We start from the raw sequence: 113,756 nt of genomic DNA, 5'->3' as shown, positions 1-113,756 counted from the left end.
GGACTACCAGACGGTGACGACCCGCCTCGAGCGCGTCGCACTGCCCTACAACGCATTGACCCGGACGAATCTGGGTGCGATCGACCTGCACACCGAATTCCTCGGCGTGCGGTTGGAGGCGCCGGTGCTGATCGGGGCGATGACGGGCGGCGCCGAACTCTCCGGTGTCATCAACCGCAACCTGGCCGCCGCCGCCGAGAAGCTCGGCGTCGGCATGATGCTCGGCTCGCAGCGCATCATGCTCGGCGACGATGTCGCGTCGGCGAGCTTCACGGTCCGCGACGTGGCGCCAGACGCGTTGCTGATCGGGAACATCGGCCTGGCCCAGCTGTCCGACGAGCTGGTGCCCGACCTCGTCGAAGCACTCGACCGTGTCGGCGCCAATGCGCTTGCGGTACATACAAATCCACTGCAGGAGGCCATGCAGCACGAGGGCGACACCGACTTCTCCGGCTCTGTCGAGCGGCTTCGCGACGTCGCTCGCTCCATCAGTTATCCGGTGATGCTCAAAGAGGTCGGCCACGGCATCGGGGCGGCCGCCGCCGCGGAACTGGTGGACTGCCCGATCGCGGCGGTCGACGTCGCGGGGGCCGGTGGCACCTCGTGGGCGCGTGTCGAGCAGTACGTCCGCTATGGCGAGATCCGCCATCCCGAGTTGGCCGAGTGGGGCATCCCGACCGCCCAGGCGCTGCAGGAGGTGCGCCAGACGCTGCCCGGCGTGTCGCTGGTCGCCTCCGGCGGCATCCGCACCGGCATGGACGCCGCCAAGGCCCTTGCAATGGGAGCCGACGTCGTCGCGGTGGCACGTCCGCTGCTCGGGCCCGCGATCGAATCGACTGCGGCCGTGGTGGATTGGCTGGCGAACTTCATCGCCGAGCTGCAGATCTGTCTGCACGGTTGCGGCGCGGCCGACCTGGCGGCGCTACGCCGCCGCGGCGTCACACCCGCACCCTGACGACGCCGAAACTCACGTTTGGGCGCAATAGTGCGAGTAGTTCGCGCCAAAACGTCGATATCGGCGAAGCGCGTCAGCCCGCGGTGACCAGCTCCTGGCCGCGCATGCGCTGTGAGATCACCGCGGTGATGCCGTCGTCGCGCATCGTCACGCCGTACAGCGCGTCGGCGACCTCCATCGTCGGCTTCTGGTGGGTGATGACGATCAGCTGCGACCGTTCCCGCAGCTGCTCGAACAGTCCGATCAGCCTGCGCAGGTTGACATCGTCGAGGGCCGCTTCCACCTCGTCCATGACGTAGAACGGTGACGGCCGCGCCCGGAAGATCGCCACCAGCATCGCGACCGCGGTCAGTGCCTTCTCGCCGCCGGACAGCAGCGACAGCCGCTTGATCTTCTTGCCCGGAGGGCGTGCTTCCACCTCGATGCCGGTGGTCAGCATGTCGTTGGGATCGGTGAGCAGCAGCCTGCCCTCGCCGCCGGGGAACAACGTCGAAAACACCTGCTGGAACTCGCGTTCCACATCTACGAACGCCTCCGTGAAGACCTGCAGGATGCGGGTGTCGACGTCGGTGATGACGTCGAGCAGATCCTTGCGGGCCCCCTTGACGTCCTCCAGCTGGGTGGACAGGAAGTTGTAGCGCTCCTCGAGCGCGGCGAACTCCTCGAGCGCCAACGGGTTGACGCGACCGAGCTCGTTGAGTTCGCGTTCGGCCTTCTTCGCCCTGCGTTCCTGCGTCGGCCGGTCGAACGGCATCGGGGCGGGCGCGGTGACCTGCTCGCCCCGTTCGCGGGCCTGCTCGTACTCGGCAATCTCGAGCTCGGACGGCGGCAGCGGCACCTCCGGCCCGTACTCGGCGATCAGATCGGCGGTGGCCATCCCGAACTGGTCGAGCACCTGCTGTTCGAGTTGCTCGATCCGCAGTGCCGCTTGGGCTTTGGCGACCTCGTCGCGGTGCAGCGCCTCGGTTACCGCGGCGATCTTCCTCGTGAACTCGGTGACCTGCTCGCGCACCTTCGCCAATGCGTCGATGCGTTGATGACGTTCGTCGGCCAGCGCGTCGCGACGACGGGACGCCACCCCCACCGTTGAGTGCAGTGCCTGCGCGAGGCCGCGGCCGGACTCGGCGACCGCCGCCGCGACGGCCGCGGCGTGTTCGCGAGCCTCTCGCGCCCGCTGCGCCCGCAGCCTGGCCTCCCTTTCGGCCGCCGCCGCGCGGCGCAGTGAATCCGTCCGTCCGCGAACAGCATTCGCCCGCTCTTCGGCCGTGCGGACGGCAAGGCGGGCCTCCACCTCGGCGGCCCGGGCGGCCTCGGCCGCTGCGACCGTCTGCTGGCGTTCTGCGGGTGCGGCATCGAAGAGCGGCGCCTGCTCGGCGTTGTGCAGCCGCTGCTCGAGCGCCGTGAGCTCCTCGACCGTCTGCACCCGACCGGTCTCCAGCTCGTCGCGCCGCCGGATCAGCCGCTGCCACTCCTCGTCGGCCGTGCGGGCGTCCTGGCCGAGCCTGCCGAGCTGTTCGTAGATGGCAGAGATCGCGGCGTCGGACTCGTTGAGCGCGGCGAGCGCCTGCTCGGCGGCGTCCTGGCGGGCCTTCTGCTCGGCGAGCGCACCGGCCAGCGCCGCGCTCAGCTCGCTGGTCCGCTTCTCCGCACCGGCCAGCTCGGAGCGGGCCTTCTCCACCTCGGAGGTGATCTCGAGGGTGCTGGGCTTGCGGTCCGATCCGCCGCTGACCCAGCCGGCGCCGACGAGATCGCCGTCGGCGGTGACGGCACGCAGTTGCGGGCGCGCCGCGACGAGGTCCAATGCCGCAGACAGGTCGCCCACCACCGCGACGCCGGACAGCATCGCCGTGAGGGCACCGCGCAGCCGCGACGGCATGTCCACCAGATCGGTCGCCCAGAGTGCGCCATCGGGTGGCGGCCCGGCCGGTGCAGGCACCTCGACGGGCCAGTCGCCGAGCACGATCGCCGCGCGGCCGCCGTCGGACGCCTTGAGCGCCGCTACGGCCGAACGCGCGGCGCCGAAGCTCTCGGCGGCGACGGCGTCGGCGGCCGCACCCAGCACCGCCGCGACCGCCGCCTCGTAGCCGGGACGCACCCTGACCAGATTCGCCACTGAGCCGAAAAGCCCTGCGCCGGAATGGTTTCGCTGCAGCCACGCCGCACCGTCCTTGCGGTCGAGCCCGACCGCAAGTGCATCGATGCGGGCGCGCAGCGACGCCACATGGCGCTCGGCGCTCCGCTCACCGGACTGAAGTTCTGCGACCCGTTCGTCGGCGAGTCGCAGCGCGGTGACGGTGCGGTCGTGGTGCTCATCGAGACCCACCTCGCCTGCGTCGAGCTCGCGGACGCGGCCCTGCACCGTCTCGAACTCGGCCCGGGACTGCTGCGCGCGGGCGCCTGCCTCCTCGATGTTCTCGGTCAGGCGCGCGACGGTCTCGTCGATCGACTCGACACGGGTGCGCATGGTGTCGACCTGGCCGGCCAGACGGGCCAGCCCTTCGCGGCGGTCAGCTTCGGCACGCACGGCGGCCACATGTGCGCGTTCGGCGTCGGCGGCGACGCGCTCGCGTTCGGTCAGCTCCTCGCGGGCCTCGGTCAGCCGCTCACGGGATTCGGCCAGCGCGCCGAGCAGCTGCTGCTCGTGTGCGGCGACCTCGTCGGCCTCGGCCTCCAGCGCCTCCGGATCGGCCCCGCTGGATGTCTCCGGCTCGGTGTCGAGGTGCTGGGCGCGCTCGCTGGCGATGCGGACGGTCGCGCTGACCCGTTCGGCGAGGGCGGACAACCGGAACCAGCTCTGCTGGGCGGCCTCGGCGCGCTCACTCAGGCCCGCGACCGCCGATTCGTGGGCGTCGAGTTCGACGGTGGCGGTCTCAAGGCGGGTGGTCATCTCGTCGTGCTCGCGGCGCAGCGATGTCTCGGCCTGGTTCGTGTCGTCGAATTCACCTTTGCGGGCGACGAGGTCGTCGGCGGCCAGCCGCAGCCGGGCGTCGCGCAGGTCGGCCTGGATGGTCTGGGCGCGGCGCGCCATCTCAGCCTGCCTGCCGAGCGGCTTGAGCTGGCGGCGCAATTCGGTGGTGAGATCCGTCAGCCGGGCCAGGTTGGCCGACATCGAGTCGAGCTTGCGGACCGCTTTCTCTTTGCGCTTGCGGTGCTTGAGCACACCCGCGGCCTCTTCGATGAATGAGCGCCGGTCCTCCGGACGGGACTCGAGGATCTCCGAGAGCTTGCCCTGGCCGACGATGACGTGCATCTCGCGGCCGATGCCCGAGTCGCTCAGCAGTTCCTGCACATCCATCAAACGGCAACTGCTGCCGTTGATTTCGTACTCGCTGCCGCCGTCGCGGAACATCCGCCGGGTGATCGACACCTCGGAGTACTCGATCGGCAGCGAACTGTCGGAATTGTCGATCGTGACGGTGACCTCGGCGCGGCCCAGCGGCGGTCGCGACGACGTGCCTGCAAAGATGACGTCTTCCATCTTGCCGCCGCGCAGTGTCTTGGCGCCCTGCTCGCCCATTACCCATGTGAGCGCGTCGACCACGTTCGACTTGCCAGAACCGTTGGGTCCGACGACACAGGTGATGCCCGGTTCGAAGCGAAGAGTCGTCGGCGAAGCAAAGGACTTGAAGCCCTTCAGCGTCAGACTCTTGAGGTGCACGATGGGCCACACTACAGCCGCGAGGGCTATCGCTCGGTGAAGCCCGTGATCGCGTCGCCGACTTCTGACCAATCGGCGACCACTTTCTGGACGCGACCCGGTGTCTTGCCGCCTTCCAGCAGGTCAAGCAGGCGCTGGCAGCTCTCGCGGGGGCCCTGGGCGACGACCTGGACCCGCCCGTCGGGCCGGTTGGACGCGAACCCGGTAAGCCCCAGTTCCATGGCCCGCGACCGGGTCCACCACCGGAATCCGACCCCCTGCACGGAGCCGTGGACCCAGGCCGTCAGTCGAACGTCAGCTAACTCCTGCATCACTAACCTCAAACGTCACTTCAGTCCCGGATTTCAGGGTGCGGCCCACCGTGCACACCTGGTCGATCGCCCTTTGCACGACGGTGAGTACCCTCGCCACCTCGTCTTCCGGCAGCGCGGACAGGTCGAGTTCCATCCGCTCTTCAAGGAGCGGGTAGCGCTCCTGCTCGCGGTCGGCGGCGCCGGACACCTTGATCGTCGCCTTGTAGTCCTCGCCCAGCCGGCGCTGCAGCGGGGCGTCGCTGGCCATGCCGCTGCACGCGGCGAGCGCGATCTTCAGCAGCTCGCCGGGGGTGAACACACCCTCGACGTCCTCGTTGCCGACAAGCACCTCGGCGCCCCGCGTGCTGCGCCCGGTGTAGCGGCGCACGCCGGTGCGTTCGACCCACAGTTCCGTCATGGCTTATTTGTACAACGGGTCCCGAGCCGGTATTCCGGCCGACCAACCCCGCGACCGTGCGTGTCTGAGCCCGACACGCCGCGATTTGTCGGCATTCTGCGCACGCTGGCTACGGATCGACAGTGCGCGACGGCCATCGCCAATTGCCATCGCATCCTCAACGGGCCGCATGAGTCGTCACGAGCGTGCACGAAATGCCGAAAGTGCGCGGCGTGTTGTGGACAGACACGCCCGCTCGCGGGGCGAACCCGGGGTCACCCGCAAAGCTCGCGGGGAATTCAGCTGCGGCGGACTCGCGGACGAGGCTGGCATTTGGGGCAATAGAACGACGAGCGGTTCATGAACTTCTCCCGCCGCATCACCGCGCCGCAGCGCCTGCACGGCTCGCCTTCGCGGCCGTAGGCGTCCAGCGACCGCTCGAAGTAGCCCGACTCGCCGTTGACGTTGACATACAACGAGTCGAACGACGTACCGCCCTGGCCAAGCGCGTCGGTCATCACCTCCGCAGCGGCGTCCAGCAGCTCACCGAGCTGCTTGCGGGTCAGCGACGACGCCGGCCGATTGCCGTTGATCTTGACGCGCCACAGCGCCTCGTCGGCGTAGATGTTGCCGATACCCGACACCACGGTCTGATCCAGCAGTTGCCGCTTGATCTCGGAATGCTTGCGCCGCAACACCGTAACGACGCCATCGCGATTGAACTTCGGATCCAGCGGATCGCGCGCGATATGGGCGACCGGCACCGGCACGTCCGTCCCGTCGACGGTGACCATGTCGGTCAGCATCCATCCGCCGAACGTCCGCTGGTCGACGAAGCTCAGCGTCGTCCCGTCGTCGAGCAGCGCCGCGATCCGCAGGTGCCCCTCGTTGGGCACCGGTCCCAGCAGCATCTGCCCGCTCATGCCCAGATGTACGACCAACGCGGTTTCGTCTGCTCCTCGCCCAAGAGGCTCGTCGGTTTCGTCTGCTCCTCGCCCAAGAGGCTCGTCGGCTTCGCCGAGCGTCAACCACAGATACTTGCCGCGCCGACCCGTTCCGGTAATGTGCGAATTCAACAGCCGCGCAGTCAGATCCGCGGGTCCGGCCTCGTGCCGACGCACAGCGCGGAGATGGTGCACGCGCACGGCGGTGATCGTCTTGCCCGCCACATGTGCTTCCAGTCCCCGCCGTACGACCTCTACCTCGGGAAGTTCAGGCATCGACGTTCGAGGCGGAAAGTGACGTCCACGCGGCCGCGGCGGCCTTCAACTCCGCTTCCTTCTTGGTGCGGCCGACTCCCCTGCCGTACTCGATGTTCATCACGACGACCGTCGCGGTGAACTCCTTGTCGTGGTCGGGTCCGGTGGCCGTCACCGCATAGGACGGCGCACCCATGCCGCGTGCCGCGGTCAGCTCCTGCAGGCTGCTCTTCCAGTCCAGACCCGCGCCAAGCGTCGGCGCCGTCTCTATCAAGGAGCTGAACAACCGCAGGATCACCTCGCGTGCGACTGACAGGCCATGCTCGAGATAGATTGCGCCCAGCAGCGATTCGACTCCGTCGGCCAAAATGCTCGCCTTGCCCGCGCCGCCGGAGTTCTCCTCGCCCTTGCCCAGTAACAGGTGGGCGCCCAGTCCGCCGTCGGACAGCGTGCGGCCGACATCGGCCAGCGCCTGGGTGTTGACGATACTCGCGCGCAGCTTGGCGAGATCGCCCTCCGAGGAATCGGGATGCCGGTGGTAGAGCTCGTCGGTGATGGTCAGGCCGAGAACCGCGTCGCCGAGAAACTCCAGCCGCTCGTTGGTCGGCAGCCCGCCGTTCTCGTAGGAGTAGCTGCGGTGTGTCAGCGCCATCGTGAGCAGCTCGTCGGGCAGCTCGACTCCGAGGGCCTCGACAAGTGCGGCGCGCTCACCCGTCACTTGTCATCGTTCTCCAGCATCGACCCGAGCTTCGCCCAGCGCGGATCGATCGTCTCGTGACGATGCCCGGGCTCTGCCGTCGACATCGGGATGCCGCAGTCAGGGCACAGCCCTTGGCAATCCGGCCCGCACAGCGGCGAGAACGGCAACGCCAGTCCGACCGCATCGACGATCGGCTGCTCGAGATCGACGGAATTGTCGACGACGTGGCCGACCTCGTCGGCCTCCGTGGTCGCCTCCGTGGTGCTGTCGGGATAGGCGAATAGCTCGGTGAGGTCGATTTCGACGTGTCCGGTGATCGGTGTCAGGCAGCGGGCGCACTCGCCGGTGGTCGGCGCCGACATCGTTCCGGTGACGAGGGCACCTTCGGATACCGACTGGATCCGCAGGTCCAGTTCGAGGGGCGCGCCTTCATCGATCGCCACCAACTCGACCCCGATGCGCATCGGGCTGGGCACCGTTTCCTGGACGGTCATCATCGACCCCGGCCGCCGGCCGAGCCGAGCGATGTTGATGACGAGCGGCGAGCGGGATCTACGTTGCGTCGCCATACCTCGATGGTACGGCGACGCCCTCGACCGGTGAGCGCGGCTAACGGGTCACGTAGTCGTGGGTGCCTGCGGCGGTGCGCAACTGGTGGCGCCCGCGGCCCACCGAGCGGATCGTTCCGTTGAGGAACTCCTCGAACTCTGCGAGCTTGCTGTCGACGTAGATGTCGCATTCGCCGCGCAGCCGGTCGGCCTCGGCATGGGCCGTGTCGATCAGACGGGCGGCCTCGGCGTTTGCCGCCTGGACGGTTTCGGTCTGCGACACCAGGCGTTGCTGCTCCTTGATGCCCTCCTGGACGGCCTTCTCGTAGGAGAGGTTGCCGCTCTCGATCAGGCGGTCCGCCTCGGCCTTCGCCCGGCCCGCGCTCGCCTCGTATTCGCGCTTGGCCGTCGCGCTGACGCGGGCGGCTTCCTCACGGGCCTCACCGACCATCCGCTCGCTGTGCTGGCGGGCCTCGGCGACCATCCGGTCGGCCTGTGACTTGGCGTCGGCCAGCAGCCGGTCGGCCTCGGCACGCGCGTGGTTGATCATCGAGTCGGCCTCGGCGTTGGCCGTCGCCACCATCGAACCGGAATGGTCCTTGGCCTCGTTGAGCAGTTGGTCACGCGCGTCCAGCACGTCCTGCGCGTCGTCGAGTTCGCCGGGGATCGCGTCCTTGATGTCGTCGATCAACTCGAGCACATCGCCGCGGGGCACGACACAACCTGCCGTCATCGGGACGCCGCGGGCCTCTTCGACGATCGCGCCCAACTCATCAAGCGCTTCAAATACTCGGTACACGGCACACCCTCCAGGCGTAGTTGTTGTTACCAGTGTGCCTGGTGTTACCTCTGTGACTATGCTAGCGCCGCCGGTGTGTCGCCGGTCGGCATCCAGCTGCCCCACCCCAGGCCGGTCAACTATCGGCTGACTTCGTATCGGCAACATTATGTCAATGGCCGCACAAATGGCATATCGGGCAATGACAAAGACCGCCCGAGGACTTTAAGCGCCTGGGCGGTCTTTGCTTGCTCAACGAATTCGCTAGGAAACGGCCTGCTTTATCAGGTCGCGAGCCCGATCGAGCATCGATGCGAATGGGCCCACCGCGAAATTCATCTTCGCCGACTCCACACCTGGGTGCGGACGGGTCGGCGCAATGGCCTCGGCGGCTTGCAGTGCTTTCGCCATCCGGCTCAAGTCGTCAGCGTCGAGCTGCCGCTTCAATTTGTTGAATTCCTCCGTTTCCTCGTGTTCGGCGTGCTCGATCACGGCCTCGCGGAACGTGGTGAGTTCGGTGAGGAACTCTTTGGAGCCGACGTCCATTTTCTCGAGCTTCGACAACTGCTCTTTGGCCTCGTGCTCTTCGGCGAGCCGGGCGTCGACGACGGCGTCGCCATCGCTGAGTTCGTTCCGCGCGCGCGGGTGCACCACCATCTCCTCGGCGGTCTCATGCACCGCCAGCAGCTGGCGAAGGTCAGTGAACGCCTTGTCGCGTCCCTCGTCGCTGGATGCGGCCAACACTTCTTCGAACAGATCCTTGATCAGGTTGTGCTGATCGGTGAGGAATCTGACTGCGTCATCGGTTGACTGGACGAATGTCTCGACCATAGGAAATACACCTCCGAATTGTCCTTGGCTTGTTTTGGGCGCCGATGGCTGTCGCGCCACCTACCGGCTACCCGAGGAGGCCGGTGATTAACCCTTGAGCTTGTCGCGCAGCCGCACGTTGACCGCCTCGGGCAGCAGCTCGGAGACGTTGCCGCCAAGCGATGCCACCTCCTTGGCCAGCGACGACGATACGAACGAGTACTTCGGCGTGGTGGCGACGAAGAACGTGTCCACCCCCGCGATGTGTTTGTTCATCTGCGCCATCTGCAGCTCGTATTCGAAGTCGGTGCCGGTGCGCAGCCCCTTCACGATCGCGGTCAACCTGCGGGCCTTCACGAAGTCGACGACCAGGCCCTGACCGGCCTCCGCCCGAAGGTTCTGCAGATGCTCCGTCGACTCCTCGATCATCGCGATGCGTTCGTCGACGTCGAACATGCCCTTCTTGTTCGGGTTGACCAGCACGGCGACCACGACTTCGTCGAACTGGGCTGCCGCGCGCTCGAAGATGTCGATGTGGCCAAGCGTCACCGGATCGAAGGATCCCGGGCATACCGCGCCGCTCATGGATCACGACGCTATCAGGGCAGTTCAGGTCCGTTCGGAGCCGCGCTGGCGGCGACATCGACGACGGCCATCTCGAGGCGGGTGTCGCCGTAGCGCCGGGCCTGCCACTGCTGCCAGCCGTCCGGCCAGCTCAGCCCTTGCCCGGACGCACCGCGCTCCACGACGACGACGCTGCCCGCGGTAATCCAGCCGTGCGCGGAAAGTGCGGCGAGCATGTCATTCACCTCGGCCTCGCCGGCGTCGTACGGCGGATCGGCGAAGACCAGGTCCACGGCGGCCTGGGCGCCGGTGGCCAGCACCGACGCAACGGTGCCGCGGCGAAGCGTCGCTCCCGTGACGCCGAGCGTCTTGATGTTCTGGCCGATCACGGCCGCGGCCCGCTGATCGGACTCGACGAACACCGCGGTGGCCGCGCCGCGCGAGAGCGCCTCCAGCCCGAGCGCTCCGGAGCCTGCGTACAGATCGAGGACGGCCATGCCATGCAGATCCATGCGGGCGGTCAGCACGTTGAACAGCGACTCGCGAACCCGGTCGGTGGTGGGCCGGGTGCCGCGCGGTGGCACCGCGATACGCCGCCCGCCGAGGTCGCCGGCGACGATGCGGGTCAGCTCACCACCACCAGCAGGTCACCACCCTCGACCTGCGCGGTCTGCGATACGGCGATCCGGTCGACAGTGCCCGCCTTGGGGGCGGTGATGGCGGCCTCCATCTTCATCGCCTCGATGGTGGCGATGGTCTGGCCCGCATCGACCTTGTCGCCGGAGGAGACGGCGACGGTGACGACGCCCGCGAACGGTGCGGCCACATGGTCGGGGTTGGACCGGTCGGCCTTCTCCGCGGCAGGCACCTCGCTGGCGATGCTGCGGTCGCGCACCAGCACCGGGCGCAGCTGACCGTTGAGGATGCACATCACGGTGCGCATACCGCGTTCGTCGGGTTCGGAGATGGCCTCGAGCCCGATCAGCAGCTCAACCCCCCGCTCGAGCGTCACCCGGTGCTCGTCGCCGCTGCGCAGTCCGTAGAAGAACTGGTTGGCCGACAGGCCAGAGGTGTCGCCGTAGAGATCGCGGTGTGCGTCGAACTCCTTTGTGGGACCGGGGAACAGCAGGCGGTTCAGTCCAGCCTGACGCTTGGCACCTGTCAGCGCGAGCGCCGCCTCGTCGTCGGGCGTGAGTTGCTCAGTCGGCTTCGCAGGCGGCCGCCCTGCGAGCGCCTTGGTGCGAAGGGGTTCCGGCCAGCCGCCTGGCGGATCGCCCAACTCGCCGCGCAGAAACTCGATGACCGAGTCCGGAATGTCGAACCGTGAAGGGTCGGCGGCGAACTCGTCGGCGGTGACACCGGCCCCGACCAACGACAGAGCGAGGTCACCGACGACCTTCGACGACGGCGTCACCTTCACCAATCGGCCGAGGATGCGGTCGGCCGCCGCGTAGTTCTCCTCGATCTGCTCGAACCGGTCCCCCAGCCCGAGCGCGATCGCCTGCTGCCGCAGGTTGCTCAGCTGACCGCCGGGGATCTCGTGGCGATACACCCGCCCCGTCGGGGCAGGAGGCCCGGATGCCGCAACATCGAAGGGCGCGTACACCTTTCGCAGCGCTTCCCAGTACGGCTCGAGCTCGCAGACCGCGGCCAGCGACAGGCCGGTGTCGTATTCGGTGTGCGCGGTGGCGGCGACGATCGAGCTCAGAGAGGGCTGGCTGGTCGTACCCGCCAGTGGTGCGGCGGCCCCGTCGACCGCACTGGCCCCCGCCTGCCACGCCGCGAGATAGGTGGCCAGCTGACCGCCGGGGGTGTCGTGGGTGTGCACATGCACCGGCAGGTCGAACCGGGAGCGCAGAGCCGACACCAACGCCGTCGCCGCCTGCGGCCGCAACAATCCGGCCATGTCCTTGATCGCCAGCACGTGCGCGCCGGCATCGACGATCTGCTCGGCCAGCTTCAGGTAGTAGTCCAGCGTGTAAAGATTTTCGCCGGGATCGGACAGATCACCGGTGTAGCTCATCGCGACTTCCGCGATGGACGTACCGGTTTCGCGTACGGCGTCGATGGCGGGCCGCATCGACTCGACGTTGTTCAGCGCGTCGAAGATCCGGTAGATGTCGATTCCGGTCGCCGTCGCCTCGTCGACGAACGCCTTCGTGACCAGCTCCGGGTACGGCGTGTAGCCCACGGTGTTGCGGCCGCGCAGCAGCATCTGCAGGCAGATGTTGGGCACGGCCTCCCGCAGGGCGGCCAACCGCTCCCACGGGTCCTCCTTCAGGAACCGAAGCGCCACATCGTAAGTCGCCCCGCCCCAGCACTCGATGGACACCAGCTGCGGCGTCATCCTGGCGATGTAGGGCGCCACCATCAGCAACCCGTTGGTGCGCACCCGCGTGGCCAGCAGCGACTGATGGGCATCACGGAACGTGGTGTCGGTGACACCGACGGCCTTCGAATCGCGCATCCACCGCGCGAATCCCTCCGGACCCAACTCGGTCAGCAGCTGCTTGCTGCCCCGCGCCGGCGCAGACCCCAGATCGATCTGCGGCAGCTTGTCGTGCGGATACACCGTCGAGGGACGGGGGCCGTGCGGCTGGTTGACCGTCACTTCGGCGAGGTAGTTGAGGATCTTGGTGCCGCGGTCGGCGGGTGTGCGCGCGGTCAGCAGATAGGGCCGCTGATCGATGAACGACGTGGTGACCCGTCCGGCGCGGAAGTCGGGGTCGTTGACGACGGCCATCAGGAAGGGGATGTTCGTCGACACGCCCCTGATCCGGAACTCGGCCAGCGCGCGGCGGGCGCGGGCGATCGCCGCGGAGAAATCGCGTCCGCGGCAGGTCAGCTTGACCAGCATCGAGTCGAAGTGCGCGGTGATCTCCGCGCCGAGGTTGGTGCCGCCGTCCAGCCGGATGCCCGCACCGCCCGGTGACCGGTAGCCGGTGATGCGACCGGTGTCGGGCCGGAAGCCGTTGGCCGGGTCCTCGGTGGTGATGCGGCACTGCAGGGCAGCCCCGCGCACCGTCAGCGTCTCCTGCGACAGCCCGAGCTGCTCGAGTGTCTCTCCGTCGGCGATGCGCATCTGAGAGGCGACGAGGTCGACGTCGGTGATCTCCTCGGTGACGGTGTGTTCCACCTGGATGCGGGGATTCATCTCGATGAACACGTGATGGCCGCGCTCGTCGAGCAGGAATTCGACAGTCCCCGCGTATGAGTAGTCGATCTGGCGGGCGAACGCGACGGCGTCTGAACAGATCCTGGCGCGGAGGTCCTCTGGCAGGTTCGGCGCGGGCGCAAGCTCGATGACCTTCTGATGACGGCGCTGAACGCTGCAGTCGCGTTCGAACAGGTGCATCACGTTGCCGTGCCTGTCGGCCAGGATCTGCACCTCGATGTGGCGGGGGTTGAGCACCGCCTGCTCGAGATAGACCACCGGGTCGCCGAACGCCGACTCCGCCTCGCGGCTGGCCGCCTCGATGGCCTCCGGAAGTGCGGCGGGGTCGGTCACCCGGCGCATGCCGCGCCCGCCGCCGCCGGACACCGCTTTGACGAACAGCGGGAACTCCATGCCCGACGCCGCTTCGACGAGCTCGTCGATTGACGACGACGGCGCCGACGACGTAAGCACCGGCAGGCCGGCGTCACGGGCGGCCGCGATCGCGCGTGCCTTGTTCCCCGTCAGCTCCAGCACATCGGCGCCGGGCCCGACGAACGTGATGCCGGCTTCGGCGCACGCCGCGGCCAGATCGGGGTTCTCGGAAAGAAAGCCGTAGCCGGGATAGACCGCGTCGCAGCCCGCCTGCTTGGCGACGCGGATGATCTCGTCGACCGACAGGTACGCGCGGACCGGATGGCCCGTCTCCCCGATCTGGTACGACTCGTCGGCCTTCAGTCGATGCTGGGAGTTGCGGTCCTCGTAGGGATACACCGCGACGGTGGTGATCCCCATCTCGTAGGCGGCGCGGAAGGCGCGGATCGCGATCTCACCGCGGTTGGCCACCAGAATCTTGGAAATCACCCAAGAACCCTAACGCCGACCCGATGTGGTTAGAGAAGGGTCGACCAGTAGTTCCAGAACCGCACCACGATCATCAGGATCAGCGCGGTGAACCACAGCGTGACCAGCGACCACCGCCACTGGTGGGCGAACCGCGCCACGCCGTTCTCCAGTTGCGGCGCAAGCGCGATCGACGCGACCACGACCAGCAGCGGGATGGTGACCGCCCACACCACCATGCAGTACGGGCACAGCGCACCGATGCGGTAGAGGCTCTGGAAGATCAGCCAGTGGATGAACGCGACGCCGAGCAGCGTGCCGACGGCCAGCCCGCCCCAGTACCACCGCGGCAGCGCGACCTTGGCGACGGCCAGCACCCCTGTCACCACGACGACGGTGAAGGTCACGATGCCGATGAGCGGGTTCGGGAAGCCGAAGGCCGACGCCTGCGGGGTGATCATCACCGAACCGCAGGACAGCACCGGGTTGATGCTGCACGACGGCACGTAGTCGGGGTTGATCAGGATCTCGATCTTCTCGATCGTCAGCGTCAGCGCGGCGGCCAACCCGACAGCGCCCGCGATCAGCACCCACACCGCACTGGCGGTGCGCACGGCGACACCCTGCTGCGCCTCGCCGGTGGCGGGCTCGGCCGGGCTGTCGGCGGTGACGGTCACGGCGCCATCGGCGGGACGGTCGGAGTCGGCGCGGCCGGCTTGCTCATCAGCCCGGGCACGTCACCGACGATCGACTTGACCTGATTCACCAAGTCGTCGGGTGTCGTGGTCTCCGTGACCGCGAAGTCCTGGCCGTTGATCTTGATCGTCGGAGTGGACTGGATCTGGGTCGCCTGCGCCAGACCCTGCACCATCGGTACGTATTTGCCCTTGTTGATGCAGTCCGGCACGCTGCCGCCCGCGCCGGCGAGACGCGCAGTCTTGATCAGGCTCTCGTTGTCGGGGAAGCTCGCCACCGTCTCACCCGGCTGCTGTGCGTAGAGCGCGGCGTGGAAGCGGCGGAACGCGTCCTTGTTCTCGTCGGCGACGCAGTAGGCGGCAGCGCCCGCTCGCGAGGAGTAGTTGTCGTTGCTCGGCTGGTCGAGGATGGCGACCATGTAGTAATCGGCGGCGATCGCTCCGCTGTCGATGAGCTGGCTGATCGTCGGACCGAACTTCTGCTCGAATACACCGCAGTGCGGGCACAGGAAGTCCTCGTAGAGCGACACCACGGCCTTGGGCTCGGTGGTGCCCTCCTTGGTGATGAGCTTGCTCGACGACACCGTAATGGCCTTGGCCTCGCCGGACGCGGGCTTCTTGTCGGCACCCATCACGATGTAGAGCACCAGCCCGACGCCAAGCAGCACCACGACCGCAGTCAAACCGATCTGAATCAGCAGGTTGCGCCTGCGGTCGGCGGCGTTGAGGTCGTAGCGGGCGTTCTTCTTGGGTTTCGTGGCCACGGGTCAAGGGTACCGGCGAGGTTCCTGCGGGTCGTCAGCTGCGGCTCAGATGGCCGCGGAGGGCGGAGATGACTTCCTCCGTCGCCGCCGCACTGCCACCGCCAAGGGTGGAGAAGTTGGGGAACGAATGGATCAGCGAGCCGAATTCACGCGCATCCACCGAGTTGCCGGCTGCGCGCAGTGCCTCGGCGTATTGGCGGCCCTCGTCGCGAAGCGGGTCGAAGCCCGCCGTGACCAGGATGGCGGGCGGCAAACCGGACAAGTCGTCGGTCAACAGCGGCGATACCCTTGGATCTGTCGGGTCGATGCCCGAATCATCGAGGTACTTGCCGCGGCAGAAATCCATGTCCCGGCGGCGAAGGAAGAGACCGTCGGCGAACAAGCCGCAGGACCGGGTCTGGCCGGCGAAGTTGGTGATCGGATACAGCAACAGCTGAAGGGCCGCCGGCGGCGCACCTTCGTTTCGGGCACGCTGGGCGACCACCGCGGCGAGGTTGCCGCCCGCGCTGTCCCCGCCGACTGCAACCCGGCTCGCGTCGGCGCCGAGTTCCGCGGCATGCTCACGGGCCCACAGGTACGCCGCGTACGCGTCGTCGACGGCTGCGGGCGCCTTGTGCTCGGGCGCCAGCCGGTAGTCGACGAACAACACGTGCACGCCACCGTTCTGGCAGATCACTTCACACAGGTTGCCGTGGGTTTCCAGACCGCCGACGACGAAACCGCCCCCGTGGTAGTAGACGAGCAGCGGTGCGTCACCGCCGTTGCGCGGACGGTAGTGGCGCGCTGCGATGGCCCCGGCAGGCCCCGGCAGCTGCAGATCGGACGATGTGACATCGACCTCGGTCCGGGGAAACTGCGACGCGGTCAAGTTCAGGCGGGTGCGCGCGGTCGCGACGTCGGTGCTGAGGATCAGGCCCTCCCTGCCGCTGAGCCGCTGCACGGCCAGCGCCAGCTGCAGCGTGGTGTCCAGGGTGTTCCCATCGATGGTCACCGAGCGCCGACCCAACAGCACTCGCTTGATCCGATCGGGTATGCGAACGATGGCACGCAACGTCGGCCCGCCGGTGGCCTTGAGTAGCCGGTCCCGAAGGTCGGGTTGCGCCGAGGCGGCACGCGCGCTGACGGAAGTCTCAGGTCGCGCTGGCAGACTTTCGGTCATGGCTTCTCCCTCCATAAAGCTGAACGACGGTAACTCGATCCCACAGGTCGGGCTCGGCGTATTCCAGACGCCGCCGGATGAAACCGAGCGGGCGGTGGCGACCGCGCTGGAGGCGGGCTACCGCCATGTCGACACCGCCGCCGTCTACGGCAACGAGGCCGAGACCGGCCGGGCGATCGCCAACTCCGGAGTTCCCCGCGACGACGTCTTCGTCACGACGAAGCTCTGGAATGCCGACCAGGGATACCAGAGCACACTGGCCGCATTCGACGCCAGTCTGGACCGGCTCGGCACCGACCGACTCGACCTGTACCTGATCCACTGGCCGACCCCCGCCAAGAACACCTTCGTCGACACCTTCAAGGCATTCGCCCACCTGCACGACCAGGGGCGGATCTCGTCGATCGGGGTGAGCAATTTCGAGCCGGAGCACTTGCAGATTCTGATCGACGCGACCGGCATCGTTCCCGCCGTCAACCAGGTGGAGTTGAATCCACGCCTGCAGCAGGAGGAGCTCCGGGAGACACACGCTGCGCTGGGCATCGCCACCGAGGCGTGGGCGCCACTGGGTCAGGGATCACTGCTGAGCGAGCCGACGGTGAGCGCGGTCGCGGACGCGCACGGAAAAACGCCTGCACAGGTACTGATTAGGTGGCATATCCAGCTCGGCAATATAGTCATCCCGAAGTCGGTGACCCCCGAGAGGATTGTGAGCAACTTCGACGTGTTCGAATTCGAGCTGACCGAACAGGACATGGCGTCCATCTCGTCGCTGGGCGACGGAACTCGGCTCGGTCCCGACCCACGGAACTTCAACTAACCTTCAACTCAGCAGGGATAGGTGACATGACCTCGGCGGCAGCCATTCCTTCCGTCACTCTGATCGACGAACGCACCATGCCGGTGATCGGCCTGGGAGTCGGCGAGCTGTCCGACAGCGAGACCGAGGAGGCGGTGTCCGCGGCGTTGGACGCGGGCTACCGGTCGATCGACACCGCCGCCGCCTACGGCAACGAGGCCGCGGTCGGACGTGCGGTCGCGTCTTCGGGCGTACCGCGCGAGGAATTGTTCATCACCACCAAACTCGCAACAGCAGCCCAGGGGTACCAGTCATCACAGGACGCCCTGGCGGCAAGCCTGGAGCGCCTCGGCCTCGATTACGTCGACCTGTATTTGATCCACTGGCCCGCCGGTGAGTCAGGCAAATACATCGACAGCTGGGGTGGACTGCTGTCACTCCAGGGTGGCGGCCTGACCCGGTCGATCGGCGTGGCCAACTTCCACGAAGAGCACCTGTCGAACGTCATCGACCTGTCGTTCGTCACCCCAGTCGTCAATCAGATCGAGCTGCACCCGCTGCTCAACCAGGCCGCGCTGCGTGCGGTCAACGCCGGCCGAGGGGTCGTTACGGAGGCCTACGGCCCGTTGGGCGTCGGCAGGCTGCTGGACAATCCGACGATCGTCTCGGTCGCCGAGGCGCACGGCAAGACACCGGCGCAGGTGCTGATCCGCTGGAGCATCCAGCTGGGCAACGTGGTGATTCCGCGCTCGTCGTCGCCGGAGCGGGTGCGGTCGAACCTCGACGTGTTCGATTTCGAGCTGACGGACGACGAGATGGCGACGATCAACGGGCTCGACGACGGCACCCGATTCCGCCCGGATCCCGAAACCTACACCGGCACCTGACCTCAGCTCGTCGGGCAGGTGGACGCGGCGTCGCGCAGCACCACCGCCGACGGCGCATCGACGGGCAGGCCGTAGCCGCGCAGCACCGCGATGAACCCAATGGCGTACTGACAGGCGAACGCGGCGTTGGCCGGCATCCACACCGCAGGCTCGGAATCACCCTTGTCCTGATTCGCCTGGCCCGCCACCGCAAGCAGATTGGCCGGATCGTTGGCGAAGCGCAGCCGCACATCGTCGGGCCAGTTGCGGGCGCCCAGGTCCCATGCCAACGCCAATGGCACGATGTGGTCGATCTGCACGGACGCGCCGACCTGGTTGCCGCGCACGAACGCGATCGCCTCGTTGGTATACGGATCGTGCAATGTTCCGGTGGCCACGGCGTTGGGACACCGCTTGATCGACACGTAGGTCTTGTCGACGAGATCGCGGTCGAGGATGTCGTTGCGGGTGTCGCACCCGTTGTGACCGCCGGGTGCGGAGTTGTCGTCTGTCCACGAGTCGCCGAAAGCCGCCCTGCGGTAGTCGAATCCGTGGATCCGCATCGGTATCTGCGCCACCCCGGCCAGCACATCCGCACCCGGTGCGACGGTGGGAACGTCGGCCTGCGCGACGAACAACGCCGCACGCCGGTCCGCGGACGCGACCGTCTGATAGGCCACCATGATGGCCAGCGTCACCGCAAGCGCCAGCCACGCCAGCCGCTTGCGGCTCATGCCTTGTCCAGGTATTCGACCCGCTCGGTATCGGTGAATTCGGCTGCCAGCAGTGCCATTCCGGGATCGCGAGGATTCTGCGCATAGTGCGCTTGGCAGAACTCGCGGGCCGCTTCGATGATGTCGCGGTGGTCGAAAAGCGACAGGAATCGCAGGGTGATGGGCCTACCGGATTGGCTGTACCCCAACACGTCTCCCTCGCGGCGCTCCTTGAGGTCGAGATCGGCGAGCTCGAAGCCGTCCAGCGTGTCCGCGACCGCCTTGAGTCGTTCGCCCGCCTTCGATTGTTCCGGCAGCTTGGTCGCCAGCAGACACAGGCTCGCGTGCTCGCCACGACCGATGCGACCCCGCAGCTGATGCAGCTGGCTGATGCCGAACCGGTCGGCATCCATCACGAACATGACCGTCGCATTGGGTACGTCAACACCGACCTCGATGACGGTAGTGCACACCAGCACATCGATCTCACCCGCACGGAACGCCGCCATCGCAGCGTCCTTCTCGTCGGCGGACAGCCGCCCGTGCATCAATCCGAGCCGCAGTCCCGACAGCGGTCCTTGCCGAAGACGCTCGAGCAACTCCACCACCGTGGTCGCAGGCGGCCCGTCCTCTTTCTCGTTGCTTTTCTTGTCGCTCTCGTCGATGCGCGATGCGACGACGTAGGCCTGACGACCCGCCCGGACCTCCTCGATGGTCCGCTGCCATGCCCGGTCGAGCCATTGCGGCTTCTCCTTGATGAAGATCGTGTTGGTGGCGATCGGTTGCCGGCCACGCGGCAGTTCACGCAACGTCGAGGTCTCCAGATCGCCGTAGACCGTGAGCGCCACGGTGCGCGGGATCGGGGTGGCGGTCATCACCAGCAGGTGCGGCGTCAGACCCTGCGGCGCCTTGGCGCGCAGTCGATCTCGCTGCTCGACGCCGAACCGGTGCTGCTCGTCCACCACCACCATGCCTAGGTTGTGAAAATCGACGGCATCTTGGAGCAGTGCGTGGGTGCCGATGACGATCCCTGCCTCGCCTGCGGCGACCTCGTCACGCACCTGCTTCTTCTGCTGCGCTGACATCGATCCGGTCAGCAGCGCAACCCGTGTCGCGCTGTCGGAGCCGCCGAGCTGGCCTGCCATCGCCAGCGGGCCGAGGACATCGCGCACCGAGCGCGCATGCTGGGCCGCAAGGACTTCCGTGGGAGCCAGCAGTGCACATTGATAGCCCGCGTCGATCATCTGCAGCATGGCCAGCACCGAGACGATGGTCTTCCCGGAGCCGACCTCGCCCTGCAGCATCCGGTTCATCGGACGGCTTCCCGCGAGGTCGGCCGACAGCGTTGCGAGCACCTCGTGCTGGCCGCGGGTCAGTTCGAACGGCAGCTGTTGCATCAACGCCGCGAGCAGCCCGTCGTCCGTCTTCGGTGCAGGCGGCCCCGATTCGCCCAATTCACTGTTTCGGCGCTCCACCAACGCCCATTGCAGCCCGAGCGCTTCGTCGTACGTCAGGCGGGCTCGGGCACGTTCGCGTTCGGCCGCCGTTTCGGCGAGATGGATCGCACGCAGTGCCTCGTCCTCTGGAATCAGATCGGCTTGGCGCAGCAGTGATTCGGGTAGCGGATCGGCGACGGGATCCAGCACGTCGAGCACCTGCCGCACGCAGGCGTAGATGTCCCAGCTCTGCACCTTGGAACTCGCGGCATAGATCGGGAAGAACTCACGCTCGAACACCGAAAGGAGCTCGTCGCCCGTCGCACCCGATGTGGTGGCGATCGTCTTGAGCGACTTCGTTCCGATCTCCTTGCCGGTCGGCGACTGCAACACGAGATAAGCCGGATGGCTGAGCGCCATGGTGCCCTTGAAGTACTTCACCTCGCCGGACAACATGATGCGGGTGCCTTCGGGCAGATTCTCGATCATCCACTTGGCGTTGAAGAACGTGGCGGTGACCTTGGGACGGTGCTCGCCGAGCGTGACACGCAACCACTTGGGGTAGCGCATCTTCTTTCTCTTCTTGTCCCAGACGGGTTTCATGTCACCGGATTTCGCTTCGGTGATGGTGTCCACGAACGTCACGTGTTCGCCCTCTTCGAGATCGAGCTCCTCCCCCTCGCCGCGGACGGTCATGCCCTCGTTGTACTTGCGCGGGTAGTGCCGCAGAAGGTCGTTCACGGTGCGGATACCGAAGTGCTCGTCGAGCTTCTTCGCGTTTGTCCTGCCGATGACGAAGTCGAGCCGGTCAGACAGTGCGACCACGGCTACTCGACCCCGATCAACAACGCGTCGCCCCGATGACCGGTGTGGTAGGTCACCAGTTCGGTGCCCAGATGTTCGTGGTGCACGTGGTCCTTGAGTGCTTCGCCGACAGCGGGATCCACGCCGACGCCGCTCAGTACGGTGACCAGCTCACCGCCCGCGACGAGAAGCAGGTCGATGAGCCCCGCGCCTGCGGCGGTGATGTCCTCGGCGACGATCAGCACCTCGTCGCCCGCGATGCCGAGCCCGTCGCCGGGCCGGCAGGTGCCCGCCCACGTCAGCGCCTCCTCGGTGGCGAGCCGAACCGAACCGTGCCGCGCGCCCGCGGCGGCGCGCGCCATCGTGTAACCGTCGTCGACGGCCTGCCGGTCGGCGTCGTGCACGGCAAGCGCGGCCAGGCCCTGCACCATCGAACCCGCGGGCACCGGAACGACGTCGATGCCCCAGCCGATCGCCGCCGTGCAGCCCGCGACCAACTCCTCGGCGGCGACGAAACCATTGGGCAACACCATGATCTGGGCGGCACCCGCGTCGACGAGGCCGCGCAGCAGCTCTTTGGCGGTCACTGCGGACGTGGGGTTCGCATCGGGATCGGGACACAGGATGTGGGCGCCTTCGCCGGCGAAGAGCTCGGCCGCGCCGTCGCCGTCGACGACCGCGAGCACCGCACGCTCACGCGCCCAGCCGCCCGGCGCGCGCGCTCCGGAGCCACCGCTGAGCGCCGTGATCTGAATGCGGCTGGGTGTGCCGAACGCCAGCGCGGCCTCGATGGCGCCGCCCGCGTCATCGGAGTGCACGTGCACCGAATAGCGACCGCCGCCGTCAGCCGCGGACGCGGCGATGGCGACCGAATCGCCGAGTTCGTCGAGCCGCTGACGAAGGTGTTCGACACCGTCGGGCCTGCATCCGCTCAGCAGGTACATCACCTCGAAACGCGGAGCGGGTGCCGCGACGGTGGTCTCGACTTGCGGAGGGGCCGGCACATACTCCTGTCGGACCGGTGCATGACCGGAAACGGTCTTCGACAGCGCATCGAGCAACACCAGCAGACCACGACCGCCCGCGTCGACGACTCCGGCGTCGGTCAACACGTCCAGTTGCTCGGTGGTCCGCTCGAGTGCGATCGCCGCCGCATCGGCCGCCGCCGTCACCACCTCGCCGAGGGGGGCGTCACCGGCGACGACGTCTTCGGCCGCTTCCGCGGCGGCCTTCAGCACCGAGACGATGGTTCCCGGCACCGATTTGCCCATCGAGGCCACGACCAGGCCGACGGCGTGCCGAAGCGATGCGGCGAGCAGGCGGCCGTCGACGTCGGCCAGTACATCGCCCAGCTCGTGGGCGGCTTCGGCGGCGACGTCGGCGAAGCCGCGCAGAATCTGCGAAAGGATCACTCCGGAGTTGCCCCTGGCGCCGTGCAGGGCGCCGGTGGCCAGGGCCGCGGCGACCGCCGCCACGTCGCCGCCGGCCGTCGAGGAATCCGCCTGCGCCCAGGCCGCCCGCATGGTGAACAGCATGTTCGTCCCGGTGTCGGCGTCGGCAACGGGGAAGACGTTCAGCCGGTTGATCTCGTCGGTGTGGGCGATCAGGTCGCCGACCGAGGTGTGCGCCCAGTCGCGCAGGGCTGACGCGTCCAGCCGCCGACCAGACCCGGCCATCGATCACCCACCTTCCACCGACGACAATGGAACCCCCGGTGGGCGCCAGCCTATCCATTGCGCCGGACATCGCCGGTCACATTCACCCGCCTGGTCGGCGCCCGGTGGACGGCGTTTTGGCGTTCTCTTTGTGGGCCGGTATCCTGGTCAGGTTGTCGGGTCACCCGCGGTTGCGGTCGCTGGCCCCCAGTACTGATTCAAGGAGTTCCGATATGGCTGCCGTCTGCGATATCTGCGGGAAGGGCCCCGGCTTCGGTAAGTCGGTCTCTCACTCCCATCGCCGGACCAGCCGTCGGTGGGACCCCAACATCCAGCGCGTGCGCGCCGTTAGCCGTCCCGGCGGCAACAAGAAGCGCATCAACGTCTGCACGTCCTGCCTCAAGGCAGGCAAGGTCACCCGCGGCTAACTCCCGCCCAAACTCACGTTTCGGCGATTTTGTGCGAGTAGAACGCGCCAATATGTCGATCTCGGCGCGTTAGGGCAGCCGCCAGTCGATCGGCTCGGCGCCCATCTTCACGAGAAGTTCGTTGGCGCGGCTGAACGGCCGCGACCCGAAGAATCCCCGCGACGCCGACAGCGGCGAGGGATGCGGCGACTCGATCGCCACGCAGTCATCGCCGTCGAGCATCGGCTTGAGCGTGGACGCGTCGCGCCCCCACAACACCGCCACCAACGGCTGCGCCCGCGCCGTCAACGCCCGGATCGCGCATTCGGTGACCGCCTCCCAGCCCTTTCCGCGATGCGAAGCCGGCGTGCCCGGCCGCACCGTCAGCACCCTGTTGAGCAGCATCACTCCGCGCTCGGCCCACGGACTGAGATCGCCGTTGGCCGGGGCGGGATAGCCCAGGTCGCTGCTGTACTCCTTGTAGATGTTCTCCAGGCTGCGCGGTAGCGGACGCACGTCGGACGCGACCGAGAAGCTGAGCCCGACCGCATGCCCGGGCGTCGGATAAGGGTCCTGCCCGACGATGAGCACTCGCACTTGATCGAACGAAAACGTGAAGGCGCGCAACACATTCTGACCAGCGGGCAGATACCGCTGGCCCGCGGCGATCTCGCTCCTGAGGAACTCCCCCATCTGGGCGACCTGATCGCCGACGGGTTCCAGCGCGCGCGCCCAGCCCGCATCGACCAAGTCGGCGAGGGGGCGTGCGGTCACGACAAGTCAACCTAGCGGCTCGGCTCACTGATATGACTGCCAGCCCGGATTTCCGTGCCACGCGTCGCCGTCGACCAGCACCCGCGGCCGACCGTCGATCACTTCGCCGATGGCCCGCCAGCCCTGCGGCGGCGTGCCGGTGAACGTCGCGACCAGCGCATGATCCTCGCCGCCGCCGAGCACCCAATCCCACGCGTCGACGTCCACGGCGGCGGCGGCGTCGGCGAGGGCGTCTCGGTCGGCCGTCAGCGCCGCGGTGGACACATTGATGCCCACTCCGGAGGCATCGGCGATATGGCCGAGGTCGGCCGCCAGCCCGTCGGAGACGTCCGTCATCGCCGTCGCGCCGCCTTCGGCGGCGACGCGGCCCTGTCCGTACGGCGGCTCCGGCGCGACGTGCAGCCGCCGCAGGGTGTCGAAGCCGTCGATATCGTTGCGCCACATGTCATATCCGGCGGCAGACCGGCCCAATCCGCCGACGACGGCCAGGGTGTCACCCACCCTCGCCCCGGAACGAAGCACCGGCGCGCGCCCGGCGAGATCGCCGAGCACCGTCACCGAGATCACCCACTGCGGGGCGCTCACCAGATCCCCACCGACGACCCCCGCGCCGAACTTGCGCGCCTCGTGCCACATGCCGTCTGCGAGCTCGAGCGTCTGCGCCGCCGAAGTGTCTCCCGGTGCGCCGAACGCGACGACGAATGCGGTTGCCGTTGCGCCCATCGCCTCGATGTCGGCGGCGTTCTGTGCGATGGCCTTCCGGCCCACGTCGTGCGGCGACGACCAGTCAAGGCGAAAGTGCCTGCCCTCCACCAGCATGTCGGTGGACACCACCGTCCTGCCGTCGGCCGCCGTCACCACCGCGGCGTCGTCACCCGGACCGACGGCGACCACCGCGGGCTGGTCGCGGTCGGCCACCAACCGGTCGATTACGGCGAACTCCCCCAGCCCAGCAAGGCTGTCGGCCCGCTCCTCGTTGGCCATGGCACCTCCGGTTCCGCTCATAACTCGACTCCCGCTCGCCCCCTGCCCTGCGGGCGTGGGCCCACCGGTCCGCGCTGCGCTGCGATCCTCACTCTCGTCCGTCTTCGTGCGCTGAACCCCTGGCGATCCTGCGGTACTTTTGGGCCCTGCGGCGTGGAGTCTATGCAGCGGAACGGAGGGGTCACCGGGTGGTCGAGGCTTTCATGCTGATCCAGACCGACGTGGGCCGCGCCGAGGTCGCCGCCAAGCAGTTGGCCGAGCTGACCGGTGTGCGCTCCGCCGAGTACGTCACCGGGCCCTATGACGTCGTGGTGCGCGTCGAGGCCGACACCATTGACGACCTGCAGAACAGGGTCGTCCCGAGCGTTCAGCAGGTCGCGGGCATCACGCGCACCCTGACCTGCCCCATCGCCGGTGGAGCACGGCCCTAGAGTTGCCCATGTGGCACAGACGACCGACGACGGTGCAGACGGTCCGCCGCGGTCTGTGCTGATCGCCGCGATCGCGGTGGGCGTCGCGGCGGTGGTCGCGGTGCTCGCGATCGCGGTTCTGCGGCAGTCGCCGGCACTGCAGGAGCCGCTTCCCATCGCAACGGTCCCCGCCCCGAAGGCGGCCAGCCGCGAGTGCACTGCGCTGACGGCCGCGCTGCCCGAGCAGTTGGGCGATTACCGGCGAGCACCGGCGGCCGACCCCGCACCGGCCGGCGCGGCCGCATGGCTGGCGGAATCGGATCCCGACCCGGTCATCCTGCGCTGCGGGCTGGACCGTCCCGCGGAGTTCGTGGTCGGCTCGCCCCTGCAGGAAGTCGAGCCCGTGCAGTGGTTCGAGCTGACCGACGCGGGCAGGAGCACCTGGTTCGCCGTGGATCGCCCGGTATATATAGCCCTTACCCTGCCGAGCGGATCGGGCCCGACCCCGATCCAGGAGATCTCCGAGGCGATATCGCAGACGATGCCCGCCAAACCGCTCGACCCGGCGCCTGCCCGCTAGCGCAGGCCGGTGCCCCGCGCCAGCGCCGTGTCCACCATCGCCGCCAACAGGGCCGGATAGTCCACACCGCTGGCCGCCCACATCCTCGGATACATCGAGATCGTCGTGAAGCCGGGCATGGTGTTGATCTCGTTGACGACCGGGCCGTCGTCGGTCAGGAAGAAGTCGACCCGGGCCAGGCCCTGGCAGTCGATAGCGCGAAACGCGCGGATGGCCAGTCGGCGCACCTCGTCGGCGTTCTTGTCGTCGACCTTGGCGGGCACGTCCAGTTCGGCGGCGTCCTCGAGATACTTGGTGGCGAAGTCGTAGAAGCCGTCCTCGCGGCCGCGCACGCCTGCCACCCGGATCTCGCCGACGGTGCTCGCCTCGACACTGCCGTCCGGGAGTTCCAGGACGCCGCATTCGAGTTCGCGCCCCGGCACGGCGGCCTCGACTATCACCTTGGGGTCGTGTATCCGGGCATCGGCGATGGCGGCAGGCAGCTGATCCCACGCCGCGACACGGCTGACCCCGATTGACGACCCGCCTCGCGCCGGCTTGACGAACACCGGCAACCCGAGCCGCTCACGCTCCTCGAGGTCCAGCGTTTCCCGGTTCGGTCGCAGCACCACATGGTCGCCGACCGGCAAGCCGTCGGCGACCAGCAGCTTCTTGGTGAACTCCTTGTCCATGCCCACCGCACTGGCCAGCACGCCGGCGCCGACGTAGGGCACCCCGGCCAGCTCGAGCAGTCCCTGGATCGTGCCGTCCTCGCCGTACGGTCCGTGCAGCACCGGGAAGACCACGTCGACAGAGGCCAGCAGCTGGCCCGCCGCGCCCTGGCGCAGAGACAGGAGCTGCCCGCCGCGACTCGGGTCGGCCGTCAGCGCCAGAGCGGTACCCGATGCACCGCTGACCTCGGGCAGCCGTCCGTCGGCGATCGCCAAGGTGTCCGGGTCGGCATTGGTCAGCACCCACGAGCCCTCCGGTGTGATGCCGACCGCGACCACTTCGAAGCGCTCCGGATCGAGGTGGCGGAGGATGCTGCCTGCGGAAACGCACGAGATCGCGTGCTCGGAGCTGCGTCCGCCGTAGACGACGGCGACACGGACGCGACCGGCGGAGCCGGGCCGTTGGCGGGCAGTCACAACCTAGAGAGGCTACCGTCCCCGCCGAAAGCCGCACGGTCTACCGCTGCCGGCTGGGCTTTTCCACGATCTTCGAGCGCCCGTCCTCATCCGACGCGCTTGATCGTCACGGGCGCGCCAGCGCCTGCTCGATGTCGGCGACCAGGTCGTCGGTGTCCTCGATACCCGCCGAGATCCGGGCGAAGCCCTCGCCGACCGGGTCGCCCCAGCGGGCCCGCCGATCCACCGAGCTGTGGATACCGCCGAAGCTGGTCGACGACACGAGCAGATTGCTGTTTCGCAGCATCGCGTGTACGGCGGCGGCGCTCTCGAGCTCGATCGCCACGATCCCGCCGAAGCGCTTCATCTGCCGATTGGCGATCTCGTGCGACGGGTCGTCGGGCAGTCCCGGGTAGCGGAGGAACCGCACGCCGGGATGTGTCCGCAACGCCAACGCGATCGCGAGCGCGTTCTGGCACTGCCGCTCGAACCGCAGACCCGCGGTTCCGATGCTGCGCAGCACCAGCCAGGCCTCGAAGACACCCAGGATGGGGCCTGCGAGCCGACGCTCGTGCTCGATCGCGGCCATCTGCTCGACGCGGCTGCCCGCGACGTATCCCGCGAGCAGGTCATGGTGACCCGATAACGCCTTGGTGGCGCTGGCTACCACCAGGTCGGCACCGAGCGACAGCGGTTGTTGGCCAAGGGGTGTCGCGGTCGTGTTGTCGACGATGAGGGTCGCACCGCCTTCGCGGCATGTCATCGCGAGGCGATACAGATCGACTACGTCGAGGCCGGGGTTCGACGGTGTCTCGGCAAGCACCACGTCGGCGCCGTCCGCCGCGTCGACCATGTCGGCGCATTTCGCCTCGATCACCGTGATGCCCTGCGGCGCAAGGTATTCGACCGCATATCGCCGCACCTGGTAGTAACCGTCGGCCGGAACGACCAGCGTGGCTCCAGGTCTGGTCAGTGCGCGAAGCGCCGACGTGATCGCCGCCATGCCCGAACCGAAGGTCAAAGCCGCTGCCGCGCCTTCCAATTCGGCCAGAGCGGACTCGAGGTGGCGCCAGGTCGGATTGTGATAGCGCCCGTAGCTGTCGAGCGAGTCGTCTTCGCTCGCTGGGATGTGGTAAGCGGCCGCAGGGACGGGCGGCGGCACGATGGGTGAGCCCGGAACCTCTTCTGCACCACTGGCTTTGACGCTCCTTGTGGAGTCTCCGTATACCCCGGCCATACCGCTACTCCGGCTTGGTGCTGCGGCCGAGCAGCAGCGCGACCGCTTCCGGAACGGATAATCCCTTGTGGCAGACCCGGTTGACCGCATCGGTCAACGGCATCTCGACGTCGTAGCTTTCCGCAAGTGCCAGCACCGACTCACATGAGCTGACGCCCTCTGCGATGTGCCCGCCCGCCGCCGATTTCGCGGCCTCCAACGACTGCCCCGCACCGAGCCGGGATCCGAACGTGCGGTTGCGCGAGTGCGGCGACGTACATGTCGCGACGAGGTCGCCGACTCCGGCCAGGCCGGCCAACGTGGCGGGTTTGGCGCCCAGGGCGATGCCCAGCCGCATGATCTCGGCGAGTCCACGGGTGATGATCGCCGCCACCGAGTTCTCGCCCATCCCGACACCAGCCGCCATGCCGCAGGCCAACGCGATGACGTTCTTGCATGCGCCGCCGACCTCTGCGCCGATGACGTCGGCGTTGGTGTACGGGCGGAAGTACCTGGTGGCCAGCGCCCGCTGCAGCGTCACCGCCCGGCCGGAGTCGGCGCAGGCGACGACGGTGGCCGCCGGCTGCTCCTCGGCGATTTCGCTGGCCAGGTTCGGTCCGGTGACGACGGCCACCCGCGACGGGTCGGCGCCGGTCACCTGCACCACCACCTGGCTCATCCGCATCAGCGTGTCGAGTTCGATGCCCTTGGCCAGGCTGACCAGCGTCACGTCGTGGCCCAGCAGGCCGGCCCAGTCGGTGAGATTGGCGCGAAGCGTCTGCGACGGGACGGCGAGCAGCACCGTGCACGCGCCTGTCAGCGCCTCGCCGGCGTCACTGGTGGCGCGGACCGACGTCGGCAGGCCGACGTCGCCGAGATATTCGGGATTGCGGTGCGTGTTGTTGATCTCGTCGGCCAGTTCGCGGCGGCGAGACCACAGCGTGACGTCATTGCCCGCATCGGCCAACACCTTAGCCAGCGCCGTTCCCCACGCACCGGCCCCCATCACCGCCGCTTCGACCACGGTTTCACCCTATCGCGGTCCGCTGTGGCGACATCTGGGCTGCGCCGGCGGCCCGGACTGGCAGGATGACAAAGCATGAGCGGCACGCAGACCGGCGCGCCGGCTGACGTCGGGTTGGTCATCGCGGTCAAGCGGCTCACCGCCGCCAAGACGAGACTGGCACCGGTGTTCTCCGCAGCGACCAGGGAACGCGTGGTGCTGGCGATGATGGTCGACACGATCAGGGCCGCGCTGGCGGTCCCCGCGCTGATGACCGTCACCGTTGTCACGCCCGACCGGGTTGCCGCCGAGACCGCGCAGGAGATGGGCGCGCAGGTACTGACCGATCCGACACCGGACGGCCACCGTAACCCGCTGAACAACGCGATCGCCGCCGCGGAGGCCGCCGTGAGCGAGTCCACGCCGAATGTCGTTGCACTGCAAGGAGATCTACCCGCGCTTCAGCCGCAGGAACTGGCCGAAGCGATCAGCGCCGCCCGCGGCTACCGCCGCAGTTTCGTCGGCGACCGACACGGCACTGGCACCTCGGCACTGTTTGCCTTCGGTGTACCGCTGGACCCTCACTTCGGGGCCGACTCGGCCCGACAGCATCAGCATTCGGGAGCCATCGAGCTGACCGGAGCCTGGCCGGGCTTGCGCTGCGACATCGACACGCCCGACGACCTGCTGGTGGCACGCCGGCTTGGTGTGGGTGCGGCGACCGCGCAGGCCATCGGGCGACCAAGGTAAACAGCTGTCGACGGAAAACGGTCGTCGGTAGAAGTTCGGCTCGCGGATGAGGAATGATCGAAGGAATGACCGAAGCCGAGACACGAATTCGAACGGATGGCACCGATGCGGTGCCGAGTGAATCGGCGTCCGCACGCGAGGGGGATCAAAAGACCCCGGAGGCACCACCTGCGGCGACGGCACCGGCCGTCGACGATGCGCTGCCCGAGGATCGGTACCTCAACCGCGAGCTGAGCTGGCTGGACTTCAACGCCCGGGTGCTGGCACTGGCCGCCGACACGTCGCTGCCCCTGCTCGAGCGGGCGAAGTTTCTCGCGATTTTCTCGTCGAACCTCGACGAGTTCTACATGGTTCGGGTGGCAGGGCTGAAACGTCGCGACGAGATGGGTCTGTCGGTGCGCTCCGCTGACGGCCTGTCGCCCCGCGAACAGCTGCGGCGCATCAGTGAACGCACGCAGCAGATCGCCAACAGACACGCGCACGTATTCCTCGATTCGGTGCGCCCGGCGCTCGCCGACGAGGGAATCCTGATCGTCAACTGGCTACAGCTCGACGACGACGAGCGGGGCAGGCTGTCCACCTACTTCCACGAGCAGGTGTTCCCGGTGCTGACACCGCTGGCGGTCGACCCGGCGCATCCGTTCCCGTTCGTCAGCGGGCTGAGCCTGAACCTGGCCATCACCGTCAAGGCGCCCGACGACGGCGGTCAGCACTTCGCCCGAATCAAGGTGCCCGACAACGTCGACCGTTTCGTCGAACTCGACAGCCGCGACGGTGCGTTGCGTTTCCTGCCGATGGAGGAACTGATCGCGGCGTTTCTGCCGGTGCTGTTCCCCGGCTTGGAGATCGTCGAGCACCACGCGTTCCGTATCACTCGCAACGCGGATTTCGAGGTCGAAGAAGACCGCGACGAGGATCTGCTGCAGGCGCTCGAGCGGGAGCTGGCCCGCAGGCGATTCGGCTCGCCGGTACGCCTCGAAGTCGCCGACGACATGACCGAGAACATGTTGGAACTCCTGCTGCGCGAGCTCGACGTGAACCCCGGGGACGTCATCGAGGTACCCGGCCTACTGGATCTCTCGTCGCTGTGGCAGATCTACGGTGTCGACCGTCCGGACCTCAAGGATCCCCCGTTCGTGCCAGCCACCCCGCCCGCCTTCGGCGAGCGGGAGACACCCAAAAGCATCTTCGCGACGCTGCGCGACGGTGACGTCCTCGTTCACCACCCATACGACTCGTTCTCGACAACCGTGCAGCGGTTCATCGAACAAGCAGCCGCCGACCCGAATGTGTTGGCGATCAAGCAGACGTTGTACCGCACGTCGGGTGACTCTCCGATCGTCAACGCGTTGATCGACGCCGCTGAAGCCGGTAAGCAGGTCGTCGCACTGGTGGAGATCAAGGCGCGATTCGACGAACAGGCCAACATCAAGTGGGCGCGAGCACTCGAGCAGGCGGGCGTGCACGTGGTGTACGGATTGATCGGGCTGAAGACGCACTGCAAGACGGCATTGGTGGTGCGCCGCGAAGGCTCGGCGATCCGGCGCTATTGCCATGTGGGCACCGGCAACTACAACCCGAAAACCGCACGGCTGTATGAGGATGTCGGGCTGTTGACGGCCGCCCCCGACATCGGCGCCGACCTCACCGATCTCTTCAACTCGTTGACCGGCTACTCACGCAAGGATTCCTACCGCAATCTGCTGGTCGCGCCGCACGGTGTGCGCAGGGGCATCATCGAACGAATCGAACGCGAGGCCGCGGCCACGCGAGACGGCGCCGAGGGCAGAATCCGCGTGAAGGCCAACGCGTTGGTCGACGAGCAGGTGATCGACGCGCTCTATCGCGCCTCACAGGCCGGCGTGCGAGTCGAGGTGGTAGTCCGCGGTATCTGCGCGCTGCGGCCCGGCGCTCCCGGTTTCTCCGAGAACATCACGGTGCGATCGATTCTCGGCAGGTTCCTCGAACACTCACGAATTATTCACTTCGGCGTCATCGACGAGTTCTGGATCGGCAGTGCCGACATGATGCATCGTAATCTCGACCGTCGGGTCGAAGTGATGGCGCAAGTGAAGGATCCGAGACTGAAGGCGCAACTGGACGAGGTGTTCGAGTCGGCGATGAATCCGGCGACCCGGTGCTGGGAACTGGGCGACGACGGGAGTTGGACGGCGTCACCTCGGGAGGGCGAGACAGTGCGTGATCATCAGGTTTGGCTGATGGAACGTCACCGGCACCCTTGAGGGTTCCCGCGGTTGTCGATGATCTGCAGGAGTTGAGGTGGCGAAGGGTTCCCCCAACAGCGCCGCGGCGCCGTCCAAGAAGGCCGTTCTGGCGGCGGGTGCGGTGCTGTGGCGTTGCAGCGACGACGGCGACGAACCCGAAGTCGCGGTGATTCACCGGCCGCGTTACGACGACTGGTCCCTGCCCAAGGGCAAGGTCGACGTCGGAGAGAGCGAACCCATCACCGCGGTACGCGAAGTGGCCGAGGAAACCGGTTACCGTTCACGCCTCGGGCGGCGATTGGCGTCGGTCAGCTATCCGGTCGAAGAGCAGTGCATCAAGAAGGTGCGGTACTGGGCGGCACGGATCGTCCACGGCGAGTTCACCCCGAACCCAGAAGTCGACGAGCTGAAGTGGCTGCCCGTTTCTGCGGCGATCAAGCAAGTCCAATACGCCCACGACCGGAAGGTGCTGCGCCGGTTCGCCAAGCTGCCCGCCGACACCAAGACCACCCTCATCGTTCGGCACGCCACGGCAGGCAGCAAGTCTCGCTACAAGGGCGACGATCGGCTACGCCCGTTGGACAAACGCGGCCGCGCTCAAGCCGAATCATTGGTCGGTCAACTTCTGGCGTTCGGTGCCGACACGCTCTACGCCGCAGACCGCCTCCGCTGCCATCAGACCCTCGAACCGTTGGCCGACGAACTCGGCGTGCCAATCCACAACGAACCGCTGTTGACCGAGGAGGCCTACGCAGCCGATCGCAAGTCGGCCCGCCGCCGCGTACTCGAGATCGCCGCCGCGGAAGGCACGCCGGTGATCTGCACGCAAGGCAAAGTCATACCGGATCTCATCGGGTGGTGGTGTGAGCGCGACGGCGTGCGTCCCGACAAGTCACGTAACCGCAAGGGCAGCACGTGGGTGATGTCATCATGGCAGGGCCATTTGGTGGCGGCCGACCATATCGATAGTCCGCTCGCCACCAAGAAATAGCCGGCGCGCGCCGGCGAAGCCCGAAGTGATCCCATGCCCGCCGACGCGCCGCCCAAACTTCCACCGGTTCGCGCCGCCCGTGCAGTCGACTCATTGCGGCGCAGACTGCGTCGGTTCGAACGAAAGCTGCAACCGCCGAACGCCTCGCTGCTCAAGTTGATCTCGACGGCCTGGATAGCGCAGGACGTGTACACCGCGACGAAGCTCGGAATCATCGAAGCGTTACACGACGGGCCGAAGAGCGCGGACGTGATCGCCGAGAGCGTTGGCGCCGATCCGGACGCGGTTTATCGCTTGATGCGCCTGCTCGCGCGCCGCGGCATCTTCACACAGCGTCGCGGTGGCCGGTTCGCACTCGCGCCGATGGGTGAAGCGTTGCGCATCGACGCACCCGATTCGATCCGGGGCTATGTGCTGTTCGCCGGGGACCCGCTGCACTGGGAACACTGGGGTCAGCTGTCTCACTCCGTGCATACCGGCCGATGCGCCATCGAGGAAGACAGGGGCAAGCCGACTTTCGAATGGTTCCAGGATGTGCCGGGGCTGGCTGCGGCGTTCAACGACGGGATGACGAGCATTTCGAAGATGGAGACCCCGGTGGTGGTGTCCGCATACGACTTCTCGCAATTCGGCACGATCGTCGACGTGGGCGGCGGGCACGGCCTATTGGTTTCGGCGATTCTGCGCCGGGCGCCGAACAGTCGGGGGATTCTGTTCGACGCCGAATCGGTGCCCGAAGGCGCGCAGGCTGTTCTCGGGTCCGCAGGAGTATCGGATCGATGCGCCGCCATCGGCGGATCATTTTTCGAGTCGGTGCCTGCGGGCGCTGACGCCTACGTGCTCAAGCACATCATCCACGACTGGGATGACGAGAAGTCGTTGCAGATTATGCGTAACGTCCGGACCGCGATGAATCCCGACGCCAAAGTGTTGATCGTCGAGGCTGTGGTTCCCGAAGACGATCGCGAGCACTTGTCGAAGCTGCTCGATCTGGAAATGCTGGTCCGCCAACGGCAGGGAGCGCACGGAGGCGAAGTACGCCGAGTTGTTGCGCCAGGCGGGTTTCCGCTTCACCCGTACCGGTCCCACAGTCGGGGCCGCCTCGATTGTCGAAGCCGTAGCGGCCGAGCTGCTGCAGTAAGACGCAGATACGCCGTGGGTCGCGATGACCCACGGCGTATCCGATGCGAAATTTACCGACGGCCCTTCTTGGCCGGCGAGCGACGCACAGCCTTCTTGGCCGGGCTGCGCTTCGCCGTCTTCTTGGCAGCAGCGCGCTTGGTGGCCTTCTTGGCCGGAGCACGCTTCGCCGTCTTCTTGGCAGCGGTGCGCTTTGTTGCGGTGGCCTTCTTGGCCGGAGTGCGCTTCGTCGCCTTCTTGGCAGCGGTGCGCTTAGTGGCCGCCTTCTTGGCCGGGCTACGCTTCGTCGCCTTCTTGGCAGCGGTGCGCTTAGTGGCCGCCTTCTTGGCCGGGCTGCGCTTCACAGCCTTCTTGGCCGCCGTCTTCTTGGCGGCCTTGCGGGCCGTACCGGTTCCACTTCCACGCTTCACTGCAGGTCCTTCCGCCGATAGGCGCTGTGCGCCAGAGACAACCGCTTTGAACTGAGCGCCGGGCCGGAATGCCGGCACGGACGTTGGTTTCACTTTCACTGTCTCCCCGGTACGCGGATTTCGCGCGACCCGGGCTGCACGACGGCGCTGTTCGAAGACGCCGAAACCGGTAATGGTGACACTCTCACCCTTATGCACCGCACGCACGATTGTGTCGACAACGTTTTCGACGGCTTCGGTTGCCGTCCGACGATCAGTGTCGAGCTTCTTCGTGAGTACGTCGATCAGCTCTGCTTTGTTCATGCAAAACCTCCACACCAGTGATCCACCTTGGACCAACTAGAAAGACACGGTAATACGAGTTACCACTGATTTCCAAGAGCCACGCGCAATTTCAAGCGTTGCTGGCACGAAATTCCGCAATCTGGTTGCCGCGCATGGCCGCTGGCGAGGGGGTCGGAGGAGCGGTTTGCAAACCCCTAATTTCGGTTGCTTCGACCGCTATCCGGGGGCGGGCAAGGTGTGTGGTTTCCACTCCGGGCGATTAGATTCATACAACTCGATCTTATCCAGTTTTCGCAGCGTAAGCCCTATATCGTCGAGTCCTTCGAGCAATCGCCAGGCCGTGTAATCGTCAATCTTGAACGGCAGCAGGACCGTTCCTGCGGCCACGTTGCGATCTTGAAGATTCACAGTGATTTCCAGCCCCGGCTGCTGCTCGATCAGCTTCCACAGCAGCTCCACATCATCTTGGGCGACTTCCGCCGCGAGTAAGCCCGCCTTGCCCGCATTCCCGCGAAAAATGTCGGCGAATCGAGACGAGATGACGACACGGAAGCCGTAATCCATGAGCGCCCACACCGCGTGTTCGCGCGACGACCCCGTGCCGAAATCGGGACCGGCGACCAACACCGACCCCTTGTCGAACGGACTCAGATTCAAGACGAACGACGGGTCGTTGCGCCACGACGCGAAAAGTCCGTCCTCGAAACCCGTTCGGGTAACGCGCTTCAGGTACACCGCAGGGATGATCTGGTCGGTGTCGACATTGGACCGGCGCAGCGGAACGCCGATGCCCGTGTGAGTGCGGAACGGTTCCATTCTTGCTCTCCTCTAGCGGCTCAGGTCTGCGGGTGAGGACAACGTTCCGCGCACAGCGGTCGCGGCGGCGACGGCGGGCGACACCAAATGTGTACGGCCACCCTTGCCTTGCCTGCCCTCGAAATTTCGGTTGGACGTCGACGCGCACCGTTGCCCTGGGGACAACTGGTCGGGGTTCATACCGAGGCACATCGAGCAGCCGGCCTGTCGCCACTGCGCACCCGCAGCCGTGAAGATCTCGCCCAGTCCCTCGGATTCGGCCTGCGCACGCACCCGCATGGAACCGGGGACGACGAGCATCCGCACGCCGTCGGCCACCGTGCGGCCACGCAAGATGTCGGCAACCACTCGCAGGTCTTCGATGCGTCCGTTGGTGCACGAACCCACGAAGACGGTGTCCACCGGAATGTCGCGCATTGCTGTGCCGGGCCGAAGATCCATATAGGCCAATGCCTTCTCGGCGGACTGCCGCTCGCTGTCATCGAGCAATTCCGGGTCCGGCACCGATCCCGACAGCGGTACGCCCTGGCCCGGGTTGGTGCCCCATGTGACGAACGGGCTCAGCGTCGAGGCGTCGATGTACACCTCGGTGTCGAATTCCGCGCCCTCATCGGAGCGCAACCGGTCCCACGCTTCGACCGCCGAATCCCAATCGGCACCCGTCGGAGCGTGCGGACGTCCGCGCAGATATTCATACGTCGTCTCATCGGGTGCGACCATGCCTGCGCGCGCGCCGGCCTCGATGCTCATATTGCAGATCGTCATCCGGCCTTCCATCGACAACGCTTCGATCGCGCTGCCCCGGTATTCGATGACGTGACCCTGTCCGCCGCCGGTGCCGATCTTCGCGATCACCGCCAGGATGATGTCTTTCGCGCTGACTCCCGCGGGCAGTGTGCCGTCGACGTTGACCGCCATCGTCTTGAACGGACTCAGCGGCAAGGCCTGCGTGGCGAGCACATGCTCGACCTCCGACGTGCCGATGCCCATCGCGAGTGAACCGAATGCACCGTGGGTCGACGTGTGACTGTCGCCGCAGACGACCGTCATACCCGGCTGAGTGAGGCCGAGTTGCGGTCCGATGATGTGCACGATGCCTTGCTCGGAATCGCCCATCGGGTGCAGTCGGATGCCGAACTCTTCACAATTGCGTCGCAGCGTTTCGACTTGAATGCGCGAGACCGGATCCGCGATCGGCTTGTCGATGTCGACCGTCGGCACGTTGTGGTCTTCGGTCGCGATGGTCAGATCCGGTCGCCGGACACCGCGGCCCGCGAGACGCAACCCGTCGAACGCCTGCGGGCTGGTGACCTCATGGATGAGATGGAGGTCGATGTAGATCAGATCGGGTTCGCGGGCATCTCCCGTGCCGCCGCCGAGGGCGACGACGTGGTCGTCCCATACCTTCTCCGCCATGGTGCGCGGTCGCGCGTCGCTCGTCATACTTGACCATCTCACATTCTGGAACGCTAGTATCTCCTTGTGAGACAGGATAGCGGTATCGGCGTGCTGGACAAAGCGGTTGGGCTGCTGCACACGATCGCCGAGTCGCCCTGCGCGCTGGCCGAACTGTGCGAGCGGACGGGCCTACCCCGGGCCACCGCGCACCGGCTCGCCGCGGGGCTGGAGGTCCACCGGCTGCTCGCCCGCGACGCCGAGGGCCGCTGGCGGCTCGGCCCCGCGCTGGTCGAGCTGGCAGGCCACGTCAACGACCCGCTGCTGGCCGCGGGTGCCGCCGTGTTGCCGAGGCTGCGCGAGATCACCGGCGAAAGCGTTCAGCTCTATCGCCGCGAGGGCACATCGCGGATCTGCGTTGCAGCACTGGAACCGCCTGCGGGACTTCGCGATACCGTCCCGGTGGGCATACACCTGCCGATGACGGCCGGCTCTGGCGCGAAGATCCTGCTGGCGTACAGCGATGCCGCGACGCAGCAGGCGGTGCTGCCCACCGCCAAGTTCACCGACCGCGCACTGGCGGAGGTACGCAAGCGCGGCTGGGCGCAAAGCGTTGCCGAACGCGAGCCGGGCGTGGCAAGCGTCTCAGCGCCCGTGCGCGACGGGCGGGGTCAAGTGATCGCGGCTGTATCGGTGTCGGGGCCGATCGATCGGATAGGGCGTCGGCCGGGCGCTCGATGGGCGGCCGACCTGCTGGCCGCCGCGGACGCACTGGCCCGCCGACTGTGAATAAAAGTGGTACCCCCGATGGGATTCGAACCCACGCTACCGCCGTGAGAGGGCGGCGTCCTAGGCCGCTAGACGACGGGGGCCAGAACTTTCCGAAGGGTCAGCATAGCTCAGTAGCCAATGCCGGCCCAATTCGTTCGCACTGCTGGGGTACCAGGACTCGAACCTAGAATGGCGGTACCAGAAACCGCTGTGTTGCCAATTACACCATACCCCATTGGCTGCCTGTAACCGCTGGTCACAAGCTATTTCCGGGCCAAGCAATCCCTGAGCGAGCAACTCGCCTGTGATGCCGGGCCGACGTGCAGATTACCAAAGATTTCGAGTCCGCTTCTCATCCGCTGGTCGCTGCCGCTGCCGCCGCCGCACGGTCGCGGCCGGCGCGCAGGCGCTGCAGGCTGCGGTCACGGCCGAGCAGCTCCAGCGACTCGAACAGCGGCGGGCTGACCGACGCTCCGGTCACGGCCACCCGGATCGGACCGAACGCCTTGCGCGGCTTGAGGGCCAGGTCCTCCAACAGCGCAGCCTTGAGGGCCGCTTCGATCGTGTCGACGCGCCATCCGTCGACGCCCTCGAGCGCACGCAGCGCGGCGTCGAGGACCGCAGCCGCGTCGGGGCCCAATTCCTTCGCCGCGGCCTTCTCGTCGAGCGTGAACTCGTCGTCGTTGAGGAACTTCAGCAGGTCCCACGCATCCCCGAGCACGACGATGCGGGTCTGCACCAGGCGCGCGGCCTCGGCGAACTGTTGATCCCCCAGCCCTGTGTCGTATGCGTGGGTGTCGAAGTACGACCGCAACCGTCGGGTGAACTCGTCCTCGGTCAGCAGCCGGATGTGATCGGCGTTCAGCGCGTCGGCCTTCTTCTGGTCGAAGCGGGCCGGGCTGGAGTTGACGTCGACCACATCGAAGGCGGCCACCATCTCGTCGAGGCTGAACACGTCGCGGTCGTCGGCGATCGACCAGCCCAGCAGCGCCAGATAATTCAGCAGACCCTCCGGGATGAAGCCGCGGTCGCGGTGCAGGAAGAGGTTGGACTGCGGGTCACGCTTGGACAGCTTCTTGGTGCCCTCTCCCAGTACGGCGGGCAGATGTCCGAACTCCGGAATGCGATCGGCGACACCGATGCGCATCAGCGCCCGGTACAGCGCGATCTGGCGCGGTGTGGACGACAGCAGGTCGTCTCCGCGCAACACGTGCGTGATCTTCATCAGCGCGTCGTCGACCGGATTGACCAACGTGTACAACGGGTCTCCGCTCGCGCGGGTCAGCGCATAATCGGGCACCGTGCCAGGCGCGAACGTCGTTTCACCGCGCACGAGGTCGTTCCAGGTGATCGCGTCGTCGGGCATCCGCAGCCGCAGCACCGGCCTGCGGCCCTCCTCGCGATGGGCGGCGCGTTGCTCGTCGGTCAGCGTGCGATCGAAATTGTCGTAGCCCAGCTTCGGGTTCCGTCCCGCTGCGACATGCCGCGCCTCCACCTCCTCGGGCGTGGAGTACGCCTCGTACACCTCCCCCGCGGCCACCAGACGCTCCACCACATCGCGGTAGATGTCGCGGCGCTGGGACTGACGGTAGGGGCCGTAGGGTCCGCCTACCTCGGGGCCCTCGTCGTAGTTCAAACCCAGCCAGTTCAGCGCGTCCAGCAGTGCTCGATAACTCTCCTCACTGTCGCGTTCGGGGTCGGTGTCTTCGAGCCGGAACACGAAGTCCCCACCGTTGTGGCGCGCGTAGGCCCAGTTGAACAGCGCGGTGCGAACGAGGCCGACGTGCGGCGTGCCGGTCGGCGACGGGCAGAACCTCACCCGGACCCGTTCACCATTGTTTCCGCTCCTCGCGTGCGCGGTCATAACTCCGCTCCTCGCGTGCGCGGTCAATACTCCGCTCCTCGCGTGCGCGGTCATAACTTTGCCTTGCGCACAACGGGATTGGTCAGTGTGCCGATGCCCTCGATCGTGATGCTGACGGTGTCGCCGTTCTCGATCGGCCCCACCCCGTCAGGCGTGCCCGTCAGGATGAGGTCGCCGGGCAGCAGCGTCATCACGGCCGAAATCCATTCCACGATGGCGCCGACGTCGTGAATCATGTTCGACGTTCGGCTGTCCTGTTTCACCTCGCCGTTGACCTCGGTCCGGATCGCGAGGTCCGACGGATCGACGTCCGTGGCGATCCACGGGCCGACGGGACAGAACGTGTCGTGACCCTTCGCGCGGGTCCACTGGCCGTCCTTCTTCTGCTGATCGCGCGCCGTGACATCGTTGGCGATGGTGTAGCCGAGGATGTTCTCGGCCACCCGGGCAGCCGGCACGTCCTTGCAAGGCCTGCCGATAACGGCGGCCAACTCTCCCTCGAAGTGCACCGGATGGGCGTCCGCGGGAAGTTGGATCGGAATGTTGGGTCCGATGATCGCGGTGTTCGGCTTCATGAAGATGACGGGATCGGGGAACTCGCCGCTGATTCCCGCATTGCTCCTCGCGTCAGCCATCTCCGCGATGTGAGCGGCGTAGTTCTTGCCGATGCAGACCACCTTGCTGGCCAGGATCGGCGCCAGCAGCCGGACATCGGCCAACGGCCACTGCCTGCCCGTGAAGGTGGGGCTGCCGAACGGGTGCTCGGCGATCTCTTTGACGACGGCAGCGGGGTCATCGGGCGCACCCTCGATGCTGACGAAGGCGACCCCGTCGGGACTGGCGATTCGGCCTAGGCGCATCAGTTCAGCCTAGTGGGCGGCAATGGGGCCATCGAAGGCCGCTCCATCCTCGCTCTGTACCACTATATGAGATTGCAGTTCAATATGCTGAGACGGCTGTGCGACGATGGCCGCATGACCGCGGAGACCACCGGCACCATGCGGCGCTGGTCGATGCTGGCGGTCGCGTTGACGTCGACGTTGTTCGCCAACGTGTTCATCAACGGTGCGGCGTTTCTGATTCCGACCTTGCACACCGAACGCGGACTCGACCTGGCCAAGGCCGGTCTGCTGTCGTCGATGCCGAGTTTCGGTATGGTGTTCACCCTCATCGCGTGGGGCTACGTCGTCGACCGGATCGGCGAACGCATCGTGCTGGCGTTGGGGTCGGCGCTGACGGCGGGCGCGGCGTTCGCGGCGGCTTCTGCGCATTCGCTGGTTGGTGTCGGCACGTTTTTGTTGCTCGGCGGAATGGCGGCGGCGAGCAGCAACTCCGCCAGTGGCCGGCTGGTGGTGGGATGGTTCCCGCCGCAACAACGAGGGCTCGTCATGGGCATCCGGCAGACGGCTCAGCCACTCGGAGTCGGTCTGGGGGCGTTGGTGATTCCGCGATTGGCGGAGAACTACGGTGTCTCGGCGGCGCTGCTCTTCCCCGCCGTGGTGTGCGCGGCGTCGGCCGTCGTGTGCGCTGTCGCGGTGAAGGATCCGCCGCGTCCGCCGCGCACCGAGGCTACGGAGGACGACCTCGCCAACCCCTACCGCGGCTCTGCGACGCTGTGGCGAATCCACGCCGTGTCGATGCTTCTGGTGGCACCCCAGGTGGTGGTGTGGACTTTCACGTTGGTGTGGTTGATGACAGAGCGCGGCTGGTCGGCGGGATCGGCCGGGGTGCTGGTGACGGTCGCCCAAGTGCTCGGTGCCGTCGGCCGTATCGCCGCGGGCCGGTGGTCGGACGTCGTGCGGTCGCGGCTGCGGCCGATCCGCGTCATCGCGCTCGCGGCGGCCGCCTCGATGGGTCTGCTGGCGCTCACCGATTGGCTGGCCTCACCGATCAGTGTCGCGATGGTGGTCGTCGCCTCGGTGATCACCGTGTCCGACAACGGCTTAGCGTTCACCGCGATCGCCGAGATCGCAGGGCCCTTCTGGAGCGGGCGGGCGCTCGGCACGCAGAACACCAGCCAGCTGCTGACCGCGGGCGTTGCGCCGCCGTTGCTCGGTGCGTTGATCGGCGTTGCGGGCTATGCAGCGGCGTTTGCCGTCTGCGCCTTCTTCCCGCTGATCGCGATACCGCTGGTCCCCGTCGAAACGGACCCGCTGATCAGTGGTCGCACGTGATCATGATCGAAAGCGGGGCAGGGCCCCGCGGTGTGTGCCAGAGTTGCTGCGCAACCGCACACACAGGAGGTTCCCGATGCGGCGACTACTCCGATCCGCGGTGTGGACAGCTGCGACGGTGACCACCGCGGCGGCATGTTCGTTCTCCGCTTCGACAACGCCGACGGTGGACAAGGGTGAACTGGCGAAAGAGATCTCGGCCCAACTCCAGAAGCAGGTCGGGCGTGCGCCGGAGTCGGTCGACTGCCCGGACGACCTCAAGGGCGAAGTCGGTGCGACGACCCGCTGCTCGCTCAACGACGCCGGCGAGACCTACGGCGTCAGCGTCGACGTGACCAAGGTCGACGGCACCGACGTCAAGTTCGACCTCAAGGTCGACGACAAACCGCAATAGTCACGGCCGGCTGCACGAAGCCGTCAGTCGGTCTCGAGGTTCCGGGCGCATCGATCGAGCGATGCGGCGAGCTGTCGTTGCGCGCTCGCCGACAAGCCGTCGAGCATGGCGGATTCCACGCTCATCACGGCGGTGTGGGCCTGCGCAAGGCGTTTCGCGCCTGCGGCGGTGACCTCCAGCGAACGCGCGCGACCGCGTGGCGGTACTTTGGCGTCCCTGACGAAGCCGGCGGATCTCAGGCCGGCAAGCAGGTCTTGAAGCGACTGCCTGGTCACGAAACACAGTCGCGCCAACTCCGAGGCCGAGGCCTCCGGATGATCGGCCAGCGCTCGCATCGCCGCGTACTGAGCCATCGAGAGCCCGCTCGGCCGCAAGGCAGCATCGCATTGCCTGCGCAGTGACTGTTGCACACGTTTCACCAGGTAGCCGACGGCCCACTCGGTTTCGGACACGCTCATGACAGGAACCTTACACCAGTGCTATGGTTGCCTATGTAAGGAACCTGACAACGGAGGAAGCATGACCACGATCCGCCAGCAGAGCAGCTACGCCACGCTGATCAATGTGTTCACCGTCGAGCCGGAGAAGGCGGCAGACCTCGCCGGGCTGTTGACATCGGCCACCGAGAACGTGATGCAACATCAGCCCGGCTTCCGATCGGCGAACATTCATCTGAGCACCGACCGCACCCGGGTCGTCAACTACGCGCAGTGGGACAGTCCGCAGGCCTACGAGAAGATGCTCGCCGACGCGACCGCCCGCGAACACATGGCCACCGCGGCCGCGATGGCCGTCAGCTTCGATCCCCACCTGTACACCGTGGAATCGGTGCACGAGCGTTAGTTCAACGGGACATCGCCGATGCGCCGCTGAAGGCGTCGGCGATACGCCGCCACGCCGCGCGCTCCGAAGAGTCCGAGGACCAGCCGCGGCCTATCGCCTATCCCCCGCTGGATCAAGCGATTTCCGCCGCCGCGGCAGCACCAGGAGCGCGGCGGCCAGGAAGCACAGCGCACCGACGAAGGTGCCCGCGTTGGCCAGCAGCGCGTCCTCCGTCACTCCCGTCTCGGTGACGAATGCGCCGAGTGCCGAGACACCGAAGGCGAGGCAGCCGATCATGTTGATCCACTCCGCCTGCCAGTCACGGGATGCGAACTCGATGTAGCCGACAATCGCTGTCACCGCGAAGATGCCGAGTACCCCGCTGGCCAGAAAGGCCAGCGAGCCGAGCATGTCGGGTGCCCACACCAGGCGCCGCTCCGGGTTGACGGCATGCGCCCACAAAGCGGACCCGGTGCTGATGTTGAACAGCACCGTGCCGACGAACTGCGTTGCCGCGGAATGCCACCCGACGCCCAGTCTCGGTCGGGCCAGCACCAGCTGCATCCATCCGGCGGTGGTGAAGAACCAGGAACCGACGAAACACAGCAGGTTGCTCAGCCCGGCGCCCGCGGCCCCCGACATCCCCGGCACGGTGGCGATCGCGAACAACGTCGAGCCGATCGCGAACAACCAGCACTGCCGCCGCAGAGTGGCCACCGACGGGCTTACAAGCTCGCGATGATCCGCTCGCGGACCTCCGAGGTCGAGAACGTCGCGTCGCCGCGGGCGGCCAAATGTTGCTCGACGGCCTTGTCCACGCGCGCCGCTGCGTCGGCCTCACCGACATGCGACAACAACAACGCCACCGACATGATCGCCGCGGTGGGATCGGCTGTGCCCTTGCCCGCGATGTCGGGCGCACTGCCGTGAACTGGTTCGAACATCGACGGGTTGGTCCGTGTGGCATCGATATTGCCGCTGGCCGCCAGCCCGATACCGCCGGACACCGCAGCGGCCAGGTCGGTGATGATGTCGCCGAACAGGTTGTCGGTGACGATCACGTCGAACCGGGCCGGATCGGTGACCATATGGATGGTAGCGGCGTCGATGTGTTGATAAGCGACCTCGACATCGGGATACTCCCGGCCGATCTCGTCGACCACCCGCGACCACAGCTTGCCGGCATACGACAGCACGTTGGTCTTGTGCACCAGCGTCAGATGCTTGCGCCGCTCGGCCGCACGTGCGAACGCGTAACGGACAACGCGCTCGACGCCGAACGCGGTGTTCAGGCTGACCTCGGTGGCCACCTCGTGCGGTGTGCCGACGCGGATGACGCCACCGGTGCCGGTGTACGGGCCTTCGGTGCCCTCGCGCACGACGACGAAGTCGATCGGCGGATTACCGGCCAGCGGGCTGTCGACACCCGGATACAGCCGCGACGGACGAAGGTTCACGTGGTGGTCGAGTTGGAACCGCAACGTCAGCAGCAGGCCGCGCTCGAGCACACCGCTGGGCACAGAGGGATCACCGATGGCGCCCAACAGGATCGCGTCGTGGCCTCTCAACTCTTCGACGATGCCGTCGGGCAGCGTCTCCCCCGTCGCGTGGTAGCGACGTGCGCCGAGGTCGTACTCCGTCTTCTCGACACCGGGCAGCACCACATCGAGGACCTCGAGCGCCTCGCCGATGACCTCCGGCCCGATGCCGTCGCCGGCGATCACCGCCAATTTCACGACAGGTCCACCACTTCCAGCAGGTTGGCGCCGACGGCATCGGCGATCTCGGCCCGCAGTTCCTGCGGCACTTCGCGATCGACGCGCAGCAGAATCGTTGCGCTCGCGCCTTCTGCGTCCTCGCTGAGTTGCGCGGCATGGATGTTGACCCCGGCGGAGCCGAGCAGCGTGCCGATCTTGCCAAGCGTTCCCGGCTGGTCGGCGTAGTTGATGATCAGGTTGATGCCCTCGGCGCGCAGGTCGAAGTTGCGGCCGTTGATCGCGACGATCTTCTCGACCTGCTGAGGGCCGGACAAGGTGCCCGCCACGTTGGCGACCTGGCCGTCGGAGCACACCGCCCGCACATCGACGACGCTGCGGTGATTGGGGCTTTCGGTCGCGGTGCTGATGCTTGCCTCGACACCACGCTCGGCGGCCAGCGCTGGCGCGTTGACGAATGTCACCGGATCCTCGATCACCGAGGAGAACAGTCCACGCAGTGCCGAAAGCCGCAGCACCCCAACCTCTTCGGATGCCAGCTCGCCACGCACCTGAACGGAGATGGACACCGGCAGTTCGGCCGACAGCACGCCGATCAGCAGCCCGAGTTTGCGCACCAGATCCAGCCATGGCGCCACCTCCTCGCCCACGACGCCACCGCCGACGTTCACGGCGCCGGGAACGAATTCACCGGCCAGCGCGAGCTTCACGCTCTCGGCGACGTCGGTGCCCGCGCGGTCCTGCGCCTCTGCGGTCGACGCACCGAGGTGCGGCGTGACGACGACCTGCGGCAGGTCGAAGAGCGGGCTGTCGGTCGTCGGCTCGCTGGCGAACACGTCAAGGCCCGCGGCGCGCACATGCCCGCTGGACACGGCTTCGGCCAGCGCCTCCTCGTCGACCAGCCCGCCGCGGGCGGCATTGACGATGATCACCCCGGGCTTCGTCTTCGCCAGCGCCTCCTTGCCGATCAACCCGGCAGTCTCGGGTGTCTTCGGCAGGTGCACGGAGATGAAGTCGGCGCGCGAAAGCAGCTCGTCGAGCGTCAGCAGCTCGATCCCGAGCTGTGCGGCACGCACGGACGACACGTACGGGTCGTAGGCGACGACATGCGTGCCGAATGCGGCAAGCCGCTGGGCGACGAGCTGGCCGATGCGGCCCAGCCCGACCACGCCGACGGTCTTGCCGTAGATCTCGGTGCCGGAGAACGACGAACGCTTCCAGGTGTGTTCGCGCAGTGACGCGTCGGCCGAGGGAATCTGCCGTGCGGCCGACAGCATCAGCGCGAGCGCGTGCTCGGCGGCGCTGTGGATGTTCGACGTCGGCGCGTTCACCACCAACACGCCGCGTGCGGTGGCGGCGTCGACGTCGACGTTGTCGAGGCCGACGCCCGCGCGTGCGACGATCTTGAGTTTGGGCGCGGCGGCCAGCACCTCGGCGTCGACGGTGGTCGCGGACCGGACCAGCAGCGCGTCGGCCTGCGGCACGGCGGCCAGCAGCTTTTCGCGGTCGGGGCCGTCCACCCAGCGGACCTCTACCTGGTCACCAAGCGCTGCCACGGTCGATTCGGCCAGTTTGTCGGCAATTAGTACGACGGGGAGACTCACGCGGCCAGCCTAATAGGCTTCAATTGCGGGGTGGACGTGACCATCGTCGGCAGCGGACCCAACGGCCTGGCCGCCGCCGTCATCTGTGCTCGAGCGGGTCTTTCGGTGCGCGTCATCGAAGGTCAGCCGACTGCCGGTGGCGGCGCCCGCAGCGCGCCCGACCCCGACTTCCCCGACGTGCGCCACGACGTCTGCTCCGCGGTGCATCCACTCGGCGTGGCCTCGCCGTTCTTCGCGCAGTTCGACCTGGCGGCGCGCGGGGTGGCGCTCGTCGCGCCGGAAGTTTCCTATGCCAATCCACTGCCCGGCCGGCCCGCCGCGGTGGCGTACCGCTCGCTGGATCGCACCTGCGACGAGCTCGACGACGGCGCGTCGTGGCGGCGTCTCTTCGGGCCACTGGCCGAACACGCCGACGGTGTCGTGGGATTCTTTCTCGGCGACAAGAGGTCCCTGCCACCCGAACTGGTGACCACGGTGCGCACCGGTCTGCGGGTGCTGGCGCAAGGCAGTCCCGCCTGGGGTGTGCTCCGCGGGCAAGACGCCCAAGCGTTGTTCACCGGCGTTGGCGCGCACGCTATTTCGAAGATGCCGTCACCGGTCAACAGCGGCGCCGGAGTCATGCTGGGTACGTTGGCGCACACGGTGGGCTGGCCGGTGCCGGTCGGCGGAACACAGACGATCCCCGACGCGTTGATCGCCGATCTGCTCTCCCACGGTGGCGAATTGGTTCTGGGTGAACCCGTCACCTCCCCGCCCGACGGCGTGACGATCTACGACACCGCGCCAACGGCTTTGCTCGACATCTACGGCGACGCGGTTCCGTCGCGTTACGCGAAGGCGCTGCGGCGCTACCGTTTCGGGCCCGGTGTGTGCAAGGTCGACTTCGTGCTCTCCGGCGAGATTCCCTGGCGCGACGCGCGGGTCGGTCAGGCACCGACCGTACATCTGGGTGGGACGAGGGCGCAGATGGCCGCGGGTGAACGCGAGATCGCCGCCGGGCGGCACGCCGAACTGCCGATGACGCTCGTCGCGCTGCCGCACCTGGCCGACCCCTCGCGCATCGACGGTCAGGGCCGCAGGCCGTTGTGGACATACGCACATGTTCCGGCCGGATCCACCGCCGACCTGACCGAGACCATCACCGCGATGTTCGAGGCCGCCGCGCCGGGTTTCCGGGACCTGGTCGTCACGTCGCACTGCGTGCCCGCGGCGCAGATGTCCGACCACAACGCGAATTACGTCGGAGGCGACATCATCGTGGGCGGAGCCACCCTGTTCGCCGCAATGGTCGGCCCGACGCTGCGGCTCAATCCGTGGACGACCCCCATCCCGAAGGCGTATCTGTGCTCGTCGGCGACACCACCCGGCACGGGTGTGCACGGGATGGCCGGCTACTACGCCGCCCGCACTGTGCTGCGCAGGGAGTTCGGGATCAGAGCGCTGCCTGAGCTGTCACCATGACAGACGACCGGGAAGATCTGCCGTGGGAGCTGTTCGGCTCGGCCGCAGACGAGTTGGCCGCCGGCGTCGCCGCCGACGGGTTCATACCCGATCTGATCCTGGCCGTGGCACGCGGCGGACTGTTCGTCGCCGGTGCGCTCGGCTACGCGTTGGGGGTGAAGAACGTGGCGGTCATAAACGTCGAGTTCTACACCGGGGTCGATGAACGCCTACCGGTGCCGGTGGTGCTGCCTCCGGTACCGAACACCGTCGACCTCGCGGGTGCGCGCGTATTGATCGCCGACGACGTCGCCGACACCGGTGAGACCTTGCATCTGGTGCGCGACTTCTGCGCCGATCATGTCGCCGATGCCCGCTGCGCGGTGCTGTACCAGAAGCCGCAATCGCTCGTCGATTGCGAATACGTCTGGCGCAGGACCGACCGCTGGATCAATTTCCCGTGGTCGGCCCCTGCCTGAGTTGCGATTTCGGCGCGCTAATCGACGCTCAGCGCACGTGAGCGCGCCGAAATCGCCACGGAGACGCGCTACGCCGTTTCGGTGATCGGGCGGTCGACCCAGCTCATCAGGTCGCGCAGCTTCTTGCCGGTCACCTCGATCGGGTGCTCGGCGTTCTGCTTGCGCAGATCCTCGAGCTGCTTGTTGCCGCCCTCCACGTTGGCGACCAGCTTCTTGACGAAGCTGCCGTCCTGGATATCGGAGAGAATCTGCTTCATCCGCTGCTTGGTGTCGGCGTCGATGACCCGCGGACCCGAAAGGTAGCCGCCGAACTCCGCGGTGTCGGACACCGAGTAGTTCATCCTGGCGATGCCGCCCTCGTACATCAGGTCGACGATCAGCTTCAGCTCGTGCAGCACCTCGAAATACGCCAGTTCCGGCGCATATCCGGCCTCCACCATCACGTCGAAGCCGGTCTTCACCAGCTCCTCGGTGCCGCCGCACAGCACTGCCTGCTCGCCGAACAGGTCGGTCTCGGTCTCGTCCTTGAACGTGGTCTTGATGACGCCGGCACGAGTGCCGCCGATGCCCTTGGCGTAGGACAGTACAAGCGCCTGGCCCTCACCCTTGGGATCCTGCTCCACGGCGACCAGGCACGGGACGCCCTTGCCGTCGACGAACTGCCGACGCACGAGGTGGCCGGGCCCCTTCGGGGCGACCATGCCGACGGTGACGTTGGCGGGCGGCTTGATCAGACCGAAGTGAATGTTGAGGCCGTGCCCGAAGAACAGCGCATTGCCGTCGGTGAGGTTCGGCTCGATGTCTGCTGTGAAGATCTCACCCTGTGCGGTGTCGGGCGCCAGCAACATGATGACGTCGGCCCACTTCGCCACCTCGGCGGGGGTGTCCACCTCGAGGCCCTGCTCGGTGACCTTCGCCCGGGACTTCGAGCCTTCCTTGAGACCGACCTTCACCTCGACGCCGGAATCGCGCAGGCTCAGCGAGTGCGCATGGCCCTGGCTGCCGTAGCCGATGACGCCGACCTTGCGTCCCTGGATGATCGACAGGTCCGCGTCGTCGTCATAAAACATCTCAACTGCCACTGTATTTCCTTCTCTTCTCACTCATTTGAGGGCTTACTCGCTTACTTGGCGCCGATGCCACGCGGACCGCGCGACACCGACACCACTCCGGACTGCACGAGCTCACGGATGCCGTATGGCTCGAGAACCCGCAGGAACGCTTCGAGCTTCGCCGGCGTACCGGTTGCTTCGATCGTCAGCGATTCGGTCGACACGTCGACGACCTTCGCGCGGAACAGGTTCACCGCTTCGATGACCTGACCGCGAGTGGCGGCATCGGCGCGCACCTTGATCAGCGCCAGTTCCCGCGACACCGAGTTGTCCTCCTCCTGCTCGACGATCTTGATCACGTTGATCAGCTTGTTGAGCTGCTTGGTGATCTGTTCGAGTGGATGCTCGTCGACACTGACGACGATGGTCATCCGAGACATGTTCTTCTGCTCGGTGGCGCCGACGGCCAGGGACTGGATGTTGTAGCCGCGCCGCGAGAACAGCGAAGCAATCCGGGCGAGAACGCCCGGCTTGTCCTCGACGAGCACCGAAAGCGTCTGCGTCGGAGTTGAACTCATCACGCGTGCCCTTCCTCGGGATCGTCGAACAGCGGGCGGATGCCGCGGGCGGCCATGATCTCGTCGTTGCCTTTGCCTGCGGCCACCATCGGCCACACCTGCGCATCGGCGCCGACGATGAAGTCGATCACCACCGGCCGGTCGTTGATGGCGCGCGCCTGGTTGATCACGTCGGCGACGTCTTCGGCACGCTCACAACGCAATCCGACGCAGCCCAGAGCCTCGGCGAGCTTGACGAAGTCAGGGATGCGATGCGAGTGCGTGGCCAGATCCGTTTGGCTGTATCGCTTTTCGTAGAACAGCGTCTGCCACTGGCGCACCATCCCCAGATTGCCGTTGTTGATCACGGCGACCTTGATCGGTGCGCCCTCGACCGCGCAGGTGGCCAGCTCCTGGTTGGTCATCTGGAAGCAGCCGTCGCCGTCGATGGCCCACACCTCGGCGTCGGGGCGAGCGAACTTCGCACCCATCGCGGCGGGCACCGCGTAGCCCATCGTGCCGAGTCCGCCCGAGTTGAGCCATGTCCGCGGGTTTTCGTATGAGATGAACTGCGCGGCCCACATCTGGTGCTGACCTACGCCTGCCACGTACACCGCGTCGGGTCCGGCGATCTTGCCCAGCTGTTCGATCACATACTCGGGTGAGAGGCTGCCGTCGCTCTGCGGCCCGTAGCTCAGCGGGTAGGTCGACTGCACCCCGCGCAGATACTCCCACCAGTTGTCCATCTTGATGGAGCCGGTGGACGTGCCGTCGCGGCGCAGCGCCTCGATCAGCTCGGCGATGACCGCCTTGACGTCGCCCACGATCGGCACGTCGGCGTGCCGGTTCTTGCCGATCTCGGCCGGGTCGATGTCGGCGTGGATGACCTTGGCCTCGGGCGCGAACGAATCCAGCTTGCCCGTCACCCGGTCGTCGAAGCGGGTGCCCAGCGCGATCAGCAGATCGCTGCGCTGCAGCGCGGCCACCGCGGCCACCGTGCCGTGCATGCCGGGCATGCCCATGTTCTGGGGATGGCTGTCTGGAAAGGCGCCACGCGCCATCAAGGTGGTGACCACCGGAACACCGGTCAGCTCGGCCAGATCCAGCAGTTCGCGGGTGGCGTCGCCGCGGATCACGCCGCCGCCGACGTACAGCACCGGCTTGCGGGCCGCCGCGATGAGCTTGGCCGCCTCCCGGATCTGCCGGTTGTGCGGTTTGGTGTTCGGCTTGTAGCCGGGCAGCTCGATCCGCGGCGGCCAGCTGAACGTGCACTGTCCCTGCAGAACATCCTTGGGGATGTCAACCAGCACCGGACCGGGGCGCCCCGACCTGGCGATGTGGAAGGCCTCGGCCATCACCCTTGGGATGTCGTCACCTTCGCGCACCAGGAAGTTGTGCTTGGTGATCGGCATCGTGATACCTGAGATGTCGGCTTCCTGGAAGGCATCGGTGCCGATCAGACCGCGGCCGACCTGACCGGTCACCGCGACGATCGGGATCGAGTCCATGTGCGCGTCGGCGAGCGGCGTCACCAGGTTGGTGGCGCCGGGGCCCGACGTCGCCATGCAGACGCCGACCTTGCCGGTGGCGTGAGCGTATCCACTTGCCGCATGTCCTGCGCCCTGCTCGTGGCGGACCAGGACGTGACGAAGCCGCTGCGAGTCGAAAAGCGGATCGTAGACCGGCAACACGGCTCCGCCGGGGATGCCGAAGATGATCTCGACGTCGAGCTCCTCCAACGACCGGATGACCGACTGGGCTCCGGTGAGTTGTTGCGGGGCAACCTTCTTGGGCTGGCTCGACGGGCCGTGACCGGCTGCCTTCGCCGCGGATTGCGCAGCGTTGGCCTCGGCCAAATCCCCGTACGGCGGGTTCGCCGACCGATCCGGGGGTCGTGTGGTTGGTGCGCTCACGATGTCCTCATTTGTCGTCGATTGTGTTGTGGACTTTCAAATGACTGCTGGGGCAACAAAAAACCCCCGCCAGCGAGTCCGCTGTACGAGGGTTGCGCGCTGATACTTGTGACTATGCCCGAGTCAGGGCAAGCGCGGTATCAACGCGCAACCCAATTACTACGAGCAAGCCAAGGTTCTGCACAACAGTTGACCGTAGTCTCCGCACTGGTCAACCGTCAAATTCCTTGACGCGCACCGCGCAGTGGGACGATGGCAGGTGTGACTCCGCAACCGCCCCCTGCACCTGTCGAACCGGTCGTGATCCGGATATCGCCGACGGCGCACCTCGCGGTCGGCTTCCTGGTGCTGGGACTGCTGTCACTGGTGCTGGCCTGGACGTGGTTCGCACCCTTGTTCGTCATTCCCGCGATGCTGTCGGCGTACATCGTTCGGCTGCGCACCACCGCCGATCCCGACACCGTGACCGCACGCAGTCTGCTCGGCAGCGAGACCGTGCGCTGGGAGGACATCGAAGGCCTGCGGTTCAGCAAGGGATCATGGGCCCGGGCACAGCTCAAAGACGGGCGTGAACTGCGGCTTCCCGCCGTGACGTTCGCAACGCTGCCGCAGTTGACCGAGGTCAGCGGGGGCCGCGTGCCCAACCCGTACGGCTGAGCTCAGGCTGTTTTGCGCGTCCGCGTCCGCGTTCCGCGTCAGCTCAGTGGGTTGCCTCCGTTGAGCAGCACCCACAGCGCGATGCCGCCGCCGACGCCGATCAACAGCGCGGCGAACGACCCGACGAACGGTCGACGGGCCCAGCCGCGACCGGCGTCCAGCCCGTATCTGCCCGGGCCGGCGAGGACGATTGCGACGACCGCGGCGATCAGGATGACCTTGTACTCGTGGCCGTCGGTCAGGAAATCCCTCAACCTGGCCGCGTCGTGGGCGGCCATGGCCTCCACGAGCAGGCCGTTGACCAGGTAGGCCAGCGCCCCCGCCGCCGCCAGCGGGGTGAACAGACCCAGGATCAGCAGCACACCCGCGAGTATCTCGGCGCCGGTGGCGATATACGTCAGCATGTCGGCGTGCTGGTAGCCGACTTCGGTCAGCCGGTCCTGGAACCCGTCAAGACCGGGACCGCCGAACCAGCCGAACGCCTTCTGCAGGCCGTGAGCGATCAACAGGGCGCCGACTGCCCAGCGCAGCAGCATCAGGCCGAGGTCCTGGGTGCCACGCCGATCGTCTATCGGACGATCGTGATATCCGGGACCGATGTCGGCGGGTTGTGCGTAGGGGTTCAAGGGTTGGCTGTCGCCGGCCTGTGCGTACGGCGACGCTTCCGGCTCCCCGATCAGCCCGAATCCAGGCTGGGAGCCGGTCCGGTAGTTGGGGATGGCGGTGGTTTCGAAATCACCGGCGTAGTTGGACGAGGGCAGATCGTCCTCGGGGTCGACCAGGCTTGCCGACCCGGGCCGGCCCAGGTCGTCGGGCCGCTGCCACTGGGGATTACTGGTCACCTGCCCAGGGTAAGTGGTCAGGATCGGCGAATCGCGGATTGGCGCGGCGCTTTTGTGCCCTAGTTCGCAGGTGCCGAGGCGACGCGCCTGAACGCCGCGTGGCGCGCACCGAGGAACAATCCGTAACCTGGCGGGCATGAATCTGCGCGGGCCGATGCGTGCCGTCGTCGCACTGTCGTGTGCCGCGTTGCTCGTGCTGTCGGGGTGCGCGCGATTCGACAGCGCCCAGTCGCAGCCGTTCACCACCGAACCCGAGCTTCAACCAGGCCCCAGCTCGACTCCCCCGCCGCCCCCTCCGCTGCCACCGAAGCCGTTTCCCAAGGAGTGCCCCGCACCAGGGGTGATGCAGGGCTGCCTGGAGAGCACCAGCGGGCTGATCATGCTGCCCGACAGCCAGTCCGCATTGGTCGCCGAACGCGTCACCGGCGCCGTCAAAGAGGTGTCCGTTCGGGCAGAACCAAAGGTCAAAACCGTCATCCCGGTCGATGGCAGCGGCGACGGCGGCCTGATGGACATCGTGCTGTCGCCGACGTACTCGCAGGACCGGCTGATGTACGCATACGTCAGCACGCCGACCGACAATCGGGTGATCCGCATCGCCGACGGCGACATTCCCAAGCCGATTTTCACCGGTATCCCCAAAGGCGCGACCGGAAACATGGGTGCCCTGGTCTTCACCAGCCCCACCACGTTGGTCGTGCTCACCGGTGATGCGGGTGACCCGGCACTGGCGGCCGACCCGGCGTCGCCGGCGGGCAAGGTGCTGCGCATCGAGCAGCCGACCACGGTCAACCAGGCGCCGCAGACCACCGCGCTGAGCGGGATGGGATCGGGTGGCGGCATGTGCGTCGACCCGTCGGACGGCTCGCTGTACATCGACGACCGCACGCCGACCGCCGACCGGTTGCAGCGCATCACCAAGGATTCGAAGGTCTCCACGGTGTGGACCTGGCCCGACAAGCCCGGTGTCGCCGGATGCGCGGCGCTGGACGGCACGGTGCTCGTCAACCTGATCAACACCAAGCAGACGGTGGCCGTGCGACTGGCGCCGGACACCGGATCGGTGACCGGGGAGCCGGAGGTGGTCCGCCAGGACGTGCACGGCCACGCGTGGGCGCTGCAGTCGTCGCCGGACGGCAACGTGTGGGGCGCGACGGTGAACAAGACCGCAGGCGATTCCGAGAAGCTCGACGATGTCGTGTTCCCGGTGTTCCCGTCGGGCGGCGGCTTCCCGCGCAGTAACGCCGACAACACCTAAACCGCCGGGCGAACCGGCTCGATCCGCCGGTGCCACGGTTGGACGCTACCCGCAGAAGTGGCGGACGCGGGTGATACCTGTTGTCGCATCGACGATTTCGCAGAAAACGACGCCACGCCCTGACGGTGTGCTGACCGAAGCGCTGACGGTGTCACCTGCCGCGATCATCTTGAACCATCGGCCGCCCCGCACGCTGTCGACGAACTCGCTGGCTGCGATCGGGTTCGTTTCACCGACGCTGACAGCCGCCCCGCGACTCAGCGCCCGCCGCGCCGTCATCTCGTCACCGGCGACGGCTGCATCGAGAAATGCCTCGACACAACGTTTCTGGCGTCGTCCCGGCCGCCGGAAGCCTGAAGCGAAACCCGCCGTGCCGCCGAGCCCTTGATTGCGCAGCAGTTCGCCGCCCAGCCGCAGCGAGACCGGCAGCGATTTCGCGCCCTCGCGCAGCATCTGCACCACCATCGTCGGCAGCTCCCAGTGCGCGCGCAGTCGCTCGATCTGCCAGTCGCCGTCGAACGGCCTCAGGTCGTAGCGCAGATGCATCGGAACGTTCAGCGTCACGGCCGCCGCCATCACGATTTCGAGCATCAGGTCGCGAACCACGGCAGGGCCGGCCGCCAGGTCGACATCGCGGTGAAAGATGATCTGCCGCGGTCCGATGAACGTGTCGTAGAACCGGCCGATCTCCTCGACGCCGACGTGCGGACGGGAACCGTACGGGTCCTCGACGCGCGCATCGGCGGCGAACAGCCCGACCCAGCCCGTGCGGTCGTGCACATCGCTCGCCGCAGGCGAACGTTCCACCACCGCCAGCAGTTCGGCGTCTGCCGCGGCCATCTAGGTGCAGGCCGCCAACACCAGCTCGCGAACCCGTGCCGCGTCGGCCTGGCCCTTCGTCGCCTTCATCACGGCGCCGACGATCGCTCCGGCGGCCTGCACCTTGCCGCCGCGGATCTTCTCCGCCACGTCGGGATTGGCGGCCAGCGCGTCGTCGACCGCCGCCTGGATCAGTGAGTCGTCGCGGACCAGCTCCAGTCCGCGCGCCTTCATCACGTCAGCGGGTTCGCCCTCACCGGCCAGCACACCCTCTACCACCTGACGGGCCAGCTTGTTGGACAGCTTGCCCTCGTCGATCAACACGACCACCGCGGCGACCTGCGCAGGCGTGATGGCCAGCTCGTCGAGCTCGACGCCTGCCTCATTGGCCTTCTGCACCAGGAAGTTCCCCCACCACGCCCTCGCGGCCTCGCTGGGCGCGCCCTGTGCGACGGTGGCGGCCACCAGATCGACGGCGCCCGCGTTGACCAGATCGCGCATGACCTCGTCGGAGACTCCCCAGTCGGATTGAATGCGCTTGCGCTGCAACCACGGGTATTCGGGAATGGTCTCGCGCAGCTTCTCCACGAAGTCGGCGTCGGGTGCGATCGGCTCGAGGTCGGGCTCGGGGAAGTAACGGTAGTCCTGCGCCGTCTCCTTGCTGCGGCCCGGCGACGTGTAGCCGTCCTCGTGGAAGTGCCTGGTCTCCTGGTGGATTCGGTCACCGGCGTCCAGAACCGCGGCCTGCCTGCGCATCTCGTAACGGACCGCGACCTCCACGCTCTTCAAAGAGTTGACGTTCTTCGTCTCGGTGCGGATACCGAACTCGGTTGCCCCGGTCGGCTTGAGCGAGAGGTTCGAATCACATCGCATCGAGCCCTGGTCCATCCGCACATCGGAAACACCCAAGGCGCGCAACATGCCTCGAAGCGCGGTCACATAGGCCCGGGCGATCTCGGGTGCACGCGCACCGGTTCCCTCGATCGGCCTGGTGACGATCTCGATCAGCGGCACACCCGCGCGGTTGTAGTCGATCAGCGACGTGGTCGCGCCCGCGATGCGGCCGGTCTCGCTGCCGAGGTGGGTCAGCTTGCCGGTGTCCTCTTCCATGTGCGCGCGCTCGATCTCGACGCGCCATGTGGTGCCGTCGTCGAGGGGGACGTCGAGGTAGCCGTTGATCGCGATCGGCTCGTCGTATTGGGAGATCTGGTAGTTCTTCGGCATGTCCGGGTAGAAGTAGTTCTTCCTCGCAAACCGGCACCACGGCACGATCTCGCAGTTCAGCGCCAGCCCGATCCGCATCGCCGACTCGACGGCGAGCTGGTTGAGCACCGGCAGCGAGCCGGGCAGGCCGAGGCACACCGGGCACACCAGGGTGTTGGGCTCGGCGCCGAACCGGTTGGCGCAGCCGCAGAACATCTTGGTCGCCGTCGACAGCTCGACGTGCACCTCGAGGCCGAGAACCGGGTCGTAGCGTGCGACGACGTCGTCGTAATCGACCAGTTCGGCAGTGGATGCAGCGGTCATGCCCCCGATCCTAGTGGGTCACTTTTCTCCCGCGAGCAGACGCAAACTCGCACAGATCGGTCCCTGTTCATGCGAGTTTGCGTCTGCTCGCCGAAGAAATCAGCCGAAGAATTCGGCGGCGTCGTCGTATCGGCTCTGGGGCACCAGCTTCAGCTGACGGACGGCGTCGGCAAGTGGCACGCGGCCGATCTCCTGGCCTCGCAGCGACACCATCATCCCGTACTCGCCAGCGTGGGCTGCGTCGGCGGCGTTGACGCCGAATCGAGTGGCGAGCACACGGTCGTACGGGGTCGGCGTGCCGCCGCGCTGAACATGGCCGAGAACGGTGACCCGCACCTCTTTGTTGATCCGCTTTTCCACCTCGTAGGCCAGCTGCTGGGCGACGCCGGTGAACTTCTCGTGCCCGAACTCGTCAATACCGCCCTCGCGCAACTTCATCGAGCCCGTCGCGGGCTTGGCGCCTTCGGCCACCACGCAGATGAAGTGCGAATCGCCGCGCACGAAGCGTGCCTTGATCAGCCGGCACACCTCCTCGACGTCGAACGGCTGCTCCGGAATCAGCGTCATGTGCGCGCCGGAAGCCAGGCCGGCATTCAGTGCGATCCAGCCTGCGTGCCGCCCCATCACCTCGACGAGCATCACCCGCTGGTGTGACTCGGCCGTGCTGTGCAGGCGGTCGATGGCCTCGCTGGCAACGCCCAACGCGGTGTCGTGGCCGAACGTTACGTCGGTGCAGTCGATGTCGTTGTCGATCGTCTTGGGCACACCGACGACGGGAACGTTCTCCTCGGACAGCCAATGCGCCGCGGTCAGGGTGCCTTCGCCGCCGATCGGGATCAGCACGTCGATGCCGTTGTCGTCCAGCGTCTGCTTGATCTGGTCGAGGCCGGCTTTGAGCTTGTCCGGGTGCACCCGCGCGGTGCCCAGCATGGTGCCGCCCTTGGCGAGCAGGCGGTCGTTGCGGTCATCGTTGCGCAGCTGGACGCGACGGTCCTCGAGCAGACCGCGCCAGCCGTCCAGAAAGCCCACGACCGACGAGCCGTAGCGCACATCGCAGGTGCGCACCACCGCGCGTATCACCGCGTTCAGCCCTGGACAGTCGCCGCCTCCGGTCAGAATTCCGATGCGCATGGGCCCATCCTCCCCTGTGTCGCCGTTGTGGGCACCCTGTCGAGCTACACCGCCGTCGGCAGTGCTCCGCGGGCTGCCTCGTAGGCTGCACCGACGCGGTAGAGCCGGTCGTCGGCCAGCGCCGGAGCCATGATCTGAAGTCCGACGGGCAGGTTGTCGTCGGGCGAGAGACCCGACGGCACCGACATGCCGCAGTGCCCGGCCAGGTTCAGCGGCAGCGTGCAGAGATCGAACAGGTACATCGCCAGCGGATCGTCGACCTTCTCCCCGAGCGGGAACGCGGTGGTCGGGGTCGCGGGCGACACCAGCACGTCGACCTTCTGGTAGGCGGCATCCAGGTCGCGGGCGATCAGCGTGCGCACCTTCTGCGCCTGGTTGTAGTACGCGTCGTAATAGCCCGCCGACAACGCATAGGCGCCAATCATGATGCGGCGCTTGACTTCCGGCCCGAAGCCGGCGGCGCGCGTCATCGCCATGACTTCCTCGGCGCTGTGTGTCCCGTCGTCGCCGACCCGAAGGCCATACCGCATACCGTCGAACCGGGCCAGGTTGGACGACACCTCCGACGGCAGGATCAGGTAGTAGGCGGGCAGCGAGTAGTCGAAGTGCGGGCAGTCGACCTCGGACACCTCGGCGCCGAGTTCCGTCAGCTTCTCGACCGCGGCGTTGAACGACGACAGCACACCCTGCTGGTAGCCGTCGCCGCGCAACTGACGGACCACGCCGACCTTGACACCGCGCAGGTCGCCGTGGGCGCCCGCCCTGGCCGCACCGACGATGTCGGGCACCTCGGCGTCGATCGACGTCGAGTCCCTCCGGTCGTGGCCCGCGATCACCTGGTGCAGCAGCGCGGTGTCGAGCACCGTGCGCGCACACGGTCCGCCCTGATCCAGCGACGACGCGCAGGCGACGAGGCCGTATCGCGACACCGTGCCGTAGGTGGGCTTGACGCCGACGGTCGCGGTCAACGCGGCGGGCTGCCGGATCGACCCGCCGGTGTCCGACCCGATGGCCAGCGGCGCCTGGAACGCGGCCAGCGCCGCCGCACTGCCGCCGCCGGAGCCGCCCGGCACCCGCTCGACGTCCCATGGATTGCGGGTCGGGCCGAAGGCCGAGTTCTCCGTTGACGAACCCATCGCGAACTCGTCCATGTTGGTCTTGCCGAGGATCGGGATGCCCGCGGCGCGCAGCCGCACCGCGACCGTCGAGTCATAGGGCGATGTCCAGCCCTCGAGGATTTTCGACCCGCATGTGGTCGGCATGTCCGTCGTGGTGAACACGTCCTTGAGCGCCAACGGAACACCGGCCAGGGGCGACAGCAGCTCCTCGCCCGCCGCGACCGAGGCATCCACCCGACCGGCCGCCTCCAGCGCCTGCTCCCCTGCGACATGCAGGAACGCCCGGTACTTGTCGTCGGTCTCGGCGATCCGGTCCAGGCAGGCGCGGGTGACCTCGGCCGACGACAGCTCCTTGGCGGCGATCTTGGCGCCCAGCGTCGCCGCGTCCAGCCTGATCACGTCGCTGCTCACGCCTCGCGGGCTCATGCCGGCTCCCCCAGAATCCGTGGCACGGCGAACCGGCCCTCGGCCGACTTCGGTGCCTGCGCCAGCGCCTCCTCCTGCGTCAGCCCTGGCTCGACGACGTCGGGCCGGGTGACGTTTACCGACGTAAGCGGGTTGTCGGTGGCTTCGACATCGGTGACGTCGACGGCCTGGATCCGGCTGACGTGCTCGAGGATGGCGTCGAGCTGGCCTGCGAAGCTGTCCAGCTCGTCGTCGCTCAGGGCGAGCCGGGACAGGCGCGCGAGGTGGGCAACCTCGTCTCGGGAGATCTGGGACACGACATCAAAGCGTAGTCATGCGCGAAAGGCCGGCATGCCGAGCCCGTACCCCTGTGCAACAGTGTTGCGCGTGCCTTCGTTCATGCTGCGGGTCCAGCTGGAGGATCGACCGGGCAGGCTGGGCTCACTGGCCGTCGCGCTCGGCTCGGTGGGCGCCGACATCCTGTCCCTCGATGTGGTGGAGCGCGGCGCGGGCTACGCGATCGACGACCTGATCGTCGACCTGCCGCCCGGCGCGATGCCCGACATGCTGATCACCGCCGCGGAGAACCTCAAGGGTGTGCGGGTGGACAGCATCCGCCCGCACACCGGGTTGCTCGAGGCGCACCGCGAGCTCGAGCTGGTCGACCACATCGCCGCGGCGCCGAACAGGCACGCGAAATTACAGGTGCTCGCCCAAGAGGCGCCGCGCGTGCTGCGCGTCGGCTGGTGCACGGTGGTCCGGCTGACCGGGCCCAACATCAGTCGCATCGTCGGCAGTTTCGGCGCACCCGAGACACACCTCAACGAGGCGCCCTGGCTGCCGATCGACAGCGCCAAGGCGCTCGACGGCGACGCCGACTGGGTGCCGCAGGTGTGGCGGGATATGGACACCACCCTCGCGGCCGCACCATTGGGCGATCAGAACATCGCCGTGGTGCTCGGCAGGCCCGGCGGTCCGGCGTTCCGGCCCTCTGAGGTGGCGCGGCTGGGCTATCTCGCCGGCATCGTCGCGACGATCCTGAGATGAACCGTCAGGCGCCTGCAGGTACCGGATAGCGGTCGTTGACGTCGGCGTTGCTGTCCTTCCGGGCGCAGTGTGCGCAGCAGAAGATGCCGTCGTCGGTCTCGATTCCGTGGCCCAGGATCCGGCATCCGCAGTGTGCACACTCCGGCGCCAGCTGGACGGCAGCGCACTCGATGCTGTCGAAGTTCTCGCTGCGGCCGTCGGGCCAGGTCACCGTGAACGCCTTGTCGTAGTCGTTGCCGCACGTCGCGCAGATTGTCATCGCAGTCACTCCCCCACATCGGTTCGCTCCGACGCATTCCCGGCCATCGCGAGCGGCAAACTACCGCGGCTGGGCCTCAGACCCCGTCGGGACCGTTTTCCAACAGCCGGCCGAAGGCGTCCTCGTCGAGGACCGGCACCCCCAACTCGACGGCCTTGTCGTACTTCGATCCCGGCGCGTCGCCTGCGACGACGTACGCCGTCTTCTTCGACACCGACCCGGCCGCCTTGCCGCCGCGCGCGACGATGGCCTCCTTGGCGTCGTCACGCGAGAAGTTGGTCAAGGATCCGGTCACGACGATGGACAATCCCTCCAGCGTGCGCTCGACGCCGGCGTCGCGTTCGTCGGCCATCCGCACCCCCGCGGCGCGCCACTTGTCGACGATGGCGCGGTGCCAGTCGACACTGAACCATTCGGTGACCGCCGCGGCGATCGTCGGTCCGACCCCCTCGACGACCGAAAGCTCCTCCTCGGAGGCCGACATGATCGCCTCCAGGCTGCCGTATTCGGCTGCCAGCGCGCGGGCGGCGGTCGGGCCGACGTGGCGGATCGACAACGCGACGAGCACCCGCCACAACGGCTGGGCCTTGGCTTCGTGCAGGTTCACCAGCAGCCGCTTGCCGTTGGCTGACAGTTTCCCGTCTTTGGTTGTGAACAGGTCGGTGCGCAGCAGGTCCTCCCTCCCGATGGTGAACAGGTCACCTTCGTCGGTGATGACGCCGGCCTGCAGCAGCGCGATTCCGGCTTCGTAGCCGAGGCCCTCGATGTCGAACGCGCCGCGCCCTGCGACGTGGAAGACCCGCTCGCGCAATTGCGCCGGACACGACCGGGTGTTGGGGCAGCGGATGTCGGCGTCGCCTTCTTTGGCCGGTGCGAGTTTCGTGCCACATTCTGGACATGTTGTCGGCATGACGAATTCGCGTTCGGAGCCGTCACGCAGGTCGACGACGGGCCCGAGGACTTCGGGAATCACGTCGCCGGCCTTCCGGATCACCACGGTGTCACCGATGAGCACGCCCTTGCGCTTGACCTCCGACCCGTTGTGCAGCGTGGCCTGGCTGACCGTCGAGCCCGCGACCTTGACGGGCTCCATCCAGGCGAACGGGGTGACCCGGCCGGTGCGCCCGACGTTGACTCTGATGTCCAGCAGCTTGGTGGTCGCTTCTTCCGGCGGGTACTTGTAGGCGATGGCCCATCGCGGCGCCCGCGACGTCGAGCCGAGCCGCCGCTGCAGTGCGACGTCGTCGACTTTGACGACGAGACCGTCGATTTCGTGTTCGACGTCGTGGCGGTGTTCGCCCCAGTAGGCGATGCGCTCGGTGACCGCTTCGATGCCCTGCACCCTCACGGTGTGATCGGACACCGGCAGCCCCCACGACTCCAGCGCGCGGTAGGCGTCGTGCAGCGTCTTGGGGCGGAAGCCCTCCGTGCGGCCGAGCCCGTGGCAGATCATCCGTAGCCTGCGACGGGCGGTGACGGCGGGGTTCTTCTGTCGCAATGAGCCTGCTGCGCTGTTACGCGGGTTGGCGAACGGCGGCTTGCCCTCGGCGACCAAACCCGCGTTGAGTTCCTCGAAATCGGCGACCCGGAAGAACACCTCGCCACGCACCTCGAGCACCTTCGGCACCGGGAACTCCTTTGAGCCCGTGAGCTTCTCAGGTACGTCGTCAATGGTGCGGGCATTGAGCGTGACGTCCTCACCGGTGCGACCGTCGCCGCGGGTGGCCGCGCGAACCAGCTTCCCGTCGCGGTAGACCAGCGCCAGGGCGACACCGTCGATCTTCAGCTCGCACAGGTAGTGCGCGTCGTCTCCGATCTCGCCCTTGATGCGCCCGGCCCATGCCGCGAGCTCGTCGGGAGTGAAGACGTTGTCCAGGCTGAGCATGCGCTCCAGATGCTCCGCGGACGTGAAGTCGGTCGCGAAGCCCGCGCCGCCGACCAGCTGCGTCGGCGAATCGGGGGTCCGCAGCTCGGGGTGTTGGTCCTCCAGCGTCTGGAGTTCGCGCAGCAGCGTGTCGAACTCGGCGTCGGAGATGACGGGGGCGTCTTTGACGTAATAGCGGAACTGGTGTGCACGCACCTCGTCGGCCAGTTCCTGCCAGCGGCGGCGCAGATCGGCATCGGGCGCGTCTTCGGACTGTTGGGCCAGCGCCTTTTGCGCCTCGGATGCCTTCGGGCTCACCCTCGCAGGCTATCCGAGCACTGTGACATCGAAACCGGTCGGAGCGGGTGTGATCACCTGCGCGTTTGACATTATGCAGGTATATACCTGCATAATGATCGAGTGGCCGACGATCCGATGGACAAGGTGTTCAAGGCGCTCGCCGACCCGGGCCGCCGACTGCTGCTGGATCGGTTGCGCCAGGACAACGGCCAAACACTCGGCCAGCTGTGCGAGTACCTCGAAATGGCGCGCCAGTCGGTGAGCCAGCATCTGGCCGTGCTCGAGTCGGCCAATCTCATCAGCAGCGTGCGGCGTGGACGGCTCAAGTTGCACTACTTGAATCCCGTTCCGCTGCAAGAGATTGCGTACCGCTGGATTCAGGACTTCGAACATTCGCGGCTTAACGCGCTACATGCGTTGAAGCACCAGGCAGAGGAGGCCGACATGGCGACACCCGACGGCAAGCCGTCTTTCGTGTACGTGACCTACATCCACAGCAGCCCCGACAAGGTCTGGAAGGCGCTCACCGACGCCGACCTGACTGCCGAATATTGGGGCCACAGCAACGTGTCGGACTGGCAACCGGGGTCACGCTGGGAGCATGTGCGTACCGACGGCTCGGGAATCGCAGACGTCGCGGGCGAGGTGATCGAGTCGACGCCGCCCCGGCGGCTGGTCATCACTTTCGGCGGCACGGACCGGCCGGGCCAGTTGTCGGTGGTGCGCTTCGACATCGAACCACACCACGACATCGTGCGACTGACGGTGACCCACGACGACATCACCGACGCCTCGGACTACGAGTCGGCCGCGGCGGGCTGGGCGGCGGTCTTGTCGAACCTGAAGTCGCTCTTGGAAACCGGGTCCGTGCTGCCGCAGGCGCCATGGGAAATGCATGCCGAGCTACGCGCCCAACAGATGTCGGGCTAGCGGGTAGCGTGGCGACATGCCGCATCCGGTCATGTTCCGCGACGACGATCCGGATCTCGCGGAGGTGCGCAAGATCGCACTGAGCTATCCCGACGCGTTCGAAAAGGTCTCCCACGGCAGGCCCGCGTTCTTCGTGTCGAAGATGTTCGCCATGTACGGCGGTAGCGCCAAGCCGGCGACCAAGGGCGACTACATCTCGTACCCGCATTCGATCATGGTGAAGGTCGATGAGAGCGACCGCAGAGCGCTCGGGCAGGACACTCGGTTCTTCTACCCGGCGTATCTGGGCCCGTCGGGATGGCTCGGGCTGGATTTCACCGCGACGAAGGCGATCGACTGGGTCGAGGTGGGTGAGCTGATCGACGCGTCCTTCCGGATGGTCGCACCGAAGAAGCTCATCAAGCAGCTCGACCACGCCTGAACCGCGCCAGGCCGACATGGTTCTATCGACTCCATGAGCTTCGCCAGCCCCTATCCCGACGTCGAGATCCCGAACGTCAGCGTCTATGAATACCTGTTCGGCAACCTCGACGATGCAGACGCCGACAGCGTCGCGCTGGTGGACACGAAATCGGGTAGTGCGATCAGCTACCGCGACACCGTCGGCAACATAAATTCATTCGCCGGTGCACTGGCCGATCGCGGGATCGCGGTCGGTGATGTGGTCGGTCTGCTGGCGCCGAACAGCGCCGCGTTCGCGATCGCCTTCCACGGCATCCTGCGCGCCGGCGCCACCGCCACCACCATCAACGTGTTGTTCACCGCGAAGGACATCGTCAAGCAGCTGACCGATTCCAAGGCGACGATGCTCATCACGGTCAGCCCGCTGCTCTCCCAGGCCAGGGAGGCCGCCGCCGCGGTGGGCATATCCGACGAACAACTGGTGGTGCTCGACGGCGCCGACGGCCACCCGAGTGCGGCGGATCTTCTCGGTGCAGGCGCGGCACCCCCGGAGGTCAGCTTCGACCCCGAGACGCACCTGGCCGTACTGCCCTACAGTTCGGGCACGACCGGCAACCCCAAGGGCGTGATGCTCACGCATCGCAACCTTGTCGCCAACATCGCCCAGATCCGTGCGGCCCAGGACGTCGCGGCCGACGACGCCGTCATCGCCTTCTTGCCCTTCTTCCACATCTACGGAATGACGGTGCTGCTCAACGCTGTCCTGCGGGCGCGAGCGCGGCTGATCATGATGCCGAGCTTCGACCTCGAGGAGTTCCTCGCGAACATCCAGAACCACAGGGTGACCGTGGCGTTCATCGCGCCGCCGGTGGCGGTGGCGCTGGCCAAGCATCCGCTCGTGGACAAATACAACGTGTCGACGCTGCGCGCGGTGCTGTCCGGCGCGGCACCGTTGGACGAGGACCTGGGCCACGGCGTGGCCGACCGCATCGGATGCCCGGTGGTCCAGGGCTATGGCATGACCGAACTCAGCCCCGTCAGCCACTGCACGCCGTTCGACGGCGGCAAGCGGCTCGTCGGATCGGCCGCTCCCATCGGCGCTGCCGGATGGACGGCGGCCAATTCCTCGTCCAGGCTCATCGAGCCCGATAGCGGCGACGAGATCGATGTTCCCGCTGCGGGTCTCAGTGAGACCGGCGAGTTGTGGTTCAGGGGACCGAATGTGATGGCCGGCTATCTCGGCAACGAGGAAGCAACCAGGGAAACGATCGACGACGACGGCTGGCTGCGCACCGGAGACCTGGCCCGGGTCGACTCGTCGGGATGCGTGTACATCGTCGACCGGCTCAAGGAACTCATCAAGTACAAGGGTTACCAGGTGCCGCCAGCCGAACTGGAGGCGGTGCTGCTGACCCACCCGGCGATCGCCGACGCCGCGGTGGTCGGGGTGCGCGACGCGGATTCCGGCGAAGAGGTGCCAAAAGCTTTCGTGGTCAAGCAATCCGGGGCCGCGCTGACCGAGGCAGACGTGATGGACTTCGTGGCCGGTGAGGTTGCGCCCTACAAGAAAGTGCGACAGGTGGCATTCATCGATGCGATCCCGAAGTCGTCGGCGGGCAAGATCCTGCGCAAGGATCTGCGCCAGGACTCAACTGCGCAGTGACTCCCGCAGCGACTGGGCGGCCCGCGCCTGCCGGTAGCCGAGCACGGCTCCGATGGCGGGTATCAGAACCAGACCTGCGACGCCGGCCAGCGGATCGGCCACCGTATCGGTTGTCCCGGTGCCGTATTCGCCGACGGTGAGGTGGGCCGGGCGGATGCGCTCGACCGGTGGCATGGGTGGCGGCAGCGGCGGAAAGTTGATCTCGATCGCCGCGGGCACCCCGGGCGCGGCAGGTATCGCCGCGGGCGAGACCATCACGTCGTCCGTCAGCACCGCCTCGGCTGCTGGGCCGGGCATCGGAACGTGGGTTCCCGGTGTGCGGCCGTTGCCGACGACAACCTTCGGTGCACGCAACGTTGCGAGGGGCCGGCCCGAGTAACCGGACCCGGCCCTTGGCGCGGCGGCCGAAACGTTGTCGCCTGCGGGCTGCTCGACTACCGCAGCAGACCGCAGCGCGGTCAGGCTTTCGGTGCCCAACCCGGTCACCACGGCAGGGTCCTCGAGATCGCTGCCGCCCACGGATAGATTCATCGACGGCGGAGTGAGATCCGGGTTTGAATCGTTGTCGGTGTCGGCGACCTGCAGAGCCACACCGGGCTGAACGTCGCCGAGGGGGCCGCCTGAACCGTTCTTCCGGCTGTCGTTCTTGGCATGGGCGCCCGAACCGTGCTTGTCGGCGACTGCGTGCGCGGGGTTCGGACCGGCGATCAGCAGAGACGCTGCGAGCACACCGGCTCCCGCCGCGAAGCGAACAGTCGAGTAAGCCACGATCCCTTCCTGACGTACTGGGCTCGCGGGCCCAGGATCGGCCCATGCATTGTGACACAAACCTTTGCCCGGCAAACGTTATTTCATGATCGCGGCCGGGTCGGCGGCGATGGCGTCGGAAGCTTCCTGGACGAGTTCGATCGCGATGCGGGCCCATTGCGGAGTCGCGCCGGCCAGGCCGCATACCGGGGTGATGCCGATCCGCTCGGGCAGCACCGTGCGGGGGAACCCGAGTCGGTCGGTGAAATCGGCCACCGAACCGGCCACCTCCCGCGCCGACGGGCGGGGGTCGGGTGCGGCAGCGGGTACGACGCCGAACAACACGGTGCGGCCCGATTCGACGAACTCGCCCACGCCGTCGACGTCGCCTGCCGTCAGCGTCGACAGGTCGATCGAGACCGCGCTGAGAGCACTGCGCTGCAATAGCGGCCAGGGCAGTTCGGCCGCACAACTGTGCAGGGCCACTTCGCCGCCGACGACTGTCACGCACTCGTCCAGCAGCTCCCCAGCCACCGATTCGTCGACCGGATGCACCGGCGTCATGCTCGTCACACCGGTGAGTCGCCCTGCCAGCGCCGCAGGCAGCAGCGGTTCGTCGAACTGGACCACCACGGGGCAATCGAGTCGGCGCCCGACCTCGGCGCGGTGTGCCGCGACGCCTTCGGCCAGCGATCGCGCCAGGTCGCGGGCGGCACCCAGATCCGTGATCGCCCGGTGCCCGTTGGACAGTTCCAGTTGTGCCGCGAGCGTGATCGGGCCCGCCGCCTGCACCTTGACGGTTCGTTGCGACCCGCGAAGACCGGCCGTCTCCCATGCCTCTTCGAGCGCATCGACGTCCTCGGCGAGCAGGCTGACCGCACGGCGGGTCACCGCACCGCGTCCTGCGGTGATGCGGTAGCCCCTCGGCACGGTGTCGATGTTGATGTCGACGAGCAGTGCGCCGGCCCGTCCGATGAGGTCGGCCCCGACTCCACGGGCAGGCAACTCCACCAGATGCGGCAGTCGATGCAACTCTCCGACCACGATTTCGGCAGCCTCCCGAGCCGACGTGCCCGGCCAGGATCCGATGCCGGTGCCGGCGGCGAAGCCGCGCGCGTGGGAAGCGAAATCGTTACTGGTCACTTCACCAACACTATTCGCCTCACGCGCCACAGGCGTTAGTCTGCGAAACAGGAAGGAGTCGACACGATGTCCTCAGCGGCCGTCCGACTGGCGGTGTTGTGCGCCGCAACGCTGCTCGCCGCGGGCTGCGCACAGACCATCCACGGCACGGCGACGCGGGCCGCTCCTGGTATCGACGACGAATCGCATTCACCCGTCGACGTGGAATCGGTGATGCTGGATCAGGGTCAGATGCGCGCCATCACCGGCGCGGGCGACAATCTGACCGTCGTGCCCAGCATGGACGGCAAGATCCCCGTCGACGTCAGCGATCTGATGAACGGCACGCCGCAGCAATGTCAGTGGTACTTCGCGGAGACGCAGACGTTCGGCCCTGACGTCGAAGAGTTCCACAAGACGACTTTCCAGAATCCGCCCGACGGCGGGCTGATCTCCGAAGGTGCCGCCGCATATCGCGACCCCGAGACCGCACGACACGCGTTCGCCGACCTTGTTGGACAGGTATACGACTGCGGCTCAACGGAACTCGGTTCGACGTTCATCGGCGAGTGGACCGCCGACGCCGACACGCTGAGAATGCGCTCGGCGGGTACGTGCGGCCGGGACTACCGGATCAAGAACGTCGTGGTCGCCGAGGTGTCGTTCTGTTCGTTCCCCGATTCGGTGCCCGACATCGTCATGACGAACATCATGGACAAGGTTCCCAACTAAGAACTGTGCGCGATCGTGGCGCTGCCGATGACTTCGTCGCCGTCGGCGTCGGGACGGTAGAGCACCATGGTCTGGCCCGGCGCCACGCCGAGCAGCGGGGCACGCAGGTCGGCTACCAAAGCCCCGTTGCGCACCTCGGCCACGGCCTCGGCGATGCCGCCGTGTGCGCGCACCTGCACCGCACACTCGATGGGTCCGTGCGGCACCGCGCCTGAGGTGAAGACGGCTTTCTCGCCCACCAGCGTCCACACCTCGAGGTCAGTGAGGGCACCGACGCGCACCGTCGCGGTCTCGGCGTCGATGGCCGTCACATAGCGGGGACGCCCGTCGGGGCCGGGTCCTGCGATGCCGAGGCCCTTGCGCTGGCCGATGGTGAAGCCGTGCACGCCGTCGTGTTCGGCGAGCACCGTGCCGCCGGCGTCGACCACACTCCCCCGCCGCACCCCGATGCGGCTGCCGAGGAACGCCCTGGTGTCCCCGGACGGGATGAAGCAGATGTCGTGGCTGTCGGGTTTGTCGGCAACGGCCAGGCCGCGGCGCGCGGCCTCCTGCCGGATCTGCGGCTTGGGTGTGTCGCCGATGGGGAACAGCGCATGGCGCAGCTGCTCGGCGGTCAGCACTCCAAGCACATACGACTGGTCCTTGTCGCCGTCGACGGCGCGCCGCAACCGACCATCGGTCAGCCGCGCGTAGTGACCGGTCGCGACGGCGTCGAATCCGAGCGCGAGCGCACGGGCCGACAGTGCAGAGAACTTGATCCGCTCGTTGCACCGCACACAGGGGTTCGGCGTCTCGCCCCGGGCATAGGACGACACGAAGTCGTCGATGACGTCTTCGGAGAACTTCTCGGCGAAATCCCATACATAGAACGGGATGTCGAGGATGTCGGCGACGCGGCGAGCGTCGCCCGCGTCTTCCTTCGAGCAGCATCCCCGCGACCCGGTGCGAAGCGTTCCCGGCGCGGCCGACAACGCGAGGTGCACGCCCACCACGTCGTGTCCGGCATCGACCATCCGGGCGGCGGCGACCGACGAGTCGACGCCCCCGCTCATCGCGACAAGGACGCGCACTATTCGACGGCTCCAGAACTGGCCATCGCCGCCTGGCGCGCGCGGTCCACCGCGGCGGGCAGTACATCGAGGGCGGCGTCGACGTCGGCGTCGAGACTGGTGTGACCGAGCGAGAGCCGCAGCGATCCGCGGGCACTGGCCGGGTCGGCGCCCATCGCCGTCAGCACGTGCGACGGCTGCGCGACGCCTGCCGTGCACGCCGAGCCCGTCGAGCACTCGATTCCTCTGGCGTCCAAAAGCATCAGCAGCGAATCGCCCTCGCAGCCGCGGAAGGTGAAGTGGGCGTTGCCGGGAAGCCGTTGCGCGCCCGTCGCGCCGTTGAGCACCACGTCGTCGATGCTGGACAGCACCCCGTCGACGAGACGGTCGCGCAGCACCTGCACACGCGTGCTGGTGGTCGCCATACCGCTCATGGTGATTTCGGCGGCTGCCGCCATCGCCACCGCACCTGCGACATCCGCTGTGCCCGAACGGACGTCGCGTTCCTGTCCGCCGCCGTGCAGAAGCGGCACACAGGCGGTGTCGCGGCGAAGAAGCAGCGCGCCGACACCGGTCGGGCCGCCGAACTTGTGAGCGGCGATGCTCATGGCCGACAGGCCGCTGCCGGCGAAGTCGACCGGTATCTGAGGGACCGCCTGTACGGCGTCGCTGTGCATGGGCACGCCGAATTCCGCGGCAACCGATGCCAACTCCGGCAGCGCCATGATGGTGCCGACCTCGTTGTTGGCCCACATCACCGAGACCAGAGCGACATCGTCGTGCTTCTGCAGAGCGTCCCGCAGTGCGCCGGGTGCGACGGATCCGTCGGATTCGGTCGGCAACCAGGTCACCTCGGCGCCTTCGTGTTCGGCGAGCCATTGGACGGAGTCGAGCACCGCGTGATGCTCGACGGCGGTGGTGACTATGCGCCGACGCCGCGGTTCGGTATCGCGGCGCGCCCAGTAGATGCCCTTGACGGCCAGGTTGTCGCTCTCGGTGCCGCCAGCGGTGAAGATCACCTCAGACGGACGTGCGCCAAGCATCTTGGCCAGCGTCTCCCGCGACTCCTCCGTGCGGCGCCGCGCCACGCGTCCGGCGCCGTGCAGCGACGATGCGTTACCGACCGTCGCCAGCACAGCCGTCATCGCCTCGATGGCGGCGGGGTGCATCGGGGTGGTGGCGGCGTGATCCAGGTAGACCGGCGATGATCCGCTTGGGCGAAGAGCATCGGGCCGAGTGTCAGTGGCCATAACCGTTCAAGGATAGCCGCCGCCCTGCGGCCGCCCTGATGCCGTGGTCAGGCGACCAGCGCCGGCCCGTGTGTCCGGCGGTCCGCATCCCCGCGGACCGCCGCCTCGCAGCGCGCGGCCAGGTCGCGCCGGTTCGTACCCGGCAACTGCAGCGACTCGACCTGGACGTGCACGACGGTGCGGCGGGCGGTGACCAATCGGCGGATGGACGCGATCAGCGTGTCGTCCCCCACGTAAGCGGCCACCGTCGACGGTGTGCCGTCACGGTGGTGGTACTGCAGCCGCAGCGGCTGCACCGGCCGTCCCGCGTCCACGGCGGCCTGGAACATCGCGGGCCGGAACGCTCCGTAGGCCAGGCCGCACCAAGTCGTGCCTTCGGGGAAGGCGACGACGGTCTGCCCGGCGCGCAGTCGGGTGGCGACCATCCCGACGACATCGGGCAACCTGCGCAGGCTCGCCCGTTCGATCGGAATGACCTTCATCAGGCGGGCCGCGAAACCCAGGGCAGGCCAGCTGATCAACTCCGCCTTGGCGACGAACGAACCGGGCATCACCGCACCGATGGAGAAGATGTCGACCCACGACACGTGCCCGCTGACGACCAGCACGCCGCGCAGGTTTCGAATCGGGCCGCCCGACACCGTGATCCGTACGCCGAGCGCCCGCAGCATCATCCGGCAATACCCGCGCTGGATGTGCGAGCGGCCGGGCAGCGGAATCGCCAGCAGCGGGACCGCCGAGAGCGCAATGACCGCGAGTGTCACCCGGACGGCGACCCGAACCGCCACAACGACCGGCCTGCCGCTGGCCGCGCCGCCCGCAGCCACGCAGCTGGCGTCGCACGTCGCGCGAGGGACCCAGGGGCTGGCGTCTCGTGCGGCGGTCATGACGCGATCCCGTCGGCCATCTCGCTCGCCGCGGCGACCAACCGCAGCCGCTTGAGATATCTCGTGTCGGCCCTGCGTTTGTCGAGCAGCGCCGGGAAGTCGCCGACACCGAAGTCCGGATCGTGGGCGGGCTCACCGCACACCTGAGCGCCGAGCCGCAGATACCCGCGCATCAGCGGCGGAACAGCCAATCGCGCAGGCGGCTCGATGTCGTCGAGGCCCTTGCCGCCGATCGTCACCGGCCGGTACGGGTACACCGTGTACTCGCCGGCGGCGGCATGCCTGCGCAGCACGAAGTCCCGCACACCGCGGATCTGGCTGCCCGGTGCCCCGTCCGAAAAACCAACGGGCACCGACACACAACCCGTGACGTAGTCGTAGCCGCACCGGTCCAGGTAGGCCAGGATGCCCGCCCACATCAGCAACACCACGCCGCCGTTGCGGTGGTCGTCGCGGACCACGGCGCGGCCCATCTCGACCAGTGACGGCCGCAGCGGGTCAAGGCCGGAGACCTCGAACTCGGTTGCGGTGTACAGTCCTCCGGCGGCGATGGCGCCCGGTGGCGGAAGCATGCGATAGCAACCGACCAGCTCGCCGGTGTCGTCGTCGCGGACCAGAAGGTGATCGCAGAACTCGTCGAACCGGTCGGCGTCTTTTCCGTCGGTGGCGCCGCCGAGCGCGAACCCCGGCTCGGAGGTGAATACGTCATGACGAAGGCACTGCGCGGCTTCGATGAGCGCAGGTTCGGTGGACAGCAGCAGGGTGTAGCGGGGAGCGGTGCCCGCGACAGCAGGCGGATCAGCGGCGATGAGTACAGATGCAGTGCTCATAGCCTGCACGTTCGCGGAGTCGTTCGGCGAAACGGCATCCGGGACATGACGTGTCTGTGCACGCCAGGTGACGATTTGCGCTACGGGACGACCGGTTCGTACCCGCGGATGGCCTCGACCTTGTCCGCGGACTTGCTTTCCGGGTCGAATTCGTAGCCCAGCCACTCACGTGCCAACCGGCGGGCCAACTCCAGCCCGATCACTCGTTGCCCCAGGCACAGCACTTGGGCATCGTTGGACAGCACAGACCGTTCGACGGAGAAGCTGTCGTGGGCGGTCACGGCCCGGATGCCGGGAACCTTGTTCGCGCTGATGGCCACACCGAGCCCGGTGCCGCACACCAGCAGCGCGCGGTCCGCCTTGCCTTCGGCGACCATCCTGGCCGCCGCAACGGCCACATGCGGGTACGCGGTGTCCTCGTCGGCGCCGACGCCGACATCGGTGACCTCGGCGACGCGCGAGTCGCCGCGCATGTCGCCCTTCAACGCCTCCTTGTACTCATAGCCGGCGTCGTCCGATCCGACGACGATTCGCAACCCGTTCTCTGGGCGAGCCATCGCTCAGTCTCCTTTCACCGTCAACGTGAAGCAGTCGGCAACCGCGTGTGCGCACATCGCCAACGAGGTGGCACCGGCGTCGGGGGTGCCGACGCTGCGCTCGGCAAGCGGACGCGCCCGGCCGACCTTGGGCCGCATATCGGCGGTGGCACGGGCGGCGTCGGTGGCGACGTCGGCGGCGGCCCGCCAGGCCTCCTGCCAAGCCTCGCCCGCGTCGGTCCGCTTTTTCAGCTCCTCGACGAACGGCAATAGCGCGTCGAGCATCGTCTTATCGCCCGGCGATGCCCCGCCAAGCCGGATCAGGGCGTCATAGCCGTCGCGCAGAGCCGCTGCGACGGTGGCCGAATCCGGCCTTCCGGTGTCACCCAGCCTGGCGCCGAGCGCCGACAGCATCGCCCCCCACAGCACACCGGATGTGCCGCCCGCCTTGGCCGCCCACTCCTTGCCTGCGGCAGTCAGCACCGATCCCTGCCCGGCACCCTCGTCGACCGCGCCGGCGGCCGCATCGCGTGCCGCGGAGGAGCCCTTGACCATGCCTCGTCCGTGATCGCCGTCGCCGGCAACGGCGTCGATACGGCCCAGTTCGTCCTCGACGTCCGCGAGCATCCCTGCCATCGCCGCGAGCGCCCGTGCAATCAGCTGTCCACCACGGCGACCGTCCTCATCGGCCAATTCAGCGACGGCGAGTTTCGGCGCGGCCGCTTCTGCCGCCGCCTCCGAGCGGCGGGCGCCTTCGGAGGCCGCACCAGTCACGCCCTTGCGGTAGGCCGGGGTGTCTGCCGGTGCCCGCCAATACTTTTCGAGTTCCTCGTCGAGCCACATCACTGTCAACGAGCAGCCCGCCATATCAAGGCTGGTCACCAGTTCACCCACTTCGGGCTCTACGATCTCGTATCCGCGCTCGCGAATGAGTCTCGCCACAGCTCCCCAGACCACGAAGAGCTCTTCGTACTTGGTTCTGCCGAGGCCGTTGAGTATCACCGCGATCCGCGTGCTGTCGGTTTCGGGTTTGTCGCCGAGAACACCATCGACGAGTGTGACCGCCAGCTCGTCGGCGGTCGGCATCGCCTCGTCGGCCACACCGGGCTCGCCGTGGATGCCGAGACCGACGCCCATCTGGCCGTCGGGAACCGTGAACAGCGGTTCATTGGCCCCCGGCAGGGTGCAGCCGTCGAATGCGACGCCGAGCGTGCGGGTGGCCGCGTTGGCAGCTTCTGCCACCCGGATCACGCTGCTGAGGTCTAGGCCCTCTTCTGCGGCGGCACTGGCACATTTGAACACGGTGAAATCGCCCGCGATGCCCCGTCGTTTGGTCTCCTCGCCCTTCGGGGCGCTGGCGATGTCGTCGGTGACCGCGAAATAGTGGGCCTCGATGCCCTCGCTGCGCAACTGGGTGACGGCAAGGCCGAAGTTCATGACGTCGCCGGCGTAATTACCGGTGGTCAGCAGGACGCCTGCGTCACCGTGGGCGGCGCGCGCCACCGACGCCGCCTCCTCGGCCGATGGCGAGGTGAAGATGTTGCCGACGACCGCCCCGTCCGCGAACCCGGTGCCGACGGTTCCGCAGAATGCCGGGTAGTGCCCTGAGCCACCACCGATGACGACTGCCACCTTTCCGGGCGCCGTCTGGTGCGCGCGGACCACGCCGCCGGGCACACCGACGACGTAACGCGAGTTGGCATCGAGGAACCCGACCAGCATGTCCTCCGTGAACCGGGCGGGATCGTTGAAGAGTTTGGTCATCGCAACCGCTCCCCTGTTTCAGTGTCGAACAGATAAACGCGTTCCGGCGGGGCAGTCACCACGACCTTCTGTTCGGGCTCATAGCTCTCCTGGGCCGGAGTCTGGACGACGATTCCCTCCTCCATGCCCGCGACGGTGCTTGTCGCGAGACCGAATTCGAGCAGATGCTCGAAGTAGGCGACAGTGGTCGAGATCCCCTCACTCTCCGGGGCACCCAGCGCGCAGTCCTGTGGCCGGACACCGACGGTGACGCGGGTGCCATCGGCGACCGAGGTGACTACGGTGTCGAGATGACCTGCATCGGAACCGATCTCGACACGAGTCTTGCCGCCGGAGACCTTTGCGACACCGCGAATAACATTGATCTGTGGTTCGCCGACGAACCCTGCGACGAAGAGGTTGGCCGGGTCGTCGAACACCTCGTCGGGCGTGCCGAACTGCTGCACCACACCGGCATCCATGACCGCCAGTCGGTCGGCCAACGACAGTGCTTCGACCTGATCATGGGTGACGACGATCGTCGTGTAGCCGAATTCACGTTGCAGCACCTTCAACTCGCGTCGCACCCGCTGGCGCGCGGAGGCGTCGAGGTGGCTCAGCGGCTCGTCGAGCAGCAGCACCGGTGGGTTGCGCACCAGGGCGCGGGCCAGCGCGACGCGCTGCTTCTGTCCGCTGGAAAGGCCGGCGGGCCGTAGCCCGAGCAGGTCGTTCATCTCGAGCCGGTCGCAGATCGAGGCGACCATCTGCTCGGCGCCCTTGACCTTGCGGGCCTTGAGGCCATACAGCAGGTTGTCGCGGACCGACATCGGCGGGTACAGCGCGTAGCTCTCGAAGCCGACCCCGATACCGCGCTTTGACGCGGGCAACTGTGAGATCTCCCGCTCGCCGATCTTGATCGAACCGTTTGTCACGGTTTCGAGTCCCGCGATCATGCGCAGAGTTGTGGTCTTTCCGCAGCCGGACGGGCCGAGCAGCGCGACCAACTCTCCGGGTTCGATGGCAAGGTCGATGCCCTTGACCGCCGTAACCCGCTCACGGCCGCTGGACGCGTAGGTCTTGACCAGGTCGGCGAGGGTCAGGCTCTGCGCCGTGCCATCGGCCGATGCGGGTTTGCGCGGAGCATCTGTCGTCACACTCACTGTGCCGCCTCCATGTTGTCCAGTCCTCCTCGCGTGCGGGAAGTGTCCAGTCCTCCTCGCGTGCGGGAGGTCTCATCGGTCGCGTCGAGCCGGACAGTGTCGCCGTCGCCCGCCGTGAACACGTGTACGTCGGAATCGGCCACGGTCATGGTGATGTCACTGCCTTCGTCGACGCCCTCGCGACCGGAGGCGAGCACGATCACCTGTTCGCCGCCGGCCTTCACGGTCAGCTCGACGTTGCGGCCGAGCCGCTCTGCGAGCATCACGGTGCCCGCCAAGTGTGCCGAGCCCGCTCCGGACCCGACATGGATGTCGCAGGGCCGCAGGCCGACTCGTACGCGGTCGCCGCGATCGCACGGCGCGCCGGCGGGGATCGGTACGTCCAGCGACCCGTCCCCGAGGCGGATGCGGCCGTCGTCGACCACACCGTCGAGGATGTTGATCTCGGGCTGACCGAGCGATCGTGCCACGAACGTGTCGGCGGGTCGCCGCCAGATCTCGTCCGGCGTGCCGATCTGAACGAGCCGTCCTTCGCGCAGCACCGCGATTCGGTCGCCGAGCGCCAGGGCCTCTTGGTAGTCGTGGGTCACGTAGATGGTCGTAGTGCTCGACATTGCGCTGAGCTGTTTGAGCTCGGCGCGCATCGCGGCCCGGAGCTTGGCGTCGAGGTGGCTCAGCGGTTCGTCGAGCAGGTAGATGTCGGCGGGCCGTACCAGCACCCTGCCCAGCGCCACCCGCTGCCGCTGCCCGTTGGACAGCTCACGGGGAAAACGGTTGAGCAGGTGGTTGATTCCGAGCGTGGTGGTCACCTGGTTGATGCGCTCGGTGCGCTGAGCCTCCGTGTACTTGCCGGTCCTTCCGGACTTCAGCGGCGACGCCAGGTTCTCGCTGACGGTCTTCTGCGGGTAGAGCGCGTAACTCTCGAACGCCATCGCGACGTTGCGGTGGTACGGCTCGACGAGGGTCATGTCGACACCGCCGATGTGCACCGACCCGGCATCGATGTCCACCAGACCGGCCACCGACTTCAGCGTGGTGGTCTTACCCGCGCCGCTGGGGCCGAGGATGACAAAGAACTCGCCGTCGGCGATGTCGACGGACAGGTCGTCGACCGCCGTGACTTTGCCGAATGTCTTGCGCAGGTTGGCAAGAGATACCGTCGCCATCAGGCTTTCACCGCCCCGAAGGAAAGGCCCCGGACCAGATACCGCTGAATGGTCAGCGCCAGTATCAGCGGCGGCAGGGCAGCTATGATCGCCGCTGCGGCGGTCAGGTTGTAGTACGCCTGGCCGCCACCGCCGAGGAACTTGGTGATCGCGACGGTCACCGTGCCTGCATTGCTGTCGGCCAGGATCAGGGGGAACACGTAGTTGTTCCAGGCGAAGATGAAGGCGAGCAGCGCCGCCGCGGCGATACCCGGTCGCACGATGGGCAGGGCGACCATCACGAAAGCCTTTCTGCGGGTGTAGCCGTCGAGTAACGCGGCCTGCTCGAGATCCTCGGGCAGGTCCTCGAAGTACGAGCGCAGGATCCAGACCACCAGCGGCATGGTGACCAGCTGCAGGACCCAGATCATCCCCACCTTGGTGTCGAACAGGCCGATCTGGTTGTAGATCACGAACAGCGGCACGATCACCATCAGCTCCGGGGCGAACCGAAAGGACAGCATCTGGAACATCAGGTCGTTGCTGCCCTTGTACTTCCAGCGGCCCGCGGCGTAGGCGGCGGGAATGCCGATCAGCAACGAGACGATCACCGCGCCGCCACAGTTGATCAAACTCGTCAGCAATGAGGTCTTGAAGTCGACGCTGGTCATCTGAGTGCCCTTGTCGGACACCACCGTTGCGAAGTTCGACCACGTGGGACTGAACTTGAAGTACGTGGTGGTCTGCTCTTCGGCGTTCTTGAGCGCCAGGATCACCATCCACACGATCGGGAACAGGGAGAAGATGAACCAGCCGATCAGCCCGATATCGGCGGCGACGGGCCCGATGCCCATCCGCCTCTGTCCCGGGAGGAGTTCGCTTCTGCGCAATGTGAATGCCATGGCCTATGACTCCGCTCCGGCAGCTCGACGCTGCGCCTTGCCGAGCACGCTCACCAGGTAGCGCGCGGTGATGAACACGATGATCCAGAGCAGCAACATGTATGTACTGCCACGGGAGTAGTCCAGGTTGATGATCGAGTCCTCGAACGCGCCGATCTGCAGTGTCCGGGTGGCCACGCCCGGGCCGCCTGCGGTCAGCACGTAGATGTGGTCGAACACCTTGAGGTTGTCCATAAACCGGAAGATCACCGCCACCAGGATGTAAGGCCAGAGCATGGGGAGCATCAACTTGCGGAACATGTAGAACCAGCTCGCGCCGTCGACCTCGGACGCCTCGAAGGGCTCCTTGGGCAGCGACCGCATACCGGCGAGGACCAGAATCGCGACGAACGGGGTGAAGATCCAGAGATCCACAAGAATCACCGACCACAACGCGTGGCTGCCCGACAGCCAGTCAAAGGTGTTGCCCAGTCCCAGCACGTGATTGAGGATGCCGAACTGCGGATTGAACATCAGCTTCCAGATCACGCCCGCGATCACGGGAGCGATCATGAGCGGTAGGATCAGCACCTTCTCGAAGACCTTCCCGATGATCGACGACCTGTTCAGCAGCAACGCGAGACCGACGCCGAGCACCGTCTCCACGGTCGTTGCCACCACCGCGAAGATCGCGGTGACCTTGACGCTCTGCCAGAACACCTGATCGCCGAGAACCGATTTGAAATTCTCGAACCAGATGAAACGCGGATTCGGGTTCACCGCCGCGTAGTTGAGGAACGCGTAGTAGGCGCCGACCACGAAGGGGTAGAGAATCCCGATCACGATCACCAATGCCGGGATGGACAGTAAGTACGGCCGCAGCTTACGTCGCCAGCTCGGCACCTCGGGCAACGCGCGACGCGGCGCCCTGGGCTGCTGATCCGGCGAGGTCGCCGTCGCCTTGTCGGTCTGAGTCGTCATGTGTGCCAGAGCTCCTAGAGATTGACCTTGGAGGTGTTGGTCTTCGCGAGGCTGCGCAGACGCGAGGCGGCATCATCTCCGCCGTAGATGTCCTGCAGTGCGACGGCCCAGTTCTGGGTGGTGTCGAAAAACTTCTTCTGCGGCGTGAACTGGATCTTCGACTGGCCGATGACGGTCTCGAAGGTCTCGAGGTAGCCGAACTGGTCGGCCGCCACCCTCTTGAAGGTGGTGTCGAACACCGACTTCCGCACCGGGTCGGCATACTTACCGCCCTGTACGGCCTTGTTCATCGAGTCCTTGCCGGTGGCCCACTGGATGAACAGCCAGGCAGGTAGCTTGTTGCGCGAGTTCGCGCTCATCGCCCAACTCCATGTCCACAAGTTGGTCTTGTAGTTGCCATCGGGTCCGGCGGGTCCCGGATACCACGCCAGATTGCCCGCTTCCTTGCTCGCACCCGGTTTGTTCTTCGGGTAGGTCGCGCTGTCGGCATCGAAGACCATCATCGCCTTGCCGTCACCGAGATCGCCTGTGGCGTTGGGATAGTCGTAGGTCGTCCACGAGGTCGGCCCAGCCTTGTGCTGCATCTCGATCCACTTCTCGGTGAACGCGATCGCCTTGTCGCTGTCCATCTCCGCGATGAGATCCGACCCGTTGAACGTGTAGTCCACTGCGCCCTCACGCGTGTACTGCGTCATGAACCCGGGGTGGATGGTGGCCCACGATTTGGAACCGCGGGTCGAGATGCCGTAACGGTTCTGCGATCGGTCGGTGAGGTCGACGGCCAGCTGGATGAAATCGTCGAGCCGGTCGGGCAGCTTCTTGATGCCGCGCTGGTCGAAGTAGGCCTTGTTGTAGGCCACCACGTTGTTCTCGAACCCCCATGGGATCGCCCACTGACCGCCCGTGCCCAGCGGATGGCCGAGGGTGAAATCCCACCGGGTCGACGTGCGCAGACCGTCGAAGATGTCGTCGAAGTCGTAGTCCGCGTTGGTGGCCGACGAATTCTTCAGCCACGGGTCGAGGTTCTCGATCCAGCCCGGTGGTCCGTACTGCCAGATGAAGTAGGCCCCGAGCATGAAGGCGTCGTGTTTGCCTGAGCCACCGGCCAGTTCGGTGTTGAGTTTGGTGAAATAATCCGCCTCCGGAACGAGGTCGACATTGACGGTGATCCCGGTGAGCTCGGTGAACTCCTTGAGCAGCGGCTGATACGACAGCTGGTAGGGATGCGGGGTCTGCAGAATGTTGATCGTCGAGCCCGAGGCCTTTTTCCAGTCGAAGCCGCCGGTGACGGAGTCCGCCCCGTTCGGCAGACTGGCCTTCCCGCCGACACCGCAGGAACTGAGGATGGGGACGCTTGCCGCAGCCGCACCGGCGAGTCCCAACGCCGCGAGCATGTTTCGCCGCGACATCTGCGGCCCGGTGTTTCGGTTCATGGTGTCAGTTGCCCTTCCGCGTCAGGCGGGGATAAGGGAGACTTTGACGGATTCCTTGCCGCTGGCGACGAGGTCCAGACCCTTCTGGAATTCAGGCAATGGCAGTTGGTGCGTGCAGATGTCGTCCATCGGCAGCACGCCGGACTCGATCATCCTGATCGCCGCCGGCCAGCAGTAAGGCCCGAGATGGGCGCCGAGCACGTCGAGTTCCTTGTCGTCGCTGATGATGCTCCAGTCGACAGACACGTCGCTGCCGAACACCCCGTATTCGACGTATCGGCCGAGCTTGCGTAATGCGTTGAGACCCTGTGGAACCGCGGAGGGATGGCCGGTCCCCTCGAGATACACGTCTGCGCCGTAGCCGCCCGTCAGCTCCTTGATCATCGCGACGGCGTCCTGTTCGGCGATGTTGATGGCGATGTCAGCACCGCAACGCTTGGCCAGCTCGAGCTTCCCCGGTTCCATATCGAGGGCGACCACATGCATCGGACTCTTGGCCCGCGCGCCTGCGATCATGCCAAGGCCGATCGGCCCGCACCCGGCGACCACCACGGTGTCCTCGAAGGTGATGCCGGCTCGCTCCACGGCGTGCAGAGAGCACGACAGCGGTTCGGTGAACGCGGCATGATGAGCCGGGATATCGCCGGATACCCTGTGCACCAGCGATTCCGCCGGATAGACCATGTAGCTCGCCATCGCACCGGGAGTGCGCCGCTTGAATCCGTAGAGATCGTGCGGCTGACACATGTGGTACTCACCACGCTTGCAATAGCGGCATTCCCAGCACGGCACGATCTGCTCCGACACCACCCGATCGCCCACCGCGATACCCCAGCGAGACGCGGCCGCGTCATCGAGTTCGACCACGCGCCCGGCGAATTCGTGTCCGGGGATCACCATGGTCTCAGCCCATGCGGGCCGGTTCTCGTCACCCCAGAACTTCGCCGCCCCGTGAAAGCACTTCAGGTCACTGGCGCAGATACCGACGGCTTCGACCCTGATCAGCGCCTCGCCCGGCTTGCGTACCGGGACCGCCACCTCTTCGAGTCGGTAGTCCTCGGGTCCATGACAGACCACGGCCTGCATCTTCTCGGGGATTTGATCGCTCATCAGCACTCCTTCAACTGTGGTTGGAGTCACACTATCGAACGCGCTGCACATTTGTCCAGAACGAATGTTCAACAAAATTCTTCCCAGAACAGATGTTCAGTGCCATACTCGACGCCATGCCTCGATCGGCTCCGGCAGCATCGGCTGAGCAATCCGCCGACAGCGGCGCCGTTGAGCTGGAAGGCAGTCATTTCCCTGCGTCGCTGCTGTACACAGCCTCGCGCCTGTACTACGAGGATGACGCCACCCAGGCCGACGTCGCTGCGAAGCTGGGCACCAGCCGGGCAACCGTCAGCCGGCTGCTCGCGGAGGCCAAACGGCAGGGCATAGTTCGAATCGAGGTGGTTCCTCCCGCCGAGGCGCGGCCAGGCGATCTTGGCGATCAACTGGCCAGGGCGTTGAACCTCGAGAACGTGTACCTCGCCCCTCCCCTTCCCGCACCGGGCACTGGCCGGTCACTGGTGGACGTGATGGGGCGCCCGCTGGCTCCCGCGGTCGGACGCGCGCTCAGCGAAGCCGGACTGCTGCCCGGCGACGTTCTCCTGGTGTCGTCGGGTCGCACCGTCTACGAGGTCGCCCAGCACGAGTTGCCTGCACTGCCGGGTGTCATCATCGCCCCGACGGTGGGCGGCAACGATCAGGCCGAGGACTGGTATCAGACCAACGAGATCACCCGCCTGGTCGCCAATCGTGTTGGGGGCAGGGCGAATTACCTCTTCGCCCCTGCGTTGCCAGGACCCCAGCTATACCGTTCTCTGCTCAACGACCCCAGCATCCAGCGTGTGCTCAGCCTGTGGCCGCACGCGCGCTGCGCGCTCATGGGTGTCGGCGCCCCGCCCCTGATGCGGTCGGATATTCCAGGATTCGTGCCGACCGCGTCCTCGTCGCTGCGCTCGGCGGTTGGCGACGTGTGCTCGCGATTCTTCGACCGGGACGGTGAGCCGGTTGCCTTCGAAGGAGGTGAGCGGCTGATCGCGGTGGAACTCGAAGCCCTGCGACACATTCCGGTCACCATCGGGGTCGCTGTCGGCAAGGAAAAAGTGGAATCCATCATCGCGGGCGCACGCGGCGGCTATTTCAACCGTCTCGTCACCGACCCGGTGACCGCGCACGACATCCTGGCCAGCCCCGCCGTCGCGGAACAGGCGTCCTGACGTGACCGCTGTGCTCGATGGCAAGCGGGCCCTTATAACGGGCGCCACTAAGGGGATCGGTGCCGACATCGCCAGGACCTTTGCCGCCGCGGGGGCGGCCCTGGTTCTCAGCGGGCGAGACGAATCAGAGTTGGCTGCCGCGCGCAGTTCGCTCACCGACGAATTCGGCATCGAAATCGAGACCGTCACAGTCGATCTCGCCCAGCCTGACGGGCCGGACCGGCTGGCGGGTATCGCGGTCGCCGCCTTCGGCGGCCTCGACATCCTGGTCAACAACGCTGGCGTCTCGCACCCTGCGCCGGTCATCGCCACCGATCCGGACTTGTTCGACGCCACCATTGCGGTCAACCTGCGGGCTCCCGCGTTGTTGGCGTCCGCAGTCGGCAAGTCGATGGTCGAGCAGGGCACCGGCGGTTCGATCATCACGGTCGCGTCGGCCGCGGCACTGGCGCCGCTGGCCGATCACTACGCATATTGCGCATCCAAGGCCGGGTTGGTGATGGCAACCAAGGTTTTGGCTCGTGAGCTCGGCGCACACGGCATCAGGGCGAACTCGGTGTGTCCCACGGTGGTGCTCACCGAGATGGGCCAACGGGTGTGGGGCGAAGAGGCGAAAGCCGCCCCGATGCTCGCACGTATTCCATTGGGCCGCTTCGCAATCCCGCGCGAAGTCTCCGACACCGTGCTGTGGCTGGCCTCCGACGCGGCGAGTATGATTTCGGGCGTCGACGTTCCGGTCGACGGCGGCTACACGATGGGTTGATCGGCCAGTCGGTGTACGAGGCTACGGGTACTCGGATACAGCTGCAGCCAGGTCGAGTACAGGTCGTCGTACAGGTCGCGGTGCCGCGTCTCGGGTGTTATCTCACGCGAGATCTTGGCCCAGTCGGTGTCAGCGGGCACCAAACCGCTCCCGATCGCCGCGAGCAGCGCGTCTCCGTAGCTGGCCCCTATCGCCTGCTCCGGCACCTCTTGGGTGCGCCCGGTGATATCGCTGACCGCTTGCGCCCAGATCGGACTGCGAAGACCGCCGCCCACGGCCACTGTGCGCAGTCCGGCGTGGGCGTCGTCGAAACGCTCGAGGATCTCGCGAATGCCGAATGCGATTCCCTCGTAGGCGGCGCGGAAAAGGTGACCACGGCCGTGCCGCAGCGTAAGGCCGGCGAAAACACCGCGGGCTATCGGATCGAAGACCGGTGTGCGCTCGCCCGCCAAGTACGGCAGCGCCAGCAGTCCCTCGCTACCCGGCGGCACTCTCTGCGCCTCCGCCATGAGAACGTCGAAATCCGCACCGCCGGTGACATTCTGCAGCCAGCTCACCATGCTGCCCGCCGTCGACGTGCCCGCCGCGAGCGCCAACGAGTCGCGTTCGACACCGGTTGTCGTCCACAGCACGGGGTCGCTGTAGTAGCTGTCGATGATCTGGACCAGGAACATGGTCGAGCCGTACATCAACATCTGGTCGCCGGGATGGCGGACACCGACCGAGAACGCTTCGGCATAGGCGTCGACGGTGCCGGCCATGATGGGCGTGCCGACCGGTATGCCGGTGGCCTCGGCAGCGTCCGCATGCACCGTGCCGACCACGTCGGCGGGCCACAACAACCTCGGCAGAGGCAGATGACCACAGATGCGTTGCGCCCATTCGGCGTTCCACCCGAAATCACGCGTGGCATAAAGGGGATCGCACTGACTGGCGGTGTGATGATCCATCACGTACTCGCCGGTGAGTTTGGCAGCGATATAGGAGTTGGACCCGTACCACCGGGTTGCCTTCTCGAACACCTCGGGCTCATGGCGGCGAACCCATTCCAGCTTCGGCCCCACAGCCTGACTGGAAAGCGCGGTGCCCGCCTTCTGCAGGATCTCGTCGGCGCCCAACTCGGCTGTCAGCGAATCAATTTCGGCAGTCGCCCTGGTGTCGACGCCGTACATGATCGCGGGACGCAGCGGGCGGACCGCCTCGTCGCACAGCACGAGACACGGGCCGACGCCGCTGACGCAGGCGCCCGCCAGCGCCGCCCCCGTCGGAATCTGAGCGGTCAGCTTGGTGGCGATGGCGCAGACCTCTCGCCACCACGTCGCTTCCGGGTCGACCTCGACCCAACCGGGCCGAGGCAGGTCCATGGCGTGGGCAATCGTCTCGGTCGCCAGGACGTTGCCCGAGGTATCGACCAGGACGCCCTTGGTACTTCCGGTGCCGATATCGATGCCGAGCAGCACGTCCACGCGGCTACCCTACGTTGAGGGTGAAGTCGGCGTGGACGCGCCCAAGTGCGCCGGGCGTCAGCCCTTGCGGGCCTTGACCGCCTCGGTGAGTTGCGGGGCGACCTTGAACAGGTCACCGACGATGCCGAGGTCGGCGATCTCGAAGATCGGCGCCTCTTCGTCCTTGTTCACCGCGATGATCGTCTTCGACGTCTGCATGCCTGCGCGGTGCTGGATCGCGCCGGAGATACCCAGTGCGATGTACAGCTGGGGCGAAACGGTCTTGCCGGTCTGGCCCACCTGGAACTGACCCGGGTAGTAGCCGGAGTCCACCGCGGCACGCGACGCACCGACGGCCGCACCCAGCGAATCCGCCAATTCCTCGACAACGCTGAAGTTCTCGGCGCTTCCGACGCCGCGGCCGCCGGACACCACGACCGTGGCCTCGGTGAGCTCTGGACGATCGCCGGCCACCGCGGGCTCGCGCTTGGTGATCTTCGTTGCGTTCTCGGCCTGTGCGGGCACCTCTACGGTGACGACCTCGCCCGCGCCGTCGGCAGGCTCGGCGTCGATCGCACCGCCGCGCACCGTGATGACGGGCACGTCGCCGATGGCTTCGGCCTCCACGGTGAACGCCCCACCGAAGATGGAGTGGATGCCCTTGGCCCCCTCCTTGACGTCCACGACGTCGCTGAGCACACCGGAGCCGGTCCGGGCGGCGAGCCGACCGGCGATCTCCTTGCCGTCGGCGTTGGAAGACAGCAGCACAGCGGCCGGGGAGGCCGACTCCACCAGCGATGCCAGCACGTCGACGTACGGGGTGATGAGGTAGTTCTCCGCGTCGTCGGACTCGGCGACGTAGATCTTGGCCGCGCCGGCGGCCTTGAGGCCGTCGATCAGCGGGTCGGCGGTGCCGGGCTTGCCGACCACGACGGCCGACGGCTCACCCACCACGCGAGCGGCGGTGATCAATTCGGAGGTGACCTTCTTGAGGGCACCTTCGGCCTGCTCGACGAGCACAAGTACTTCAGCCATGAGTTGTTTCGCCTCTGTGTCTAGGGGTGGTCGGTAGCGAGCTAGATGATCTTTTGGGCCACGAGGTACTCGGCGACCTTGGTGCCGCCGTCACCTTCGTCGGTGACCTTCTCGCCTGCCGTCTTCGGCGGCTTGGGGGTCGACGCGACGACCTTCGATCCGGCGTTCGCGAGACCGACTTCGTCGCCGTCCACACCGATCTCGGCGAGGGTCAGCGTGGTGACTTCCTTCTTCTTGGCGGCCATGATGCCCTTGAAGGACGGGAAGCGCGGTTCGTTGATCTTCTCGGTGACGCTCACCACCGCGGGCAGTGACGCCTCCAGGGTGAACACGCCGTCGTCGGTTTCGCGCTCGCCGGTGACCTTGCCGTCTTCGACGGCCACCTTGCGCAGGTGGGTGAGCTGCGGAAGGCCGAGGTACTCGGCGATGATCGCGGGCACTGCGCCGCTGGTGCCGTCGGTGGCCTCGTTACCGGCGATGACCAGCTCGGTGCCCTCGATCGTGCCCAGTGCGCGGGCCAGCGCCCACCCGGTCTGAACCATGTCCGAGCCGTGCAGGCCGTCGTCGAGCAGATGAACGGCCTTGTCGGCACCCATCGACAGCGCCTTGCGGATCGCCTCGGTGGCACGCTGGGGACCGGCGGTCAGCACGGTCACCGTCGACTCGCCGCCGTCGCGCTCCTTGATCAGCAGCGCCTCTTCGACGGCGCGTTCGTTGATCTCGTCGAGCACGGCGTCGGCGGCCCCGCGGTCAAGGGTGTAATCGCCGTCGGTCAGCTTGCGTTCCGACCACGTGTCAGGGACCTGTTTGATCAGGACCACGATGTTCGTCATGAGTCTGGTTCGTCCTCCTCGAAGGGGGACCGGCGGTCGGCCCCCACTACCACGTTTGAAGCAGTCGCCACTATGTTACCCGTCGGTAACTTAAGGTGGTTCGCACGAACACCATAGCTGGTGGAAGTTTGTGTTCTGACGTCCCCTTACTCGCCGGAGAACCGGGCCAACCGTTGAGCGAACCGGCCACCAACCCTTCTCCTGGGTTAGCCTGCCTTTTGCGATGAGCTCATTTGTCACCGACGGTCCCGCCGGCCCGGAAGGTGCTCTGCCACTGACCGGGGAGCGCACGATCCCCGGTCTGGCCCAGGAGAACTACTGGTTCCGCCGCCATGAGGTGGTCTACCAGCGGTTGCGTGACCGCTGCGCCGGTCGCGACGTGCTCGAAGCGGGTTGCGGCGAGGGCTACGGCGCCGATCTGATCGCCGACGTCGCCCGCCGGGTGGTCGCACTGGACTACGACGAGGCCACGGTGGCCCATGTGCGTGCGCGCTATCCCAGGGTGGACATGCGCCACGGCAATCTCGCGGAGCTTCCGCTGCCCGACGGCTCGGTTGACGTCGTGGTGAACTTCCAGGTGATCGAGCATCTGTGGGACCAGCCACAGTTCGTCGCCGAATGCCTGCGTGTGCTGCGGCCGTCCGGGCTGCTGCTGATGTCGACGCCCAACCGGGTGACCTTCTCCCCCGGCCGCGATACGCCGATCAACCCCTTCCACACCCGTGAGCTCAACGCCGGCGAACTGACCGAGTTGCTCGAGTCGGCCGGGTTCACCATGGAGTCCATGCAGGGCGTGTTCCACGGATGCCCGCTGGCTGAGCTGGACGCCAAGCACGGCGGCTCGATCATCGACGCGCAGGTCGCCCGTGCGATCGCCGACGCGCCATGGCCTGAGGACCTGTTGGCCGACGTCGCCTCCGTCCGCATCGACGATTTCGAACTGACCGACGCGGCCGACCGCGATATCGACGAAAGCCTCGATCTGGTCGCAATCGCGGTGCGGCCATGACCGACTCGCGGACGCCGGGACTGTTCACCCTTGTTCTGCACACCCACCTGCCGTGGTTGGCCCATCACGGTCGCTGGCCGGTCGGCGAGGAATGGCTCTACCAGTCGTGGTCGGCGGCATACCTGCCGCTGATGCGGGTGCTGCGCAGGCTGGCCGACGAGGACCGTAGCCACCTCCTGACCCTCGGCATGACACCCGTTGTCACCGCGCAACTGGACGACCCGTACTGCCTGACGGGCATGCATCACTGGCTGGCCAACTGGCGGCTACGCGCCCAGGAGGCCACCACGCTGCCGGAACCGTTGCGGCAGTTCGGCGTTCGCGAGGTTGCCGAAGCCGACCGCGAGCTCGACGAGTTCAACACGCTGTGGCAGCACGGCGGCAGCCCGCTGCTGCGTGAGCTGATCGACACCGATACCATCGAACTGCTCGGCGGCCCGCTGTCGCATCCGTTCCAGCCGCTGCTGAATTCGCGGCTGCGCGAGTTCGCGCTGCGCGAAGGCCTTGCCGATGCCTACCAGCGGTTGGCGCACACGCCGACCGGAATCTGGGCGCCGGAATGCGCGTACGCCCCCGGCATGGAATTCGACTACGCCGCAGCCGGTGTCGGGCATTTCATGGTGGACGGCCCGTCGCTGCACGGCGACACGGCGCTTGGGCGTCCGGTCGGAGACTCCGACGTCATCGCGTTCGGTCGCGATCTGCAGGTCAGCTACCGGGTGTGGTCGCCGAAATCCGGCTATCCCGGCCACGCCGCCTACCGCGACTTCCACACCTACGATCACGTCACCGGCCTCAAGCCGGCCCGCGTCACCGGCCGCAACGTACCTTCGGATGCCAAGGCGCCCTACGGCCCCGAGCGTGCCGATCGCGCGGTCGACGGGCATGTCGCCGACTTCGTCGAGGTGGTGCGCCAACGGCTCGTCACGGAGAGCGAGCGGATCGGTCGGCCCGCACACGTGATCGCCGCATTCGACACCGAACTGTTCGGCCACTGGTGGTACGAGGGGCCGCTGTGGCTGGAACGGGTGTTGCGGGCGTTGCCCGCCGCGGGCATCCGGGTCGGTACGCTGTCCGATGCGGTCGCCGACGGCTTCACCGGCAGCGCCGTCGAATTGCCGCCCAGCTCTTGGGGTTCCGGCAAGGACTGGTCGGTGTGGTCGGGCGAGAAGGTGGCCGACATCGTGCAGCTCAACACCGAGGTCGTCGACACCGCACTGAGCACAGTGGACAAGGCGTTCGAGCAGAACGCGTCGGTGGGCGCCCCGGTCACCCGTGACGTCGTCGCCGACCAGATCCTGCGTGAGACGCTGCTGACCGTGTCGAGCGACTGGCCGTTCATGGTCAGCAAGGATTCCGCGGCCGACTACGCCCGTTACCGCGCCCATCTGCACGCGCATGCCACCCGCGAGATAGCGGGAGCGCTCGCGACGGGCCGCCGCGAGCAGGCCGAGCGGTTGGCGGCCGGCTGGAACCGCGCAGACGGTCTGTTCGGCGCACTCGACGCCAGAAGGCTCCCCCGCTCATGACCCCGCCTTGCCCGGCAACGGGGAGCTCTTGCCCCGCGACGGGGAGCTCTTGCCCGGCAACGGGGAGCTCTTGCCCCGCGACCGTGCGTGTCTGCTCCCCAACACGCCGGTGCAGAGCAGCACTTCGCGCACGCTCGCGGGGGATCGAGGGACCGTGAAGATCTTGATGGTGTCGTGGGAGTACCCGCCGGTGGTGGTCGGCGGGCTCGGACGGCATGTCTATCAGCTGGCGACGGCGCTGGCCGCGGCCGGACACGAGATCGTGGTCCTGAGCCGCAGGCCGTCGAACACCGACCCGAGCACACATCCGTCGACCGACGAGGTCAGTGAAGGTGTGCGGGTCGTCGCCGCCGCCCACGATCCGCACGAATTCGATTTCGGCACGGACATGATGGCTTGGACCCTGGCGATGGGCCACTCGATGACGCGCGCCGGACTGGCCATCAAGGCGCCGGGCAGGCGAGCCAACGAGTGGCGCCCCGATGTCGTGCACGCACACGACTGGCTGGTAGCCCATCCCGCCGTCGCGCTCGCCGAGTTCTACGACGTGCCACTGGTTTCCACGATCCACGCCACCGAGGCAGGCAGGCACACAGGCTGGGTGTCGGGTCCGATCAGCAGGCAGGTGCACGCCGTGGAATCCTGGCTGGTGCGTGAATCCGATTCGCTCATCGCATGTTCGAGGTCGATGAGCGACGAGATCACCGAGCTCTTTGGTCCCGGTCTGGCCGAGATCAGGGTCATCCGCAACGGAATCGACGCGGGTTTGTGGCCGTTCGCGCGGCGACGGCCGCGGCAGGGTCCCGCGCAGCTGCTCTATCTCGGCAGGCTGGAATACGAGAAGGGTATCCACGACGCGATCGCGGCGCTGCCGCGCATCAGGCGTAGCCATCCGGGCACGACGCTGATGATCGCAGGCGACGGCACCCAGTACGAGTGGCTCGTCGGACAGGCTCGAAAACACAAGGTGCTCAAGGCCGTAACGTTCGTCGGGCGGGTTGACCACAAAGGCCTGGTGCAGTTGCTGCATAGCGCCGACGCCGCGGTGCTCCCCAGCCATTATGAGCCATTCGGCATCGTGGCGCTGGAAGCGGCTGCGACGGGCACGCCCCTGGTGACGTCAAACGTCGGCGGTCTCGGCGAGGCGGTGATCAACGGGCAGACCGGAGTGTCGTTCCCGCCGCGCGACATCGCCGCCCTCGCTGCGGCGGTGCGCGCGGTGCTCGACGATCCGCAGGCCGCGCAACAGCATGCGATCGCCGCCCGCGATCGGTTGACGTCCGACTTCGACTGGCACACGGTCGCAGGGGAAACCGCACAGGTGTACATGGCCGCCAAACGCGGGGTGCGTCAACCGCACCCGCGCAGGCTGATCGTGGAACACGCCCTGCCCGACCGCTGACAGTTCGATCGGCGTCGAATCGTTCCGCATCTAACGTGCGGTATGGACACCAGAAGGTTCACCCTCGCAACGGCGTTGACCCTGGTTGCTGCCTACCTGGGACTCTTCGTCGGCCTGATCGACGCCAACGCGGTCAACCTCGCGCTGCCCGCCATCCGCACCCACCTCGGCGGCGGTATCTCGTGGGCGCAGTGGACGATCGACGCCTACAACATCTCCTTCGCCGCCTTGCTGCTGACCTCGGGATCCCTCGGCGACCGGTTCGGCAGACGAAGGCTGCTGCGGATCGGGTTGGCGGTCTTCGTCCTCGCCTCGTTGGCGTGTGCCGCCGCGCCGTCACTTCCGATCCTGCTGACAGCGCGGGCGGTACAGGGTGTCGGCGCAGCGCTGATGCTGCCGCACGGCCTGGCGATCGCCGCGGCCGCCTTCGCCCACCCGATCGAGCGCGGACGCGCCACCGCGGCGTGGGCGATGGCGGCAGCGATGAGCACGGCCCTGGGACCGATCTTGGGCGGCGTGCTGACCGACACGATCGGTTGGCGCTACATCTTCTGGCTCAACATTCCGGTCGGCCTGCTGGCTCTGCTGATGACCCGCCGCTTCCTGCCTGAATCGCGGGACCGCGACGCGTCGTACATCGACATACGGGGTCAGGCACTCGCGGTCGTCGCGCTCGCCACGCTGACGATCGTCCTGGTCGAGGGACGCTCGACGGCGCCCGTCTGGGTCGCTGTGTTGGCCGTCTGCGCCGTCGCCGCGGTCGCGGCATTCGTGATAAGCCAGCATCGCGCCGCCGTGCCGATGCTGCCGCTCGATCTGTTCCGCAGCCGCAGGCTGACTGCCGCGCTCATCGCAACGTTCACGATGACGTTCGGCATCTACGGGCTGCTGTTGGTCAACAGCTTCGTATTTCAGCGACAACGAGGCGCGAGCGCGCTGGTGACGGCGTTCTGGTTCCTGCCGATGCCATTGATGTATCTGGCGCTCATTCCGTTCGCGAACGCGATGGCGCACCGGACCGGTCCGCGGCTGCCGATGAGCGCGGGCCTGGGTTTGATGGCGGCCGGTCTGCTGCTCTACGCCGGTGTGGGGCCGTACGCCGATGTGTGGCTGCTGGAGCTGTCGTTCGTCCTGGCCGGCGCCGGCCTTGCCCTCAACACTGGGCCCGCGGTGGGACTCGCGATGGCCGCTGTCCCGGTTCGGCGGGCGGGGCTGGCCTCCGGCGTGGTGAACCTGGCCCGGCCGGTGGGTATCACTGTCGGTGTGGCGGTGTTGGGTAGTGCCATGGCCGCCGTCGGCGCGCAGATCGCGATGGCGTTGGGCGGTGTTGTCCAGCTGGTAGGCGCCGTGGTGGCGGTGCGATGGGCGCGAGATGCGACGGCGACGACGGAGGAAGAGGTTTGTCATGCGTGACGTCGCGGATCTGCCGACGTGCGGCGACGCCGACATCGCCGCGCTGGCGTCACTGCTCGCCGACCCGGCCCGGTGCAAGGTGCTACTGGCCCTCGACGACGGCCGCGCGTTGCCCGCCAGCGTCCTCGCCGACGAGGCGGGCATCAGCCGGTCGACGGCCAGCAGTCACCTGGGCAAGCTGACCGATGCAGGCCTCCTGGCGGTGGAAAGGCATGGCAGGCACCGCTATTACCGGCTGACCGGTCCAGAAGTCGGCGAACTGCTCGAGCATCTCGTTCGGTTGGCGCCGCCGCACCCGGTTCGGTCGCTGCGCGAAGGAACCCGCGCGGCCCGACTGCGTTCGGCGCGAACCTGTTACGACCACCTCGCCGGTCGGCTCGGCGTGCAGATCATGGGCAGCCTGCTGGACCGCGAGGTTCTCGTCGGCGGCGACGGACGTTACTACCCGCGCCGCGACGGCCATGACGCGCTGAGCAGTCCAGGCCATGACATCTCATACGAGCTGACCGACGGAGGCCGTGACTTCCTCACCGAGGTCGGTGTCCAATTGCCTACCGGGAGCAGGCCGCTGGTGCGGTACTGCGTGGACTGGACCGAGCAGCGTCATCACCTGTCCGGCGGGTTGGGCCGGGCGGTGTTGGACCGCGTGCTTTCCGCCCGCTGGGTGAAACGGGCACCGCGGGGACGCGCGGTGATGGTAACGACCGACGGCCGCACGGCGTTGGCCGAAACGTTCGGTATCGACTGGGCATCCTGATGCCGTCGTTCATTCTGCGATGACGGCTTCGGCTACTTGGGCATCGTCACCAAGGACGCAGAGTCAATGAAAGCAGTTAGCGGGATGCCTTCTTGCGCTCGATGTCGGCCAGTGCGGCCGCCAGCTTGGCACGCTCGGCCGCAGAGGTATCCCACGCCAGCTTGCGGTTCTTCACGACCTTGGCCGGCGCCCCGACCGCGATCGAATAGTCCGGGATGTCGCCCTTGACGACCGCGTGCGAGCCGAGGACGCAGCCCTTGCCGATCGTGGTGTTGCGCAGGATGGTGACCTTCGTCGCGATCCAGGTGTCGGGACCTATCCGCACCGGACCCTTGAGGATGCCCTGGTCCTTGATCGGCATGTTGATGTCCTCCATCCGGTGGTCGAAGTCGCAGACGTAGACCCAGTCGGCCATCAGCACCGAGTCGCCCAGCTCGATGTCGATGTAGGTGTTGATGACGTTGTCGCGGCCCAGCACCACCTTGTCGCCGAAGCGAAGCGAACCCTCGTGGCAGCGGATCGTGTTCTTGTCGCCGATGTGGACCCAGCGGCCGATCTCCATCGTCGACAGCTCGGGAGTCGCCTGAATCTCCACGCCTTTGCCGAGGAAAACCATGCCCCTGGTGATGATGTGGGGGTTGGCCAGCTTGAACTTGAGCAGCCGGAAGTAGCGCACCAGGTACCACGGCGTGTAGGCGCGATTCGAGATCACCCACCTCAAGGAAGCCATCGTGAGAAATTTGGCCTGGCGCGGATCGCGGAGCCGAGATCCCCGCCAGCGCTTGTGCAGCGGCGCCCCCCACATCGTCGTCATGGCCGGAAAGCCTACGCGAGCCTCCGTATCCCGAACGGTTACCCTCACGTGGGCCTACGAATAGGGACGGGAAAGGATCGAGTGTTCCGGCGACTCATCGTGCTGGCGTCAACAGCGCTGATCACGGGTGCTCTGGCCGGGTGCGGCAACACCGACTCCTGGGTCGACGCGCACGCGGCCGACGGCTGGCCCGCACAGTACGGCGACGCGGCCAACAGCAGCTACACCGGTGTGGCAGGCGCCGAGGCGCTCGAACTCCAATGGAGCCGCTCGGTGAAGGGCGATCTCGGCGCCACGGTGGCGCTGGGGTCCGGACAGTATCTGGCGGTCAACGGGCAGACCCCCGCCGGCTGCTCGCTGATGGTGTGGGAAGCGGACAACAACGCCCGGCAACGGTGGTGCACCCGGCTGTGGCAGGGCGGTGGATCGTCGAGCCCGCTGTGGGACGGCTTCGACAACCTCTACATCGGGCAGCCCGGTGCGATGTTGTCGTTCCCGCCGACGCAGTGGATCCGGTGGCGGCAGCCCGTCATCGGAATGCCTACCACTGCAAGGATTCTGGCGCCGAATCATCTTCTGGTGGTGACGCACCTGGGTCAGGTCCTGCTTTTCGACGCCCACCGCGGCTCGGTGATCGGCAATCCGCTGGACTTGGTGGAGGGCGTCGACCCGACGGACTCAATGCGGGGTCTGACCGACTGCCGGGCCGCACGGCCGCGCTGCCCGGTCGCCTCCGCGCCCGCGTTCGCCGCCAAGTCGGGCGTGGTCGTGGTGCCGGTTTGGCAGCCCAATGCACCGGCCTCGGTGCTCGTCGGGCTGAAATACAACCCCGACCGGAACCCCAAGCTGTCGGTGGCCTGGACGAGCGACGCGGTCAAGGCGGGGACGATGGCGAGCCCGGTGGCGTCTGCCGACGGGTCGACGATTTACGTCAACGGCCGTGACGACAGGCTGTGGGCCATCAACGCCGCGGACGGCAAGCCGAAGTGGTCGACGCCGCTGAAGTTTCTGTCGCAGACGCCGCCGTCGGTGGCGCCGAGCGACGACGTCATCGCCGGCGGCGGGCCCGACACGCGGCTGGTCGCGATCAAGGACCGCGGCAACCACGCCGACGTGATGTGGACCCGAGACGACATCTCCCCCTTGACGACGTCCAGCCGGGCCGGCGAACACGTCGCCTACACCGTGGTCAAAGACGGCGAGGACGGCCAGGCGCTGCTGGTGTTCGACCCCGGCGACGGCCACACCATCAACAGCTATCCGCTGCCGGATGCGCAAGGTTGGCCGGTCGGGGTGGCGATTGGCCACGACCGCCGCGTCGTCGTTTCGACGAGCGCCGGGCAGGTGTACGGCTTCTCGCCCGCCTAGCGGCTAGGCCAATTCGCCGGCCTCCTCAACGCGGCTCGTCCCTCGCCGCTTGATCGTCGCCCGGCTAGGCCAATTCGCCGGCCTCCTCAACGCGGCTCGTCCCTCGCCGCTTGATCGTCGCCCGGCTAGGCGATCATCCGGTCGACCGGCGCCCGCGGGATCGTCACCGTCAGGGCACCCGCCGACTCCGGCAGGATTGCGCCCTGGCCGAAGAAGAAGACCAGCGAGTCGTTCTGGATCGCGAAGTTCTCGTATGTCGCCGGGTTCAGCCCCACCTCGGGTGCGATCGCCGGCTTGGTGCCCATCTGCTTCTCCAGCTCCGCCTGCACCAGCGGGAAGATCACCGGCCACGGGTTGGCGCCCGGCTGGAACAGCGGCTGCATCTTCTCTTTGCCCCCGGTGTCGAGCACGATGGGCCAGCGAAGGGTCTGGTCCCAGTTGAACGCCTTGAAGAAGGTCTGCGGGTGGGCCCCACCGACGTCCTGGAACACCTTGAACACCACCGATTGCGTGCCGCGCGGCGGAACCGCCGAGTTGTACTCGGTCGGGGTGACCTCCAGCTGGTAGGGCATGGTGCGCGCGTCGGGCGACTTCGCGACGTTGACGAAGCCGTCCCGGGTCTGCTTTACCCAGTCGAAGACCGCCTGCACATCCGGATAGTCGGCCGGATAGGTGATCTGCAACGAGTAACCGGTGTCCCCGGCCTGGATCACGCAGTTCTGCCCGACCAAACCTCCCTGGAGGTCCGAGCACTTCGGCGGCGCGGCCGACGCGGGCCCAGCCGCGACAACACCCGAGAAGCCGACGAGTACGGCCGCAGTGGCAGCGAGAACCGACGTGGAAATGCGCATCGATGAGATCCTCTTCGAGCCAGAGCGGCACCGTAGCCGCCGACGTCACAATACAGGCGACAGGCAAGCTCCCGAAGGCGAGTACGAGCGAGGACCGCAGCGAGTGCGAGTCGGGGCATGGTAAGTCACCGCGAGGGTCGGCAGATGAATGCCGTTGCCCGACTTGCCGTGCCGGAGCCGATACGCGCGATCACCACCGACACGTGCCGCGAGCCACGCAACTTCAGCCGCCGCCGCAGCACGTCCGGGTCGACGTCGACACCGCGCACCAGAATTTCGACGGCGCCCGTGTCGTGCGCCGACAGCACTTGCCGCAGTCGCTTCTCGCTGTAACCGACCTCGTCGAGCACCTCGAAGCCCCGCACGCCGTCGGGCAGCCGGTCGCCGGACAGGTAGGCGATATCGCCGTCCAGCTGCCAGAGCCCGTGTCTGGCGGCATAGTGGCGGACCAGTCCGGCCCGAACGACCGCACCGTCGGGATCGACGATCCACCGGCCCACTGGTGCGACCGGGCAGTCGTCGGGATCGGCGTCGGTGATCTGTTCGGCACCGTCCAACATGGTGGCCCGACGGCGCACGCCCGCCGCGGCGAGGCCCGGCGACCAGAGACACGCCTCGCGCACGCTGCCGCCCAGCGACGTGATCTCGACTTCACCGGTGAAACCGAGGCGCTCGAGTTCGGCGAAATCGATTCCCGGCGCGCACTTTACGACGACATCACGGTGGCGGTAGACGTCGAGTAGACGATCCAGCGGTGGCGTGTAGTCGAGCAGGTCGAACCGCCGCCGCCCCGACCGCCTGCGCGCCGGGTCGGCGAGCACGACGGCGTCGCGGGTGACGGGTCGCAGTGCGTCGGCGCGGCACAGCGGTACGTCAGCGACATTGTGCCGGGCCATGGCGAGCCGGACCGGATCGATGTCGCTGCCCATCACGTAACCGGCCGACTTTCGCAGCGCGGCAAGCTCTGTGCCGACCGAACAGGTGACGTCGTGCACGGTGGCGCCGGCCAGCCGCCGTGCCCGGTGTTCGGCCACCGGTTGCGCGGTGGCCTGTTGCAGCGCGTCATCGGTGAACAACCAGTCCGACGGGTCGGCGAATTTGGCTCTCGCCCTTCGGCGCAGCAGGACCGTCTCCACCAGAGCGGGCGCGTGCACGCCGAATTGCGCTCGTATCGAACCGATGTCGGAGATGCGGCTCGCATCGGTCAGCCGGTAGCCGTCGACATCCCGCAGCGCCTGCGCTCCGGCGTCGCTGTTCAGATAGGCGACGGCATCCAGGCCGAAATCTACGACGGCTTGACCCCGGTCACCATGACGTTGTAGAACCAGCCCTTCGGGACGACGCGACGCCACACGTTGTGGTCCACCCAGCTCAGCGTCATCCAACTGCCGAACGCGAACTTGGCCCAGTGCCAGCCCAACCGGCCGGGCGGCATTGCCGCCTCGAACGTGCGGATGGGCCACCCCAGCATCGCGGCGGTGAATTCCGTTGTGGTGGTGACGATGTCGACAGCACCGGCAGAGCGGGCCATCTTTTCCAGGTCGCCCGGCGAGAACGTGTGCAGATCGACGAGCGCCTCCAGCGCGGCCGCACGCGACGATTCGTCGAGCTCGGCCTGCGGGCGCCGCCAGCCGGAAAGCCCCGGCAGCCGAGTCACGTTCGTCACCGCCCGCCACGTCAGCGTCGACAGCGGGCGCGCGTAGTTCTCGCCGGAGTTCGTCGGCTCACCGGCGAACACGAACCGGCCGCCTGGCTTGAGCACACGAACCACCTCGCGCAGCGACAGCTCCACGTCCGGGATGTGGTGCAGCACGGCGTGGCCGACCACCAGATCGAAGGTGTCGTCGTCGTACGGGATGCGCTCGGCGTCGGCGACGCGGCCGTCGATCTCGAGACCGAGGTTCTGGCCGTTGCGGGTGGCCACCTTGACCATGCCCGGAGACAGGTCGGTGACCGAGCCGCGCCGCGCGACGCCTGCCTGGATCAGGTTCAGCAGGAAGAACCCGCTGCCGCAGCCCAGCTCCAGCGCCCGGTCGTACGGCAACTCCCGCTGCTCCTCGGGCGGCACGGTGGCGTCGAACAGATCGCGCGCGTAGTCGACGCAGCGCTTGTCGTAGGAGATCGACCACTTGTCGTCGTAGCTCTCGGCTTCCCAGTCGTGGTAGAGCACCTGGGCGAGCTTGGAGTCGTGGCGGGCCGCCTCCACCTGCTCCGCCGTGGCGTGCGGATTGGGGACCGGAGCCGGCTGGCCGGCGACATTCGGCGCAGCGTCGGTGTCCTTGAGATTCATGCAGGGCAGCCTAACGGCCGTCGCCGAAGGTGGCCTTGGCGGCGGCGATGACCTGCGGCGGGTGCTCGACCAGCCGCTGCGCCCAGGCCACCGCCGCGTCGTAGACCGCGTCGGGGGCCACCATCTCGTCGATCAAGCCGAGAGCCAGTGCCTCCTTGGCGTCGACGAACCGGCCCGTGAACACCAGATCCTTGGCCTTGCTTTCACCAATCGCGCGGGCCAGCCGAGCCGTCTCGCCGGGCGGGAACCCGGACAAGATCTCGGTCGCGCCGACCTTGATGTTGTCGCCTGCCACCCGCCAGTCCGCGGCCAGGGCCAGCGTCAGCCCGCTGCCGAGCGCGTATCCGGTGATCGCGGCGACGGTCGGTTTGGGAATCGCGCCGATGGCGTCGAGGGCATCGCGACCGACTTGGGCGGCTCCGGCTGCCTCCTGCGCGTTGAGGGTCTGCAGAACCGCCACGTCGTCGCCGGTGGAGAAGATCTCATGTCCGCCGAACACGATCACCGCCGCAATATCGTCACGCGAAGCCACTTCGCCTGCAGCATCGACGATTTCGCGATACATCTGACGGGTCAGGCCGTTGGTCGGCGGCCTGGACAGCAACAGCGTGGCGATGCCGGGATGCCCGTCGAACGTGTGGATGCTGACGAACTCCTTCACGGGATACGGCCCCCGAGCGCTTGGTTGTAGCGCTCGCCGTCGAAGAATTCGAACTCGAGGTTGCCGTCGGTCATGCTCATGTTCGGCGAGACGGGGATTATTTGCCGTTCGACGGCCAGCACCTCGGCGACAGTGCGGCCGGCCAGCGCGTCGAGCTGAGTCCACGTCGGGGGCAGCAGGACGCTCCGCTGAGCGGTGAAGTCCTCGAGGGCGGCTTCCGGCGTGATCCAGTCGGCCTGATCGGACTCGGTGTTGTCGCCGTCGGCCCGCTGGCCCTCTGGAAGCGCACCGACAAAGAAGTAGGTGTCGTAGCGGCGGGTCCGCTCTTCTTTGGGAGTCACCCAGTTCGCCCACGGGCGCAGCAGGTCGGAGCGCAGCATAAGTTTCTCGGCGCGCAGGAACTCGGCGAACGACAGCTCCTTGCTGACGAGCGCGGCCCGCTGGTCGCGGTAGCTCGACGCGTCGTCGACGAGCAGGTCCGGATCGTCGGCCGCGCCCGCGAACAGCACACCGCACTCCTCGAACGTCTCCCGCGCCGCGGCGCAGACGAGAGCTTCGGCGAGGTCGGCGTCGGTGCCGAGTTTGTCGCCCCACCACTGTTTGTCGGGGCCGTGCCAGGCGATGTCGGCGTTGCGGTCGCGGTCGTCGACTCCACCACCGGGGAACACCATCACTCCCCCGACGAAGTCCATCTTGCGGTGCCGCCGCATCAGGAACACCTTGATGCCGTCAGGCATGTCCCGGATCAGCATTACGGTCGCGGCGGGCCGCGGAACGAGGGGGTCTTCACTCATCAACGCCTCCTGTGGGCTGCCCGGCTTCGGGTGCGCCTGGCGAAATAACGGCCGTCGATGATGTCGAGCGCGATCGACTGGCCGAACGCCCTCGACAGATTCTCCGCGGTCAGCACGTCCGTCAGCAGCCCGGCGTCGACCACCCGTCCTTCCGACAGGATCAGCGCGTGGCTGAACCCGCGCGGGATTTCCTCGACGTGGTGAGTGACAAGCACGATCGCCGGGGCGTCCGGGTCGGCGGCCAGATCCTCCAGCCGCGCGACCAGCTCCTCGCGGCCACCGAGGTCGAGCCCGGCCGCGGGTTCGTCGAGCAGCAGCAGTTCCGGGTCGGTCATCAGGGAACGGGCGATCAGCACGCGTTTGCGTTCGCCCTCTGACAGCGTTTCGTAGGTGCGCTCGGCGAGGTGTTCGGCGCCGACGCTCTCCAGCATGTCGAGGGCCTGGGTGTAGTCGACGTCCTCGTATTGCTCACGCCAGCGGCCGAGCACGGCATACCCCGCTGACACGACCAGGTCGCGCACCAGCTCCCCGTCCGGCACGCGTTGCGACAGCGCCGAGCTGCTCAACCCGACCCGCGAGCGCAGCTCGGCCATGTCAGTGCGGCCCAGGCGTTCGCCGAGCACATAGGCCGTACCCGAGGATGGATGTTCCGTCGCGGCGGCGATCCACAGCAGCGACGTCTTTCCCGCGCCGTTCGGTCCGATGACCACCCAGCGTTCGTCGAGCTCGACGGACCAGGTGACCGGGCCGACGAGGACCTGCCCGCCGCGCCGCAGTGTGACCTTGGCGAAATCGATCAGCAGGTCGGGGTCGACGCTGTCGCTTCCGGAGTCGGGCACTCGCTCATCGTAGTGACGCGTATTCGCGCAGGATTCGGCGGCTTCACGAGCAGACGGCCGCCGCCGTCATGGCGATATCAGCCAACCGTCTGACCCGTTCACGATCACCATGTCCGCGGAGGCCGCCGTCGGCGACACCAGGTCGGCGTTGGGCTGGTCGGTGCCTGCGACCCAGGCCTTCGCGGCGTCGGGGCTCTTGCCGAATTCGACGTGGCGGGCCACCAACCGCTCGACGCGCCGAGCCTCCTCGCTGGTGACGAACCAGACGCGGTCCATGGCCCGGCGCGCTCGCAGCCACGCCGGGTGGTCGAGCAGCAGGTAGTTGCCCTCGGTGATCACCAGTCGAGCGGTCGGCGGCACCACCAGGGCCGCGGCCAGTGGCTGTTCGAGGGTGCGGTCGAATCCCGGGGCGTAGACCGGCGCATCGGTTTCCGCGGCGATCCGCTCGAGCAGCACCGCGTAGCCCACTGAATCGAAGGTGTCGGGTGCGCCCTTTCGGCCAAGCGCCCCGAGGCGGCGCAGCTGTTCATCGGCGAGGTGGAAGCCGTCCATGGGGACGTGCGTGACCCAGCCGGGTCCCTTGCACTCGCCGATGCGGGCAAGTAGCTGCTCGACCAGTGTGGATTTGCCCGCTCCCGGGCTTCCGGCGATGCCGAGGACGGCACGCTGCCGGTCTTCGGCGAGCGCGATGGCATCCTGCGCCAGCCGTTGCAGGGTGTCGGATCCGGTGGCCCCGCTTGTCATGCCGGCGCAGCGGCGTGCCGCCGCGCCACGCGCAATCCGTCGCTGATGATGCCCCAGATCGCGAGGTCGTTCGACAGCCCTTGGGCGACGACGGCCGCGAAGTCGGTGTGCCCGGAACCCGGGTAGCCGCGGTGGTTTTCGCCGATATGGACGTGGCCCAGCCGGTCACCACAGTCGCGGACCGGCGTGACCATGTCGTCCTCCTCGATGTTCATGTGGTACGTGTCGAGGTGGATGACGATGTTGTCGGCGCCGGTGTCATGCTGGCTCGACCCGTATACGTCAGTGTGCACGATGCTCACTGAACGCGCTGAGAGGACGCCGGTCGAAGTCGCGGCACTGCCGACGACTCCAGATCGCCCCGCCCGATTAGGTGACCGTGCAGGGACGGTCGGACTCACCAGCATGTTGGCCGACCACATCTTCGACATCCGCCGCATCGACGCGGCGCTCGGGTAAGCGATTGGTGACCGACGCCCAGCCGCTGTGCGCCAGCACCTTTTTCGGCGTGATCCGGATGAAGAGCTGGACAAGAGGCCCGATCCCGAATGCGTACACGACGGTGCCGACGCCGACTGTGCCGCCGAGCAGCCAGCCGATCGCGAGCACGGTGGCCTCGATCGAGGTCCGCACGATTCGGACCGAGAGGCCGGTGCGCACCACCAGTCCCGTCATCAGCCCGTCGCGTGGGCCCGGCCCGAGGCCCGCGCCGATGTAGAGCACGGTACTGATCGCGTTCAGCACGACCGCGCCGACCATCATCGCGATACGGGCCGGAAGCGATGTGGGCGACGCCAAGATCGCCAGCGAAGCGTCCACGGTCACCGCGATGACGATGACGTTGGCCACCGTGCCGATGCCGGGGCGGTTGCGCAGCGGGATCCAGGCCAGCAGCACCGCCACCCCGACCACGGCCGACGCGATGCCGATGGTCATCGGTGTTCTCAACGCGAGCCCCTGATGGAACACGTCCCACGGGTCCAGCCCGAGTCCGGCGCGCACCATCGTCGCCATCGAGAAGCCGTAGCCGATGAGCCCGAGCAGCAGCGCGCCGCCGCGGGCCGTCGCCTCACGCATGGTGCGGAAAGCGGATCCGAATCAGATCGATTTCGTTGCGCACCCGTTCGGCGTCGCGGTCCACAAACTCGGCCGGGATGCGCTGCGCCGGTCGGAAGATCCTGCCCAGTGGGCGGGCCAATTTTGATGTCCAATTCATGCTCATGACCCAATAATGTCGCCAACTGGCTTGTTATTCCATAGCCAGTCGACGCATACTGGCCTGTGATGACGGTAGATATGCGCGCCCGAGCGCTCGATGTGGACCGTTTGGCCCGCGAACTTGGCAACTGGCGTACGTCCAGTCGCAGCGGGCCGGCCTACTACGGCCTGGCCGACGCCATCCGGCTGCTCATCGTCGACGGGCGCCTGCCCGTCGGTGCACGCCTGCCCAGTGAACGGGCAATGGCCGACTCTCTGCGTATCTCCCGCACCACCGTCACCGCCGCCTACGCGCAACTGCGCGAGGACGGTTACCTGAACGCACGCCGCGGAGCCCGCAGCACCACGGCCCTACCCGTCGCACCTGCCGCCCGCCCCGAACCCACGGCACCGTCGACGAGTCTTGCCGCAGCCGCGTTGTCCGCTCCTGCGGCCGCCGTCAGCGAGGCGTTCGTCGATGCCATCCACGAGGTGACGCCCTATCTGCACAAGGTCGGCCACGAACTCGTCGGCGTCGACGTTCTGCGAGAAGCCATCGCCGAAAGATATTGCGAGCGAGGGCTTTTTACCGACCCCGACCAAGTGCTTGTCACCACCGGCGCGTTGCATGCCTTCAACCTCGTGTTGACCACATACGTGCAACCCGGCGACCGTGTGTTGGTGGAACAGCCCACCTACCATGGCGCGTTGACGTCGATCACCACCGCGGGGGCGCGGCCCGTGCCGGTGGCCATGACGGAGGACGGCTGGGAACTCGATGCAATTCAGGCCGCGGTGGGCCAACTGTCGCCCAGCCTGGCCTATCTGATTCCGGACAACCAGAATCCCACCGGCTTGACGATGCCCGCTCACGACCGGAAGCGGTTGGCAGACATCATCGCCGGGACGAGGACGCGCACGGTCATCGACGAGACGATCCTCGACATGTGGCTTGACGAAGCGGTTCCCGCGCCGATGGCCGCCGCGATGACGACGCGGCGTGACCTGGTGCTGACGATCGGTTCGATGTCGAAGTCGTTCTGGGGCGGCCTGCGCGTCGGCTGGATTCGCGCCGAACGCGCGACCATCGCCACCATCGCCGCGCTGCGCCCGTCCGTCGACATGGGTACGCCGGTTCTCGAACAGTTCGCCGCCGCAAAGCTTCTCGCGCGGCGGGACGAACTGCTTCCTGAGCGCCGCGAGATACTGCGGGCACGACGCGAGCTCCTGCTTTCCCTGCTTGACCGGCATCTGCCCGACTGGGAACCTGGACCAGGTGTCGGCGGCATGTCGCTGTGGGTGCGGCTACCGGCACCGATGAGCACGGCGCTGTCGGCCGCGGCGTCCCGGATGGGGCTCGAGCTGCCTGCCGGACCACGATTCGGCGTCGACGGCACACTCGAACGCTTCGTGCGAGTGCCCTATGCCCTGCCGGAGGACGAGCTTTCGGCGGCCATCGAGCTACTGGCCCGCGCTTGGCACAGCGTCACCGGCTCCATCGCGCCCGAGCCGACGACCGTCGTGGTCTGATCGAGCTAGTTGTCGGGGATTTCCACCCTGCGGAGCGTGCCGTCGACGGTGTCGGCGGCCTCGATCTCGCCGCGGGTGATCCCGAGGACGAACAGCACGGTGTCCAGGTACGGGTTGCTCAGCGACGCGTCGGCCACCTCTCGCAGCGCAGGCTTGGCGTTGAACGCGACTCCCAGACCGGCCGCGGCCAGCATGTCGATGTCGTTGGCGCCGTCGCCGACGGCGACCGTCTGCTCCATCGGCACACCTGCCTGTTGCGCGAAGTCCCTCAGGGCCTTGGCTTTTCCCGGCCGGTCGATGATCGGCCCGACCACCCGTCCAGTCAGCTTGCCGTCGACGATCTCGAGCTGGTTGGCGGCCACGAAGTCCATCTCCAACTCGTGGGCGAGCGGTTCGATGACCTGGCGGAAGCCGCCCGACACGATCCCGCAGTGAAAACCCAGGCGGCGCAATGTCCGCAGTGTGGTCCGCGCGCCGGGCGTCAGCTCGATCTGCTCCCCGACCTCCTCGAGCACCTCGGCCGGCAGGCCGGCCAGCGTCGCGACGCGGCGGTTCAGGGACTCGGCGAAATCCAGCTCGCCCCGCATGGCGGCCTCGGTGATCTCGGCGACGGCTGCGTGTGCACCGACCCGGTCGGCCAGCATCTCGATGACCTCGCCCTGGATCAGCGTGGAGTCGACGTCGAACACGATGAGCCGCTTGGCCCGCCGCGCGAGGCTGTAGTCCTCCAGCGCGATGTCCACACCCTCGTTGCCCGCGACCCGAGCCATCGCGGCCTGCAACTGCTGGTAGACACCGCCGGGCGGCACCGAAACCCGCAGCTCCAATCCTGTAACCGGATAGTCGGACACGCCGCGGATGAAGTCGATGTTGACGCCCAGTGCGGCCACTTCACTGGCCACCACACCGAACGCCTCGGCGGTGATCGGCCTGCCCAGCACGACGATGGTGTGGGTGGACGGCTGACGCATCACCGGCATCTCGCCGCTGGGCTCGATCGTCACGTCGAGCCCCACACCGTGGATGGCGTCCTCGACTTGTTCGCGCAGCTCGCGACCGCCTGCGATCTCGACGGTGCCCGATACCAGCACGCCCAGCGTCAGGCGCCCACGGATGACCACCTGTTCGACGTTGAGCAACTCGACCTTGTGTCGCGAAAGCACCTCGAACAGCGCAGAAGTCACGCCCGGTTGATCGACTCCGGTGACGGTGATCAGAAGCGATGAGCGCTTACGCGAAGAGCCGATAGGTGAAGCCACCTTTCGACTATCCACCCTGGCTGGCCCCCCGCGCAGGCATCAGGTTCTGACGTTCTCGTTGTCCAGCCGAGAGACGTCGCCGTCGTCTGGTCCGTGGCTGCGCCCAATGTGCGCTTCTGAGCGCATTCGGTCCACCATGTGCGGGTAATGCAGCTCGAAAGCCGGGCGCTCCGAACGGATTCGGGGCAGCTCGGTGAAATTGTGCCGCGGCGGCGGGCAGCTGGTGGCCCACTCCAGTGAGTTGCCGTAACCCCATGGGTCATCGACGGTCACCGGCTCGCCGTAGCGCCAGCTCTTGAATACGTTCCACGCGAACGGGATCGTCGAGATGCCAAGGATGAACGCGCCGATCGTCGAGACGATGTTCAGCGTGGTGAATCCGTCGGTCGGCAGGTAGTCGGCGTAGCGGCGGGGCATGCCCTCGTCGCCGACCCAGTGCTGGACCAGGAACGTGGTGTGGAAGCCGATGAACGTCAGCCAGAAGTGCAGCTTGCCGAGGCGCTCGTCGAGCAGTCGCCCTGTCATCTTCGGGAACCAGAAATAGATGCCCGCGTAGGTGGCGAACACGATGGTGCCGAACAGCACGTAGTGGAAGTGTGCGACGACGAAATAGCTGTCGGTGACGTGGAAGTCCAGCGGGGGGCTGGCCAACAGCACACCGGACAGGCCACCGAGCAGGAAGGTGACCAGGAAGCCCACCGAGAACAGCATCGGTGTTTCGAACGTCAACTGGCCCTTCCACATGGTGCCGATCCAGTTGAAGAACTTGATACCGGTCGGCACCGCGATCAGGAACGTCATGAAACTGAAGAATGGCAGCAGCACCGCGCCGGTCGCATACATGTGGTGCGCCCACACCGCGACGGACAATGCGGCGATGGAGATGGTCGCGTAGATCAGCGTGGTGTAGCCGAAGACCGGCTTGCGGGAGAACACCGGGAAGATCTCGGTGACGATGCCGAAGAACGGCAACGCGATGATGTACACCTCGGGGTGGCCGAAGAACCAGAACAGGTGCTGCCAGAGCAGCACACCGCCGTTGGCCGGGTCGTAGACGTGCGCGCCGAGGTGGCGGTCGGCGGCCAGGCCGAATAGCGCCGCGGTCAGCAGCGGGAAGGCCAGCAGCACCAGAATCGACGTCACCAGGATGTTCCAGGTGAATATCGGCATCCGGAACATGGTCATGCCGGGAGCGCGCATACACACCACCGTGGTGATCATGTTTACGCCGCCGAGAATGGTGCCGAGACCAGCGACGGCCAGACCCATGATCCACAGATCGCCACCGGCTCCCGGGGAGTGGATGGCGTCGGTCAGGGGGGTGTAGGCGGTCCAGCCGAAGTCGGCCGCGCCGCCGGGGGTGATGAAGCCCGCGATCGCGATCATCGCGCCGAACAGGAACAGCCAGAACGAGAACGCGTTGAGCCGCGGGAACGCCACGTCGGGAGCGCCGATCTGCAGCGGCAGCACCAGGTTGGCGAATCCGAAAACGATGGGCGTCGCATAGAACAGCAACATCACCGTCCCGTGCATGGTGAACAGCTGGTTGTACTGCTCGTTGGACAGGAACTGCAGGCCGGGCAGGGCGAGCTCGGTGCGCATGAACAGCGCCATCAGGCCGCCGATGAAGAACATGATGAAGCAGGCGACGCAGTACATGATGCCGATCAGCTTGTGATCGGTGGTCGTGATCAGCTTGTATATGAGGCTGCCCTTGGGGCCGAGCCGCGCCGGAAACGGACGACGGACCTCGAGTTCTCCGACCGGGGGCGCTTCGGCTACCAACACGTCCTCCAAACGTCTATGCGGGGATGCCCGCAATGCTGCTACCGAAATCTTATCGCCCGAACCGCCCCGTGTCGGCATGGGTCCTACAAACGGTCGTATTTGATTTCCCCATGTCCACGACCGTGTCGTTTATTGCGGCAAAACGCGGGTCGCGGCCGCAACAAACGTAGGAGAAACCGGCAGCTGTTACCGTCGGCCCCGTGCTGAACCGCCGACCGCGATTTGATGTCGCCGGCCGAGCGGCTCCGCGATTCAATGTCGCCGGCCGAGCGGCTCCGGCGCCCCGTCCGATCGCAGCCGCAACGGCCCTGCTGACAGCCCTCGTGGTGACGTCGGTGGGCGGCTGCGGCCAGCTGGGCAACGGGACCCAGTCGCCGGCAGCCGAACCGACCGTCATCACCAGCACCACCAGGGTGGCGGGCGCCGGTGTGCTGGGCAATCAGCGCAGGCCCGACGAGTCCTGCGCGCCCAACCCGGCACCGGTCGGCCCGGGCGAGGGTGACCGGGAGGTCCGCCACGCCGCGGGCAGCACCATTGTTCGCGGCGAACCGCAGAAGATCGTGGTGCTCTCCGGCGACCAACTCGACGCCCTGTGTGCGCTGGGTCTGCAGTCCCGCATCGTCGCCGCCGCGCTACCCGACGAGTCCGACAGCCAGCCCTCCTACCTCGGTGCCGCCATCCATGACCTGCCCGCGGTGGGCACCCGCAGCGCGCCGGATCTGGAGGCGATACGTGCGGCGCAGCCCGACCTGATCCTCGGGTCGGAGTCCCTGACGCCCGATGCCTACCCGAAGCTGTCGGCCATCGCGCCGACGGTGTTCACCGGCGCACCCGGCGCCGCATGGGAGGACACCCTGCGGACGGTGGGTGCGGCGAACTGGCGGGCCGATGCCGCTAACGGCTTGATCGACGACTTCGCCGCGGCCGCCGCCAAGACGGGTGCCGACAACGATGCCGCGCACTTTGAGGCCTCGGTCGTGCAGCTGACCGACAAGACCCTGCGGGTGCTCGGTCCGAACAGCTTCCCTGGCAGCGTGCTCGCCGATGTCGGTGTGGATCGCCCCGCGGCACAACGCTTTACCGATAAGCCCTATGTCGAGGTCGGCACCACCGAGGAAGACCTGAACAACTCCCCCGACTTCTCGATCGCCGACGGCGACATCCTGTACGTCTCGTTCGCTTCACCTGCGGCCAAGGACCGCGCCGGCGAAGTGATGGGCAGCGACGCGTGGAAGAAGTTGTCCGCCAACAAGGACAACCGGGTCTTCGTCGTCAACAACGAGGTGTGGCAGACCGGCGAGGGCATCGTCGCGGCCCGCGGAATACTGGCAGATCTGCGCTCCCTCAACGCGCCGATCAACTGACCGGCTTGTCGTTGATGCCGTAGCGCGCCTGTTGGCCAAACTGACCGGTCGTCAACGAGCCGTCGGGAAGCACCAGTTCACCGCTGTCGATGCGGTTGCGTAGGTACGCAAAAGTCTGCGCCGTCTGGGCGAACAGGTGCTCACCCGCGCGCAGGGCCGGACGCGTCGTGGCGCCGTCGGCTGCGAACTGCGGCAACGGTTTCACCTCGGTGTGGTAATCGACGTTGAAGAACAGCGGGAACGAGTACCGTTCCTCGACGACCTTGCGCACCCGGTGGCTGGTGGCGACGAACGCTCCGTCGGTCCACAACTCCAGCATGTCGCCGACGTTGACGACAAATGTGCCGTCCACCGGCGAAACGTCGATCCACTCGCCCGCCCCGTTGAGCACTTCCAGACCCGGCGCCGTCGGTTTCAGCAGGGTGAAACACTCGTAGTCAGTGTGTGCGCCGATGCCGTGTCCGTCCTCTGCGTCGGGGTTGAACGGGTAATGCACCAACCGCAGTTGGCTCGGCGTCTTGGTGGCGTGCCGCGAGAATACGTCGGGGTCTTCTCCGAGAGCCACCGCGAACGCCCACAGCAGCCGATGTCCGACGTCGAGGACCGCGTCGTAGTAGGCGGTAACCGCCTCGGCGAAGCCCGGCAGGTCGGGCCACGTGTTGGGGCCCAGCATCGGGTTGCCCGCTACGTAATCGGGGTCGTCGGGCGGTAGGTCCAGCGCGGTGTCGAACGCCTCCTTCAGATCCGGCGTGCCGGTCTCCACTCCCTCCTCGCCGACTGGCACATAGCCGCGGTGGCACCGCGACAAGCCGATGTAGCTACGCATTTTTTCCTCGACCGGTAAAGCGAAGTACTCTTTGGTAACGGCGAGCATGCGGACGAACAGCTCATCGTCGACACCCGTACCGCTGACGTAGAAGAAGCCGACTTCGCTTGCTGCCCTGCCGATCTCGGCCGCCACCTGCTCGCGCTGCGCGCGCTCCGATGATCGCAGCCCGCTGATGTCGACCGTCGGCACCGAGGTGAACGACGTTGCGCCACTCATGGATTCACGTTCCCTTCGCGTTGGTCGATCCTCCAGCGCACGCCGTTCGCCTCGACGTGTTCGGCATACAGCTCGATTCCGAGGGCGTCCCACTGCCCGGATGCGATGGTGTCGATCACTACGGCACCCGCGCCGGCCCAGCCGAACAGGTCGCCGACACGCAACAGAAGGCCGTTGCCACCCTCGGGTGCGGTGAGAAAGAGTGCGCCGCTGGGTTCTGTCGGCATCGTGTCGCGGACCCAGTGCTCGACGTAGTCCTCGTGTACACCCGTCTCGACCAGTGCCCGACCGTCCCACCGCATCGAGCCCTCGTCCGGCAACTGGTTCGGCGGTCCGAGGTCGATATCGCGGCGCCACTCGAAGATGTCGTCGCTCTGATGAAGCGTCCCCGCGAAGCCTCGCGAGTCGATGTATGCGGTGATGCCCTGTAACCACACCACGCCCGTGCCGGTGTCGCGGGAGCCGTCGGCGCCGATCAGCAGCGTGCGTCGCCACAGACCGACACAGTCTCCCATCACCGGGGTAGTCACTTCGACTCCTCCCACTGCCGGCGCAGCCTTTCCAGGCCGTCATCGGTTGGCGTGCCGAGCGCGCGCACCCGTGCGATTCCCCCGTCCGGGTATGCCTGCACCCGCAGTGCCGTGACGCCGCGGGCATCCACGGTGAACAGTTGTCGGGCGTCGGCGACCAGCCGGCTCCGTGGCAGCACCGGTAGGTCGAACGGCACCAGCGCCCAGCCGTGTTCACCGTCAGGGCTTGCGCGACTGCCAAGAACGGAAACTTCAGCCGATGCGTTGAACACGAAGTACGAGGTGTCGATCTCCAGGCGCACCAGATCGGCGGGCACGGCGAAGGCGATCAGCACCGCGTCGTGGCTGTCGGGTCCGACGTCGCGGCGCCTGCGGGTCTCCCAGCCCTCGCCCATGTTCCGTGGCCTTGTCGGTTCGATGAGCGCGCAGGCGTGCGAATAGAAGCTGTCGCTGCACCATTCGACGCGCCCACCCTGCTCCAGCCCGGACACCTCGACGGTGACATCTGTCCAGAGCGCAGGGTCGGGGATCACCTTGCCGTAGGCGCGTAGTCGCGCCACCCCGCCGTCGGAGTCCAGCCGGAGCCGCACGTGAGTCCAGCGCCGCTGATCTCGCACTGACAACAGGTTCCGCGAATCCTCCTTCAGCACGGTGTGTTCCACCAACGGTGTCCACCGGACGTCCGGTGCGGTGGGGTCCGCCGTCCTGCCCAGAGCGCATCCGTCCACCCGGCACGCGGTTGGGTGGTTTCCCGCGAAGAAGCGGGTGTCGACGTCGACGGCGTGCAACCGTCCCGGGGCACCAAGGCGCAGGATCACCCAGTCCCCGTCGGCGCCTGCATGTCTGCGTGTCTCCCACCCGTCGACGACTTCGCCTCGCAGGTCGTAAGTGCCTGGCACGAAGGCCGGTTCGGCCGGGTCGATGAGCCGCTCCTTGAACCCGAAGGACTCGTCACTCGCGGCGACGACGCTGCCGCCCAGCGAGCGGGATGCCAAATCGACCTGCGTCATGCCTCGCCTCCAGCTCGCTCCGGTCCTCGCTCGTACCTCGCTGCGATCCTCACTCGCGGTCGACTTCGGGCCGTCATGCCTCGCCTCTCTCACCCAAGCCCAGCGCCCGCGAGATCGGCCAGTGGCTGCGCGGGTTGTCCGGTCCCGGTGCGTAGACGCCGGCCTTGCTGGTGGACAGCGCGAGGCCGACGACGGCCTGCGCCAACGCGATCGCCGCGGCGACGCCATCAACGGCGGGCACCCCGACTTTGCGTGAGATCGCCTCCGCCACGCCTGCCATCCCTGCGCAGCCTAGGCAGATCACGTCGGCGCCGTCCTCGCTGACCGCGCGGGCCGCCTCGTCCACGATGGCGGCGACCGCACCGGCCGGATCGGCGTCAACCTCGGCGGTGCCGAGGCCGCACGCGCGCACCGATTTGCAGTGTGCGTTCAGGCCGGCGAGCAGCAGCCGGTCCTCGATCGGCGCTATCGAAGGGCTCAGCGTCGTGACCACCGAGAACCGTCGCCCGATGAGGTGGGCGACGTGCGCGGCGCACTCCGCGATGTCGAAAACCGGTACCGTCAGCATCTCCTGCAGCGCGTCCTTGCCGTGCTCGCCGAATCCGGCAAGCACAACCGCGTCGTAGTGGAAGCGGCCCTCTTCGAGCAGGCGCGCGACGGTATCCATCACCCCAACCGCCGACAGATAGCTTTCGGCGGCCGAGTCGACCGCTGCCGCGCCGAAGTATGGTGCCATACAGTCGATTTCGGTGCCGGCATTCGCAACGGCCCGAGCTGCCGCGGCGATCTCAGCAGTCATCTTCTCCGAAGTGTTGGGGTTGAGTACAAGAATCTTCATGCCGGCTCACACACCGCACCGAAGACCGAGTGTCCAGCCACCCAGGTCTGCAGCACCGAACCGCGCAGAGCCACGCGGTGATACGGGCTCACCTGATGCCGATGCCGCAGCGCACTCATGTCGACGACCTCTTCTGTTTCGGGGTCGAAGGCACACAGGTCGGCCCGCAGCCCGGTGGCAATCCGCCCCCGGTCGGAGAACCCGGCGAGCACCGCGGGCCGCTCGGACATCCACCGACTCAACTCGGCCAGGCCGAAACCCCGGCGCGCGGCCTGCGTCCATATCACCCGGGGACCTAGCTGCAGTGAGCTGACCCCGCCGAAGGCCCGCCCGAAGTCACCGTCGGCCTTGTGCCGCGGAGCGCAGGGCGAATGGTCGGATACCACCATGTCCAGCGTGCCGTCCAGGAGACCCTCCCACAGCGGCTCACGGTTGGCGCCGTTACGAATGGGCGGGCAGGCCGCGAACTCGGTAGCACCGTCGGGAATGCTCTCTGCGGCGAAAGTCAGATAATGCGGACATGTTTCGGCGGTGACCGGTACCCCCGACCGCTTGGCTTCGGCCAGTCGCGAAAGCACAAGCGAACTGGAGACATGCACGATGTGCGCGCGGGCGCCGCCGGCCGCCGCGGCGTCGAGCACCAGCGCTACGGCGTCTTCCTCGGCGGCATCGGGACGCGAGTCCAGAAACGACTTGTAGTGTCTGCCGTACGGCCGCGGGCTTCCGCCGATGACGTGGTGGCTCTCGGCGTGCACCAGAAGCACCGAGCCGAGTTCGGCGATCCGCGCCATTGCCTTTCGCAACTGATCTGGCGTCAGATGAGAGAAGTTCGCGTTGCCAGAATCGCTGAGAAAGCACTTGAAACCGCGCACGCCTGCCTGAGCCAGCGGCCCGAGATCCTCGAGGTTCTCCGGCACTACGCCGGCCCAAAAGCCGACATCGATGTGGCAGTTGGATTGCGCAACCGCCTGTTTCACCCTCAGCGATGCGACGGACGTGGTCACCGGGTCGGAGTCCAAGGGCATGTCCACGAGTGTGGTTATCCCCCCGGCCGCAGCTGCCGCGGTGGCGGTCGCGAAACCCTCCCAATCGGTTCCGGGCTCGTTGATGTGCACGTGGGTGTCGATAAAGCCCGGCAGCAGGACCGCATTCGTCGGCATCAGGACCTCGGCGACGGACGCCGGGAATCCCGCGTCGACGGCGCCGATCTCCACGATGCGGCCGTCGGCCACTGCGACCGCCGCCGACCGTAGCCCGCCGTCGAGGAGAACCCGCTCGGCGCGCACCACAAGATCGGTCATCCGAACCGCTCGTGGAAGTGCCGGGTCATCTCCGGCCACACATGTGGATCGTGGCCCGGTATCAGTGGATAACCCTTGTCGCCGGCCAGCTTCTTGAGCCTGCGGATGGGCTCAATGGTCTCCTCGGGCTCGACACCGATGAAGCCGCCGATCGCCAATTCGCCTTCGATGTTCTCCGTGAGGTCGGCCGCATCGAACGCGAATACGTAGCCCCCGCCGCCGACGGACTCGTCGAGTTCGACGACGAAGCTTTGGTGGCCGGGGGTGTGTCCGTACGTGGGCACGGCGGTGATCCCCG

108 protein-coding genes, 2 tRNA genes and 3 pseudogenes (1 of these 113 running past the window's edge) are annotated in these 113,756 nt (G+C 67.1%); 33 read left to right on the top strand and 80 right to left on the bottom strand.

Going from position 1 to position 113,756, the window contains the following annotated elements:
* A protein-coding gene (fni, locus tag QOC76_RS17140; protein ID WP_526358494.1) for a type 2 isopentenyl-diphosphate Delta-isomerase crosses the window boundary here: on the top strand, positions 1-955 show its 3' portion. The gene continues 50 nt to the left of window position 1, outside the view; the window shows 955 of its 1,005 coding nt (coding positions 51-1,005); the start codon falls outside the window, past its left edge; it ends in the stop codon at positions 953-955.
* Between the two features lie 73 nt (positions 956-1,028).
* Here fni and smc read toward each other — a convergent pair whose 3' ends face one another.
* From smc to QOC76_RS17070, 14 genes are all read right to left on the bottom strand, one after another.
* Entirely contained in the window at positions 1,029-4,613 is a 3,585-nt protein-coding gene (smc, locus tag QOC76_RS17135) for a chromosome segregation protein SMC (protein ID WP_526358426.1), read from the bottom strand.
* 26 nt (positions 4,614-4,639) lie between these two features.
* Entirely contained in the window at positions 4,640-4,924 is a 285-nt protein-coding gene (locus QOC76_RS17130; protein WP_526358424.1) for an acylphosphatase, read from the bottom strand.
* Positions 4,908-5,324 (bottom strand): OsmC family protein, encoded by a 417-nt coding sequence (locus tag QOC76_RS17125; protein WP_526358422.1) that lies wholly within the window; start codon positions 5,322-5,324, stop codon positions 4,908-4,910. The genes QOC76_RS17130 and QOC76_RS17125 overlap by 17 nt, the downstream gene beginning before the upstream one ends.
* 278 nt (positions 5,325-5,602) lie before the next feature.
* Complete coding sequence (mutM, locus tag QOC76_RS17120; RefSeq protein ID WP_526358420.1) at positions 5,603-6,523, bottom strand: bifunctional DNA-formamidopyrimidine glycosylase/DNA-(apurinic or apyrimidinic site) lyase; 921 nt, start codon at positions 6,521-6,523, stop codon at positions 5,603-5,605.
* A complete protein-coding gene (gene rnc / locus QOC76_RS17115) occupies positions 6,516-7,220 on the bottom strand; it encodes a ribonuclease III (protein WP_526358418.1) in 705 nt (234 codons plus the stop codon). The genes mutM and rnc overlap by 8 nt, the downstream gene beginning before the upstream one ends.
* Complete coding sequence (locus QOC76_RS17110; RefSeq protein ID WP_526358416.1) at positions 7,217-7,771, bottom strand: YceD family protein; 555 nt, start codon at positions 7,769-7,771, stop codon at positions 7,217-7,219. Before QOC76_RS17110 ends, rnc begins: the two co-directional genes overlap by 4 nt.
* Positions 7,772-7,811: 40 nt before the next feature.
* A complete protein-coding gene (gene sepIVA, locus QOC76_RS17105) occupies positions 7,812-8,549 on the bottom strand; it encodes a cell division protein SepIVA (protein WP_526358414.1) in 738 nt (245 codons plus the stop codon).
* 243 nt (positions 8,550-8,792) lie between these two features.
* Entirely contained in the window at positions 8,793-9,359 is a 567-nt protein-coding gene (locus QOC76_RS17100; RefSeq protein ID WP_526358412.1) for a hemerythrin domain-containing protein, read from the bottom strand.
* Between the two features lie 87 nt (positions 9,360-9,446).
* Positions 9,447-9,923, bottom strand: coding sequence for a pantetheine-phosphate adenylyltransferase (gene coaD / locus QOC76_RS17095; protein ID WP_526358410.1), 477 nt, complete (start codon positions 9,921-9,923; stop codon positions 9,447-9,449).
* Positions 9,924-9,937: 14 nt separating this feature from the next.
* Positions 9,938-10,531, bottom strand: a complete 594-nt coding sequence (gene rsmD / locus QOC76_RS17090) for a 16S rRNA (guanine(966)-N(2))-methyltransferase RsmD (RefSeq protein WP_526358492.1) — start codon at positions 10,529-10,531, stop codon at positions 9,938-9,940.
* A complete protein-coding gene (locus QOC76_RS17085) occupies positions 10,528-13,920 on the bottom strand; it encodes a pyruvate carboxylase (RefSeq protein ID WP_526358408.1) in 3,393 nt (1,130 codons plus the stop codon). The genes rsmD and QOC76_RS17085 overlap by 4 nt, the downstream gene beginning before the upstream one ends.
* A gap of 29 nt (positions 13,921-13,949) precedes the next feature.
* Positions 13,950-14,576, bottom strand: a complete 627-nt coding sequence (locus QOC76_RS17080) for a vitamin K epoxide reductase family protein (protein ID WP_526358406.1) — start codon at positions 14,574-14,576, stop codon at positions 13,950-13,952.
* Entirely contained in the window at positions 14,573-15,358 is a 786-nt protein-coding gene (locus tag QOC76_RS17075) for a DsbA family protein (RefSeq protein ID WP_526358404.1), read from the bottom strand. Before QOC76_RS17075 ends, QOC76_RS17080 begins: the two co-directional genes overlap by 4 nt.
* A gap of 34 nt (positions 15,359-15,392) precedes the next feature.
* The gene (locus QOC76_RS17070; protein ID WP_526358402.1) at positions 15,393-16,517 is read right to left on the bottom strand and encodes an alpha/beta hydrolase; all 1,125 of its coding nucleotides are present in this window, start codon (positions 16,515-16,517) and stop codon (positions 15,393-15,395) included.
* On the opposite strand from QOC76_RS17070, the gene QOC76_RS17065 reads away from it, so the two are divergent.
* Positions 16,516-17,337: an aldo/keto reductase gene (locus QOC76_RS17065; protein ID WP_526358400.1), complete on the top strand. Its 822-nt coding sequence runs from the start codon at positions 16,516-16,518 to the stop codon at positions 17,335-17,337. The two genes, QOC76_RS17070 and QOC76_RS17065, sit on opposite strands and share 2 nt — an antisense overlap.
* Positions 17,338-17,363: 26 nt before the next feature.
* Entirely contained in the window at positions 17,364-18,203 is an 840-nt protein-coding gene (locus tag QOC76_RS17060; RefSeq protein WP_526358398.1) for an aldo/keto reductase, read from the top strand.
* 2 nt (positions 18,204-18,205) lie between these two features.
* Here QOC76_RS17060 and QOC76_RS17055 read toward each other — a convergent pair whose 3' ends face one another.
* The 3 genes from QOC76_RS17055 to fakA are packed head-to-tail and all read right to left on the bottom strand — an operon-like array spanning position 18,206 to position 22,811.
* Positions 18,206-18,916 (bottom strand): GmrSD restriction endonuclease domain-containing protein, encoded by a 711-nt coding sequence (locus QOC76_RS17055; protein WP_526358396.1) that lies wholly within the window; start codon positions 18,914-18,916, stop codon positions 18,206-18,208.
* On the bottom strand, positions 18,913-21,156 hold the full coding sequence (gene recG / locus QOC76_RS17050) for an ATP-dependent DNA helicase RecG (RefSeq protein ID WP_526358394.1): 2,244 nt from the start codon (positions 21,154-21,156) through the stop codon (positions 18,913-18,915). The genes QOC76_RS17055 and recG overlap by 4 nt, the downstream gene beginning before the upstream one ends.
* A 2-nt stretch (positions 21,157-21,158) precedes the next feature.
* A complete protein-coding gene (fakA, locus tag QOC76_RS17045; RefSeq protein ID WP_526358392.1) occupies positions 21,159-22,811 on the bottom strand; it encodes a fatty acid kinase ATP-binding subunit FakA in 1,653 nt (550 codons plus the stop codon).
* Between the two features lie 212 nt (positions 22,812-23,023).
* Between fakA and rpmB the strand changes: the two genes are divergently transcribed.
* A complete protein-coding gene (gene rpmB / locus QOC76_RS17040; protein WP_526358390.1) occupies positions 23,024-23,218 on the top strand; it encodes a 50S ribosomal protein L28 in 195 nt (64 codons plus the stop codon).
* 69 nt (positions 23,219-23,287) lie between these two features.
* Here rpmB and QOC76_RS17035 read toward each other — a convergent pair whose 3' ends face one another.
* Both QOC76_RS17035 and QOC76_RS17030 read right to left on the bottom strand, forming a co-directional pair.
* Positions 23,288-23,971: a uracil-DNA glycosylase gene (locus QOC76_RS17035; protein ID WP_526358388.1), complete on the bottom strand. Its 684-nt coding sequence runs from the start codon at positions 23,969-23,971 to the stop codon at positions 23,288-23,290.
* A 24-nt stretch (positions 23,972-23,995) separates the two neighbouring features.
* The gene (locus QOC76_RS17030) at positions 23,996-24,955 is read right to left on the bottom strand and encodes a thiamine-phosphate kinase (protein ID WP_526358490.1); all 960 of its coding nucleotides are present in this window, start codon (positions 24,953-24,955) and stop codon (positions 23,996-23,998) included.
* 188 nt (positions 24,956-25,143) lie between these two features.
* On the opposite strand from QOC76_RS17030, the gene QOC76_RS17025 reads away from it, so the two are divergent.
* Positions 25,144-25,386, top strand: coding sequence for an Lrp/AsnC ligand binding domain-containing protein (locus QOC76_RS17025; RefSeq protein WP_526358386.1), 243 nt, complete (start codon positions 25,144-25,146; stop codon positions 25,384-25,386).
* A gap of 10 nt (positions 25,387-25,396) precedes the next feature.
* Positions 25,397-25,945: a DUF3515 family protein gene (locus tag QOC76_RS17020; protein WP_526358384.1), complete on the top strand. Its 549-nt coding sequence runs from the start codon at positions 25,397-25,399 to the stop codon at positions 25,943-25,945.
* On the opposite strand, the gene QOC76_RS17015 is transcribed toward QOC76_RS17020, so the two are convergent.
* From QOC76_RS17015 to QOC76_RS17005, 3 genes are all read right to left on the bottom strand, one after another.
* Positions 25,942-27,072 (bottom strand): D-alanine--D-alanine ligase family protein, encoded by a 1,131-nt coding sequence (locus tag QOC76_RS17015; protein WP_526358382.1) that lies wholly within the window; start codon positions 27,070-27,072, stop codon positions 25,942-25,944. The genes QOC76_RS17020 and QOC76_RS17015 overlap by 4 nt on opposite strands.
* A 106-nt stretch (positions 27,073-27,178) precedes the next feature.
* Positions 27,179-28,288 carry a cystathionine gamma-lyase gene (locus QOC76_RS17010; RefSeq protein ID WP_526358380.1) on the bottom strand — a complete coding sequence of 370 codons (1,110 nt, stop codon included), beginning with the start codon at positions 28,286-28,288 and terminating at the stop codon, positions 27,179-27,181.
* Between the two features lie 4 nt (positions 28,289-28,292).
* Positions 28,293-29,273 (bottom strand): NAD(P)H-dependent glycerol-3-phosphate dehydrogenase, encoded by a 981-nt coding sequence (locus QOC76_RS17005; RefSeq protein WP_526358488.1) that lies wholly within the window; start codon positions 29,271-29,273, stop codon positions 28,293-28,295.
* Between the two features lie 93 nt (positions 29,274-29,366).
* Here QOC76_RS17005 and cofC point away from each other — a divergent pair, with 93 nt between their 5' ends.
* The 4 genes and pseudogenes from cofC to QOC76_RS16985 all read left to right on the top strand — a co-directional run.
* Complete coding sequence (gene cofC, locus QOC76_RS17000; protein WP_526358378.1) at positions 29,367-30,020, top strand: 2-phospho-L-lactate guanylyltransferase; 654 nt, start codon at positions 29,367-29,369, stop codon at positions 30,018-30,020.
* Positions 30,021-30,066: 46 nt separating this feature from the next.
* Positions 30,067-32,263: pseudogene (locus QOC76_RS16995) on the top strand (RNA degradosome polyphosphate kinase).
* A 37-nt stretch (positions 32,264-32,300) separates the two neighbouring features.
* Positions 32,301-33,236: an 8-oxo-(d)GTP phosphatase MutT1 gene (gene mutT1, locus QOC76_RS16990; protein ID WP_526358376.1), complete on the top strand. Its 936-nt coding sequence runs from the start codon at positions 32,301-32,303 to the stop codon at positions 33,234-33,236.
* Positions 33,237-33,269: 33 nt separating this feature from the next.
* Positions 33,270-34,199: pseudogene (locus QOC76_RS16985) on the top strand (ArsR family transcriptional regulator); the annotation flags it as partial.
* 230 nt (positions 34,200-34,429) lie between these two features.
* Here the strand turns inward: QOC76_RS16985 and QOC76_RS16980 are convergent.
* The 3 genes from QOC76_RS16980 to leuC all read right to left on the bottom strand — a co-directional run bounded on the left by QOC76_RS16980 (position 34,430) and on the right by leuC (position 37,330).
* Positions 34,430-35,089, bottom strand: coding sequence for an HU family DNA-binding protein (locus tag QOC76_RS16980; RefSeq protein ID WP_526358486.1), 660 nt, complete (start codon positions 35,087-35,089; stop codon positions 34,430-34,432).
* Between the two features lie 198 nt (positions 35,090-35,287).
* On the bottom strand, positions 35,288-35,887 hold the full coding sequence (gene leuD / locus QOC76_RS16975) for a 3-isopropylmalate dehydratase small subunit (protein ID WP_526358374.1): 600 nt from the start codon (positions 35,885-35,887) through the stop codon (positions 35,288-35,290).
* A gap of 12 nt (positions 35,888-35,899) precedes the next feature.
* Positions 35,900-37,330: a 3-isopropylmalate dehydratase large subunit gene (gene leuC, locus QOC76_RS16970; RefSeq protein ID WP_526358372.1), complete on the bottom strand. Its 1,431-nt coding sequence runs from the start codon at positions 37,328-37,330 to the stop codon at positions 35,900-35,902.
* Between the two features lie 39 nt (positions 37,331-37,369).
* On the opposite strand from leuC, the gene QOC76_RS16965 reads away from it, so the two are divergent.
* Positions 37,370-38,071, top strand: coding sequence for an IclR family transcriptional regulator (locus QOC76_RS16965; protein WP_526358370.1), 702 nt, complete (start codon positions 37,370-37,372; stop codon positions 38,069-38,071).
* Between the two features lie 7 nt (positions 38,072-38,078).
* Here the strand turns inward: QOC76_RS16965 and QOC76_RS16960 are convergent.
* The 4 genes from QOC76_RS16960 to QOC76_RS16945 form a co-directional block, all read right to left on the bottom strand.
* Positions 38,079-38,154, bottom strand: a tRNA-Glu gene (locus QOC76_RS16960).
* 62 nt (positions 38,155-38,216) lie between these two features.
* Positions 38,217-38,288, bottom strand: a tRNA-Gln gene (locus QOC76_RS16955).
* A gap of 117 nt (positions 38,289-38,405) precedes the next feature.
* The gene (gene gltX / locus QOC76_RS16950; protein ID WP_526358368.1) at positions 38,406-39,917 is read right to left on the bottom strand and encodes a glutamate--tRNA ligase; all 1,512 of its coding nucleotides are present in this window, start codon (positions 39,915-39,917) and stop codon (positions 38,406-38,408) included.
* A 50-nt stretch (positions 39,918-39,967) separates the two neighbouring features.
* Complete coding sequence (locus QOC76_RS16945) at positions 39,968-40,777, bottom strand: fumarylacetoacetate hydrolase family protein (protein WP_526358366.1); 810 nt, start codon at positions 40,775-40,777, stop codon at positions 39,968-39,970.
* A 114-nt stretch (positions 40,778-40,891) separates the two neighbouring features.
* Between QOC76_RS16945 and QOC76_RS16940 the strand changes: the two genes are divergently transcribed.
* Both QOC76_RS16940 and QOC76_RS16935 read left to right on the top strand, forming a co-directional pair.
* Positions 40,892-42,091 (top strand): MFS transporter, encoded by a 1,200-nt coding sequence (locus QOC76_RS16940; protein ID WP_526358364.1) that lies wholly within the window; start codon positions 40,892-40,894, stop codon positions 42,089-42,091.
* A gap of 76 nt (positions 42,092-42,167) precedes the next feature.
* On the top strand, positions 42,168-42,485 hold the full coding sequence (locus QOC76_RS16935; RefSeq protein ID WP_526358362.1) for a DUF4333 domain-containing protein: 318 nt from the start codon (positions 42,168-42,170) through the stop codon (positions 42,483-42,485).
* A 23-nt stretch (positions 42,486-42,508) separates the two neighbouring features.
* Here QOC76_RS16935 and QOC76_RS16930 read toward each other — a convergent pair whose 3' ends face one another.
* Complete coding sequence (locus tag QOC76_RS16930; RefSeq protein ID WP_526358360.1) at positions 42,509-42,943, bottom strand: MarR family winged helix-turn-helix transcriptional regulator; 435 nt, start codon at positions 42,941-42,943, stop codon at positions 42,509-42,511.
* 61 nt (positions 42,944-43,004) lie between these two features.
* Between QOC76_RS16930 and QOC76_RS16925 the strand changes: the two genes are divergently transcribed.
* Positions 43,005-43,328, top strand: a complete 324-nt coding sequence (locus tag QOC76_RS16925; RefSeq protein WP_526358358.1) for a putative quinol monooxygenase — start codon at positions 43,005-43,007, stop codon at positions 43,326-43,328.
* Between the two features lie 90 nt (positions 43,329-43,418).
* Here QOC76_RS16925 and QOC76_RS16920 read toward each other — a convergent pair whose 3' ends face one another.
* From QOC76_RS16920 to serA, 3 genes are read right to left on the bottom strand one after another with little or no spacing between them, the layout of a single operon-like run.
* Entirely contained in the window at positions 43,419-44,024 is a 606-nt protein-coding gene (locus QOC76_RS16920; RefSeq protein ID WP_526358356.1) for a hypothetical protein, read from the bottom strand.
* Between the two features lie 8 nt (positions 44,025-44,032).
* A complete protein-coding gene (locus QOC76_RS16915; RefSeq protein WP_526358354.1) occupies positions 44,033-45,043 on the bottom strand; it encodes a 3-isopropylmalate dehydrogenase in 1,011 nt (336 codons plus the stop codon).
* Positions 45,040-46,626 (bottom strand): phosphoglycerate dehydrogenase, encoded by a 1,587-nt coding sequence (serA, locus tag QOC76_RS16910; protein WP_526358352.1) that lies wholly within the window; start codon positions 46,624-46,626, stop codon positions 45,040-45,042. Before serA ends, QOC76_RS16915 begins: the two co-directional genes overlap by 4 nt.
* A gap of 30 nt (positions 46,627-46,656) precedes the next feature.
* Here serA and QOC76_RS16905 point away from each other — a divergent pair, with 30 nt between their 5' ends.
* The gene (locus tag QOC76_RS16905; protein ID WP_526358350.1) at positions 46,657-48,087 is read left to right on the top strand and encodes a phytoene desaturase family protein; all 1,431 of its coding nucleotides are present in this window, start codon (positions 46,657-46,659) and stop codon (positions 48,085-48,087) included.
* A complete protein-coding gene (locus tag QOC76_RS16900; RefSeq protein ID WP_526358348.1) occupies positions 48,084-48,545 on the top strand; it encodes a phosphoribosyltransferase in 462 nt (153 codons plus the stop codon). Before QOC76_RS16905 ends, QOC76_RS16900 begins: the two co-directional genes overlap by 4 nt.
* Before the next feature lie 68 nt (positions 48,546-48,613).
* On the opposite strand, the gene ilvC is transcribed toward QOC76_RS16900, so the two are convergent.
* From ilvC to QOC76_RS16885, 3 genes are read right to left on the bottom strand one after another with little or no spacing between them, the layout of a single operon-like run.
* A complete protein-coding gene (gene ilvC / locus QOC76_RS16895) occupies positions 48,614-49,627 on the bottom strand; it encodes a ketol-acid reductoisomerase (RefSeq protein ID WP_526358346.1) in 1,014 nt (337 codons plus the stop codon).
* Positions 49,628-49,668: 41 nt separating this feature from the next.
* Positions 49,669-50,175: an acetolactate synthase small subunit gene (ilvN, locus tag QOC76_RS16890; protein ID WP_526358344.1), complete on the bottom strand. Its 507-nt coding sequence runs from the start codon at positions 50,173-50,175 to the stop codon at positions 49,669-49,671.
* Positions 50,175-52,010, bottom strand: a complete 1,836-nt coding sequence (locus tag QOC76_RS16885; RefSeq protein WP_526358484.1) for an acetolactate synthase large subunit — start codon at positions 52,008-52,010, stop codon at positions 50,175-50,177. Before QOC76_RS16885 ends, ilvN begins: the two co-directional genes overlap by 1 nt.
* A gap of 309 nt (positions 52,011-52,319) precedes the next feature.
* Between QOC76_RS16885 and QOC76_RS16880 the strand changes: the two genes are divergently transcribed.
* The gene (locus QOC76_RS16880) at positions 52,320-52,724 is read left to right on the top strand and encodes a PH domain-containing protein (RefSeq protein ID WP_526358342.1); all 405 of its coding nucleotides are present in this window, start codon (positions 52,320-52,322) and stop codon (positions 52,722-52,724) included.
* A 38-nt stretch (positions 52,725-52,762) separates the two neighbouring features.
* Here the strand turns inward: QOC76_RS16880 and QOC76_RS16875 are convergent, their stop codons facing one another.
* Positions 52,763-53,566, bottom strand: a complete 804-nt coding sequence (locus tag QOC76_RS16875) for a DoxX family protein (protein ID WP_526358340.1) — start codon at positions 53,564-53,566, stop codon at positions 52,763-52,765.
* 136 nt (positions 53,567-53,702) lie between these two features.
* Between QOC76_RS16875 and QOC76_RS16870 the strand changes: the two genes are divergently transcribed.
* Positions 53,703-54,824 carry a PQQ-dependent sugar dehydrogenase gene (locus QOC76_RS16870; RefSeq protein WP_526358338.1) on the top strand — a complete coding sequence of 374 codons (1,122 nt, stop codon included), beginning with the start codon at positions 53,703-53,705 and terminating at the stop codon, positions 54,822-54,824.
* 45 nt (positions 54,825-54,869) lie between these two features.
* On the opposite strand, the gene QOC76_RS16865 is transcribed toward QOC76_RS16870, so the two are convergent.
* The 5 genes from QOC76_RS16865 to gatC all read right to left on the bottom strand — a co-directional run bounded on the left by QOC76_RS16865 (position 54,870) and on the right by gatC (position 60,141).
* Positions 54,870-55,664: a ketosteroid isomerase family protein gene (locus QOC76_RS16865; RefSeq protein WP_526358336.1), complete on the bottom strand. Its 795-nt coding sequence runs from the start codon at positions 55,662-55,664 to the stop codon at positions 54,870-54,872.
* Entirely contained in the window at positions 55,665-57,170 is a 1,506-nt protein-coding gene (gene gatB / locus QOC76_RS16860) for an Asp-tRNA(Asn)/Glu-tRNA(Gln) amidotransferase subunit GatB (RefSeq protein WP_526358334.1), read from the bottom strand. It abuts the gene before it with no gap.
* Between the two features lie 99 nt (positions 57,171-57,269).
* Positions 57,270-58,301, bottom strand: a complete 1,032-nt coding sequence (locus QOC76_RS16855) for a 6-phosphofructokinase (RefSeq protein WP_526358332.1) — start codon at positions 58,299-58,301, stop codon at positions 57,270-57,272.
* A gap of 44 nt (positions 58,302-58,345) precedes the next feature.
* Positions 58,346-59,845: an Asp-tRNA(Asn)/Glu-tRNA(Gln) amidotransferase subunit GatA gene (gene gatA, locus QOC76_RS16850; protein WP_526358330.1), complete on the bottom strand. Its 1,500-nt coding sequence runs from the start codon at positions 59,843-59,845 to the stop codon at positions 58,346-58,348.
* Positions 59,842-60,141: an Asp-tRNA(Asn)/Glu-tRNA(Gln) amidotransferase subunit GatC gene (gene gatC / locus QOC76_RS16845; RefSeq protein ID WP_526358328.1), complete on the bottom strand. Its 300-nt coding sequence runs from the start codon at positions 60,139-60,141 to the stop codon at positions 59,842-59,844. Before gatC ends, gatA begins: the two co-directional genes overlap by 4 nt.
* Before the next feature lie 70 nt (positions 60,142-60,211).
* Here gatC and QOC76_RS16840 point away from each other — a divergent pair, with 70 nt between their 5' ends.
* A complete protein-coding gene (locus tag QOC76_RS16840) occupies positions 60,212-60,871 on the top strand; it encodes an ACT domain-containing protein (RefSeq protein WP_526358326.1) in 660 nt (219 codons plus the stop codon).
* A 4-nt stretch (positions 60,872-60,875) separates the two neighbouring features.
* Here QOC76_RS16840 and QOC76_RS16835 read toward each other — a convergent pair whose 3' ends face one another.
* Positions 60,876-61,130: a metallothionein gene (locus QOC76_RS16835; protein ID WP_526358482.1), complete on the bottom strand. Its 255-nt coding sequence runs from the start codon at positions 61,128-61,130 to the stop codon at positions 60,876-60,878.
* A 76-nt stretch (positions 61,131-61,206) separates the two neighbouring features.
* The gene (gene ligA / locus QOC76_RS16830; RefSeq protein WP_526358480.1) at positions 61,207-63,279 is read right to left on the bottom strand and encodes an NAD-dependent DNA ligase LigA; all 2,073 of its coding nucleotides are present in this window, start codon (positions 63,277-63,279) and stop codon (positions 61,207-61,209) included.
* Between the two features lie 150 nt (positions 63,280-63,429).
* On the opposite strand from ligA, the gene QOC76_RS16825 reads away from it, so the two are divergent.
* The 3 genes from QOC76_RS16825 to QOC76_RS16815 are packed head-to-tail and all read left to right on the top strand — an operon-like array spanning position 63,430 to position 66,289.
* Positions 63,430-64,224: an ArsR/SmtB family transcription factor gene (locus tag QOC76_RS16825; RefSeq protein ID WP_526358478.1), complete on the top strand. Its 795-nt coding sequence runs from the start codon at positions 63,430-63,432 to the stop codon at positions 64,222-64,224.
* A 16-nt stretch (positions 64,225-64,240) separates the two neighbouring features.
* The gene (locus tag QOC76_RS16820) at positions 64,241-64,645 is read left to right on the top strand and encodes an MmcQ/YjbR family DNA-binding protein (protein WP_526358324.1); all 405 of its coding nucleotides are present in this window, start codon (positions 64,241-64,243) and stop codon (positions 64,643-64,645) included.
* Positions 64,646-64,678: 33 nt separating this feature from the next.
* Positions 64,679-66,289 carry an AMP-binding protein gene (locus QOC76_RS16815; protein ID WP_526358322.1) on the top strand — a complete coding sequence of 537 codons (1,611 nt, stop codon included), beginning with the start codon at positions 64,679-64,681 and terminating at the stop codon, positions 66,287-66,289.
* Here QOC76_RS16815 and QOC76_RS16810 read toward each other — a convergent pair.
* Both QOC76_RS16810 and QOC76_RS16805 read right to left on the bottom strand, forming a co-directional pair.
* Entirely contained in the window at positions 66,275-67,057 is a 783-nt protein-coding gene (locus QOC76_RS16810; protein ID WP_526358320.1) for a hypothetical protein, read from the bottom strand. The two genes, QOC76_RS16815 and QOC76_RS16810, sit on opposite strands and share 15 nt — an antisense overlap.
* Positions 67,058-67,135: 78 nt before the next feature.
* A complete protein-coding gene (locus QOC76_RS16805) occupies positions 67,136-68,179 on the bottom strand; it encodes a uroporphyrinogen decarboxylase/cobalamine-independent methonine synthase family protein (protein WP_526358318.1) in 1,044 nt (347 codons plus the stop codon).
* 66 nt (positions 68,180-68,245) lie between these two features.
* Between QOC76_RS16805 and QOC76_RS16800 the strand changes: the two genes are divergently transcribed.
* Complete coding sequence (locus QOC76_RS16800) at positions 68,246-68,890, top strand: sensor domain-containing protein (RefSeq protein ID WP_526358316.1); 645 nt, start codon at positions 68,246-68,248, stop codon at positions 68,888-68,890.
* Here QOC76_RS16800 and mnmA read toward each other — a convergent pair.
* The 12 genes from mnmA to eltD all read right to left on the bottom strand — a co-directional run bounded on the left by mnmA (position 68,887) and on the right by eltD (position 81,895).
* The gene (mnmA, locus tag QOC76_RS16795; RefSeq protein WP_526358314.1) at positions 68,887-69,960 is read right to left on the bottom strand and encodes a tRNA 2-thiouridine(34) synthase MnmA; all 1,074 of its coding nucleotides are present in this window, start codon (positions 69,958-69,960) and stop codon (positions 68,887-68,889) included. The genes QOC76_RS16800 and mnmA overlap by 4 nt on opposite strands.
* On the bottom strand, positions 69,960-71,189 hold the full coding sequence (locus QOC76_RS16790; RefSeq protein ID WP_526358312.1) for a cysteine desulfurase family protein: 1,230 nt from the start codon (positions 71,187-71,189) through the stop codon (positions 69,960-69,962). The genes mnmA and QOC76_RS16790 overlap by 1 nt, the downstream gene beginning before the upstream one ends.
* 47 nt (positions 71,190-71,236) lie before the next feature.
* Complete coding sequence (locus QOC76_RS16785) at positions 71,237-72,076, bottom strand: lysophospholipid acyltransferase family protein (RefSeq protein WP_526358310.1); 840 nt, start codon at positions 72,074-72,076, stop codon at positions 71,237-71,239.
* Positions 72,073-72,906 (bottom strand): GNAT family N-acyltransferase, encoded by an 834-nt coding sequence (locus QOC76_RS16780; RefSeq protein ID WP_526358307.1) that lies wholly within the window; start codon positions 72,904-72,906, stop codon positions 72,073-72,075. Before QOC76_RS16780 ends, QOC76_RS16785 begins: the two co-directional genes overlap by 4 nt.
* Before the next feature lie 80 nt (positions 72,907-72,986).
* Complete coding sequence (locus QOC76_RS16775; protein WP_526358305.1) at positions 72,987-73,463, bottom strand: ribose-5-phosphate isomerase; 477 nt, start codon at positions 73,461-73,463, stop codon at positions 72,987-72,989.
* Between the two features lie 3 nt (positions 73,464-73,466).
* On the bottom strand, positions 73,467-75,206 hold the full coding sequence (gene derK / locus QOC76_RS16770; protein WP_526358303.1) for a D-erythrulose 4-kinase: 1,740 nt from the start codon (positions 75,204-75,206) through the stop codon (positions 73,467-73,469).
* Complete coding sequence (locus tag QOC76_RS16765; protein ID WP_526358301.1) at positions 75,203-76,345, bottom strand: ABC transporter ATP-binding protein; 1,143 nt, start codon at positions 76,343-76,345, stop codon at positions 75,203-75,205. Before QOC76_RS16765 ends, derK begins: the two co-directional genes overlap by 4 nt.
* Entirely contained in the window at positions 76,342-77,511 is a 1,170-nt protein-coding gene (locus tag QOC76_RS16760) for an ABC transporter ATP-binding protein (RefSeq protein ID WP_526358299.1), read from the bottom strand. The genes QOC76_RS16765 and QOC76_RS16760 overlap by 4 nt, the downstream gene beginning before the upstream one ends.
* Complete coding sequence (locus QOC76_RS16755; protein ID WP_526358297.1) at positions 77,511-78,392, bottom strand: carbohydrate ABC transporter permease; 882 nt, start codon at positions 78,390-78,392, stop codon at positions 77,511-77,513. Before QOC76_RS16755 ends, QOC76_RS16760 begins: the two co-directional genes overlap by 1 nt.
* A 3-nt stretch (positions 78,393-78,395) precedes the next feature.
* Entirely contained in the window at positions 78,396-79,352 is a 957-nt protein-coding gene (locus QOC76_RS16750; protein ID WP_526358295.1) for a carbohydrate ABC transporter permease, read from the bottom strand.
* Positions 79,353-79,366: 14 nt separating this feature from the next.
* On the bottom strand, positions 79,367-80,785 hold the full coding sequence (locus tag QOC76_RS16745; RefSeq protein WP_526358293.1) for an extracellular solute-binding protein: 1,419 nt from the start codon (positions 80,783-80,785) through the stop codon (positions 79,367-79,369).
* A 21-nt stretch (positions 80,786-80,806) separates the two neighbouring features.
* Positions 80,807-81,895 carry an erythritol/L-threitol dehyrogenase gene (gene eltD, locus QOC76_RS16740; RefSeq protein WP_526358291.1) on the bottom strand — a complete coding sequence of 363 codons (1,089 nt, stop codon included), beginning with the start codon at positions 81,893-81,895 and terminating at the stop codon, positions 80,807-80,809.
* A gap of 116 nt (positions 81,896-82,011) precedes the next feature.
* Here eltD and QOC76_RS16735 point away from each other — a divergent pair, with 116 nt between their 5' ends.
* Together QOC76_RS16735 and QOC76_RS16730 are read left to right on the top strand one after the other, a co-directional pair.
* Positions 82,012-83,049, top strand: a complete 1,038-nt coding sequence (locus QOC76_RS16735) for a sugar-binding transcriptional regulator (protein ID WP_526358289.1) — start codon at positions 82,012-82,014, stop codon at positions 83,047-83,049.
* Position 83,050: 1 nt separating this feature from the next.
* The gene (locus QOC76_RS16730; RefSeq protein ID WP_526358287.1) at positions 83,051-83,812 is read left to right on the top strand and encodes an SDR family NAD(P)-dependent oxidoreductase; all 762 of its coding nucleotides are present in this window, start codon (positions 83,051-83,053) and stop codon (positions 83,810-83,812) included.
* Here the strand turns inward: QOC76_RS16730 and QOC76_RS16725 are convergent.
* The 3 genes from QOC76_RS16725 to QOC76_RS16715 are packed head-to-tail and all read right to left on the bottom strand — an operon-like array spanning position 83,797 to position 87,125.
* The gene (locus QOC76_RS16725) at positions 83,797-85,278 is read right to left on the bottom strand and encodes an FGGY-family carbohydrate kinase (protein WP_526358285.1); all 1,482 of its coding nucleotides are present in this window, start codon (positions 85,276-85,278) and stop codon (positions 83,797-83,799) included. The genes QOC76_RS16730 and QOC76_RS16725 overlap by 16 nt on opposite strands.
* A gap of 57 nt (positions 85,279-85,335) precedes the next feature.
* On the bottom strand, positions 85,336-86,292 hold the full coding sequence (locus tag QOC76_RS16720) for an electron transfer flavoprotein subunit alpha/FixB family protein (RefSeq protein ID WP_526358283.1): 957 nt from the start codon (positions 86,290-86,292) through the stop codon (positions 85,336-85,338).
* A gap of 41 nt (positions 86,293-86,333) precedes the next feature.
* On the bottom strand, positions 86,334-87,125 hold the full coding sequence (locus tag QOC76_RS16715) for an electron transfer flavoprotein subunit beta/FixA family protein (RefSeq protein ID WP_526358281.1): 792 nt from the start codon (positions 87,123-87,125) through the stop codon (positions 86,334-86,336).
* 223 nt (positions 87,126-87,348) lie between these two features.
* Here QOC76_RS16715 and QOC76_RS16710 point away from each other — a divergent pair, with 223 nt between their 5' ends.
* The 5 genes from QOC76_RS16710 (at position 87,349) to QOC76_RS16690 (ending at position 93,235) form a co-directional block, all read left to right on the top strand.
* Positions 87,349-88,134, top strand: coding sequence for a class I SAM-dependent methyltransferase (locus tag QOC76_RS16710; RefSeq protein WP_526358279.1), 786 nt, complete (start codon positions 87,349-87,351; stop codon positions 88,132-88,134).
* Positions 88,131-89,663, top strand: coding sequence for a 1,4-alpha-glucan branching protein domain-containing protein (locus tag QOC76_RS16705; protein ID WP_526358277.1), 1,533 nt, complete (start codon positions 88,131-88,133; stop codon positions 89,661-89,663). The genes QOC76_RS16710 and QOC76_RS16705 overlap by 4 nt, the downstream gene beginning before the upstream one ends.
* Before the next feature lie 154 nt (positions 89,664-89,817).
* On the top strand, positions 89,818-91,065 hold the full coding sequence (locus tag QOC76_RS16700) for a glycosyltransferase family 4 protein (protein ID WP_526358275.1): 1,248 nt from the start codon (positions 89,818-89,820) through the stop codon (positions 91,063-91,065).
* Positions 91,066-91,107: 42 nt separating this feature from the next.
* Positions 91,108-92,478 (top strand): MFS transporter, encoded by a 1,371-nt coding sequence (locus tag QOC76_RS16695; protein WP_526358273.1) that lies wholly within the window; start codon positions 91,108-91,110, stop codon positions 92,476-92,478.
* On the top strand, positions 92,471-93,235 hold the full coding sequence (locus QOC76_RS16690) for an ArsR/SmtB family transcription factor (RefSeq protein ID WP_526358271.1): 765 nt from the start codon (positions 92,471-92,473) through the stop codon (positions 93,233-93,235). The genes QOC76_RS16695 and QOC76_RS16690 overlap by 8 nt, the downstream gene beginning before the upstream one ends.
* A gap of 76 nt (positions 93,236-93,311) precedes the next feature.
* On the opposite strand, the gene QOC76_RS16685 is transcribed toward QOC76_RS16690, so the two are convergent.
* Positions 93,312-94,049 (bottom strand): acyltransferase, encoded by a 738-nt coding sequence (locus QOC76_RS16685; RefSeq protein WP_526358269.1) that lies wholly within the window; start codon positions 94,047-94,049, stop codon positions 93,312-93,314.
* A gap of 81 nt (positions 94,050-94,130) precedes the next feature.
* Here QOC76_RS16685 and QOC76_RS16680 point away from each other — a divergent pair, with 81 nt between their 5' ends.
* On the top strand, positions 94,131-95,417 hold the full coding sequence (locus tag QOC76_RS16680) for a BamB-related PQQ repeat family beta-propellar protein (protein ID WP_526358267.1): 1,287 nt from the start codon (positions 94,131-94,133) through the stop codon (positions 95,415-95,417).
* Positions 95,418-95,542: 125 nt separating this feature from the next.
* On the opposite strand, the gene QOC76_RS16675 is transcribed toward QOC76_RS16680, so the two are convergent.
* From QOC76_RS16675 to QOC76_RS16630, 10 genes are all read right to left on the bottom strand, one after another.
* On the bottom strand, positions 95,543-96,268 hold the full coding sequence (locus QOC76_RS16675) for an esterase (RefSeq protein ID WP_526358265.1): 726 nt from the start codon (positions 96,266-96,268) through the stop codon (positions 95,543-95,545).
* 125 nt (positions 96,269-96,393) lie between these two features.
* Positions 96,394-97,596, bottom strand: a complete 1,203-nt coding sequence (locus QOC76_RS16670; protein ID WP_526358476.1) for a THUMP-like domain-containing protein — start codon at positions 97,594-97,596, stop codon at positions 96,394-96,396.
* On the bottom strand, positions 97,554-98,558 hold the full coding sequence (locus QOC76_RS16665; RefSeq protein ID WP_526358263.1) for a class I SAM-dependent methyltransferase: 1,005 nt from the start codon (positions 98,556-98,558) through the stop codon (positions 97,554-97,556). Before QOC76_RS16665 ends, QOC76_RS16670 begins: the two co-directional genes overlap by 43 nt.
* Before the next feature lie 10 nt (positions 98,559-98,568).
* Positions 98,569-99,219: an enoyl-CoA hydratase gene (locus tag QOC76_RS16660; protein WP_526358261.1), complete on the bottom strand. Its 651-nt coding sequence runs from the start codon at positions 99,217-99,219 to the stop codon at positions 98,569-98,571.
* Positions 99,216-100,013, bottom strand: coding sequence for an NUDIX hydrolase (locus tag QOC76_RS16655; protein WP_526358259.1), 798 nt, complete (start codon positions 100,011-100,013; stop codon positions 99,216-99,218). The genes QOC76_RS16660 and QOC76_RS16655 overlap by 4 nt, the downstream gene beginning before the upstream one ends.
* Complete coding sequence (locus QOC76_RS16650) at positions 100,013-100,852, bottom strand: ABC transporter ATP-binding protein (RefSeq protein ID WP_526358257.1); 840 nt, start codon at positions 100,850-100,852, stop codon at positions 100,013-100,015. Before QOC76_RS16650 ends, QOC76_RS16655 begins: the two co-directional genes overlap by 1 nt.
* A 66-nt stretch (positions 100,853-100,918) precedes the next feature.
* A complete protein-coding gene (locus tag QOC76_RS16645; RefSeq protein ID WP_526358255.1) occupies positions 100,919-101,596 on the bottom strand; it encodes a nucleoside/nucleotide kinase family protein in 678 nt (225 codons plus the stop codon).
* Positions 101,593-101,889 (bottom strand): hypothetical protein, encoded by a 297-nt coding sequence (locus QOC76_RS16640; RefSeq protein ID WP_526358253.1) that lies wholly within the window; start codon positions 101,887-101,889, stop codon positions 101,593-101,595. The genes QOC76_RS16645 and QOC76_RS16640 overlap by 4 nt, the downstream gene beginning before the upstream one ends.
* 76 nt (positions 101,890-101,965) lie before the next feature.
* Positions 101,966-102,673 (bottom strand): membrane protein YczE, encoded by a 708-nt coding sequence (yczE, locus tag QOC76_RS16635; RefSeq protein WP_526358251.1) that lies wholly within the window; start codon positions 102,671-102,673, stop codon positions 101,966-101,968.
* On the bottom strand, positions 102,666-102,818 hold the full coding sequence (locus QOC76_RS16630) for a hypothetical protein (RefSeq protein ID WP_526358249.1): 153 nt from the start codon (positions 102,816-102,818) through the stop codon (positions 102,666-102,668). Before QOC76_RS16630 ends, yczE begins: the two co-directional genes overlap by 8 nt.
* A gap of 62 nt (positions 102,819-102,880) precedes the next feature.
* On the opposite strand from QOC76_RS16630, the gene yczR reads away from it, so the two are divergent.
* Complete coding sequence (gene yczR / locus QOC76_RS16625) at positions 102,881-104,323, top strand: MocR-like transcription factor YczR (RefSeq protein ID WP_526358247.1); 1,443 nt, start codon at positions 102,881-102,883, stop codon at positions 104,321-104,323.
* 5 nt (positions 104,324-104,328) lie between these two features.
* Here the strand turns inward: yczR and serB are convergent, their stop codons facing one another.
* Together serB and ctaD are read right to left on the bottom strand one after the other, a co-directional pair.
* Complete coding sequence (gene serB / locus QOC76_RS16620; RefSeq protein ID WP_526358474.1) at positions 104,329-105,570, bottom strand: phosphoserine phosphatase SerB; 1,242 nt, start codon at positions 105,568-105,570, stop codon at positions 104,329-104,331.
* Between the two features lie 51 nt (positions 105,571-105,621).
* Positions 105,622-107,367, bottom strand: a complete 1,746-nt coding sequence (gene ctaD, locus QOC76_RS16615) for an aa3-type cytochrome oxidase subunit I (RefSeq protein ID WP_526358472.1) — start codon at positions 107,365-107,367, stop codon at positions 105,622-105,624.
* A gap of 293 nt (positions 107,368-107,660) precedes the next feature.
* On the opposite strand from ctaD, the gene QOC76_RS16610 reads away from it, so the two are divergent.
* Positions 107,661-108,734 (top strand): ABC transporter substrate-binding protein, encoded by a 1,074-nt coding sequence (locus QOC76_RS16610; protein WP_526358470.1) that lies wholly within the window; start codon positions 107,661-107,663, stop codon positions 108,732-108,734.
* On the opposite strand, the gene QOC76_RS16605 is transcribed toward QOC76_RS16610, so the two are convergent.
* The 6 genes and pseudogenes from QOC76_RS16605 to QOC76_RS16580 form a co-directional block, all read right to left on the bottom strand.
* On the bottom strand, positions 108,727-109,779 hold the full coding sequence (locus tag QOC76_RS16605) for an isopenicillin N synthase family dioxygenase (protein WP_526358245.1): 1,053 nt from the start codon (positions 109,777-109,779) through the stop codon (positions 108,727-108,729). The genes QOC76_RS16610 and QOC76_RS16605 overlap by 8 nt on opposite strands.
* Positions 109,776-110,309, bottom strand: coding sequence for a hypothetical protein (locus tag QOC76_RS16600; RefSeq protein ID WP_526358243.1), 534 nt, complete (start codon positions 110,307-110,309; stop codon positions 109,776-109,778). Before QOC76_RS16600 ends, QOC76_RS16605 begins: the two co-directional genes overlap by 4 nt.
* Positions 110,306-111,319 (bottom strand): allantoicase, encoded by a 1,014-nt coding sequence (gene alc / locus QOC76_RS16595; protein WP_526358241.1) that lies wholly within the window; start codon positions 111,317-111,319, stop codon positions 110,306-110,308. Before alc ends, QOC76_RS16600 begins: the two co-directional genes overlap by 4 nt.
* A 73-nt stretch (positions 111,320-111,392) precedes the next feature.
* Entirely contained in the window at positions 111,393-112,157 is a 765-nt protein-coding gene (locus QOC76_RS16590) for an aspartate/glutamate racemase family protein (protein WP_526358239.1), read from the bottom strand.
* Positions 112,154-113,458, bottom strand: a complete 1,305-nt coding sequence (gene allB / locus QOC76_RS16585) for an allantoinase AllB (RefSeq protein WP_526358237.1) — start codon at positions 113,456-113,458, stop codon at positions 112,154-112,156. The genes QOC76_RS16590 and allB overlap by 4 nt, the downstream gene beginning before the upstream one ends.
* Positions 113,455-113,756 (bottom strand): annotated as a pseudogene (locus tag QOC76_RS16580) (N-acyl homoserine lactonase family protein); the annotation flags it as partial. The gene allB and the pseudogene QOC76_RS16580, both read right to left, overlap by 4 nt.

Origin of the sequence: Mycobacterium sp., from assembly GCF_032159565.1 — a bacterium.
Classification (GTDB): Bacteria; Actinomycetota; Actinomycetes; order Mycobacteriales; family Mycobacteriaceae; genus Mycobacterium.
The sequence above is the reverse complement of the archived record's forward strand: the minus strand, read 5'-3'. Positions and strand labels throughout refer to the sequence as shown.

Excerpts from the sequence above, each read along its gene's own strand:
- QOC76_RS17030 (WP_526358490.1), bottom strand. The coding sequence starts at position 24,955 with ATGGCCAACGAGGAGCGGGCCGACAGCCTTGCTGGGCTGGGGGAGTTC.
- coaD (WP_526358410.1), bottom strand. The coding sequence starts at position 9,923 with ATGAGCGGCGCGGTATGCCCGGGATCCTTCGATCCGGTGACGCTTGGC.
- QOC76_RS16835 (WP_526358482.1), bottom strand. The coding sequence starts at position 61,130 with ATGACAATCTGCGCGACGTGCGGCAACGACTACGACAAGGCGTTCACG.
- rpmB (WP_526358390.1), top strand. The coding sequence starts at position 23,024 with ATGGCTGCCGTCTGCGATATCTGCGGGAAGGGCCCCGGCTTCGGTAAG.
- QOC76_RS16870 (WP_526358338.1), top strand. The coding sequence starts at position 53,703 with ATGAATCTGCGCGGGCCGATGCGTGCCGTCGTCGCACTGTCGTGTGCC.
- QOC76_RS16820 (WP_526358324.1), top strand. The coding sequence starts at position 64,241 with ATGCCGCATCCGGTCATGTTCCGCGACGACGATCCGGATCTCGCGGAG.
- QOC76_RS16880 (WP_526358342.1), top strand. The coding sequence starts at position 52,320 with ATGGCAGGTGTGACTCCGCAACCGCCCCCTGCACCTGTCGAACCGGTC.
- allB (WP_526358237.1), bottom strand. The coding sequence starts at position 113,458 with ATGACCGATCTTGTGGTGCGCGCCGAGCGGGTTCTCCTCGACGGCGGG.
- eltD (WP_526358291.1), bottom strand. The coding sequence starts at position 81,895 with ATGAGCGATCAAATCCCCGAGAAGATGCAGGCCGTGGTCTGTCATGGA.
- alc (WP_526358241.1), bottom strand. The coding sequence starts at position 111,319 with ATGACGCAGGTCGATTTGGCATCCCGCTCGCTGGGCGGCAGCGTCGTC.
- cofC (WP_526358378.1), top strand. The coding sequence starts at position 29,367 with ATGAGCGGCACGCAGACCGGCGCGCCGGCTGACGTCGGGTTGGTCATC.
- QOC76_RS16710 (WP_526358279.1), top strand. The coding sequence starts at position 87,349 with ATGAGCTCATTTGTCACCGACGGTCCCGCCGGCCCGGAAGGTGCTCTG.
- QOC76_RS16900 (WP_526358348.1), top strand. The coding sequence starts at position 48,084 with ATGACAGACGACCGGGAAGATCTGCCGTGGGAGCTGTTCGGCTCGGCC.
- QOC76_RS16715 (WP_526358281.1), bottom strand. The coding sequence starts at position 87,125 with ATGACGAACATCGTGGTCCTGATCAAACAGGTCCCTGACACGTGGTCG.
- QOC76_RS17055 (WP_526358396.1), bottom strand. The coding sequence starts at position 18,916 with ATGAGCCGCAAGCGGCTGGCGTGGCTGGCGCTTGCGGTGACGCTGGCC.
- QOC76_RS16775 (WP_526358305.1), bottom strand. The coding sequence starts at position 73,463 with ATGGCTCGCCCAGAGAACGGGTTGCGAATCGTCGTCGGATCGGACGAC.
- QOC76_RS16945 (WP_526358366.1), bottom strand. The coding sequence starts at position 40,777 with ATGCGCCTAGGCCGAATCGCCAGTCCCGACGGGGTCGCCTTCGTCAGC.
- gatA (WP_526358330.1), bottom strand. The coding sequence starts at position 59,845 with ATGAGCCCGCGAGGCGTGAGCAGCGACGTGATCAGGCTGGACGCGGCG.
- QOC76_RS16685 (WP_526358269.1), bottom strand. The coding sequence starts at position 94,049 with ATGACGACGATGTGGGGGGCGCCGCTGCACAAGCGCTGGCGGGGATCT.
- QOC76_RS17125 (WP_526358422.1), bottom strand. The coding sequence starts at position 5,324 with ATGACGGAACTGTGGGTCGAACGCACCGGCGTGCGCCGCTACACCGGG.
- QOC76_RS16720 (WP_526358283.1), bottom strand. The coding sequence starts at position 86,292 with ATGGCTGAAGTACTTGTGCTCGTCGAGCAGGCCGAAGGTGCCCTCAAG.
- QOC76_RS16590 (WP_526358239.1), bottom strand. The coding sequence starts at position 112,157 with ATGAAGATTCTTGTACTCAACCCCAACACTTCGGAGAAGATGACTGCT.
- QOC76_RS16800 (WP_526358316.1), top strand. The coding sequence starts at position 68,246 with ATGTCCTCAGCGGCCGTCCGACTGGCGGTGTTGTGCGCCGCAACGCTG.
- QOC76_RS16645 (WP_526358255.1), bottom strand. The coding sequence starts at position 101,596 with ATGACAAGCGGGGCCACCGGATCCGACACCCTGCAACGGCTGGCGCAG.
- QOC76_RS16745 (WP_526358293.1), bottom strand. The coding sequence starts at position 80,785 with ATGAACCGAAACACCGGGCCGCAGATGTCGCGGCGAAACATGCTCGCG.
- QOC76_RS17130 (WP_526358424.1), bottom strand. The coding sequence starts at position 4,924 with ATGCAGGAGTTAGCTGACGTTCGACTGACGGCCTGGGTCCACGGCTCC.
- fakA (WP_526358392.1), bottom strand. The coding sequence starts at position 22,811 with ATGGCCGGGTCTGGTCGGCGGCTGGACGCGTCAGCCCTGCGCGACTGG.
- QOC76_RS16790 (WP_526358312.1), bottom strand. The coding sequence starts at position 71,189 with ATGGCCACTGACACTCGGCCCGATGCTCTTCGCCCAAGCGGATCATCG.
- mutM (WP_526358420.1), bottom strand. The coding sequence starts at position 6,523 with ATGCCTGAACTTCCCGAGGTAGAGGTCGTACGGCGGGGACTGGAAGCA.
- QOC76_RS16855 (WP_526358332.1), bottom strand. The coding sequence starts at position 58,301 with ATGCGCATCGGAATTCTGACCGGAGGCGGCGACTGTCCAGGGCTGAAC.
- QOC76_RS16695 (WP_526358273.1), top strand. The coding sequence starts at position 91,108 with ATGGACACCAGAAGGTTCACCCTCGCAACGGCGTTGACCCTGGTTGCT.
- yczR (WP_526358247.1), top strand. The coding sequence starts at position 102,881 with ATGACGGTAGATATGCGCGCCCGAGCGCTCGATGTGGACCGTTTGGCC.
- QOC76_RS16690 (WP_526358271.1), top strand. The coding sequence starts at position 92,471 with ATGCGTGACGTCGCGGATCTGCCGACGTGCGGCGACGCCGACATCGCC.
- QOC76_RS17010 (WP_526358380.1), bottom strand. The coding sequence starts at position 28,288 with ATGGCCGGGGTATACGGAGACTCCACAAGGAGCGTCAAAGCCAGTGGT.
- QOC76_RS17065 (WP_526358400.1), top strand. The coding sequence starts at position 16,516 with ATGGCTTCTCCCTCCATAAAGCTGAACGACGGTAACTCGATCCCACAG.
- QOC76_RS16980 (WP_526358486.1), bottom strand. The coding sequence starts at position 35,089 with ATGAACAAAGCAGAGCTGATCGACGTACTCACGAAGAAGCTCGACACT.
- gatB (WP_526358334.1), bottom strand. The coding sequence starts at position 57,170 with ATGACCGCTGCATCCACTGCCGAACTGGTCGATTACGACGACGTCGTC.
- QOC76_RS16675 (WP_526358265.1), bottom strand. The coding sequence starts at position 96,268 with ATGCGCATTTCCACGTCGGTTCTCGCTGCCACTGCGGCCGTACTCGTC.
- QOC76_RS16760 (WP_526358299.1), bottom strand. The coding sequence starts at position 77,511 with ATGGCGACGGTATCTCTTGCCAACCTGCGCAAGACATTCGGCAAAGTC.
- QOC76_RS16825 (WP_526358478.1), top strand. The coding sequence starts at position 63,430 with ATGGACAAGGTGTTCAAGGCGCTCGCCGACCCGGGCCGCCGACTGCTG.
- gltX (WP_526358368.1), bottom strand. The coding sequence starts at position 39,917 with ATGACCGCGCACGCGAGGAGCGGAAACAATGGTGAACGGGTCCGGGTG.
- QOC76_RS16665 (WP_526358263.1), bottom strand. The coding sequence starts at position 98,558 with ATGAATCTCAAGGACACCGACGCTGCGCCGAATGTCGCCGGCCAGCCG.
- QOC76_RS17060 (WP_526358398.1), top strand. The coding sequence starts at position 17,364 with ATGACCTCGGCGGCAGCCATTCCTTCCGTCACTCTGATCGACGAACGC.
- leuC (WP_526358372.1), bottom strand. The coding sequence starts at position 37,330 with ATGACGAGCGACGCGCGACCGCGCACCATGGCGGAGAAGGTATGGGAC.
- QOC76_RS16935 (WP_526358362.1), top strand. The coding sequence starts at position 42,168 with ATGCGGCGACTACTCCGATCCGCGGTGTGGACAGCTGCGACGGTGACC.
- QOC76_RS16655 (WP_526358259.1), bottom strand. The coding sequence starts at position 100,013 with ATGAGTGAAGACCCCCTCGTTCCGCGGCCCGCCGCGACCGTAATGCTG.
- QOC76_RS16940 (WP_526358364.1), top strand. The coding sequence starts at position 40,892 with ATGACCGCGGAGACCACCGGCACCATGCGGCGCTGGTCGATGCTGGCG.
- derK (WP_526358303.1), bottom strand. The coding sequence starts at position 75,206 with ATGACCAAACTCTTCAACGATCCCGCCCGGTTCACGGAGGACATGCTG.
- QOC76_RS16750 (WP_526358295.1), bottom strand. The coding sequence starts at position 79,352 with ATGACGACTCAGACCGACAAGGCGACGGCGACCTCGCCGGATCAGCAG.
- QOC76_RS17100 (WP_526358412.1), bottom strand. The coding sequence starts at position 9,359 with ATGGTCGAGACATTCGTCCAGTCAACCGATGACGCAGTCAGATTCCTC.
- QOC76_RS16815 (WP_526358322.1), top strand. The coding sequence starts at position 64,679 with ATGAGCTTCGCCAGCCCCTATCCCGACGTCGAGATCCCGAACGTCAGC.
- QOC76_RS16755 (WP_526358297.1), bottom strand. The coding sequence starts at position 78,392 with ATGGCATTCACATTGCGCAGAAGCGAACTCCTCCCGGGACAGAGGCGG.
- QOC76_RS17110 (WP_526358416.1), bottom strand. The coding sequence starts at position 7,771 with ATGGCGACGCAACGTAGATCCCGCTCGCCGCTCGTCATCAACATCGCT.
- QOC76_RS16705 (WP_526358277.1), top strand. The coding sequence starts at position 88,131 with ATGACCGACTCGCGGACGCCGGGACTGTTCACCCTTGTTCTGCACACC.
- QOC76_RS16630 (WP_526358249.1), bottom strand. The coding sequence starts at position 102,818 with ATGAGCATGAATTGGACATCAAAATTGGCCCGCCCACTGGGCAGGATC.
- leuD (WP_526358374.1), bottom strand. The coding sequence starts at position 35,887 with ATGGAACCGTTCCGCACTCACACGGGCATCGGCGTTCCGCTGCGCCGG.
- QOC76_RS17005 (WP_526358488.1), bottom strand. The coding sequence starts at position 29,273 with ATGGGGGCCGGTGCGTGGGGAACGGCGCTGGCTAAGGTGTTGGCCGAT.
- QOC76_RS16780 (WP_526358307.1), bottom strand. The coding sequence starts at position 72,906 with ATGAGCACTGCATCTGTACTCATCGCCGCTGATCCGCCTGCTGTCGCG.
- yczE (WP_526358251.1), bottom strand. The coding sequence starts at position 102,673 with ATGCGTGAGGCGACGGCCCGCGGCGGCGCGCTGCTGCTCGGGCTCATC.
- QOC76_RS16925 (WP_526358358.1), top strand. The coding sequence starts at position 43,005 with ATGACCACGATCCGCCAGCAGAGCAGCTACGCCACGCTGATCAATGTG.
- QOC76_RS16930 (WP_526358360.1), bottom strand. The coding sequence starts at position 42,943 with ATGAGCGTGTCCGAAACCGAGTGGGCCGTCGGCTACCTGGTGAAACGT.
- QOC76_RS16785 (WP_526358310.1), bottom strand. The coding sequence starts at position 72,076 with ATGACCGCCGCACGAGACGCCAGCCCCTGGGTCCCTCGCGCGACGTGC.
- QOC76_RS16735 (WP_526358289.1), top strand. The coding sequence starts at position 82,012 with ATGCCTCGATCGGCTCCGGCAGCATCGGCTGAGCAATCCGCCGACAGC.
- QOC76_RS17070 (WP_526358402.1), bottom strand. The coding sequence starts at position 16,517 with ATGACCGAAAGTCTGCCAGCGCGACCTGAGACTTCCGTCAGCGCGCGT.
- QOC76_RS16605 (WP_526358245.1), bottom strand. The coding sequence starts at position 109,779 with ATGAGTGGCGCAACGTCGTTCACCTCGGTGCCGACGGTCGACATCAGC.
- ilvN (WP_526358344.1), bottom strand. The coding sequence starts at position 50,175 with ATGAGTTCAACTCCGACGCAGACGCTTTCGGTGCTCGTCGAGGACAAG.
- QOC76_RS16865 (WP_526358336.1), bottom strand. The coding sequence starts at position 55,664 with ATGGCCGCGGCAGACGCCGAACTGCTGGCGGTGGTGGAACGTTCGCCT.